At 70.6% G+C, this 112824-nt stretch carries 108 protein-coding genes, 1 tRNA gene and 2 pseudogenes (2 of these 111 only partly in view); 63 read left to right on the top strand and 48 right to left on the bottom strand.

Annotated elements, in window-relative coordinates; genetic code table 11:
- The 3 genes from LJ657_RS10575 to LJ657_RS10565 form a co-directional block, all read right to left on the bottom strand.
- A protein-coding gene (locus tag LJ657_RS10575; RefSeq protein WP_232648175.1) for an LON peptidase substrate-binding domain-containing protein crosses the window boundary here: on the bottom strand, positions 1-42 show its 5' end (the start). It extends 699 nt beyond the left edge of the window; only the first 42 of its 741 coding nucleotides appear in the window; its start codon is at positions 40-42; the stop codon falls past the left edge of the window.
- 11 nt (positions 43-53) lie between these two features.
- Complete coding sequence (locus tag LJ657_RS10570; RefSeq protein ID WP_232648174.1) at positions 54-1106, bottom strand: hypothetical protein; 1053 nt, start codon at positions 1104-1106, stop codon at positions 54-56.
- Between the two features lie 142 nt (positions 1107-1248).
- Positions 1249-2826, bottom strand: coding sequence for an oxidoreductase (locus LJ657_RS10565; RefSeq protein WP_232648173.1), 1578 nt, complete (start codon positions 2824-2826; stop codon positions 1249-1251).
- A gap of 170 nt (positions 2827-2996) precedes the next feature.
- Between LJ657_RS10565 and hisD the strand changes: the two genes are divergently transcribed.
- From hisD to LJ657_RS10515, 10 genes are all read left to right on the top strand, one after another.
- On the top strand, positions 2997-4322 hold the full coding sequence (hisD, locus tag LJ657_RS10560; protein WP_232648172.1) for a histidinol dehydrogenase: 1326 nt from the start codon (positions 2997-2999) through the stop codon (positions 4320-4322).
- Positions 4319-5440: a histidinol-phosphate transaminase gene (locus tag LJ657_RS10555; RefSeq protein ID WP_232648171.1), complete on the top strand. Its 1122-nt coding sequence runs from the start codon at positions 4319-4321 to the stop codon at positions 5438-5440. The genes hisD and LJ657_RS10555 overlap by 4 nt, the downstream gene beginning before the upstream one ends.
- Complete coding sequence (gene hisB / locus LJ657_RS10550) at positions 5437-6039, top strand: imidazoleglycerol-phosphate dehydratase HisB (RefSeq protein ID WP_232648170.1); 603 nt, start codon at positions 5437-5439, stop codon at positions 6037-6039. The genes LJ657_RS10555 and hisB overlap by 4 nt, the downstream gene beginning before the upstream one ends.
- Positions 6036-6200, top strand: a complete 165-nt coding sequence (locus LJ657_RS10545) for a CG2302 family histidine operon protein (RefSeq protein WP_232648169.1) — start codon at positions 6036-6038, stop codon at positions 6198-6200. The genes hisB and LJ657_RS10545 overlap by 4 nt, the downstream gene beginning before the upstream one ends.
- Positions 6197-6841 (top strand): imidazole glycerol phosphate synthase subunit HisH, encoded by a 645-nt coding sequence (hisH, locus tag LJ657_RS10540; RefSeq protein WP_232648168.1) that lies wholly within the window; start codon positions 6197-6199, stop codon positions 6839-6841. The genes LJ657_RS10545 and hisH overlap by 4 nt, the downstream gene beginning before the upstream one ends.
- Before the next feature lie 3 nt (positions 6842-6844).
- The gene (priA, locus tag LJ657_RS10535; RefSeq protein WP_232648167.1) at positions 6845-7570 is read left to right on the top strand and encodes a bifunctional 1-(5-phosphoribosyl)-5-((5-phosphoribosylamino)methylideneamino)imidazole-4-carboxamide isomerase/phosphoribosylanthranilate isomerase PriA; all 726 of its coding nucleotides are present in this window, start codon (positions 6845-6847) and stop codon (positions 7568-7570) included.
- Positions 7567-7989 carry a RidA family protein gene (locus LJ657_RS10530; RefSeq protein ID WP_232648166.1) on the top strand — a complete coding sequence of 141 codons (423 nt, stop codon included), beginning with the start codon at positions 7567-7569 and terminating at the stop codon, positions 7987-7989. Before priA ends, LJ657_RS10530 begins: the two co-directional genes overlap by 4 nt.
- Positions 7986-8741 carry an imidazole glycerol phosphate synthase subunit HisF gene (hisF, locus tag LJ657_RS10525; RefSeq protein ID WP_232648165.1) on the top strand — a complete coding sequence of 252 codons (756 nt, stop codon included), beginning with the start codon at positions 7986-7988 and terminating at the stop codon, positions 8739-8741. The genes LJ657_RS10530 and hisF overlap by 4 nt, the downstream gene beginning before the upstream one ends.
- A gap of 113 nt (positions 8742-8854) precedes the next feature.
- Positions 8855-9442, top strand: coding sequence for an ArsR/SmtB family transcription factor (locus LJ657_RS10520; RefSeq protein WP_232648164.1), 588 nt, complete (start codon positions 8855-8857; stop codon positions 9440-9442).
- A 19-nt stretch (positions 9443-9461) separates the two neighbouring features.
- Positions 9462-10709, top strand: a complete 1248-nt coding sequence (locus LJ657_RS10515) for an MFS transporter (RefSeq protein WP_232648163.1) — start codon at positions 9462-9464, stop codon at positions 10707-10709.
- Positions 10710-10731: 22 nt separating this feature from the next.
- On the opposite strand, the gene LJ657_RS10510 is transcribed toward LJ657_RS10515, so the two are convergent.
- Positions 10732-11367, bottom strand: a complete 636-nt coding sequence (locus LJ657_RS10510) for a TIGR03085 family metal-binding protein (protein WP_232648162.1) — start codon at positions 11365-11367, stop codon at positions 10732-10734.
- An 83-nt stretch (positions 11368-11450) separates the two neighbouring features.
- On the opposite strand from LJ657_RS10510, the gene hisI reads away from it, so the two are divergent.
- The 11 genes from hisI to lgt all read left to right on the top strand — a co-directional run bounded on the left by hisI (position 11451) and on the right by lgt (position 20291).
- A complete protein-coding gene (gene hisI, locus LJ657_RS10505) occupies positions 11451-11846 on the top strand; it encodes a phosphoribosyl-AMP cyclohydrolase (protein WP_232648161.1) in 396 nt (131 codons plus the stop codon).
- A gap of 11 nt (positions 11847-11857) precedes the next feature.
- Positions 11858-13336: an anthranilate synthase component I gene (locus tag LJ657_RS10500; RefSeq protein WP_232648160.1), complete on the top strand. Its 1479-nt coding sequence runs from the start codon at positions 11858-11860 to the stop codon at positions 13334-13336.
- Between the two features lie 73 nt (positions 13337-13409).
- Positions 13410-14051, top strand: coding sequence for a TIGR02234 family membrane protein (locus LJ657_RS10495; protein WP_232648159.1), 642 nt, complete (start codon positions 13410-13412; stop codon positions 14049-14051).
- Between the two features lie 115 nt (positions 14052-14166).
- Entirely contained in the window at positions 14167-14424 is a 258-nt protein-coding gene (locus LJ657_RS10490) for an HGxxPAAW family protein (RefSeq protein ID WP_232648158.1), read from the top strand.
- A gap of 78 nt (positions 14425-14502) precedes the next feature.
- Positions 14503-14952, top strand: coding sequence for a DUF2752 domain-containing protein (locus LJ657_RS10485; protein ID WP_232648157.1), 450 nt, complete (start codon positions 14503-14505; stop codon positions 14950-14952).
- Between the two features lie 155 nt (positions 14953-15107).
- Entirely contained in the window at positions 15108-15917 is an 810-nt protein-coding gene (trpC, locus tag LJ657_RS10480; RefSeq protein WP_232648156.1) for an indole-3-glycerol phosphate synthase TrpC, read from the top strand.
- A 21-nt stretch (positions 15918-15938) separates the two neighbouring features.
- The gene (gene trpM / locus LJ657_RS48915) at positions 15939-16181 is read left to right on the top strand and encodes a tryptophan biosynthesis modulator TrpM (protein WP_372487893.1); all 243 of its coding nucleotides are present in this window, start codon (positions 15939-15941) and stop codon (positions 16179-16181) included.
- Between the two features lie 57 nt (positions 16182-16238).
- Positions 16239-17522, top strand: coding sequence for a tryptophan synthase subunit beta (gene trpB, locus LJ657_RS10475; RefSeq protein WP_232648155.1), 1284 nt, complete (start codon positions 16239-16241; stop codon positions 17520-17522).
- Positions 17519-18337, top strand: a complete 819-nt coding sequence (gene trpA, locus LJ657_RS10470) for a tryptophan synthase subunit alpha (protein ID WP_232648154.1) — start codon at positions 17519-17521, stop codon at positions 18335-18337. The genes trpB and trpA overlap by 4 nt, the downstream gene beginning before the upstream one ends.
- Positions 18338-18445: 108 nt before the next feature.
- On the top strand, positions 18446-19219 hold the full coding sequence (locus tag LJ657_RS10465) for a DsbA family protein (protein WP_232648153.1): 774 nt from the start codon (positions 18446-18448) through the stop codon (positions 19217-19219).
- 82 nt (positions 19220-19301) lie between these two features.
- The gene (gene lgt, locus LJ657_RS10460; protein WP_232648152.1) at positions 19302-20291 is read left to right on the top strand and encodes a prolipoprotein diacylglyceryl transferase; all 990 of its coding nucleotides are present in this window, start codon (positions 19302-19304) and stop codon (positions 20289-20291) included.
- Positions 20292-20348: 57 nt separating this feature from the next.
- On the opposite strand, the gene LJ657_RS10455 is transcribed toward lgt, so the two are convergent.
- From LJ657_RS10455 to LJ657_RS10425, 7 genes and pseudogenes are all read right to left on the bottom strand, one after another.
- Positions 20349-21179, bottom strand: a complete 831-nt coding sequence (locus LJ657_RS10455) for an HpcH/HpaI aldolase/citrate lyase family protein (protein ID WP_232648151.1) — start codon at positions 21177-21179, stop codon at positions 20349-20351.
- On the bottom strand, positions 21176-22366 hold the full coding sequence (locus LJ657_RS10450) for a CaiB/BaiF CoA transferase family protein (protein ID WP_232648150.1): 1191 nt from the start codon (positions 22364-22366) through the stop codon (positions 21176-21178). The genes LJ657_RS10455 and LJ657_RS10450 overlap by 4 nt, the downstream gene beginning before the upstream one ends.
- Positions 22363-23256: a ribokinase gene (gene rbsK / locus LJ657_RS10445; RefSeq protein ID WP_232648149.1), complete on the bottom strand. Its 894-nt coding sequence runs from the start codon at positions 23254-23256 to the stop codon at positions 22363-22365. Before rbsK ends, LJ657_RS10450 begins: the two co-directional genes overlap by 4 nt.
- The gene (locus tag LJ657_RS10440) at positions 23253-24692 is read right to left on the bottom strand and encodes an ADP-ribosylglycohydrolase family protein (protein WP_232648148.1); all 1440 of its coding nucleotides are present in this window, start codon (positions 24690-24692) and stop codon (positions 23253-23255) included. The genes rbsK and LJ657_RS10440 overlap by 4 nt, the downstream gene beginning before the upstream one ends.
- Positions 24680-25846: an ADP-ribosylglycohydrolase family protein gene (locus LJ657_RS10435; protein WP_232648147.1), complete on the bottom strand. Its 1167-nt coding sequence runs from the start codon at positions 25844-25846 to the stop codon at positions 24680-24682. The genes LJ657_RS10440 and LJ657_RS10435 overlap by 13 nt, the downstream gene beginning before the upstream one ends.
- A gap of 8 nt (positions 25847-25854) precedes the next feature.
- Positions 25855-27154: pseudogene (locus LJ657_RS10430) on the bottom strand (ADP-ribosylglycohydrolase family protein).
- On the bottom strand, positions 27151-28260 hold the full coding sequence (locus tag LJ657_RS10425; RefSeq protein WP_232648146.1) for an ADP-ribosylglycohydrolase family protein: 1110 nt from the start codon (positions 28258-28260) through the stop codon (positions 27151-27153). Before LJ657_RS10425 ends, LJ657_RS10430 begins: the two are co-directional and overlap by 4 nt.
- Positions 28261-28535: 275 nt before the next feature.
- Between LJ657_RS10425 and LJ657_RS10420 the strand changes: the two genes are divergently transcribed.
- The 3 genes from LJ657_RS10420 to LJ657_RS10410 all read left to right on the top strand — a co-directional run bounded on the left by LJ657_RS10420 (position 28536) and on the right by LJ657_RS10410 (position 35717).
- Entirely contained in the window at positions 28536-29267 is a 732-nt protein-coding gene (locus LJ657_RS10420; protein ID WP_232648145.1) for a VIT1/CCC1 transporter family protein, read from the top strand.
- 404 nt (positions 29268-29671) lie between these two features.
- A complete protein-coding gene (gene gltB, locus LJ657_RS10415) occupies positions 29672-34264 on the top strand; it encodes a glutamate synthase large subunit (protein ID WP_232648144.1) in 4593 nt (1530 codons plus the stop codon).
- Positions 34257-35717 (top strand): glutamate synthase subunit beta, encoded by a 1461-nt coding sequence (locus tag LJ657_RS10410; RefSeq protein ID WP_232648143.1) that lies wholly within the window; start codon positions 34257-34259, stop codon positions 35715-35717. The genes gltB and LJ657_RS10410 overlap by 8 nt, the downstream gene beginning before the upstream one ends.
- A gap of 125 nt (positions 35718-35842) precedes the next feature.
- Here LJ657_RS10410 and LJ657_RS10405 read toward each other — a convergent pair whose 3' ends face one another.
- Both LJ657_RS10405 and LJ657_RS10400 read right to left on the bottom strand, forming a co-directional pair.
- Positions 35843-36514, bottom strand: a complete 672-nt coding sequence (locus tag LJ657_RS10405) for a hypothetical protein (protein ID WP_232648142.1) — start codon at positions 36512-36514, stop codon at positions 35843-35845.
- Positions 36515-36569: 55 nt separating this feature from the next.
- Positions 36570-37481, bottom strand: coding sequence for a rhomboid family intramembrane serine protease (locus LJ657_RS10400; RefSeq protein ID WP_232648141.1), 912 nt, complete (start codon positions 37479-37481; stop codon positions 36570-36572).
- A 134-nt stretch (positions 37482-37615) separates the two neighbouring features.
- On the opposite strand from LJ657_RS10400, the gene LJ657_RS10395 reads away from it, so the two are divergent.
- Positions 37616-38341, top strand: a complete 726-nt coding sequence (locus tag LJ657_RS10395; protein ID WP_232648140.1) for a vWA domain-containing protein — start codon at positions 37616-37618, stop codon at positions 38339-38341.
- Positions 38342-38445: 104 nt separating this feature from the next.
- Positions 38446-40095 (top strand): cytochrome bc1 complex cytochrome b subunit, encoded by a 1650-nt coding sequence (gene qcrB, locus LJ657_RS10390; protein WP_232648139.1) that lies wholly within the window; start codon positions 38446-38448, stop codon positions 40093-40095.
- Here qcrB and LJ657_RS10385 read toward each other — a convergent pair.
- Both LJ657_RS10385 and LJ657_RS10380 read right to left on the bottom strand, forming a co-directional pair.
- On the bottom strand, positions 40070-41053 hold the full coding sequence (locus LJ657_RS10385) for an acyl-CoA dehydrogenase family protein (protein WP_232648138.1): 984 nt from the start codon (positions 41051-41053) through the stop codon (positions 40070-40072). The two genes, qcrB and LJ657_RS10385, sit on opposite strands and share 26 nt — an antisense overlap.
- Positions 41054-41237: 184 nt before the next feature.
- The gene (locus LJ657_RS10380) at positions 41238-42377 is read right to left on the bottom strand and encodes an acyl-CoA dehydrogenase family protein (protein WP_232648137.1); all 1140 of its coding nucleotides are present in this window, start codon (positions 42375-42377) and stop codon (positions 41238-41240) included.
- A 48-nt stretch (positions 42378-42425) separates the two neighbouring features.
- Between LJ657_RS10380 and LJ657_RS10375 the strand changes: the two genes are divergently transcribed.
- From LJ657_RS10375 to LJ657_RS10365, 3 genes are read left to right on the top strand one after another with little or no spacing between them, the layout of a single operon-like run.
- Positions 42426-43217, top strand: coding sequence for an SDR family oxidoreductase (locus LJ657_RS10375; protein WP_232648136.1), 792 nt, complete (start codon positions 42426-42428; stop codon positions 43215-43217).
- Positions 43218-43243: 26 nt separating this feature from the next.
- Positions 43244-43855: a TetR/AcrR family transcriptional regulator gene (locus LJ657_RS10370; protein ID WP_232648135.1), complete on the top strand. Its 612-nt coding sequence runs from the start codon at positions 43244-43246 to the stop codon at positions 43853-43855.
- 25 nt (positions 43856-43880) lie between these two features.
- Entirely contained in the window at positions 43881-45038 is a 1158-nt protein-coding gene (locus LJ657_RS10365; protein ID WP_232648134.1) for an acetyl-CoA C-acetyltransferase, read from the top strand.
- Positions 45039-45066: 28 nt separating this feature from the next.
- Here LJ657_RS10365 and LJ657_RS10360 read toward each other — a convergent pair whose 3' ends face one another.
- Genes LJ657_RS10360 through LJ657_RS10340 form a run of 5 tightly spaced genes read right to left on the bottom strand, consistent with a single transcriptional unit; the run spans position 45067 to position 49153 of the window.
- The gene (locus tag LJ657_RS10360) at positions 45067-45708 is read right to left on the bottom strand and encodes an SIMPL domain-containing protein (RefSeq protein ID WP_232648133.1); all 642 of its coding nucleotides are present in this window, start codon (positions 45706-45708) and stop codon (positions 45067-45069) included.
- Positions 45705-46772 (bottom strand): NAD(P)H-dependent flavin oxidoreductase, encoded by a 1068-nt coding sequence (locus LJ657_RS10355; protein WP_232648132.1) that lies wholly within the window; start codon positions 46770-46772, stop codon positions 45705-45707. Before LJ657_RS10355 ends, LJ657_RS10360 begins: the two co-directional genes overlap by 4 nt.
- Entirely contained in the window at positions 46769-47512 is a 744-nt protein-coding gene (locus LJ657_RS10350; RefSeq protein ID WP_232648131.1) for a CoA-transferase subunit beta, read from the bottom strand. Before LJ657_RS10350 ends, LJ657_RS10355 begins: the two co-directional genes overlap by 4 nt.
- Entirely contained in the window at positions 47509-48345 is an 837-nt protein-coding gene (locus tag LJ657_RS10345; protein ID WP_232648130.1) for a CoA transferase subunit A, read from the bottom strand. The genes LJ657_RS10350 and LJ657_RS10345 overlap by 4 nt, the downstream gene beginning before the upstream one ends.
- A complete protein-coding gene (locus LJ657_RS10340; protein WP_232648129.1) occupies positions 48338-49153 on the bottom strand; it encodes an enoyl-CoA hydratase family protein in 816 nt (271 codons plus the stop codon). The genes LJ657_RS10345 and LJ657_RS10340 overlap by 8 nt, the downstream gene beginning before the upstream one ends.
- Before the next feature lie 99 nt (positions 49154-49252).
- On the opposite strand from LJ657_RS10340, the gene LJ657_RS10335 reads away from it, so the two are divergent.
- Both LJ657_RS10335 and LJ657_RS10330 read left to right on the top strand, forming a co-directional pair.
- The gene (locus tag LJ657_RS10335) at positions 49253-50011 is read left to right on the top strand and encodes an SDR family oxidoreductase (protein WP_232648128.1); all 759 of its coding nucleotides are present in this window, start codon (positions 49253-49255) and stop codon (positions 50009-50011) included.
- Between the two features lies 1 nt (position 50012).
- Positions 50013-50918, top strand: a complete 906-nt coding sequence (locus LJ657_RS10330; protein ID WP_232648127.1) for an SDR family oxidoreductase — start codon at positions 50013-50015, stop codon at positions 50916-50918.
- 126 nt (positions 50919-51044) lie between these two features.
- Here the strand turns inward: LJ657_RS10330 and LJ657_RS10325 are convergent, their stop codons facing one another.
- Both LJ657_RS10325 and LJ657_RS10320 read right to left on the bottom strand, forming a co-directional pair.
- Entirely contained in the window at positions 51045-51926 is an 882-nt protein-coding gene (locus LJ657_RS10325) for a hypothetical protein (protein ID WP_232648126.1), read from the bottom strand.
- Positions 51927-51963: 37 nt separating this feature from the next.
- Positions 51964-53769, bottom strand: coding sequence for a glycoside hydrolase family 35 protein (locus LJ657_RS10320; protein WP_232648125.1), 1806 nt, complete (start codon positions 53767-53769; stop codon positions 51964-51966).
- 141 nt (positions 53770-53910) lie between these two features.
- On the opposite strand from LJ657_RS10320, the gene LJ657_RS10315 reads away from it, so the two are divergent.
- From LJ657_RS10315 to LJ657_RS10290, 6 genes are all read left to right on the top strand, one after another.
- Positions 53911-54801, top strand: coding sequence for a helix-turn-helix domain-containing protein (locus tag LJ657_RS10315; RefSeq protein WP_232648124.1), 891 nt, complete (start codon positions 53911-53913; stop codon positions 54799-54801).
- 11 nt (positions 54802-54812) lie between these two features.
- Positions 54813-55163: a chorismate mutase gene (locus LJ657_RS10310; protein ID WP_099928096.1), complete on the top strand. Its 351-nt coding sequence runs from the start codon at positions 54813-54815 to the stop codon at positions 55161-55163.
- Positions 55164-55302: 139 nt separating this feature from the next.
- Positions 55303-55854 carry a response regulator gene (locus LJ657_RS10305; protein WP_232648123.1) on the top strand — a complete coding sequence of 184 codons (552 nt, stop codon included), beginning with the start codon at positions 55303-55305 and terminating at the stop codon, positions 55852-55854.
- Between the two features lie 56 nt (positions 55855-55910).
- Complete coding sequence (pepN, locus tag LJ657_RS10300) at positions 55911-58406, top strand: aminopeptidase N (RefSeq protein ID WP_232648122.1); 2496 nt, start codon at positions 55911-55913, stop codon at positions 58404-58406.
- A 242-nt stretch (positions 58407-58648) separates the two neighbouring features.
- Positions 58649-60049 carry a pyridoxal phosphate-dependent decarboxylase family protein gene (locus tag LJ657_RS10295; protein WP_232648121.1) on the top strand — a complete coding sequence of 467 codons (1401 nt, stop codon included), beginning with the start codon at positions 58649-58651 and terminating at the stop codon, positions 60047-60049.
- A gap of 229 nt (positions 60050-60278) precedes the next feature.
- Positions 60279-61718, top strand: coding sequence for a lysine N(6)-hydroxylase/L-ornithine N(5)-oxygenase family protein (locus tag LJ657_RS10290; protein WP_232648120.1), 1440 nt, complete (start codon positions 60279-60281; stop codon positions 61716-61718).
- A 58-nt stretch (positions 61719-61776) separates the two neighbouring features.
- On the opposite strand, the gene LJ657_RS10285 is transcribed toward LJ657_RS10290, so the two are convergent.
- Complete coding sequence (locus tag LJ657_RS10285) at positions 61777-62448, bottom strand: type III effector protein (protein WP_232648119.1); 672 nt, start codon at positions 62446-62448, stop codon at positions 61777-61779.
- Between the two features lie 127 nt (positions 62449-62575).
- On the opposite strand from LJ657_RS10285, the gene LJ657_RS10280 reads away from it, so the two are divergent.
- The 4 genes from LJ657_RS10280 (at position 62576) to LJ657_RS10265 (ending at position 65302) form a co-directional block, all read left to right on the top strand.
- A complete protein-coding gene (locus tag LJ657_RS10280) occupies positions 62576-63010 on the top strand; it encodes an Hsp20/alpha crystallin family protein (protein WP_232648118.1) in 435 nt (144 codons plus the stop codon).
- An 89-nt stretch (positions 63011-63099) separates the two neighbouring features.
- Complete coding sequence (locus LJ657_RS10275) at positions 63100-63495, top strand: DUF2267 domain-containing protein (RefSeq protein WP_232648117.1); 396 nt, start codon at positions 63100-63102, stop codon at positions 63493-63495.
- Between the two features lie 126 nt (positions 63496-63621).
- Entirely contained in the window at positions 63622-64056 is a 435-nt protein-coding gene (locus tag LJ657_RS10270; protein WP_232648116.1) for a DUF2267 domain-containing protein, read from the top strand.
- A gap of 97 nt (positions 64057-64153) precedes the next feature.
- Positions 64154-65302: a GDSL-type esterase/lipase family protein gene (locus tag LJ657_RS10265; protein ID WP_232648115.1), complete on the top strand. Its 1149-nt coding sequence runs from the start codon at positions 64154-64156 to the stop codon at positions 65300-65302.
- Here the strand turns inward: LJ657_RS10265 and LJ657_RS10260 are convergent.
- Positions 65299-67149, bottom strand: coding sequence for a bifunctional metallophosphatase/5'-nucleotidase (locus LJ657_RS10260; protein ID WP_232648114.1), 1851 nt, complete (start codon positions 67147-67149; stop codon positions 65299-65301). The two genes, LJ657_RS10265 and LJ657_RS10260, sit on opposite strands and share 4 nt — an antisense overlap.
- A 149-nt stretch (positions 67150-67298) precedes the next feature.
- Between LJ657_RS10260 and LJ657_RS10255 the strand changes: the two genes are divergently transcribed.
- Together LJ657_RS10255 and pyk are read left to right on the top strand one after the other, a co-directional pair.
- The gene (locus tag LJ657_RS10255; protein ID WP_232648113.1) at positions 67299-68015 is read left to right on the top strand and encodes an SIMPL domain-containing protein; all 717 of its coding nucleotides are present in this window, start codon (positions 67299-67301) and stop codon (positions 68013-68015) included.
- 143 nt (positions 68016-68158) lie between these two features.
- Positions 68159-69595 (top strand): pyruvate kinase, encoded by a 1437-nt coding sequence (pyk, locus tag LJ657_RS10250; RefSeq protein WP_232648112.1) that lies wholly within the window; start codon positions 68159-68161, stop codon positions 69593-69595.
- Positions 69596-69605: 10 nt separating this feature from the next.
- Here the strand turns inward: pyk and LJ657_RS10245 are convergent, their stop codons facing one another.
- The gene (locus LJ657_RS10245) at positions 69606-70385 is read right to left on the bottom strand and encodes a helix-turn-helix domain-containing protein (RefSeq protein ID WP_232648111.1); all 780 of its coding nucleotides are present in this window, start codon (positions 70383-70385) and stop codon (positions 69606-69608) included.
- A gap of 87 nt (positions 70386-70472) precedes the next feature.
- Positions 70473-70555: transfer RNA gene (locus LJ657_RS10240), tRNA-Leu, on the bottom strand.
- A 101-nt stretch (positions 70556-70656) separates the two neighbouring features.
- On the opposite strand from LJ657_RS10240, the gene LJ657_RS10235 reads away from it, so the two are divergent.
- Positions 70657-71313 (top strand): ANTAR domain-containing response regulator, encoded by a 657-nt coding sequence (locus tag LJ657_RS10235; protein WP_232648110.1) that lies wholly within the window; start codon positions 70657-70659, stop codon positions 71311-71313.
- An 88-nt stretch (positions 71314-71401) separates the two neighbouring features.
- On the opposite strand, the gene LJ657_RS10230 is transcribed toward LJ657_RS10235, so the two are convergent.
- The 8 genes from LJ657_RS10230 to LJ657_RS10195 form a co-directional block, all read right to left on the bottom strand.
- Positions 71402-72118: an ABC transporter ATP-binding protein gene (locus tag LJ657_RS10230; protein WP_232648109.1), complete on the bottom strand. Its 717-nt coding sequence runs from the start codon at positions 72116-72118 to the stop codon at positions 71402-71404.
- On the bottom strand, positions 72115-72987 hold the full coding sequence (locus tag LJ657_RS10225; RefSeq protein ID WP_232648108.1) for an ABC transporter ATP-binding protein: 873 nt from the start codon (positions 72985-72987) through the stop codon (positions 72115-72117). The genes LJ657_RS10230 and LJ657_RS10225 overlap by 4 nt, the downstream gene beginning before the upstream one ends.
- Positions 72988-72993: 6 nt before the next feature.
- Complete coding sequence (locus LJ657_RS10220; RefSeq protein WP_232648418.1) at positions 72994-74778, bottom strand: branched-chain amino acid ABC transporter permease; 1785 nt, start codon at positions 74776-74778, stop codon at positions 72994-72996.
- Between the two features lie 5 nt (positions 74779-74783).
- Positions 74784-75716 carry a branched-chain amino acid ABC transporter permease gene (locus tag LJ657_RS10215; protein ID WP_232648107.1) on the bottom strand — a complete coding sequence of 311 codons (933 nt, stop codon included), beginning with the start codon at positions 75714-75716 and terminating at the stop codon, positions 74784-74786.
- Between the two features lie 113 nt (positions 75717-75829).
- Positions 75830-77050 (bottom strand): branched-chain amino acid ABC transporter substrate-binding protein, encoded by a 1221-nt coding sequence (locus tag LJ657_RS10210; protein WP_232648106.1) that lies wholly within the window; start codon positions 77048-77050, stop codon positions 75830-75832.
- A 177-nt stretch (positions 77051-77227) separates the two neighbouring features.
- Entirely contained in the window at positions 77228-77983 is a 756-nt protein-coding gene (locus LJ657_RS10205; protein ID WP_232648105.1) for a hypothetical protein, read from the bottom strand.
- A 78-nt stretch (positions 77984-78061) separates the two neighbouring features.
- Positions 78062-78532: a hotdog fold thioesterase gene (locus LJ657_RS10200; RefSeq protein WP_232648104.1), complete on the bottom strand. Its 471-nt coding sequence runs from the start codon at positions 78530-78532 to the stop codon at positions 78062-78064.
- 51 nt (positions 78533-78583) lie between these two features.
- On the bottom strand, positions 78584-80863 hold the full coding sequence (locus tag LJ657_RS10195) for an FdhF/YdeP family oxidoreductase (protein ID WP_232648103.1): 2280 nt from the start codon (positions 80861-80863) through the stop codon (positions 78584-78586).
- A gap of 145 nt (positions 80864-81008) precedes the next feature.
- Here LJ657_RS10195 and polA point away from each other — a divergent pair, with 145 nt between their 5' ends.
- Positions 81009-83732: a DNA polymerase I gene (gene polA / locus LJ657_RS10190; protein WP_232648102.1), complete on the top strand. Its 2724-nt coding sequence runs from the start codon at positions 81009-81011 to the stop codon at positions 83730-83732.
- A gap of 310 nt (positions 83733-84042) precedes the next feature.
- A complete protein-coding gene (locus tag LJ657_RS10185) occupies positions 84043-84399 on the top strand; it encodes a hypothetical protein (RefSeq protein WP_232648101.1) in 357 nt (118 codons plus the stop codon).
- On the opposite strand, the gene LJ657_RS10180 is transcribed toward LJ657_RS10185, so the two are convergent.
- Positions 84365-85222, bottom strand: coding sequence for a DUF4184 family protein (locus tag LJ657_RS10180; protein ID WP_232648100.1), 858 nt, complete (start codon positions 85220-85222; stop codon positions 84365-84367). The two genes, LJ657_RS10185 and LJ657_RS10180, sit on opposite strands and share 35 nt — an antisense overlap.
- 343 nt (positions 85223-85565) lie before the next feature.
- On the opposite strand from LJ657_RS10180, the gene LJ657_RS10175 reads away from it, so the two are divergent.
- The 3 genes from LJ657_RS10175 (at position 85566) to pgfA (ending at position 88640) form a co-directional block, all read left to right on the top strand.
- Positions 85566-87287 (top strand): lytic transglycosylase domain-containing protein, encoded by a 1722-nt coding sequence (locus LJ657_RS10175; protein WP_232648099.1) that lies wholly within the window; start codon positions 85566-85568, stop codon positions 87285-87287.
- A gap of 204 nt (positions 87288-87491) precedes the next feature.
- Positions 87492-87626, top strand: coding sequence for an SPW_0924 family protein (locus LJ657_RS10170; protein WP_232648098.1), 135 nt, complete (start codon positions 87492-87494; stop codon positions 87624-87626).
- Between the two features lie 21 nt (positions 87627-87647).
- The gene (pgfA, locus tag LJ657_RS10165; RefSeq protein WP_232648097.1) at positions 87648-88640 is read left to right on the top strand and encodes a cell envelope lipid trafficking protein PgfA; all 993 of its coding nucleotides are present in this window, start codon (positions 87648-87650) and stop codon (positions 88638-88640) included.
- Here the strand turns inward: pgfA and LJ657_RS10160 are convergent.
- The gene (locus tag LJ657_RS10160) at positions 88630-91506 is read right to left on the bottom strand and encodes an ATP-dependent RNA helicase (protein WP_232648096.1); all 2877 of its coding nucleotides are present in this window, start codon (positions 91504-91506) and stop codon (positions 88630-88632) included. The genes pgfA and LJ657_RS10160 overlap by 11 nt on opposite strands.
- 4 nt (positions 91507-91510) lie before the next feature.
- A complete protein-coding gene (locus LJ657_RS10155) occupies positions 91511-92332 on the bottom strand; it encodes a class I SAM-dependent methyltransferase (RefSeq protein ID WP_372487903.1) in 822 nt (273 codons plus the stop codon).
- Positions 92333-92730: 398 nt separating this feature from the next.
- On the opposite strand from LJ657_RS10155, the gene rpsA reads away from it, so the two are divergent.
- The 4 genes from rpsA (at position 92731) to LJ657_RS10135 (ending at position 96608) form a co-directional block, all read left to right on the top strand.
- Positions 92731-94230, top strand: coding sequence for a 30S ribosomal protein S1 (gene rpsA, locus LJ657_RS10150; protein WP_232648095.1), 1500 nt, complete (start codon positions 92731-92733; stop codon positions 94228-94230).
- A 324-nt stretch (positions 94231-94554) separates the two neighbouring features.
- Positions 94555-95493: a PAC2 family protein gene (locus LJ657_RS10145; RefSeq protein ID WP_232648094.1), complete on the top strand. Its 939-nt coding sequence runs from the start codon at positions 94555-94557 to the stop codon at positions 95491-95493.
- 45 nt (positions 95494-95538) lie between these two features.
- Positions 95539-96177 (top strand): dephospho-CoA kinase, encoded by a 639-nt coding sequence (gene coaE / locus LJ657_RS10140; RefSeq protein WP_232648093.1) that lies wholly within the window; start codon positions 95539-95541, stop codon positions 96175-96177.
- Positions 96178-96227: 50 nt separating this feature from the next.
- Positions 96228-96608, top strand: coding sequence for a tetratricopeptide repeat protein (locus tag LJ657_RS10135; RefSeq protein WP_232648092.1), 381 nt, complete (start codon positions 96228-96230; stop codon positions 96606-96608).
- Between the two features lie 160 nt (positions 96609-96768).
- On the opposite strand, the gene LJ657_RS10130 is transcribed toward LJ657_RS10135, so the two are convergent.
- Entirely contained in the window at positions 96769-97044 is a 276-nt protein-coding gene (locus LJ657_RS10130; protein ID WP_232648091.1) for a DUF6343 family protein, read from the bottom strand.
- 69 nt (positions 97045-97113) lie between these two features.
- Here LJ657_RS10130 and LJ657_RS10125 point away from each other — a divergent pair, with 69 nt between their 5' ends.
- Together LJ657_RS10125 and LJ657_RS10120 are read left to right on the top strand one after the other, a co-directional pair.
- On the top strand, positions 97114-98013 hold the full coding sequence (locus LJ657_RS10125; protein WP_232648090.1) for an acyltransferase domain-containing protein: 900 nt from the start codon (positions 97114-97116) through the stop codon (positions 98011-98013).
- Between the two features lie 99 nt (positions 98014-98112).
- Positions 98113-98559: a DoxX family protein gene (locus LJ657_RS10120; protein WP_232648089.1), complete on the top strand. Its 447-nt coding sequence runs from the start codon at positions 98113-98115 to the stop codon at positions 98557-98559.
- Between the two features lie 52 nt (positions 98560-98611).
- Here the strand turns inward: LJ657_RS10120 and LJ657_RS10115 are convergent, their stop codons facing one another.
- The 3 genes from LJ657_RS10115 to LJ657_RS10105 all read right to left on the bottom strand — a co-directional run bounded on the left by LJ657_RS10115 (position 98612) and on the right by LJ657_RS10105 (position 99991).
- Positions 98612-99184 (bottom strand): RNA-binding S4 domain-containing protein, encoded by a 573-nt coding sequence (locus LJ657_RS10115; RefSeq protein WP_232648088.1) that lies wholly within the window; start codon positions 99182-99184, stop codon positions 98612-98614.
- 46 nt (positions 99185-99230) lie between these two features.
- The gene (locus LJ657_RS10110; RefSeq protein ID WP_232648087.1) at positions 99231-99662 is read right to left on the bottom strand and encodes an SRPBCC family protein; all 432 of its coding nucleotides are present in this window, start codon (positions 99660-99662) and stop codon (positions 99231-99233) included.
- Between the two features lie 107 nt (positions 99663-99769).
- Positions 99770-99991 carry a hypothetical protein gene (locus LJ657_RS10105; RefSeq protein WP_232648086.1) on the bottom strand — a complete coding sequence of 74 codons (222 nt, stop codon included), beginning with the start codon at positions 99989-99991 and terminating at the stop codon, positions 99770-99772.
- A 73-nt stretch (positions 99992-100064) separates the two neighbouring features.
- Here LJ657_RS10105 and LJ657_RS10100 point away from each other — a divergent pair, with 73 nt between their 5' ends.
- Both LJ657_RS10100 and pip read left to right on the top strand, forming a co-directional pair.
- Positions 100065-100769, top strand: coding sequence for a uracil-DNA glycosylase (locus tag LJ657_RS10100; RefSeq protein WP_232648085.1), 705 nt, complete (start codon positions 100065-100067; stop codon positions 100767-100769).
- Between the two features lie 37 nt (positions 100770-100806).
- A complete protein-coding gene (gene pip / locus LJ657_RS10095) occupies positions 100807-101769 on the top strand; it encodes a prolyl aminopeptidase (RefSeq protein ID WP_232648084.1) in 963 nt (320 codons plus the stop codon).
- A 233-nt stretch (positions 101770-102002) separates the two neighbouring features.
- Here the strand turns inward: pip and LJ657_RS10090 are convergent, their stop codons facing one another.
- On the bottom strand, positions 102003-102683 hold the full coding sequence (locus LJ657_RS10090) for a GntR family transcriptional regulator (protein WP_232648083.1): 681 nt from the start codon (positions 102681-102683) through the stop codon (positions 102003-102005).
- A gap of 149 nt (positions 102684-102832) precedes the next feature.
- Between LJ657_RS10090 and LJ657_RS10085 the strand changes: the two genes are divergently transcribed.
- Genes LJ657_RS10085 through LJ657_RS10075 form a run of 3 tightly spaced genes read left to right on the top strand, consistent with a single transcriptional unit; the run spans position 102833 to position 106032 of the window.
- Positions 102833-104302: an NCS1 family nucleobase:cation symporter-1 gene (locus LJ657_RS10085; RefSeq protein WP_232648082.1), complete on the top strand. Its 1470-nt coding sequence runs from the start codon at positions 102833-102835 to the stop codon at positions 104300-104302.
- Between the two features lie 5 nt (positions 104303-104307).
- On the top strand, positions 104308-105036 hold the full coding sequence (locus LJ657_RS10080; protein ID WP_232648081.1) for an aspartate/glutamate racemase family protein: 729 nt from the start codon (positions 104308-104310) through the stop codon (positions 105034-105036).
- Positions 105037-105060: 24 nt separating this feature from the next.
- Complete coding sequence (locus tag LJ657_RS10075) at positions 105061-106032, top strand: MBL fold metallo-hydrolase (protein WP_232648080.1); 972 nt, start codon at positions 105061-105063, stop codon at positions 106030-106032.
- A gap of 31 nt (positions 106033-106063) precedes the next feature.
- Here the strand turns inward: LJ657_RS10075 and LJ657_RS10070 are convergent, their stop codons facing one another.
- The 6 genes and pseudogenes from LJ657_RS10070 to LJ657_RS10045 form a co-directional block, all read right to left on the bottom strand.
- Positions 106064-106534 (bottom strand): GNAT family N-acetyltransferase, encoded by a 471-nt coding sequence (locus LJ657_RS10070; RefSeq protein WP_232648079.1) that lies wholly within the window; start codon positions 106532-106534, stop codon positions 106064-106066.
- A 39-nt stretch (positions 106535-106573) separates the two neighbouring features.
- Positions 106574-107173: a gamma carbonic anhydrase family protein gene (locus LJ657_RS10065; protein ID WP_232648078.1), complete on the bottom strand. Its 600-nt coding sequence runs from the start codon at positions 107171-107173 to the stop codon at positions 106574-106576.
- A gap of 8 nt (positions 107174-107181) precedes the next feature.
- Positions 107182-107394, bottom strand: a pseudogene (locus LJ657_RS10060) (hypothetical protein); the annotation flags it as partial.
- A 165-nt stretch (positions 107395-107559) separates the two neighbouring features.
- A complete protein-coding gene (gene infA / locus LJ657_RS10055; protein WP_232648077.1) occupies positions 107560-107784 on the bottom strand; it encodes a translation initiation factor IF-1 in 225 nt (74 codons plus the stop codon).
- Positions 107781-108572 carry a GNAT family N-acetyltransferase gene (locus tag LJ657_RS10050; protein WP_232648076.1) on the bottom strand — a complete coding sequence of 264 codons (792 nt, stop codon included), beginning with the start codon at positions 108570-108572 and terminating at the stop codon, positions 107781-107783. The genes infA and LJ657_RS10050 overlap by 4 nt, the downstream gene beginning before the upstream one ends.
- 207 nt (positions 108573-108779) lie before the next feature.
- Entirely contained in the window at positions 108780-109418 is a 639-nt protein-coding gene (locus tag LJ657_RS10045) for a class I SAM-dependent methyltransferase (protein WP_232648075.1), read from the bottom strand.
- An 84-nt stretch (positions 109419-109502) separates the two neighbouring features.
- Between LJ657_RS10045 and LJ657_RS10040 the strand changes: the two genes are divergently transcribed.
- The 3 genes from LJ657_RS10040 to LJ657_RS10030 form a co-directional block, all read left to right on the top strand.
- Positions 109503-110297 carry a nucleotidyltransferase domain-containing protein gene (locus LJ657_RS10040; RefSeq protein WP_372487884.1) on the top strand — a complete coding sequence of 265 codons (795 nt, stop codon included), beginning with the start codon at positions 109503-109505 and terminating at the stop codon, positions 110295-110297.
- A 41-nt stretch (positions 110298-110338) separates the two neighbouring features.
- Positions 110339-111070, top strand: a complete 732-nt coding sequence (locus LJ657_RS10035) for a DUF7873 family protein (RefSeq protein ID WP_232648074.1) — start codon at positions 110339-110341, stop codon at positions 111068-111070.
- A 591-nt stretch (positions 111071-111661) separates the two neighbouring features.
- Positions 111662-112824 carry the 5' portion of an FUSC family protein gene (locus tag LJ657_RS10030; protein ID WP_232648073.1) on the top strand. Its footprint extends 736 nt past the window's final position, so 1163 of the gene's 1899 nt are visible here — the first part of the coding sequence; it begins with the start codon at positions 111662-111664; the stop codon falls past the right edge of the window.

Below are 112824 nucleotides of genomic sequence, written 5' to 3'. Positions count from 1 at the left end.
CACCGAGTTCAGCGGGAAGAGCGGGAGACGGACGGTGGTCACGACGCAAGAGCCTAGTGGTCGGCGGAGCGGGCGCGTCCGGCGCGCCCGTTCCGTGGATGCCGGGGCGGGGGCATGAGGCCTGTCGTACGGGCGAGGATGTCGCCGCGCACCTTGAGGAAGAGAACCAGCGGGTCGTCCGACAGCCGGCCCCAGGGGAACGACGTGGCGTAGGGGCCGATCCGGTGCAGCTCGGTGAGGGCCTCCTGCCAGCGGTCCAGACGTACGAGGACGTACATCAGCTTGTTGCGGATCTCGGCCGGCCACGGGTCGGCCGCCGGGAAGCGGGCGGAGAACGCGATCGCCCGGTCGGCCGCGGCGTCCAGCCGTGCGCGCGGCACCTCGGCGCCGACGCCGTCCGTCAGACAGGCGAAGGCCGCCCGGGACGGCAGCGCCTGGATGAGGGAGCCGGGCGGGGCGTCCTGCGCGGCCAGGTCGGCGAAGTCGAAGCACTCGCGGTGGGAGCCCTGCCAGGACGCGGCCAGATAGCGCAGGGCCGCCACATGGCAGCCGTAGTGGTGCGGGGCGCGGCGCAGCGCCGCCTCCCACAGCTCGCCGAAGTACTTGGGGCCGGCGCCGGTGCCGCGCGCATGGTCCAGCGCGAGCCGCCACGGCACCGGGTCGTGGTCGTCGCCCCGCGCGGCAGCCGTGATCAGTGGGCTCACCTCGCGCAGCAGTTCCGCGCGTGCCGGGGAGCGCCAGGCGTCGTCCACCGCGAGCTGGGCCCTGATCAGGAGTACGTCCGGGTCGTGCGGGGTGGCGGCGGACCACGCCCGCAGCCATTCCGGGCGGGCGTGCGCGAAGGCGGCGAGGCGTCTCGCGTACCGGTCGCGGTTCTCCCAGTCGCCGCGCGTGCGGGTGTCGGACAGCAGCGCGGCCGCGTGGCCGTGCTCGCCTCCCGCGGCCGCGACCAGCGCGGCGCCGAGGCGGTCGTCGGGCACGTCGAGCAGCACCTCGTCGTCGGCGGGGAGCCCGGCGGCGGGCAGTCCGGCGGGGGGGAGCGGAGCGGTCCGGGAGGTCCGGGCCGCGCGGCTGAACGGATGCAGCAGAGCCATGGTGTCGACCATTGAAAGGCCGCAGGTCAACCCCGCGCCAGGGCCCACGGACAAGTCGTGGAAAGTTGTACGCGGATCGGTCAAGTGCAGGTAAAGGGTGACTGTTCGACAAGTGTTGGGTTGTTGTGTGCGAAACCCCGCTGTTCCCAGAACGTCAGTTCCGTCTCAGCAGGCGCGTCGCCCCCGCCGCCACCGTCGTCGCCAGGATCCAGCCCAGCAGGATCATCGCCGCCGCCAGCCACTGCCAGCCGCCGCTCAGCTGCCAGACGCCGACCTGGCCCAGGTCGATGACCGGGAGCAGCAGGTCCAGGGCGAACAGGGCCGGGTTCCACGGCGGGTGGGCCCCGGGCTGCAGCGGCGGATGACTCGCATGCGCGAAGGCCAGCGAGCCCGCCGCCCACAACACCGCCATCCATACGGCGGCCCGGCCGGGCCGGTATCCGTAGGCCACCGTCCAGTCCTGCGCGTACCCCCACAGCTTGGCGGCGAGCGGGAGGCTCTCGCGGCGTCGGCGCTGCTTGGCGAGGAGCACCTCGCGGGCGTCCTCGTCCTCGCCGCCGGACCGCAGCACGGCGGCGAGCCGCTCGTACGGCTCCGGGTTGTACTCGGCGGTCGCGGCGGTCACCCAGTCCAGCCGTCCGGTCAGCGGGAAGGGGCCCTGCGGCACCAGGTTCTCGTACTGGAAACCGCCCATGTGCAGATTGCCCGGGCCGGGCCAGGCGCTCGCCCGGTCGACCAGGTTGACCACCCGCGCGCCCGACAGGACGACCTTGCCGCGCTGCGGCCGCTCGCCGAGGAAGCGCAGCTCGGGCGTCTGTACCCGGCGCAGCGACAGTTCCTGGTCGTCGGTGAAGGTGAACCGGGCGCGCTCCAGGTCGACCGCGTCCTCGAACCGCCCGTCGTCCAGGCGCACCCCGCCCTGGCACTCGAACCGCTGGATGCGCGTCCCGCGCGCGGGTGTCGCACCGCTCAGCATCGAGGCGCCGACGCCCGCCGGCGTCAGGTACAGGGTCCGTCCGACGGTCAGCTGGGGCGCGTTCAGCGCGAGCCGGCCGTACGGGTTGGCCAGCCGGGCGCCGCGCAGGCTCAGCGACACGCCGATCTTCGCGCTGCGCAGGCTCAGCTCACCGTGCGACTCCAGCAGCTCCGCCTGCAGGTCCTGGCCCACCATCATGCCGTCGCCGGCGATCGACCGGCCGCTGCGGTCGCGGTAGACGATCGCCTGGTTGAGCAGCAGATCCGTGCCGATGTGCGCGTCGGTCAGCCGGATGCCGCCCAGGAAGCGGCAGCGCGGGAGGTGCAGGTCGCCCTCCGTGTGGACGCGGGCGGCCTCCAGGCGGGGCACCGAGCAGTCCACCATGCGCATCGTCGTGAAATGGGCCTCCGGCAGCAGCACGTCCCGCTCGAAACGGCAGCCGCGCATCTCGACGTACGGCACCACCGCCCCGCCCGCGAGGTCCAGCGAACCGCTGATCTGCACCCCGCGCAGCTTCAGCGAGGACACCCGGCCGGCCAGCGCGGGCGGCCCGTCGAGGAGCAGCCAGCACACGATGCGCGCCCGCACGGTCCGCTCGGGCCCCCAGGGGTGCCCGCCGTGCGGATCGTCGGCGACGGTGTCCCCGCTGCTCAGGTCGTACACACTGCCGTTGCGGAAGGCCTGCCACATGCCGGCCTCGGCGGCGGTCAGATCGTCCGGCAGGTCTCCGGCGCGGAAGCCGGCCCCCTCGGTCACTGCGCTTCCATCCCCCTGACTCCTCGTAGCTGTCGCACAACCGTTCATGCCCGCTGTGTGACGTCCCGAACGCTAGACGTGAAGGCGATCTTCCGGGTTCCGCCGGGGTTCTGTATCAGCCACTGGAACGCGCGGACGACGCCTGACCACCGTCTGAGAGAATTGGGCATGTGATCTCCCGAATCGACCTGCGCGGCGACGCCCTCCCCGAGGGCCCAGCCCTGCGCGACCTGCTGCCCCGAGCCGACTTCGACGTTCAGGCCGCCCTGGAGAAGGTGCGTCCGATCTGCGAAGCCGTGCATCATCGGGGCGACGCGGCGCTGATCGACTTCGCCGAGAAGTTCGACGGGGTCAGGCTGGACCGGGTCCGGGTGCCTGCCGAGGCGCTCACGCGCGCGTTGGAGGAGCTCGACCCGGCGGTCCGCGCGGCCCTGGAGGAGTCCATCCGGCGCGCCCGCCTCGTCCACCGCGAGCAGCGCCGTACGACCCACACGACCCAGGTCGTGCCGGGCGGCTCGGTCACCGAGAAGTGGGTGCCTGTGGAGCGCGTCGGGCTGTACGCTCCCGGCGGCCGCTCGGTCTACCCCTCCTCCGTGGTCATGAACGTGGTGCCCGCACAGGAGGCCGGCGTCGAGTCCATCGCCCTCGCCTCGCCTGCCCAGGCCGGGTTCGGCGGTCTCCCGCATCCGACGATCCTCGCCGCCTGCGCGCTGCTCGGCGTCGACGAGGTGTACGCGGCCGGTGGCGCGACCGCCGTCGCGATGTTCGCGCACGGCACCGAGTCCTGCGCGCCCGCCAACATGGTCACCGGCCCCGGCAACATCTGGGTCGCCGCCGCCAAGCGCCACTTCACCGGCAAGATCGGTATCGACGCCGAGGCCGGCCCGACCGAGATCGCGGTCCTCGCCGACGACACGGCCGACCCGGTGCACGTCGCCTCCGACCTGATCAGCCAGGCCGAGCACGACCCACTGGCCGCCGCCGTCCTGGTCACCGACTCCGTCGCGCTCGCCGACGCGGTCGAGAAGGAGCTGGAGCCGCAGGTCGCGGCCACCAAGCACATCGAGGACCGGATCCGCCCGGCGCTCGCTGGCCGGCAGTCCGCGATCGTCCTCGTCGACGGCATCGACGAGGGCCTCAGGGTCGTCGACGCCTACGGCGCCGAGCACCTGGAGATCCAGACGGCGGACGCCACCGCCGTGGCCGACCGGGTGAAGAACGCCGGCGCGATCTTCATCGGCCCCTGGGCGCCGGTCTCCCTCGGCGACTACGCGGCCGGCTCCAACCACGTCCTCCCGACCGGTGGTTGCGCCTGCCACTCCTCGGGCCTGTCCGTCCAGTCCTTCCTCCGCGGCATCCACATCGTCGACTACACGAAGGACGCGCTGGCGGAGGTCGCGCATCACGTGGTCACGCTGGCGGAGGCGGAGGACCTGCCCGCGCACGGTGCGGCGGTCAAGGCGAGGTTCGGTTGGAAGGTGCCCGAGAGCAAGTGAGCGACGTGAGGATCGACGATCTCCCCGTACGGGACGAGCTGCGCGGCAAGTCCCCTTATGGCGCGCCCCAGTTGGACGTCCCCGTACGGCTGAACACCAACGAGAACCCCTACCCGCTGCCCGAGGCGCTGGTCGAGCGCATCACCGAGCGCGTCCGCGAGGCCGCCCGTGACCTCAACCGCTACCCGGACCGCGACGCCGTCGAGCTGCGCACCCAGCTCGCCAGGTACCTGACGGACACCGGCGGCCACGAGGTCGGCCTGGCGAACGTCTGGGCCGCCAACGGCTCCAACGAGGTCATCCAGCAGCTGCTGCAGACCTTCGGCGGACCGGGCCGCACCGCGATCGGCTTCGAGCCGTCGTACTCGATGCACGCGCTCATCTCGCGCGGCACCGGCACCGGCTGGATCTCGGGTCCGCGGGGCGCCGACTTCACGATCGACCTTCCGGCCGCCGAGCGGTGGATCGCCGAGAACAAGCCGGACGTCGTCTTCGTCACCACCCCCAACAACCCGACGGGCAACGCGGTTCCGCGCGAGACGGTCCTCGCGCTGTACGAGGCCGCGCAGGCGGCGAAGCCGTCGGTGGTGATCGTGGACGAGGCGTACATCGAGTTCAGCCACGGCGACTCGCTGCTGCCCCTCATCGAAGGCCGGCCGAACCTCGTCGTCTCACGGACGATGTCGAAGGCCTTCGGCGCGGCCGGTCTGCGCCTCGGCTACCTCGCCGCGCACCCGGCCGTCGTCGACGCCGTCCAGCTCGTACGGCTGCCGTACCATCTCTCCGCGATCACCCAGGCGACCGCGCTGGCCGCCCTGGAGCACACCGACACGCTGCTGAAGTACGTCGAGCAGCTGAAGTCGGAGCGCGACCGGCTGGTGAGCGAGCTGCGCACGCTCGGCTACGACGTCGTCGAGTCCGACGCGAACTTCGTACAGTTCGGGCGGTTCGACGACGAGGGCGGCTCCCACGCCGCCTGGCAGAAAATCCTCGACCGGGGTGTGCTGGTACGGGACAACGGCATCCCGGGGTGGCTGCGGGTGTCCGCCGGAACCCCCGAAGAGAACGACGCGTTCCTCGACGCGGTAAGTGAACTGAAGAAGGAGCACAGCGCATGACTCGCGAAGGTCGCGTTGGAAGAGTCGAGCGGGTCACCAAGGAGACGTCGGTGCTCGTCGAGATAGACCTCGACGGCAGCGGCAAGGTCGATGTGTCGACAGGCGTCGGCTTCTACGACCACATGCTCGACCAGCTCGGCCGGCACGGTCTGTTCGACCTGACCGTGAAGACCGAGGGCGACCTGCACATCGACTCGCACCACACCATCGAGGACACCGCCCTCGCGCTCGGCGCCGCCTTCAAGCAGGCGCTCGGCGACAAGGTGGGGATCTACCGGTTCGGCAACTGCACGGTGCCCCTGGACGAGTCGCTCGCCCAGGTGACCGTCGACCTGTCCGGCCGCCCGTACCTCGTGCACACCGAGCCCGAGAACATGGCGCCGATGATCGGCGAGTACGACACCACCATGACCCGGCACATCCTGGAGTCCTTCGTCGCGCAGGCCCAGATCGCGCTGCACGTGCACGTGCCCTACGGGCGCAACGCGCACCACATCGTGGAGTGCCAGTTCAAGGCGCTGGCGAGAGCGCTGCGCTACGCGAGCGAGCGCGACCCGCGGGCCGCCGGCATTCTCCCCTCCACGAAGGGCGCGCTGTGACCGGGCTGTCGACCATCCTGATCGTTGTCGGCCTCTTCCTGGTCGGCGGCATCATCTCCTTCGTCAAGCAGGGGATGCCGAAGCAGCTGATCGTGCTGCTGTCGATCGGTGCCGCGATGTGCCTGGTCGCCGGGATCATGCGTCTGGAGGTGTGGAGTTGAGCGCTCCTTCGAAGAAGGTCGTCGTCTTCGACTACGGCTTCGGGAACGTCCGGTCCGCCGAGCGCGCCCTCGCCCGCACGGGGGCCGAGGTCGAGATAAGCCGTGACTTCGACAGGGCCATGAACGCCGACGGCCTGCTGGTGCCGGGCGTCGGCGCCTTCGCCGCCTGTATGCAGGGGCTCAAGGAGGCACGCGGCGACTGGATCATCGACCGCCGGCTGTCCGGCGGGCGCCCGGTCATGGGCATCTGCGTCGGCATGCAGATCCTGTTCGCGCGCGGCATCGAGCACGGTGTGGAGACCGAGGGCCTCGGCGAGTGGCCCGGCTCGGTCGAGCCGCTGCAGGCCGAGATCGTGCCCCACATGGGCTGGAACACCGTGGAGGCCCCGGCCGGCTCCGAGCTGTTCGACGGCCTGGACACGGACGCCCGCTTCTACTTCGTGCACTCGTACGCGGTCCACGACTGGTCCCTCGAAGTGCACAACCCGTCGATGCGCGCGCCCAGGGTGACCTGGTCGACGCACGGCAAGCCCTTCGTGGCGGCCGTCGAGAACGGCGCCCTGTGGGCGACCCAGTTCCACCCCGAGAAGTCCGGCGACGCCGGAGCGCAGCTGCTCACCAACTGGATCGGAACCCTGTAGACCATGGCCAAGCTCGAACTCCTCCCCGCCGTCGACGTCCGCGACGGCCAGGCCGTACGCCTCGTGCACGGCGAGTCCGGGACCGAGACCTCGTACGGCTCCCCCCTGGAGGCCGCCCTCGCCTGGCAGCGGTCGGGCGCCGAGTGGCTGCACCTGGTCGACCTGGACGCCGCGTTCGGCACCGGTGACAACCGCGCGCTGATCGCCGAGGTCGCGAAGGCGATGGACATCAAGGTGGAGCTGTCCGGAGGCATCCGTGACGACGCTTCGCTGGCCGCCGCGCTGGCCACCGGCTGCACCCGGGTGAACCTCGGCACGGCGGCCCTGGAGACCCCGGAGTGGGTCGCCAAGGTCATCGCCGAGCACGGCGACAAGATCGCGGTGGGCCTCGACGTACGCGGCACGACCCTGCGCGGCCGCGGCTGGACCCGCGACGGCGGAGACCTCTACGAGACGCTGGAGCGCCTCAACAAGGAGGGCTGCGCGCGGTACGTCGTCACCGACATCGCCAAGGACGGCACGCTGCAGGGCCCCAACCTGGAGCTGCTGAAGAACGTCTGCGCGGCGACCGACCGCCCGGTCGTGGCGTCCGGCGGCGTGTCGTCCCTGGACGACCTCCGCGCCATCGCCGAGCTGGTACCCCTCGGTGTCGAGGGCTCCATCGTCGGGAAGGCCCTGTACGCGAAGGCGTTCACCCTGGAAGAAGCACTGGAGGCTGTGTCTTCATGACGTCCGAAGCCGTACGGCGTGTGCAGAGCGGAAGTCCCTGGGAAGAGTCCTTCGGTTTCGCACGGGCCGTGGCGGCGGGCGACCGTGTGCTGGTGGCGGGAACGACGTCCTTCAAGGGCAGCGTGCTGTACGGCGAGGGCGACCCGTACGAGCAGGCCAAGGTGGCCTTCGCCGGCGCGATCGAGGCGATCGGCGAGCTCGGGCTCGGCGTGGAGTCCGTGATCCTCACGCGCATGTACCTGACCCATGCGCGGGACGTGGACGCCGTGGGCCGGGCCCACAAGGAGCTGTTCGACGCGGTGCGCCCGGTCTCGACCCTTCTCGTGGTGGAGGGTTTCGTCGACCCGCGCATCCTGGTCGAAGTGGAACTGGAAGCCTTCCGAGGCCAGAGGCAATACAGAGGAGCCGTGGATTCATGACCCTGGCGGTCCGAGTCATCCCCTGCCTGGACGTGGACAACGGCCGGGTCGTCAAGGGCGTCAACTTCCAGAACCTGCGCGACGCGGGCGACCCCGTCGAGATGGCCAAGGTGTACGACGCCGAGGGCGCCGACGAGCTGACGTTCCTGGACATCACCGCGTCCTCGGGCAACCGCGAGACGACGTACGACGTGGTGCGCCGTACGGCCGAGCAGGTGTTCATCCCGCTGACCGTCGGCGGCGGCGTGCGCACAGCCGAGGACGTGGACAAGCTGCTGCGGGCCGGCGCCGACAAGGTGGGCGTGAACACGGCCGCGATCGCCCGTCCCGACCTGATCCGCGAGATCGCGGAGCGCTTCGGCCGCCAGGTGCTGGTCCTGTCGGTGGACGCGCGCCGCACCGCCGAGGGCACCTTCGAGGTGACCACCCACGGCGGCCGTCGCGGTACCGGCATCGACGCCGTCGAGTGGGCGCACCGGGCCGCCGAACTGGGCGCGGGCGAGATCCTGCTCAACTCCATGGACGCGGACGGCACGAAGGACGGCTACGACCTGGAGATGATCGCCGCGGTCCGCAAGCACGTGACGGTCCCGGTGATCGCCTCGGGCGGCGCGGGCAGGCTCGCCGACTTCCCGCCGGCCATCGGGGCGGGCGCGGACGCGGTGCTGGCGGCGTCCGTCTTCCACTTCGGGGATCTGCGGATCGGCGAGGTGAAGCAGGCGCTGCGGGAGGCGGGGCACCCCGTCCGTTAGTGGTCCGAGCCCTGGCTGCCTGGTGGTGGCCGGGGCTTTCTCGTCGGCAGATGCGAAAGATAAGTTGCGCAAAATAAGTTGTGCAACTTTTCTTTTGTATTTACGGTGAGGGCATGGCAAGCAAGGAGAACCGCCGGATCACCGAACTCGGCACGCTCAAGGCACTCGCCCATCCGCTCCGTCTGAAGCTCTACCGGCTGCTGTTCGTGGCCGAAGTGGCCACCGCCTCGCACCTGGCCGAGCAGGTTGACGAGGCCGTCTCCCTGGTCAGCTACCACCTGCGCAAGCTCGCCGAGCACGGGCTGATCGAGGAGGCGGAGCCGCGCAGCGGGGACGCGCGTGAGCGCTGGTGGCAGCCGGCCTCGGACGGCGTCTCCGTACGCGACGAGGACTTCCAGGACGCGCCGGAGAAAGTGGCGGCGCACCTTGCCGCCTCGCGACTCTTCCTGGAACAGCGCTCCGAGATGTACCTCACCTACCTCGACGAGCGTGCCCACTGGGGGCCCGAGTGGAACGAGGCGGCCTACGACGGCGAGTCACTGTTTCGTCTGACGGCCGCCGAACTGGCCGACCTGAAGGCGGAGTTGCAGGACCTGCTCAAGAAGTACGACGAGCAGGGACGCGCCCGTGAGGCCGCCGGCGGCACCGAACAGCGCGAGAACGTAGCGCTGCATGTGTACGGATTCCCGTTTCGCGTCTGAGCTGAGAGGACCCCTTCCCGTGTCCACGACCGCCTTACACCCGCTCTCCGTCTCGGACAGACCCGCCCACCGCGATCCCAACGTCCTGCGCTGGCTCGCCGCCTACACCTCGTCGATGGTCGGCGACGCCGTCTACTACGTGGCCCTGTCCTGGGCCGCGGTACAGGCGGGATCGCCCTCGCAAGCAGGCATGGTCATGGCAGCGAGCGCCGTACCCCGGACCCTGCTGATGCTGGGCGGGGGAGTGATCGCCGACCGGTTCGGACCGCGGAAGGTCGTCATCGGCAGCGACGCCGTGCGTTGCGCGGCCGTGCTGGCCGTGGCCGCCCTGCTGTTTCTCACCGGCCCCGGTCTGTGGCCGCTTGCCGTGCTCGCCGTGGTCTTCGGCGCCGTCGACGCCGTGTTCATGCCCGCCGTGGGCGCCCTGCCGCCGCGCATCACCAGCAGGGGCCAGCTGACGCGCGTCCAGGGCCTGCGCGGGCTCGCGATCCGCTTCGGTTACGTCGTCGGCGCGCCGCTCGGCGGCCTGGGGGCGGCGCTGGGAGGTGCGGCCGCCGCGTTCGGGCTGGCCGGGCTGCTGATCGCGGTGTCGATACCGCTCTTGATCTCCGTACGCATCCGGGATCTGCCTCCGGACGACGCGGTCGGCGCACGTCACACCGCCTGGCGGGACCTGCGCGACGGGCTGGGCTACATCCGCCGCCACCGTGTCCTCGCCCCGCTGACGCTGGCCATAGCCCTGGGTGACCTCGGTTTCGTCGGCCCGCTCAACGTCGGCGTGACCCTGCTGGCCGACGAGCGCGGGTGGGGCGCCTCCGGCATGGGCTGGGTGATCGCCGGGTTCGGGGTAGGCGCGGGGGCCGCCTCGCTGCTGCTGACGGTGCGGGGCAGCCTGCCGTACGCCGGGCACGTCGTCGCCTACACGGTCCTCGCCGGAAGCGTTGCCATCGGCGCCCTGGCACATGTCCCGAATGTCTTCGCGGCCGTCGGGGTGGCTCTCGTCATCGGCCTGCTCGCCGGGCTGAGCGGGGCTCTGTCCAGCGCCCTGCTGCAGACCCGGGCCGACCCGGCCTACCTCGGCCGGGTCACCTCGGTCACCGGCATGGTCAGCCTCGGCATCGCCCCGCTGACCATGCCGCTGTTCGCCGCGGTGGCCGGCGCCTGGGGCACCGGCCCGGTCTTCGTCGTCAGCGCGGCCGTCTGCGGGCTAGGCGGGGTCGTAGCCCTGTGCGTCCCCGCCCTGCGCCGCGCCGAACTGCCGCGCTGACCTCGGTCCTCGGACAGCTGCTTCAGATGCCCAGCTGCTTCGCCTCATGCAGCTTCGCGACCGCGTCCTTGTCGCCGTCCAGCTCGACCGTGGCGGCGCTCTGCCGGCCGTAGGAGAACAGCAGCAGCTCCGACGGCTCGCCGGTCACCGTCACCACGGGGGTCCCGCGGTGGGCGACCGCCGTCTGACCGTCGGGGCGGCGCAGCACCAGGCCGGTGGGGGCGCTGCGGCCCATCAGACGGGCCGACCGTTCCAGGCGGGACCACAGGGTGTCCTGGAAGACCTGGTCCAGCTCACGCGGCGTCCAGTCCGGCTGCGCACGGCGGACGTCCTCCGTGTGGACGTAGAACTCGACGGTGTTCGACAACTCGTCGACCTGCTTGAGCTGGAACGGGGAGAAGCGGGGCGGGCCGGTGCGGATGAGCTGGATCAGCTCCTCGTACGGCTTGGCGGTGAACTCCGCCATCACCCGCTCCAGGCGAGGCGCGAGTTGCTTGATCAGGATGCCGCCGGCGGCATCGGGGCGGCGCTCGCGCACCACCACGTGCGCGGCGATGTCACGGGTGCGCCAGCCCTCGCAGAGGGTCGGGGCGTCGGGGCCCTCGGCCTCCAACAGGTCGGCCAGGAGAAGTCGTTCACGCTTGGCGAAAGTCGACATGCAGTCAGCCTACGACCACGTACCAGGTCCGCCCAGTGGACACCGCCCCGTCACTGTCAGTGGCGCGCGGCACAATGGCCCCTATGACCAGCACGCCGTCCCCCAGCAGCAGCCTCGATCCGGAGATCGCCGCGCGCCTCAGGCGCAGCGCCGACGGGCTCGTACCCGCCATCGCCCAGCAGTACGACACCGGAGAGGTGCTCATGCTCGGCTGGATGGACGACGAGGCGCTGCACCGCACCCTCACCACCGGCCGCTGCACGTACTGGTCGCGCAGCCGCCAGGAGTACTGGGTGAAGGGCGACACCTCCGGCCACTTCCAGTGGGTCAGGTCGGTCGCCCTCGACTGCGACGCCGACACCGTGCTGGTCAAGGTCGACCAGGTCAGCGCCGCCTGTCACACCGGCGCGCGCACCTGCTTCGACGCCGACGTGCTCCTCAAGGACGCCGATTCCGGCGCCGCCGCCTCGGATCAGTAAGGTCAGCCGCCATGGACCTCGAGACGTTCCGCAAGCTGGCCACCGACCGCCGGGTCATCCCGGTCACCCGCAAGCTCCTCGCCGACGGCGACACGCCGGTCGCGCTCTACCGCAAGCTCGCCGCCGAGCGCCCCGGCACCTTCCTGCTGGAGTCCGCGGAGAACGGCCGCTCCTGGTCCCGCTACTCCTTCGTCGGCGTGCGTTCGGCAGCGACGTTGACGGCTCGCGACGGGCAGGCCCACTGGCTGGGCGCCCCGCCCGTCGGCGTCCCCGCGGAGGGCGACCCGCTGGCCGCCCTGCGCGCCACCATCGAGGCCCTGCACACCCCGCACCAGGAGGGCATGCCGCCCTTCACCGGCGGCATGGTCGGCTATCTCGGCTACGACATCGTGCGCCGCCTTGAGAAGATCGGCCCCGGCGAGCGGGACGACCTCCGGCTCCCCGAGCTGACCATGCTCCTGACCAGCGACCTCGCCGTCATGGACCACTGGGAGGGCTCGGTCCTGCTGATCGCCAACGCGATCAACCACAACGACCTCGACACGGGCGTCGACGAGGCCCACGCCGACGCGGTCGCCCGCCTGGACGCCATGGAGGCCGACCTCTCGCGGGCGGTCGCCCAGCCGCCCGCCGTCCTCCCGCCCTCCGAGCTCCCCGAGTACACGGCCCTGTGGGGCGGCCCCGACTTCCAGGAGGCCGTCGAGGACATCAAGGAGCGCATCCGGGCGGGCGAAGCCTTTCAGGTGGTCCCCTCCCAGCGTTTCGAAACACCGTGCACGGCAAGCGCGTTGGACGTCTACCGGGTGCTGCGGGCGACGAACCCCTCGCCGTACATGTACCTCTTCCGCTTCGACGGCTTCGATGTCGTCGGCTCGTCCCCGGAGGCCCTGGTCAAGGTCGAGGACGGGCATGCGATGGTCCATCCCATCGCCGGCACACGGCACCGTGGGGCCACCCCGCAGGAGGACCAGGCCCTCGCCGACGAGCTGCTCGCCGACCCCAAGGAGCGCGCCGAGCACCTCATGCTCGTCGACCTGGGCCGCAACGACCTGGGACGGGTCTGCGAACCCGGCTCGGTCGAGGTCGTCGACTTCATGTCCGTCGAGCGGTACTCGCACGTGATGCACATCGTCTCCACGGTCACCGGCAAGGTCGCCGGGGGCCGCACCGCCTTCGACGTCCTGACGGCCTGCTTCCCGGCCGGCACCCTCTCCGGTGCTCCCAAGCCCCGGGCGATGCAGATCATCGACGAACTCGAGCCGTCCCGGCGCGGGTTGTACGGCGGCTGCGTCGGCTACCTCGACTTCGCGGGCGACTCCGACACGGCCATCGCCATCCGCACGGCCCTGCTGCGGGGCGGCACGGCATACGTCCAGGCGGGCGCCGGCATCGTCGCCGACTCCGACCCGGTCGCCGAGGACCAGGAGTGCCGCAACAAGGCGGCGGCCGTGCTCCGCGCGGTCCACACGGCCAACCGACTGGGCGAGTAGGACCCTTCCGGCGACAAGTGGGGTGCTTCTCACGTGAACCCCGGGTGACGGTTCGCCCGGGGTCCGGGCGATAGTGGAGTACGTGACTGCTGTTCCTCACCCCCGTTCCGAGGCCGACGGACCCGCGCGGTCCGGTCGCCGGAGTCTCGCCCTTGCCCTGCTGTGCGGTGCGCTCGGCGCGGCCGTGGCGTTGCTGGCCACCCGTCAGCGCTGGTCGGAGGGGACCGCGACGGTGGCCGGCGGCGCCTTCCCGCTGACCGCCAAGGGCAGCGACGTCACGGGCGTACCCGCGGCGCTCGCGATAGTGGGCCTCGCCGCGCTCGTCGCCGTCTTCGCCGTCCGCAGGGCGGGCCGCCTGCTGGTCTCGGCCCTGCTCGCGCTCTCCGGCGCCGGCACCATCGCCGCGGCCCTGCTGGGCGTCTCCGACACCTCCGCGCTCGACGAGAAGGCCGCGCAGGCCGCCGGCGACACCTCGGCCACCGTCGACGCCCTCTCCCACACCGCCTGGCCGTACGTCGCAGCCGTGGGCGGCGCCCTGCTCCTCGTCGCGGGCCTCCTGGCCCTGCGCTACGGCCGGAACTGGCCCGCCATGTCAGGCCGCTACGAGCGCGACGGCGCCCCGAGGCCCCGCCGCAGGGCGCAGGCCGTGGACCCCGACCGCCCCGAGGACATCTGGAAGGCGCTCGACCGCGGCGAGGACCCCACCGGAGCGTGACCCCTCCCGCCGCCACGCGCGAGGAGCGACCCCCGAGCAGCGCACGCGTACGCGTGCGGGACAATGTCCGTTGAGCGTCCGGCTCAGACACGTAAACAGCAACGAGGAGCAAGTCATGGCGGGCAGCAGCCACGGTCACACCCCGGCCGCCTGGACCGGTGTCACTATCGCGTTCATCGGTTTCTGCGTCTCGGGTGCCTTCATGGTGTTGGCTCAGCCCGTGGGCTTCTGGGCCGGCATGGCGATCGTGGTCGTCGGCGGCATCGTCGGCTGGATCATGAGCGCGATGGGCATGGGCCAGCCGAAGGACGCGCACCAGACGTTCCAGGACGCGCTCGAGCAGAGCCAGGCCGCAGTGAGCTCGAAGAGCTGACTCGCGCACGACTGCCGCTGAGGGGCGATCCGGCGCCGGATCGCCCCTCACGCGTGCGTGGCGCCCGCCCGGGGGACAATGCGAGACGTGAACGCCCAGAGCCGGCCCGTGACGCCGTCCGAAGCCGAACCCACGCTGATGGCGCGGCTCGCCGTCCCCGCCGGGGTGCTGACGGCCGTCGCCGGGGCCTTCGCCTACGTGGGGGCGGTCGACCCGTACCAGCCCGGCCACTACCCCGTCTGCCCCCTCTACGGGCTCACCGGCATCTACTGCCCGGGCTGCGGCGGCCTGCGCAGCGCGCACTCCTTCATCCACGGGGACTTCCTCGCGGCCCTCCAGGACAACGCCCTCGCCGTGGTCGGCTATCTGGGCTTCGCCGTGCTGTGGACCGTATGGGTGGTGCGTGCGGTGCGCGGACGGCCGGTGCGCATCGAGCTCGGGAGCCGGCAGCTGTGGGTGCTGGGGACGTTGTCCCTGGTCTTCACGGTTGTCCGGAACCTGCCGTTCGGTGGCTGGCTGCATCCTTGATCAATGAGTGAACGTCCAGGTAGTGGGACCGGCGTCAACCGGATGTGAGGCCTACGCCTCCCTCCGGATACCATCGCAGTGACCATCTGTTTTTCCCTTGGGTCAGCTTGGCTCAACCGCTTGAACAGTCAACCGTCTGGAAGGGGGCCGCTCGCGTGAGTGTGCTCGACGAGATCATCGACGGAGTCCGTGCCGACCTCGCGGAGCGGCAGGCGCGCGTCAGCCTCGACGAGCTCAAGGAGCGCGCGGCGAAGGCTCCCGCGGCCAAGGACGGCCTGGCCGCACTGCGCGGCGACGGTGTGAAGGTCATCTGCGAGGTCAAGCGCTCCAGCCCCTCCAAGGGCGCCCTGGCCGCGATCGCCGACCCGGCCGGCCTCGCCGCGGACTACGAGGCGGGCGGCGCGGCCGTCATCTCCGTCCTCACCGAGCAGCGCCGCTTCGGCGGCTCGCTGGCCGACCTGGAGGCGGTCCGCGCCCGCGTGGACATCCCGGTCCTGCGCAAGGACTTCATCGTCACCTCGTACCAGCTGTGGGAGGCCCGCGCGTACGGCGCCGACCTCGTCCTCCTGATCGTCGCGGCCCTCGACCAGCCCGCCCTGGAGTCCCTCATCGAGCGTGCCGTCTCCATCGGCCTCACCCCGCTCGTCGAGGTCCACGACGAGGACGAGGTCGAGCGCGCGGTGGACGCGGGCGCCAAGGTCATCGGCATCAACGCCCGCAACCTCAAGACCCTCGAGGTCGACCGCGGCACCTTCGAGCGCGTCGCCCCCGAGATCCCCGAGGGCATCGTCAAGATCGCCGAGTCCGGCGTCCGCGGCCCCCACGACCTCATCGCCTACGCCAACGCCGGCGCCGACGCGGTCCTGGTCGGCGAGTCCCTGGTCACCGGCAAGGACCCGAAGTCCGCGGTCTCGGACCTGGTGGCGGCCGGTGAGCACCCCGCACTGCGGCACGGGCGAAGCTGATCACCCGGTAGAGTGGCGGCGATGACTCTCACCATGACGACCGTGGACCGGTACGCCCGCCTCGCGCGCGGCTGCCGCCCTCGTGGTTGCCGCGCACCGGCACGGCGCGTGCACGGTCGCAGGGTGCGATACGTCATCGGAGACGAGCCTGGGCAGGTCAACGGCCGCCGATGGCAGCGGCCTTTCAGGGGCGCGGGGCTCTGTTTGATCTGCGGCTACCGCCGCGCAGGCGCGACCAGCCCCAACGGGCCCGCAGCCAACTGACAACCTCCCGCCCCACGGCGTCAGTGTCATTCCACACACTCACCGTGAGGTTTCCGCATGCCCAGCGAGTTCTTCATCCCCGACCCCGAGGGTCAAGTTCCAAGCCCCGAAGGCTACTTCGGCGCGTTCGGCGGCAAGTTCATCCCGGAGGCCCTCGTCGCCGCCGTGGACGAGGTGGCCGTCGAGTACGACAAGGCCAAGCACGACCCCGAGTTCGCCCGCGAACTCGACGACCTGCTGGTCCACTACACCGGCCGGCCCAGCTCCCTCACCGAGGTCCCCCGCTTCGCCGAACACGCCGGTGGCGCCCGGGTGTTCCTCAAGCGCGAGGACCTCAACCACACCGGCTCGCACAAGATCAACAACGTGCTCGGCCAGGCCCTGCTCACCAAGCGCATGGGCAAGACCCGGGTCATCGCCGAGACCGGAGCCGGCCAGCACGGCGTCGCCACGGCGACGGCCTGCGCGCTGTTCGGTCTCGAGTGCACCATCTACATGGGCGAGATCGACACCAGGCGCCAGGCCCTGAACGTGGCCCGTATGCGCATGCTCGGTGCCGAGGTCGTCGCGGTGAAGTCCGGCAGCCGTACGCTCAAGGACGCCATCAACGAGGCCTTCCGCGACTGGGTCGCCAACGTCGACCACACCCACTACCTGTTCGGTACGGTCGCCGGCCCGCACCCCTTCCCGGCCATGGTCCGCGACTTCCACCGCGTGATCGGCGTCGAGGCCCGGCGCCAGCTGCTGGAGCAGGCCGGACGCCTGCCCGACGCGGCCGTCGCCTGTGTCGGCGGCGGCTCCAACGCCATCGGCCTCTTCCACGCCTTCATCCCGGACGCGGGCGTCCGCCTCATCGGCTGCGAGCCCGCGGGCCACGGCGTCGAGACCGGCGAGCACGCGGCCACGCTGACCGCGGGCGAGCCCGGCATCCTGCACGGCTCCCGCTCCTACGTCCTGCAGGACGAGGAGGGCCAGATCACCGAGCCGTACTCGATCTCGGCCGGTCTGGACTACCCGGGCATCGGGCCCGAGCACTCCTACCTCAAGGACAGCGGCCGCGGCGAGTACCGCGCGGTCACCGACGACGCGGCGATGCAGGCCCTGCGCCTGCTGTCGCGCACCGAGGGCATCATCCCTGCCATCGAGAGCGCACACGCCCTCGCCGGCGCGCTGGAGGTCGGCAGGGAGCTGGGCAAGGACGGCCTGATCGTCGTCAACCTGTCCGGCCGCGGCGACAAGGACATGGACACGGCCGCCCGTTACTTCGGCCTGTACGACACGGACGCCGAGGTCGCGGCCGACGCCGCCGACCTCGCCGAGATCGAGGGGGACGCCAAGTGAGCGGCAACATCCAGCTGCTGTCGGACACCCTCGCCGGTGCCAGGGCCGAGGGCCGCGCCGCGCTCATCGCCTACCTCCCGGCCGGGTTCCCGACCGTGGACGGCGGCATCGAGGCGATCAAGGCCGTCTTCGACGGCGGAGCGGACGTCGTGGAGGTCGGGCTGCCGCACAGCGACCCCGTCCTCGACGGCCCCGTCATCCAGACCGCGGACGACATCGCCCTGCGCGGCGGAGTCAAGATCGCCGACGTCATGCGTACGGTCCGGGAGGCGCACGGGGCCACCGGGAAGCCGGTGCTGGTGATGACGTACTGGAACCCGATCGACCGCTACGGCGTCGAGCGCTTCACCGCCGAGCTCGCCGAGGCCGGCGGCGCGGGCTGCATCCTGCCCGACCTGCCCGTGCAGGAGTCGGCCCTGTGGAGGGAGCACGCCGAGAAGCACGGGCTCGCCACGGTCTTCGTGGTCGCGCCCAGCAGCAAGGACGCTCGGCTCGCGCAGATCACCGCGGCGGGCAGCGGATTCGTGTACGCCGCCTCGCTGATGGGTGTCACCGGTACCCGTGAGTCGGTGGGCGCACAGGCCCAGGACCTGGTGGAGCGCACCCGTGCCACCGGCTCCGGCCTGCCCGTCTGCGTCGGGCTCGGTGTCTCCAACGCGGAGCAGGCCGCCGAGGTGGCCGGCTTCGCCGACGGCGTGATCGTCGGCTCGGCCTTCGTCAAGCGGATGCTGGACGCGCCGGACGACGCGGCCGGCGTCGAGGCCGTGCGCTCACTCGCGGGCGAGCTCGCCAAGGGCGTGCGCCGGGAGGCGTGACCGAGCAGTTCATCTCATGTGGGTCCGCTCATTTCGTGCGGGTCCTCCGAACGAGTGGATCTGGGACCGGGGAGGCGCATTGCGCCTCCCCGGCTTCGTTCTGGGGGTGTGAGCGAGAAGAACCGTGACGGAAAGCGCACCGCCCGGGAGCGGCTGGCGGTCGAGCGTGAGAAGCAGAAGGCCGCGGAGAAGCGACGGCGGACGCTGATCGTGGGCGCGAGCGTCGTCTGCGTCCTGGGCCTCGCGGCGGTGATCGGGGTGGTCGCCGCGAACGTGGGCAAGGACAAGAACAAGAGCTCGGGCCCGGTCGTGGCGCCTTCCGGGGCGCAGGGCAAGGACGGCCTCGCGATCGCCGTGGGCAAGGACAGCGCCAAGCCGACGCTGACGATCTGGGAGGACTTCCGCTGCCCGGCCTGCCAGGCCTTCGAGACGGTGTACCGCCCGACACTCCATGCGCTGACCGACTCCGGCAAGCTCAGAATCGAATACCACCTGGTCCGGCTCATCGACGGCAACCTCGGCGGCACCGGCTCCCTCCGCGCGGGCAATGCCGCCGCCTGCGCCCAGAACGCCGGAAAGTTCCGCGACTACCACGACGTGCTCTACGAGAACCAGCCCAAGGAAACCGTCGACACCTTCGCGAACAATGCCAAGCTGATCGACCTGTCGGGCAAGGTGGGCGGCCTCGACACCGCGGCCTTCCGCAAGTGCGTCAACGACGGCAAGCACGACAGTTGGGTCGACAAGTCGAACGCCGCCTTCAAGGCCGGCCGTTTCAGCGGAACACCGACCGTGCTGCTCGACGGCAAGAACATCTTCCAGGACCAGACGCTGACGCCTGCGAAGCTGAAGCAGATGGTGCTGGCGGCGAACAAGGGGTAAGAGTTTCAAGTCCGCCTGTTATGGACCCGTAGCCGGGCTGCCTGCCGTCGGCCCGGCCCGGCACGGTAGCGTCGGTTCTGCCATGGAAGAACTTGCCTATATTCCGAGCCCGTCGCGCGGGGTGCTGTATCTCGGCCCCATCCCGCTGCGCGGCTACGCGTTCTGCATCATCATCGGCGTCTTCGTCGCGGTCTGGCTCGGCAACAAGCGCTGGCTCGCCCGCGGTGGGCGGGCCGGCACGGTGGCCGACATCGCTGTCTGGGCGGTGCCGTTCGGCCTGGTCGGCGGTCGCCTCTACCACGTGATCACGGACTACGAGCTGTACTTCAGCCAGGGCCGTGACTGGGTGGACGCCTTCAAGGTGTGGCAGGGCGGCCTGGGCATCTGGGGTGCGATCGCGCTCGGTGCGGTCGGCGCGTGGATCGGTTGCCGGCGCCGGGGCATCCCGTTGCCCGCCTACGCCGACGCCATCGCCCCCGGTATCGCCTTCGCGCAGGCCATCGGCCGCTGGGGCAACTGGTTCAACCAGGAGCTGTACGGCAAGGAGACCCACCTTCCCTGGGCGCTGCACATCACGTCCTCGGCGGACGGCCGTGTGCCCGGGTACTACCACCCGACGTTCCTCTACGAGTCCCTTTGGTGCATCGGCGTCGCGCTGCTCGTGATCTGGGCGGACCGTCGCTTCCAGTTGGGTCATGGGCGGGCGTTCGCGCTGTATGTCGCCGCGTACTGCGTGGGCCGGGCGTGGATCGAGTACATGCGCGTCGACGACGCCCACCACATCCTGGGCCTGCGGCTCAACGACTGGACCGCGCTGATCGTCTTCCTGCTCGCCGTGACGTACATCGTGGTGTCGGCGAAGAAGCGGCCGGGCCGGGAGGAAGCCGTCGAGCCGGCTGCCCTGGAGGCCGAGGCCGGGGGTGACGACGAGACCGCCGAGAAGGACGAGGCGGACTCCTCGGAGCCGAAGTCGGCCGCGGAGGGCCCCGCCGCGGAGCAGGCGGACGAAGCGGCGAAGGACGAGGCGAAGGACAAGACGAAGGGCGAGGCCGAGTCGGCCAAGAAGAGCTGACGGTCGGTCGTACGTCGACGAGGGCGCCCGGGCCACCAGGCCCGGGCGCCCTCGTCCTCAGTTCCGGCGGGCGAGCGACAGCGTGCGGCGCGCCGCCGCCACCACCGCCGCGTCGATGAACCTTCCGTCCGGCAGGGCCTGGGCGCCCTGCTGTGTCGTCGCCGCCTTGAGGATCGTCTCGGCCTCCTCGACCTCCCGCTCCGTGGGGAGGTAGGCCCGTTCGATGATGGGGAGCTGGCGGGGGTGGATGGCCGCGCGGCCCAGGAAGCCGAGGGTGCGGCCGTGCGCGCAGGAGGCCGCCAGGCCCTCCAGGTCGCGGATGTCCGGGTGGACCGACTGGGGCGAGGGTGGCAGACCCGCCGCCCGGGCGGCTACGACGATCCGGGAGCGGCACCAGTCGAGACCGGCGTCCTCGCGTACCCCCAGGTCGGCCCGTAGATCCGCTTCCCCGAGGGCGATGCCGCGCAGGGTGGGGTGGGCGGAGGCGATGGCATGGGCGTGCTCGACGGCCAGGGCGGTTTCCAGGAGGGCGTACAGAGCGGGGGCACCGGCGGTCGAGGGTGCGGAGCGTTCCGCGGTGCGGATGATCTGCTCGGGAGAGGTGACCTTCGGCAGGCGCAGACCCGAGAGCCCGGGCCGGTCGGCCACCGCGTCCAGGTCCCGGGGCGCCAGCGGGCCGTCCAGGGCGTTCACGCGGACGTGGACCGGGACCGGCTGCGGGGCGGAGAGGAGTTCGGCGGTGGCCGCGCGGGCGTACTCCTTGCGGTCCGGGGCGACCGCGTCCTCCAGGTCGATCACGACGACGTCGGCGCCGGCGGCCAGTGCCTTGGCGACCACGTGCGGGCGGTCGCCGGGGGCGTAGAGCCAGGTGAGCGGGGGCGCTGTCATACGGCGCCCTCCTCGCGCAGGGTCGTCAGCTCGGCAGGGCTCAGACCGAGACCGGTCAGGACCGCCTCCGTGTCGGCGCCGTGCGGGCGGCCCGCCCAGCGGATCGCGCCGGGGGTGGCGGAGAGGCGGAAGAGGACGTTCTGCATGCGCAGGGACCCGAGGTCCGGGTCGTCGACGGTGGTGATCGTGTCCAGGGCCGCGTACTGCGGATCGGTCATCACCTCCCGTACGTCCTGGATGGGTGCCACCGCGGCCTCGGCCTTCTCGAAGGCCGCGAGGACCTCGTCGCGGGTGCGCTCGGCGATCCAGGTGCCGACCGCCTCGTCCAGGACGTCGGCGTGCCGGGCGCGGTCGGCGCCCGTCGCGAACCACGGCTCGTCGATCAGCTCCGGGCGGCCCACCAGGCACATGACGCGTTCCGCGATGGACTGGGCGGAGGTCGAGACGGCGACCCAGGTGCCGTCGGCGGTGCGGTAGGTGTTCCGGGGCGCGTTGTTGGCGGACCGGTTGCCGGTGCGCTGCTGCACGTACCCCAGCTGGTCGTACCAGGTCGGCTGGGGGCCGAGGACGGTCAGGATCGGCTCGATGATCGCCATGTCGACGACCTGGCCCTCGCCGGTGCGGTCGCGGGCGCAGAGTGCGGTCATGACGGCGTAGGCGGTGGCCAGGCCGGCGATGGAGTCGGCGAGGCCGAAGGGCGGCAGCGTGGGGGATGCGTCCGGTTCGCCGGTGATCGCGGCGAAACCGCTCATGGCCTCGGCGAGGGTGCCGAAGCCGGGGCGGTGCGCATACGGGCCGAACTGGCCGAAGGCGGTGACCCTGGTGAGGATCAGGCGGGGGTTGGCGGCGGACAGCTCAGCCCAGCCCAGGTCCCACTTCTCCAGCGTGCCGGGACGGAAGTTCTCGATGACGACGTCGGCGGTCGCCACGAGGCGCAGCAGGGTGGAGCGGCCGCCCGGCTTCGACAGGTCGAGGGTGATGGTCTGCTTGTTGCGGCCGAGGAGCTTCCACCACAGGCCGACGCCGTCCTTCGACGGGCCGTGGCCGCGGGAGGGGTCGGGCTTCGCCGGGTGCTCGACCTTGATGACCTCCGCGCCGAAGTCGCCGAGCATCGTGGCGGCGAGCGGGCCGGCGAAGAGGGTGGCCAGGTCGAGGACGCGCAGGCCGGTGAGAGGGGCTTCGTTCATGACGTGAACTGCGCTTCGATCTCCGGGCGGCAGGGCATCGACGCCGACGCGCCGGGCCGCTGGACGGAGAGCGCCGCGGCCGCTCCCGCCCAGGCCAGCGCGGACCGCATCGGCCGCCCCTCGGCCAGGGCCACGGCGAGGGCACCGACGAAGGTGTCGCCCGCGCCCGTCGAGTCCACGGCGGTGACCTGCGGTGCGGGGACGGTGAGCGGGTCTGCGCCGCGGGCCGCGTACAGACTGCCCGCCGCGCCCAGGGTGACGACCACCTCCGGCACCTCGTCGAGCAGGGCCACGGCCGCGCTGCGCGGGTCGGTGCGGCCGGTCAGAGTGGCCGCTTCGTGCTCGTTGGGGACCAACAGGTCGGTGGCGGCGAAGAGTTCGAGCGGGAGCGGCTGAGCGGGGGCCGGGGTGAGGATCGTACGGACGCCGTGTGCGCGGGCGGCCCGCGCGCCCGCCAGCACCGCCGCGAGCGGGATCTCCAGCTGGAGGAGCAGGGCGTCTGCGGAGGCGATGAGGCCGTCGTCGCCGAGGACGAGGTGGTCGACGGTGCCGTTGGCGCCGGAGATCACCACGATCGAGTTGCCGCCTTCGTCGTCGACGACGATGTGGGCGGTGCCGGAGGGGCCTTCGACGGTGCGGAGGAGGTCGGTGTCGACGCCCGAGTCTTCCAGGGTGGAGCGGAGGCGGGTGCCGTAGGCGTCGTTGCCGACCGCGCCGATCATCGAGACGGTGGCGCCCGCGCGGGCCGCGGCGATCGCCTGGTTGGCGCCCTTGCCGCCGGGGATCGTACGGAATTCCCGTCCCGTCACGGTCTCTCCCCGCTGCGGGGCCTTCTCGACGTAGGTGACGAGGTCCATGTTCGTGCTGCCCAGTACGACGATGTGGGTCATGGGCGGGATGCCTCCCGGAGGGTGAGGTGGGCCAGGCTGTCGAAGCCGATGCCGTTGAAGTCGCCGACGGAGGTGGCCAGCCGGTTCTTGAGGGGGGTGGTCCAGCGGTCGGGGAGGGCGAGGGGGGTGCCGGCCAGGAGGGCGGCGATGCTGCCTGCTGTGGCGCCGTTGGAGTCCGTGTCCCAACCGCCCGATACGGCACGGCAGATGGAGCCGGTGAAATCGCCGTTCGCGTGGGTGAGGGCGGCGGCGATCAGGGCCGTGTTGGGGACGGCGTGGACCCAGTGGTGGGTGTCGGCGTGGGTGGCGTGGAGTTCGTCGACGACGGATTCGAAGTCGGCGTGTTCCACGGCGAGTCGGATGGCGTGGCGGATGGCCTGGGCCAGGCGGGAGTGGGGTGGGATCACCGTGAGGCCGGTGCGGAGGCAGGCATGGATGTCGTGGGTGGCGGTGGCCGCCTGCGCGATGGTGGCCGCCGTGAACATCGCCGCGTAGACGCCGTTGGCGGTGTGGGTGAGGGTGGCGTCGCGGTGGGCCTGTTCCGCCGCGGCGGCCGGGTCGCCGGGGTTGGTCCAGCCGTGGACGTCGGCTCGGATGAGGGCGCCGATCCATTCGCGGAAGGGGTTGCGGTGGCGGGCGGTGTGGGGTGGCTCCAGGCCGAGGAGGAGGTTGCGGTAGGCGATGCGTTCGGCGGTGAAGGTGCGGCCCGCCGGGAGTTCGGACAGCCAGAGGTCGGCCACGTCGGTGGGGGTGAAGTGTCTGCCGTGGCGTTGGAGCAGGAGGAGGTTGAGGAGGGGGTAGTTGAGGTCGTCGTCCTCGGGCATGCCGTCGATGTTCTCGGCGAGGGAGGTTGTTGCCGAGCGGCGGTTCCAGGGGTGTTTCGAGAGGAGTTCTTCGGGGGCGCCGTGGGCTGTGAAGTAGGTGGTCAGGGGCCAGTTTCCGGTGGCTTGCGCCAGTGCGCGGATGGCTTCCAGGGGGAGTTTTTCCACGGGTTTGCCCAGGAGGCAGCCGGTGGCTCGGCCCAGCCAGGCGGCTTCCAGGCGGGCGTGGGTGGGGGGTGCTGTCAGGGCGGGGGCGCCGGCCCGCGCTTGCGGGGTGCCGCCTCTCTTCGGGTCGGGAGCCGCCCTGGCGGCACGACTGCCCGCAGCTGGAGCCGGCCACGCCGGACAGCCGGCCTTGATACTCGCGAGGTCGGTGGGTTCCTTGTCCTCCAACCTGCTTGGCAGGTCTGCCAGTTCGTCCAGCAGGTCCTTTGCCAGCAGACGCAGATAGCGTGACGCCGGTTGCGCTGATGCGCCTGCGCGCAGGGGGGCCTCCGGGCCGCCCGCCGCTCTCCATCTCGCCGCGATCGCCGAGGGCTCGCGGCCGTCCAGGGCGGCCTGGCGCAGCTCGTGGCCGATCAGGTCCTCCGGCTGGACCCAGGTCAGTCGGAGCATCTCGGGTCTCCGATGGTCGTGAACGCCGACTCGTGGGCCCTGCGGCGGTGTACGTCCCGTTCGAAGATCTCTCGGGTCACGGCGGTGAGGGTCGTCGCCGGTTCCCACAGGTCCAGGCGGCTTGCCTCCGCCACCTGCTTCGACCAGTCCTCCGGGACCGGGGAGCCCAGGGCCCCCGCGAGCGCGCCGGCCATCGTCGCGATCGAGTCGCAGTCGCGGCCGTAGTTCACCGCGCCCAGGACGGCGTGGCGGTAGTCGCCGTGGGACACCAGCAACATGCCCAGGGCGATGGGGAGTTCCTCGATCGAGTGGAGGCGCGACGGGCGGCGGGCCCCGAGGGAAGGGGCGCGGTAGTCCGGGCCCACCGTGTCGTAGGGGGCGACTGCCTCCCGCAGTGGGATCAGGGCGGATTCGAAGTCCGTGTGGCGGGACGCCACTTCGCAGACCTTCTCGATCGCGGTACGGGTGCCGTCCTTCGCGAGGGAGAGGGCCGTGCTGACGATCGAGTCCGGGGTCGCTCCCGGGGCGGCGGCCGCGGCCACCGCCGCCGCGAGGACGCCTGCCGCCTCGCGGCCGTACGACGACTGGTGGGCGCCCGCGATGTCGATCGCCTCGGTATAGGCGGCCGTGGGGTTCGCCGCGTTCACCAGGCCCGCCGGAGCCATGTACATCGCCGCGCCGCAGTTGACGATGTTCCCGACGCCGGCCTCGCGGGGGTCGACATGGCCGTAGTGGAGGCGGGCCACCAGCCATTTCTCCGCCAGGAAGACGCGGTGCAGCGGGAGGGCTTCCTGCTGAAGTTCCGGGATCCAGCGTGGGTTCGTCATCAGGTCGGGGACCAGGTGGTCCGCGATCGCGTACGCGTCGAGGTGGTCGCGGACCTGCGCGTAGACCCGGATCAGGGCGTGCGTCATCAAGGTGTCGTCGGTGACGTGGCCGTCGCCCTTGTGGTACGGCGCGATGGGGCGGGCCGTGCGCCAGGCCTCGCCGTTCCAGGGGCCGACGATGCCGTGGACGCGGCCGCTGTGGCGTTCGAGGATCTGGTCGGGGGAGTAGCCCTCGACGGGGCCGCCGAGGGCGTCGCCCACCGCCGCGCCCACGAGGGCCCCGGTGATCCGGTCCTCCAGGCTGGTTTTGGGGTTTTTGGGCCTCATGGCCCGAATCATCCTCCTGGTGGGGCCGGTTGTGTGGCTTCCAGGAGTTCGGCGAGTTCCACCAGGTCGGTGCCGGTGAGGCGGGGGAGTGCGCAGCCGGAGAGGGTACGGCAGGCTTCCCGCCAGGACGGCGGGATCGACGCGGCGCCGCCCAGCGCGCCGGTCAGGGCGCCGGCGAGCGCCGGGGCCGAGTCGGCGACCCGGGAGAGACAGGCCGCGGCCGGTACCGCTTCGGCGATACGGCCGTTCGACGCGGCGGTGAGGGCCAGGGCCACCGGGACCGTTTCGGCTGCGGCGATGCCGTAGCTGTAGACGTGGTCGACGATCTGGTGTTCCAGCAGGGGGATCAGGGTGAAGGCGGTCTCGGCGCCGGCGGCCAGCTTGAGGGCGTGGCGGGCGTTGCGGCCGATCTCCGTGGTCTCGGGGAGTTCGGTGAGGGCGGCATTCACGCAGGTCTCGGCGTCCGCGCCGGCCAGGGCCAGTGCGAGTGCCGCCGCCATCGCCCGGGCACCGTGCACTCCGTCGCCGTCCTGGGTGTAGCGGGCGTCGAACTCGGCCAGGTCGGCGGCGAGTCGGGGGGGCGCCGGGGTGGGCCACGGCGAGCACGCAGGCCCGTACGCAGGCCGCGTCGTCGAAGTAGTGGGGGTTGTCGTGGCCGGTGGCGGGCGGACGCAGGCCGGTGGCGAGGTTGCCGAGGCCGGCGCGGACGGAGATACGGGCGCGGAGGGGGAGGACGGCGGACTCGATCTCGGGTGCGCGGTTCGCCGCGGCGGCGACTTCGGCGGCCACGGCGTTCCAGGTGAGGTCGATCGCGGCTCGGGTACGGCGTTCGCGGGGGAGGTCGCCGAGGGCGGTGTCGTCGCCGGCGCGGAGGAGTGCCTCTGCGGCGAAGGCCGCCCACTCGGCGTCGTCGGAAGGGCCGAGGCGGAGGGGTTCGGGGGGTTGGTTCAAGGCGATGGGGACGGGGAGGGTGGTGGTGGCGTTCTGTTCGGCGAAGGTGTCGAGTTCACGGGTGAGGCGGCGTGTCCACTCGGGCATACGGGCTGCGCGGTGGCGGGCGGCGGGCCAGCCGGCGGCGTCGCCTGCGGCCAGGCCGAGCAGGAGCCCGACGGTTCTTCCGGCCTTGGTGGGGCCCTGCGGGCGTCTGGCGTGGCCGACCGCCTCGGCTTCGCCTTTGGCGGGTTCGTGCCCACCCGCACCAACCGTTTCCCTCTCGTTGTCGGGTGCGGGTGGGGTGTTCTCGCCGTCGGCGGCCGCGATGTCGTTCGGTTCCGTCGTTCCCCTGTCCCAGGGGGCGGGCGGGCTCATCGGGACGGCTCCGGCTCGTCGTTCGTGGACAGGGTGAAGGCGGTTGGGTCCGGCAGGGGGGAGTCCTCGCGTACGAGCATGTTCGGTGCGAGTTCCGGTGCGGCCATGCCCCCGCCCGGCACCAGCAGGTCCGCCACGTCCAGCACGTGATGGCCCGCCATGGCCGGCAGGCAACTGCCCCGAGCCGGGCCGATTGCCGAACCCCACTCCGCCGGGATCGCCGAGATCCCCTGGGTGGCGCCTGCCAGTGCGCCCGCCACCGCTGCCGTCGTGTCCGCGTCCCGGCCCATGTTGACCGCCGTGAGGACCGCGTCGCGGAAGTCGCCGTCGGCCGCCGCGTACGCGCCGAACGCCAGGGCTACCGCCTCCGGCGCCAGGTCGGTCCAGGGGTAGCCGCCGATCACGACCGCCGAGCGGACCGCCCGTTCGCCGCGGTGGGCCACTGCCACGGCCCGGCGCAGCGAGCGGGCCGTCCAGGAGTCGTCCGGGACGACGGCCAGTGCGGAGGCCACGACCGCGACCGTCGGTGCGCCCGCCATCGCCGCCGCCACGCCCGCCGCGACCGCCTGGCCGCCGTAGATGCCCTCGCCGTCGTGGCTCACCGACCCGTCGACGGCCGCCAGCCGGGCCGCCTCGGCGGGGCGGCCCGCGGCGAAGACGCCGAAGGGGGCCGCGCGCATGGCCAGGCCGTCGCTCCAGGCGTGGCGGTGCTGGGCCGAGATGGGGGCGGCGAGGCCACGGCGGAGGTTCTCCAGGGTGCCGCGTTCGCTGAAGCCGGCGCCCCGGAACGGGCCCTCGTCGCGGTCCGCGATCCACTCGTGCCAGGCCGCCTCCACATGCGAGGGGGTGAGTGCCGAGCCGTGCCGGGCCAGCAGCAGACCGGAGAAGATCGCGTACTCCGTGTCGTCCGTACCCGCCGGGTTCTGGGAGACGTAACCCGTGATGCGGCCCCAGCGGGCTCGGATCTCCGACGGTTTCAGGTTTTCCGCCGGGGCCCCCAGGGCGTCGCCGACGGCCAGGCCGAGCAGCGCGCCGCGGGCCCGCTCGCGGAGGCCGGTGGCGTTCCCGGGCGACGGGACCGAGGGAATGCAGGCGATGGATGCCATACGCGGCCTCTCCGGGAGGGGGCTCGCACAGGGCGCGAACCCTTTGCCCATGTGTCCCACCGTCGGCGGTTGCCCCGAGCCTCGGAGGCAGCCATGTCACCCGGTCGACATCTGTGCAGACCTTCGCACGAGTGAGCAGAGAGAGGTAAAGCTGCAGGTTAGCCGAGCCTTTCCTTGCTGGCGGGAGGGGAATTCGGGGCGTAGGTTTCCTGTTGTCGAAGAGTAGAACTTGTCCAAAGTTAGCTTTGGCTTAGCTTCCCTGGGGGACCCCCGCGATGGCGATCATCGAGACCGAGGCCGCGCTGCACGTGGCGCACCGCGACAACCACACGCACCGGGACGTGAACGGCGGCTGGCTGCGGCCCGCGGTTTTCGGTGCGATGGACGGGCTGGTCTCCAACCTCGCGCTGATGACCGGGGTTGCGGGCGGGGCCGTGGGTCAGCAGACCATCGTGCTGACCGGGCTCGCGGGCCTCGCCGCCGGTGCCTTCTCCATGGCCGCCGGGGAGTACACCTCCGTCGCCTCGCAGCGTGAGCTCGTCGAGGCCGAGCTGGATGTGGAGCGGGCCGAGCTGAAGAAGCACCCGGCGGACGAGGAGGCCGAACTCGCGGCGCTCTACGAGGCCCGCGGCGTCGAACCCGAGCTGGCGCGTGAGGTGGCCCGCCAGCTGTCGAAGGATCCCGAGCAGGCCCTGGAGATACACGCCCGCGAGGAGCTCGGCATCGACCCCGGGGACCTGCCGTCGCCCCTGGTCGCAGCCGTGTCGTCGTTCGGCTCCTTCGCGCTGGGCGCCCTGCTGCCCGTACTGCCGTATCTGCTCGGTGCCACCACCCTGTGGCCGGCGCTGCTCCTCGCGTTCTTCGGGCTGTTCGCGTGTGGTGCCGTGGTGGCCAGGGTGACCGCGCGGACCTGGTGGTTCAGCGGGTTCAGGCAGCTTGCTCTGGGTGCTGCGGCAGCCGGTGTGACGTACGCCCTGGGCATCCTGTTCGGAACGGCCGTAGGATAGTGCGGCTACAAGTTATGCGTTGGGCCGCATAAGTAGCCGTTACTCGCTGGTTTCGAATGCTTAACCACCGGGCATGAGCCGTAAGCGCTGTGGGCAATGAGGCTTGCCGCGCACCCGCGGGAAGGGCGACGCAGTCCTCCCCGTCTTTCGGGCCGATGGACACCGATCTGTCTCGTTCGGTCCCCAATAGCTTCCACCGCAGGCGCGGCACCCGCGCTGCAGCCGCGCGGTGTCCGCATGCTGGAACGGATTGTCCCGGTTCCCGAGAACCGCTCCATCATGTAACCTGCACGAAATTTTGCACTCCGCAGAGGGCCAACGTCGTCCCTCGGCAATCTGCTCCCCCAGAGCCTCAAGAGCCTGGGAGGGGCCCCCAGCCACTTGAGACGACGACGGGAGAGCCGATGCGTACGCCGCGCCAGCCGTCCCAGCATTCCGCGAATGGCCAGAACTGGTCCTTCATGGATGCTCGCCCTGCTGCGCAGGGTATGTACGACCCCCGCAACGAACGCGACGCGTGCGGCGTCGGCTTCGTGGCGACCCTCACCGGCGAGGCGTCCCACACACTGGTCGAGCAGGCCCTGACGGTGCTGCGCAACCTCGAACACCGCGGCGCCACCGGCTCCGAGCCCGACTCGGGTGACGGCGCCGGCATCCTCTCCCAGGTTCCCGACACCTTCTTCCGTGAGGTGGCCGGATTCGAGCTGCCCGCGGCCGGTGCGTACGCCGTCGGTATCGCCTTCCTGCCGGAGGACGGGACGACCGAGGCCGTCTCACAGATCGAGACGATCGCCGCCGACGAGGGCCTCACCGTCCTCGGCTGGCGCGAGGTCCCGGTCGCGCCCGAGCTGCTCGGCGCCACCGCCCGTTCGACGATGCCCGCCTTCCGGCAAATCTTCGTCACCGACAACGCCTCGGAGGGCATCGCCCTCGACCGCAAGGCCTTTGTGCTGCGCAAGCGCGCCGAGCGTGAGGCCGGTGTCTACTTCCCGTCGCTCTCCGCTCGCACGATCGTCTACAAGGGCATGCTGACCACCGGCCAGCTGGAGCCCTTCTTCCCGGACCTCTCCGACCGCCGCTTCGGCTCGGCCGTCGCCCTGGTCCACTCGCGCTTCTCCACGAACACCTTCCCGTCGTGGCCGCTCGCGCACCCGTACCGCTTCGTCGCGCACAACGGTGAGATCAACACCGTCAAGGGCAACCGCAACTGGATGGTCGCCCGCGAGTCGCAGCTGGTCTCGGACCTGTTCGGGGACAAGGGCCTGGAGCGGGTCTTCCCGATCTGCACGCCCGACGCCTCCGACTCCGCGTCCTTCGACGAGGTGCTCGAACTCCTGCACCTGGGCGGGCGTTCGCTGCCGCACTCCGTGCTGATGATGATCCCGGAGGCGTGGGAGAACCACGACTCCATGGACCCGGCCCGCCGCGCCTTCTACAACTTCCACTCCACGATGATGGAGCCCTGGGACGGCCCGGCCTGCGTCACCTTCACCGACGGCAAGCAGGTCGGCGCGGTCCTCGACCGCAACGGCCTCCGCCCCGGCCGCTACTGGGTCACCGACGACGGCCTGGTCGTCCTCGGCTCCGAGGTCGGCGTCCTCGACATCGACCCCGCCAAGGTCGTCCGCAAGGGCCGCCTGCAGCCCGGCAAGATGTTCCTCGTCGACACGGTCGAGCACCGCATCATCGAGGACGACGAGATCAAGGCGACCCTCGCCGCCGAGCTGCCGTACGCCGAGTGGATAGAGGCCGGCGAGATCGAGCTGGGCGACCTGCCCGAGCGCGAGCACATCGTCCACACCCACGCCTCGGTCACCCGCCGCCAGCAGACCTTCGGTTACACCGAGGAGGAGCTGCGCGTCATCCTCGCGCCGATGGCCAAGGCCGGTGCCGAGCCGATCGGTTCGATGGGTACGGACAGCCCGATCGCCGCGCTCTCCGAGCGTCCGCGGCTGCTCTTCGACTACTTCACCCAGCTGTTCGCGCAGGTCACCAACCCGCCGCTGGACGCGATCCGCGAGGAGCTCGTCACCTCGCTGCGCAGCTCCCTCGGTCCGCAGGGCAACCTGCTCGACCCGACGGCCGCCTCCTGTCGCAGCGTCGTCCTGCCCTTCCCGGTGATCGACAACGACGAGCTGGCCAAGCTCATCCACATCAACGCCGACGGCGACATGCCCGGCTTCAAGGCCGCGACCCTCTCCGGCCTGTACCGGGTCTCCGGCGGCGGCGACTCCCTCTCCGCGCGCATCGAGGAGATCTGCGCCGAGGCCGACGCGGCCATCGAGAACGGCGCCCGGCTGATCGTCCTGTCGGACCGTCACTCTGACGCCGAGCACGCGCCGATCCCCTCGCTGCTGCTCACCGCGGCCGTCCACCACCACCTCATCCGCACCAAGCAGCGCACCCAGGTGGGCCTGCTGGTCGAGGCCGGCGACGTCCGCGAGGTCCACCACGTCGCGCTGCTCATCGGCTTCGGCGCCGCGGCCGTCAACCCGTACCTGGCCATGGAGTCCGTCGAGGACCTGGTCCGCGCGGGCACCTTCCTGACGGACATAGAGGCCGAGCAGGCCATCCGCAACCTGATCTACGCCCTCGGCAAGGGTGTTCTGAAGGTCATGTCCAAGATGGGCATCTCGACCGTCGCCTCCTACCGCGGCGCCCAGGTCTTCGAGGCCGTCGGCCTCGACGACGCCTTCGTCGAGAAGTACTTCAACGGTACGGCCACCAAGATCGGCGGCGTCGGCATCGACGTCATCGCCAAGGAGGTCGCCGCCCGTCACGCGAAGGCGTACCCGGCGAGCGGCATCGCTCCGGCCCACCGCGCGCTCGACATCGGCGGCGAGTACCAGTGGCGTCGCGAGGGCGAGCCGCACCTGTTCGACCCGGAGACGGTCTTCCGCCTCCAGCACTCCACGCGCACCGGCCGCTACGACGTCTTCAAGAAGTACACCGAGCGCGTCAACGAGCAGTCCGAGCGGCTGATGACGCTCCGCGGCCTCTTCGGCTTCAAGTCGGACCGGCCCTCGATCTCCATCGACGAGGTCGAGCCGGTCTCCGAGATCGTCAAGCGCTTCTCCACCGGCGCCATGTCGTACGGCTCCATCTCGCGAGAGGCGCACGAGACGCTCGCCATCGCCATGAACCAGCTGGGCGGCAAGTCCAACACCGGTGAGGGCGGCGAGGACCCGGACCGTCTCTACGACCCGGCCCGGCGCAGCGCCATCAAGCAGGTGGCCTCCGGCCGCTTCGGTGTGACCTCCGAGTACCTGGTCAACGCGGACGACATCCAGATCAAGATGGCCCAGGGCGCCAAGCCCGGCGAGGGCGGCCAGCTGCCCGGCCACAAGGTGTACCCCTGGGTCGCCAAGACCCGGCACAGCACCCCGGGTGTCGGTCTGATCTCCCCGCCGCCGCACCACGACATCTACTCCATCGAGGACCTGGCGCAGCTGATCCACGACCTGAAGAACGCGAACCCGCAGGCGCGGATTCACGTCAAGCTGGTCTCCGAGGTCGGCGTCGGCACGGTCGCGGCGGGTGTGTCCAAGGCGCACGCGGACGTCGTCCTCATCTCCGGCCACGACGGTGGTACGGGTGCCTCCCCGCTGACGTCGCTCAAGCACGCCGGTGGGCCCTGGGAGCTCGGGCTCGCCGAGACCCAGCAGACGCTGCTGCTCAACGGCCTGCGCGACCGCATCGTCGTCCAGACCGACGGTCAGCTCAAGACCGGTCGTGACGTCGTCATCGCCGCGCTGCTCGGCGCCGAGGAGTTCGGTTTCGCGACCGCGCCGCTCGTCGTCTCCGGCTGCGTCATGATGCGCGTCTGCCACCTGGACACCTGCCCGGTCGGTATCGCCACCCAGAACCCGACCCTGCGGGACCGGTTCTCCGGCAAGGCCGAGTACGTCGTCAACTTCTTCCAGTACATCGCCGAAGAGGTCCGCGAGATCCTCGCCGAGCTGGGCTTCCGCACCATCGAGGAGGCCGTCGGTCACGCCGAGGCGCTCGACGTCACCCGTGCCGTCGACCACTGGAAGGCGCAGGGCCTCAACCTGGAGCCGCTGTTCCACGTGCCGGCGCTGGCCGAGGGCGCGGTGCGCCACCAGGTCATCGAGCAGGACCACGGCCTGGAGAAGGCGCTCGACAACGAGCTGATCAAGCTCGCCGCCGACGCCCTGGCCGCGTCCAGCGCCACCGACGCCCAGCCGGTGCGCGCCCAGGTCGCGATCCGAAACATCAACCGCACGGTCGGCACCATGCTCGGCCACGAGGTGACCAAGAAGTTCGGCGGCGCGGGCCTGCCCGACGACACCATCGACATCACCTTCACCGGCTCCGCGGGCCAGTCCTTCGGTGCCTTCCTGCCGCGCGGTGTCACGCTGCGCCTGGAGGGCGACGCCAACGACTACGTCGGCAAGGGCCTCTCCGGCGGCCGTGTGATCGTCCGCCCGGACCGGGGCGCCGACCACCTCGCCGAGTACTCGACGATCGCGGGCAACACCATCGCCTACGGCGCGACCGGCGGCGAGCTGTACCTGCGCGGTCGTACGGGCGAGCGGTTCTGTGTCCGCAACTCCGGTGCCACGGTCGTCTCCGAGGGCGTGGGCGACCACGGCTGCGAGTACATGACCGGCGGTCGCGCCGTGGTGCTCGGTGAGACGGGCCGCAACTTCGCGGCCGGCATGTCGGGCGGCATCGCGTACGTGATCGACCTGAACGTCGACAACGTCAACGTCGGCAACGTCAGCGCCGTCGAGGCCCTCGACGACACCGACAGGCAGTGGCTGCACGAAGCGGTGCGCCGCCACCAGGAGGAGACCGGTTCCACGGTCGCCGAGAAGCTGCTGGCCGAGTGGGACACCGCGGTCGAGCGCTTCAGCAAGATCATCCCCAGCACGTACAAGGCAGTGCTCGCCGCCAAGGACGCCGCCGAGCAGGCGGGACTCTCCGAGTCCGAGATCACCGAGAAGATGATGGAGGCGGCGATCAATGGCTGACCCGAAGGGCTTCCTGAACCACGGCCGTGAGGTCGCCAAGTCCCGCCCGGTCGAGGTGCGTCTGAAGGACTGGAACGAGGTCTACGTCCCCGGCTCCCTGCTGCCGATCATCAGCAAGCAGGCCAGCCGCTGCATGGACTGCGGCATCCCGTTCTGCCACAACGGCTGTCCGCTGGGCAACCTCATCCCCGAGTGGAACGACTACGCCTACCGCGAGGACTGGTCGGCCGCGTCGGAGCGCCTGCACGCGACGAACAACTTCCCGGAGTTCACCGGCCGGCTGTGCCCCGCTCCGTGCGAGTCGGCGTGTGTGCTGGGCATCAACCAGCCGCCGGTGACCATCAAGAACGTCGAGGTCTCGATCATCGACAAGGCGTGGGAGACCGGTGACGTCGCCCCGCAGATCCCCGAGCGCCTCTCGGGCAAGACGGTCGCCGTCATCGGCTCGGGCCCCGCGGGCCTGGCTGCCGCCCAGCAGTTGACCCGGGCCGGTCACACCGTCGCCGTCTACGAGCGCGCGGACCGCATCGGAGGCCTTCTCCGGTACGGCATCCCCGAGTTCAAGATGGAGAAGCGGCACATCAACCGCCGTATCGAGCAGATGCGCGCGGAGGGCACCCGCTTCCGTACCGGTATCGAGATCGGCCGCGACCTCAAGGCGACCGACCTGAAGAAGCGGTACGACGCGGTCGTCATCGCCGCCGGTGCGACGACCGCCCGTGACCTCCCGGTCCCCGGCCGCGAGCTCAAGGGCATCTACCAGGCGATGGAGTACCTGCCCCTGTCGAACAAGGTCCAGGAGGGCGACTACGTCACCTCCCCGATCTCGGCCGAGGGCAAGCACGTCGTGGTGATCGGCGGCGGCGACACCGGCGCGGACTGCGTGGGCACCGCCCACCGCCAGGGCGCGGCCTCCGTCACGCAGCTGGAGATCATGCCCCGCCCGGGTGAGGACCGCGCGCCGCACCAGCCCTGGCCGACCTTCCCGATGCTCTACAAGGTCACCTCGGCGCACGAGGAGGGCGGTGAGCGGGTCTACTCCGTCTCCACCACCCACTTCGAGGGCGACGAGGACGGCAACGTCCAGTGGCTGCACCTCGTCGAGGTCGAGTTCGTCGACGGCAAGCTGACCCAGAAGCCGGGCACGGAGCGCAAGATCCCCGCCCAGCTGGTCACCCTGGCCATGGGCTTCACCGGCACCGACCGCGACAACGGCCTGGTCGAGCAGTTCGGCCTGGACCTCGACGAGCGCGGCAACATCGCCCGCGACGCCGACTTCCAGACCAACGTCTCCGGCATCTTCGTCGCCGGTGACGCGGGCCGCGGCCAGTCGCTCATCGTGTGGGCGATCGCGGAGGGCCGCTCGGCCGCCCGCGGCACGGACCGCTTCCTGACGGGCGTCAGCGAGCTGCCGGCCCCGATCCGCCCGACGGACCGGTCCCTGATGGTCTGACGCCACGTCAGGAACAACAACAGACGTCCCGTACAACGGCGTACGGAACACTGACGGCGCCTGCCCGACTGTCCCCGACCGGACGCCCGGGCAGGCGCCGTCGCATGTCCGGCCGCCGGCCGGGCCTACTCGTACCAGACCCCGTGCAGCGGGCCGCGCTCGGTGACGGCCCGTGCCCCGGCCGGTACGACGGCCCTGCTCCGGTCACCGCGGACGTGCTGGTGGAGCGTGGGCGTGGGCAGCCCGACGGTCTGGATCCAGCCCTTGCCGTGCACATGGCCCGCCGCGATCAGTTCCTCCGCCTGACCTGCCGGAGCCAGGTCCTTGCTGTACATCTGACTGATCGTCCGGTTGTCGTCGGCATAGGCGAAGCGTGCCGCGTACGCATACCGGTCGTCGTTCAGCCAGACGTACAGCACGACGGGCTTGTCCAGCACCGACCGGAACCATCGCGCCGACCGGTCGGCCAGCTCATCGACCGTGCCGGTGGCCTCCAGTGCCCAGGTGGAGGGGCGGTCGGTCAGGATGAACAGCTGGTTGTGCAGACGGTCACCGCGGACGCGGCCGCCGTAGAAGTGCACACCGACGTCGATCAGATGGCGTCGGGCCCCGGGGTCGCCGAAGGACAGGCAGGCGACCAGCGCATCGTCGGTCCGGTCGAGCCAGCCGTCGACACGGGCCTCGGCCCAACCGGCGGTGCGCTCGCGCAGCGCGGCCGCGAAGGCGCGGTCGTCGTCGGTCAACTCGAGTTCTTCGTCGTCCTCCGGTTCGATGACGAACCACGGATGCTCAGGCATGGCCGGAAGCGTACGGTCCGCCCCGCCGGCCGGACACCCGGTTTTCCCGTGCCCCTCAGGCTGCCAGTTCCGTGGCCTTCGCGACCGTGAGGATCACCAGCAGCGCCAGCAGGGCGACGCATGCGCTCGCCTGGATCAGGGAGCGGTGGCGCTCACGTGGCGCGTACGCGTACGCCAGTGTCACCACGCCGCCCGCCAGCAGGCCGCCGAGGTGACCCTGCCAGGACGTGAGGCCGGCGGAGATCAGCAGCCACAGCAGCAGACCCGCCATGAAGCGGTTGACCTGGCCCATGTCGGCGCCGAGACGCCGGGCCATCACGTAGTACGCCGCCCCGAGCCCGAAGATCGCCCCGGACGCGCCGAGGGTGGGGGTGTCCGGCGCGATCAGCAGCACGAGGACCGAGCCGCCGAGCGCGGACAGCAGATAGAGCGTGAGGTAGCGGACGCGGCCGAGCTGGGACTCCACCACCCGGCCGATGTTCCACAGCGTCAGCATGTTCATCACGATGTGCAGGATCCCGAACGTCCCCTCGGAGACCGGCAGATGCAGGAACGCGCCGGTCAGCAGCCGGTACCACTCGCCGGCGACGACGCCTTCGGCGTGGTAGTCGGAGGGGTGGTCGGCCATCCACATGTAGTGGCCGCCGTCCGGTCCGACCAGCCCGCGCCCCAGCATCTCGAAGCGGTCCACGATCGACGAACGCACCAACTCGCCCAGGTACGCGAGGACATTGAGCCCGATCAGGACGTACGTCACCACGGGCGCCGTCGCGATCCGGCCGCCGAACGCCGTACGCGCCTGCCGCACCGACCGCGCGCCCTCCTTCACGCACTCCACGCACTGGTGGCCGACGGCCGCCTCCCGCATGCAGTCCGGGCAGATGTACCGGTCGCAGCGGGTGCAGCGGACGTGGGACTCCACCTTGGGATGGCGGTAGCAGGTGGTGACGGTGGACTCGGATTCCACAGCCGGCTCCTCGGAGGGGGTGGGACGGGCGGCGAGCCGGTGGGGACGGCGGCGAACAAAATAGCGAACGCCGGTGGGCGGAGGGTGGGGCGGGGTCGGCGTGTCGTAACCTCGGCACGGACGAAGGGGGAAGCATGGCCGCGATCAGTCTCCGCAAGATCGAGGAGACCGCCCCCGCGCTGGTCAGCCTGTACAAGAGCGCCGGGGTGTCGCTCCAGAAGCACGGGCTGGACGGGCTGCGGGCCGCGGTGTACCTCGTCGTCGACTACTCCGGGTCGATGAAGCCGTACTACAAGGACGGCAGTGTGCAGGCCCTCGCCGACCGGGTGCTGGGGCTGTCCGCGCATCTCGACGACGACGGACGGGTGCCGGTGGTCTTCTTCTCGACGGACGTCGACGCGGAGACCGACATCGCGCTCGCCGGCCACCAGGGCCGGATCGAGAAGATCGTGGCCGGGCTCGGGCACATGGGCAAGACCAGCTACCACCTGGCGATGGACGCGGTCATCGACCACTACCTCGACAGCGGCTCGACCGCCCCCGCCCTCGTCGTGTTCCAGACCGACGGCGGCCCGATCAACAAGCTCGCCGCGGAACGCCATCTGTGCAAGGCGGCCAGGCTGCCGCTGTTCTGGCAGTTCGTGGGTTTCGGGGACCCGGGCAGCAAGCAGTTCGACTTCCTGCGCAAGCTCGACGAGCTGGCGGTGCCGCAGAAGCGGGTCGTCGACAACGCCGGCTTCTTCCACGCCGGATCGGATCCGGGCCAGGTGACCGACGCGGAGCTGTACGACCGGCTGGTCGGGGAGTTCCCGCAGTGGCTGGTCGCCGCGCGAGCCCAGGGGATCGTGCGGCAGGCCTGAGAGCCCGCGGCCGGCGCGAGTCACTCGTACGGCTGTCCTTACCGTTGGCTTACCCCGGACGCCGTGCCACCCTGAGGATGATCCGACGGGGAGGCGACGAACGTATGGACGGCGCACGATCGGGGAACGAGGCGGCCGGCTCCGCGCGCAGGGAGCCGGCGGGCACGGGTGAGAAGATCGCGGACTGGGCCGACGGGCGGCTGGGTCTGTACGGGCTGGCCAAGGCCAACATGCGCAAGGTCTTCCCGGACCACTGGTCCTTCATGCTGGGGGAGATCTGCCTCTACAGCTTTCTCATCCTGATCCTCACCGGCATCTACCTCACCCTGTTCTTCGAGCCGAGCGGCGTCGAGGTGATCTACCACGGCTCGTACGTCCCGCTCAACGGCATCACCATGACCCGGGCCTACGAGTCCACGCTCGACATCAGCTTCGATGTGCGCGGCGGGCTGCTGATCCGGCAGATCCACCACTGGGCGGCGCTGGTCTTCGTCACCGGCATGCTCGTGCACATGATGCGGGTGTTCTTCACCGGCGCGTTCCGCAAACCGCGCGAGCTCAACTGGCTGTTCGGCTGGACCCTGCTGTTCCTCGGCATCATCACCGGCCTGACCGGCTACTCGCTCCCCGACGACCTGCTGTCCGGCACCGGCATCCGCTTCGCCGACGGCGCGATCCTCTCGATCCCGATCGTCGGGACGTATCTGTCGATGTTCCTGTTCGGCGGCGAGTTCCCCGGGCACGACATCATCTCGCGGCTCTTCCCGGTCCATGTCCTGCTGCTGCCGGGGATCATGCTGGGCCTGGTCGTCGCCCATCTGATCCTGGTCTTCTACCACAAGCACACCCAGTACCCGGGGCCCGGACGGGACCAGAAGACGGTCGTCGGCATGCCCTTCCTGCCCGTCTACATGGCCAAGGCGGGCGGCTTCTTCTTCCTCGTCTTCGGTGTGCTGGCGCTCATGGGCGGCATCGCCAGCATCAACCCCGTGTGGGCCTTCGGCCCCTACCGCCCGGACCTGGTGACGACGGGCGCCCAGCCCGACTGGTATCTAGGCTTCTCCGAGGGCCTGATCCGGGTGATGCCGGGATGGGAGATCAACCTCTGGGGCCACACGCTCGCCCTGGGTGTCTTCATCCCCTTCACGCTCTTCCCGCTGCTCCTGCTCGCCCTCGGTCTGTATCCCTTCGCCGAAGCTTGGATCACCGGCGACAAACGCGAGCACCACATCCTGGACCGCCCGCGCAACATGCCGGTCCGCACCGGCCTCGGCGCGGCCTGGCTGGCCCTGTACGCCGTGCTGCTGATCGGTGGCGGCAACGACATCGTGGCCACCCATCTGCATCTGTCCATCAACTCGATCACCTGGTTCGTGCGGATCTCCTTCTTCCTGGCGCCGGTCGTCACGTTCCTCGTCACCAAACGGGTCTGCATGGGCCTGCAGCGCCGGGACCGGGACAAGGTGCTGCACGGCAGGGAGAGCGGCACCATCAGACGGCTGCCGCACGGCGAGTTCGTCGAGGTCCACGAACCCCTCGCGCAGGACGAGCTGTTCACCCTCACCCAGCACGAGCAGAGCCCGCCCTACGAGATCGGTCCGCTCGTCGACGCCAACGGTGTACGGCGGCCGGTCAAGCCCGGGCAGCGGGTGCGCGCCCGGCTGGCCCGGGTGATGTTCGGGTCGGAGTCGCACATCCCGAAGCCGACCGTGGAGGAGTACCGGGAACTCACCAGCGGCGATCACCACTACTGAGGACCAGGGCCCGGCACTCCTCGGGCCCGCCCCACGCGGTGCGCAGGGCGCGGGCCCTGGTCAGCCACAGGGACAGGTCGTACTCCGCGGTGTAGCCGATCGCGCCGTGCAGCTGGAGCGCCGTACGGGCGGTGGCGTACGCCGCCTCGGACGCCGTGACCTTGGCGGCGGCCACGTCGGCAGGGGTCATGGAGAGCGCGGCGCCGAACAGCAGGGGGCGGGCGAACTCCAACGCGGTCTTCGCGTCGGCCAGTTGATGCTTGACGGCCTGGAAGGAACCTATGGGGACACCGAACTGGGTGCGCTGCCGGACGTAGGCGACGGTTCTGTCCAGGAGCGCCAGTCCGCCGCCCAGGCACTGGGCGGAGGTGGCGAGGCGAGCCCAGGTCAGGCCATGGGCGACGGCTTCGGCGACCTGCGGACCGGCGGCGAGCAGTTCCCCGCCGGGCGCCGGCTCGAAGAGGCGGCGGGCGGGATCGAGGGAGGGGTGCGGGCGGCCGGGCGGGGGAGCGAGGCGCAGCTCGGTGTCCCTTGCCGCCACGGTCAGCCGTACGTCCGCCATGTCCGCGTCCAGCGCGTACGGCCCCGTAGCGAGCGTGGCCGCCGACTCCCCGGAGGACAGTGCGGGCAGCAGGCGTTCGGCCGGACCGGTGTCGTTCAGCGCAGCGAGCACGGCGGCCGCCGCGACCGTCTCCACCAGTGGGCCCGGTACCGCATGCCGCCCCAACTCGACGAACGCGACGGCGAGTTCCACGGGACGGGGGCCGAGGCCGCCGTACTCCTCGGGCACCGCCAGCGCGAAGACACCCGCCTCCGCGAGACGGGACCACAGCGCGCGGCCGCTCGTGTGCTCGCCGCGGCTCCAGTCCCGTACGACCGAAGGCGTGTCGGCGGCTGTCAGCATGGCGTCCAGCGAGCCGGCGAACGCGCGCTGCTCGGCGTCAAGGAGGAATCGCATCAGCAGCGTCCCTTCGGAACCTTCGGCATTCCTTCGGGCGGCGGAATTGCGGTGCGGTTCGGAAGCGCCCTGAAGGGGCGCGGGACTGCGTTGAACATGCGGCTACCGCCGCGCGGGCGCGCCAAGCCACGACGGCGCCGCAGACGACACGCGAACCACCGAGGCACACCCAGCGGAGCGCTCATCAGCGGCGCCCCTTCGGCAGGCCGAGCAGGCGCTCGGCGATGATGTCGCGCTGGATCTCGTTCGTGCCCGCGTAGATCGGGCCGGCCAGGGAGAAGACATAGCCCTCGGCCCACTCCGAGTCCGCCGCCTCGCCCTGTTCGCCGAGCAGATCGAGGGCCGTCTCGTGCAGCGCGATGTCGTACTCGGACCAGAAGACCTTGTTCAGGCTGGACTCCGGGCCGATGGAGCCGCCCTCCAGGAAGCGGGAGGCGGCGGCGAAGGTGAAGAGGCGGTAGGCCCGGGCGCCGATCAGGGCGTCCGCCACCTGGGCCTCGGCGGAGGGCGGGCATCCCTGCCGCTGCCAGAGACGGCGAAGTCGCTCCGCTGCCGCCAGGAAACGGCCGGGGGAGCGGAGCATCAGGCCCCGCTCGTTGCCCGCTGTCGACATCGCGATCCGCCAGCCCTCGCCGGGCGCGCCGATCACGTCCTCGTCCGGCACGAACACCTCGTCCAGGAAGAGCTCGGCGAACGCCGGTTTTCCGTCGAGGCGGCCGATCGGACGGACCGTGACGCCGGGCGCGCGCAGGTCGAACATCAGGTAGGTAAGACCCTGGTGGGGCTTGGGGGCCTCCGGGTCGCTGCGGAACAGACCGAAGGCGCGGTCCGCGAAGGCGGCCCGCGACGACCACGTCTTGTGCCCGCTCAGCAGCCAGCCCCCGTCCGTGCGCACCGCCCTCGACCGCAGCGACGCCAGGTCCGAACCCGCCTCCGGCTCCGACCACGCCTGTGCCCAGACCACCTCGCCCGTGGCCATGGGCGGCAGAACCCGCGCTCTCTGCTCCTCGGTGCCGTGGTCGAAGAGGGTCGGGGCGAGCAGACTGATCCCGTTCTGACCGACCCGGCCCGGGGCGCCCGCCGCCCAGTACTCCTCCTCGAAGACCAGCCACCGGATCAGGCCGGAGTCCCTTCCTCCGTACGCCGTCGGCCAGTTGACGACCGACCAGCGGTCCGCGGCCAGTTCGGCCTCCCATGCGCGGTGGGCCGCGAAGCCCTCCGCGGTCTCCAGGGACGGCAGGGGGGCGCGCGGCACCCGGTCCGCGAGCCAGGCCCGGGCCTCGGCGCGGAAGGCATCCTCTTCCTGTGTGAAGGCGAGATCCATCGGCTGCCATCCTTCCCTAACAAGTGTTTGGTAGGTTAGCGTGGGGCTATGACAGTCGTCGAGAGCCCCGTGTACGAGCCGGGGCACGGGCTGCTGAAGGGGCGCACCGCCGTCATCACCGCGGCGGCCGGTGCGGGCATCGGCGGCGCGACCGCACGGCGCTTCCTGGAGGAGGGCGCGCGCGTGCTGATCGGCGACGCGCATGTGCGGCGCCTCAAGGAGTACGAGGCCGAGCTCGCGTCCGAGTTCGGGGCCACGTCGGTCGCCGCCCTGCCGTGCGACGTCACCGACGAGGGCCAGGTGCAGGCGCTGTTCGAGGCCGCCGTGCGGGAGCATGGGCGACTGGACGTCGTGGTCAACAACGCCGGCCTGGGCGGCACTTCGGATCTGGTCGACATGAGCGACGAGCAGTGGGCCCGCGTCCTTGACGTGACGTTGAACGGCACCTTCCGGTGCACCCGGGCGGCATTGCGGCTGATGCGGGCGGACGGACGGGGCGGCGTGATCGTCAACAACGCCTCCGTCGTCGGCTGGCGCGCCCAGGCCGGACAGGCCCACTACGCCGCGGCGAAGGCGGGCGTGATGGCTCTGACCCGGTGCGCGGCGATCGAGGCCGCCGAGTACGGGGTGCGGGTCAACGCCGTCTCCCCGAGCCTCGCCATGCACCCGCACCTGGTGAAGGTGACGACGCCCGAACTGCTGGAGGAACTGACCGCACGCGAGGCCTTCGGCCGCTACGCACAGCCCTGGGAAGTGGCCAACGTGATCGTGTTCCTGGCCTCCGGCTACTCCTCGTACCTGACCGGGGAAGTCGTCTCCGTCAGCAGTCAGCACGCCTGAGGACCGGAGCGGACGACAATGGACCCGTGCCGACCAAGAAGAAGCCCCAGGTGACCGCCGCACCCGCCCGGCGCCGCGAACTCCTCGACACCGCCGCCGAGGTCTTCGCCGAGCAGGGCTACAACGCCACCACCGTACGCAAGATCGCGGACCACGCGGGCATGCTCGCGGGCAGCCTCTACTACCACTTCGACTCCAAGGAATCGATGCTGGAGGAGATCCTGCGCACCTTCCTCGACGAGCTCTGGGGCGGCTACGACACCGTCCTGGACGCCGAGCTGGGACCGCGGGAGACCCTGGAGGCCCTGGTCACCGAGTCGTTCCGGGAGATCGACCGGCACCGCGCGGCCGTCGCGATCTACCAGAAGGAGAGCAGGCAGCTGCTCGCGCAGGAGCGGTTCGCGTTCCTCGCCGAGTCGCAGCGCAAGTTCGAGAAGGCGTGGCTGGCCACCCTGGAGCGCGGGGTCGCCGCCCAGGTCTTCCGCGCCGACCTGGACGTCCGGCTCACCTACCGGTTCGTGCGCGACACCGTGTGGGTGGCAGCGTCCTGGTACCGGCCCGGCGGACAGCACAGTCCCGAAGAGATCGCCCGGCAGTACCTGTCGATGGTGCTGGACGGGATCGCCGTACGCACATGACCCATGGGGAAGCCGGGGAGTTGCCATGGCCGAGGCCTATATCGTCGAAGCGGTCCGTACGCCCGTCGGGCGGCGCGGGGGCGGACTGAGCGGGGTTCACCCGGCCGACCTCGGCGCCCATGTGCTGAAGGAACTGATGGCCCGCTCGGGGGTGGATCCGGCCGCTGTCGAGGACGTCGTGTTCGGCTGTCTGGACACGGTGGGGCCGCAGGCCGGGGACATCGCGCGGACCTGCTGGCTGGCGGCCGGGCTGCCGGAGGAGGTGCCGGGCGTGACCATCGACCGGCAGTGCGGCTCCTCGCAGCAGGCCGTGCACTTCGCGGCACAGGGTGTGCTGTCCGGCACCCAGGACCTGGTGGTCGCGGGCGGCGTGCAGAACATGTCGCAGATCCCCATCGCCTTCGCGACCCGCCGGGCCGCCGAACCCCTGGGGTTCACCGAAGGCCCCTTCGCGGGCAGCGTGGGCTGGCGGGCGCGGTACGGGGACCAGCCGGTGAACCAGTTCGTCGGCGCCGAGATGATCGCCGCGAAGTGGGGAATCAGCCGCCGGGACCAGGAGGAGTTCGCGCTCAGGTCCCATCAGCGGGCGCTGCGGGCCATCGACGAGGGCCGCTTCGACCGCGAGACCGTCGCCTACGGACCGGTCGCCGTCGACGAGGGCCCTCGCCGGGACACCTCCCTGGAGAAGATGGCCGGGCTCAAGCCGGTCCTCGACGGCGGCACCATCACCGCCGCCTGCTCCTCCCAGGTCTCCGACGGGGCGGCGGCGATGCTGCTGGCCTCGGAGCGGGCGGTGCGCGAGCACGGGCTGACGCCGCGCGCGCGCGTGCACCACCTGTCCGCCCGGGGCGAGGACCCGGTCCGTATGCTCTCCGCTCCCATCCCGGCCACGGCCCACGCCCTGAAGAAGACCGGCCTGACCATCGACGCCATCGACCTCGTGGAGATCAACGAGGCCTTCGCGCCGGTCGTCCTGGCCTGGCTGAAGGAGACCGGCGCCGACCCCGGCAAGGTCAACGTCAACGGCGGCGCGATCGCCCTGGGGCACCCTCTGGGCGCGACGGGCGTCAAGCTGATGACGACCCTGCTGCACGAACTGGAGCGCACGGACGGCCGCTTCGGCCTCCAGACCATGTGCGAGGGGGGCGGCCAGGCGAACGTGACGGTCATCGAACGGCTCTGAGTGTCGTCCCGCGCGGCGGCCAGGGGCGTCAGCGGCCGAGGGAGAAGCCCAGCACCACGCCCGCGGACACCTCCACCATGCCCGGTGCCAGATCGCCCGCCGAGCTGCCACCGCCGCCACCATGACCCCGGTACTGGCGGAGCTCGTACGACTCCGAGTCCACGTCCTGGATGTGCAGCACCGTGCCGAGCGGCACGCCCGCCGCCTCCGTGTACACCTCGGCCTTGCGGCGGGCGGCGGCCACCGCCTTGCGGCGTGCCTCGTCCCGCAGCGCGGGCTTGTCGTGGACGTCGAAGTCGACGTCGTCGATCTGGTGCGCACCGGCGTCGACCGCGTCCACGATCAGCTGCTGGAGGTCGTCGAGCGCCTCGGTCTCGATGACGTACGAGGCCTGGCAGCGGTACCCGAGGAACGTGCGGTCGGCGCTGTAACCGGAGTACTCCGAGCTGAGTTTGAGCCGGGAGCCGGACACCGAAGCGTCGGGTATCCCGTGCCCGCGCAGCACCTCACGCAGCCGTGCCACCGCGGCGCCCGCCTCCTGGAACGCCTTGTCGGGCAAGGGCTCCAGCACGTCCACGGACAGCTTCACCCGGACCAGCTGCGGCTCGACCCGCACACTGCCCGCACCAAAAACACTGAGCCCCCAGGGCTCGCTGATCGTCTCCGTCAAGAGCGCATTGAAGCACCGCCCGGTGCCAGCTCACCGATGATTTCCTCCGCTTGGGCCATCACCCCCGCCACCAGTTCCGCACACGACGGCAGATCCCCGATCACCCCGGCGACCTGCCCGGACGCCATCACCCCGAGGTCGGTACGGCCGTCCACCATCGCCGACTTCAGCAGCATCGGGGTGTTCGCGGCGAGCAGGACCTGACTCCAGGACAGCTCCTTGCCGTGCTTCAGGGCGAGCCCGTCGCGCACCATCTGCCGCCAGGTCGACCCGGACAGCTTCCGGAAGCCGGCCGCCCGGCGGACGGCGTGGAAGAGGGCACGCGCGCGACCGGACCGTTCCAGGGCGTCCACCAGGTCGGTGCGCAGCATCCGGTGGGGCAGGCCGTCCACCGCCGTGGTCACGGTGATGTCCCGCACGGTCGCCGCCAGGTACCTCGCCTTCACCGCGTCCGGCACCGTCGAGTCCGACGTCAGCAGGAACCGTGTGCCCATCGCGACCCCCGCCGCCCCGTACGCCAGCGCGGCGACCAGCCCCCGTCCGTCGAAGAAGCCGCCCGCCGCCACGACCGGTATCCGCACCGCGTCCACCACCTGCGGCAGCAGCACCGTCGTCGCCACCTCGCCGGTGTGCCCGCCGCCCTCACCGCCCTGCACGATCAAGGCGTCCGCGCCCCACGCCGCGACCTTCTCGGCGTGCCGTCGGGCACCTATGGAGGGCATGACGACCACACCCGCCTCCTTCAGCTCCGCGATCAGCTCGGGGGAGGGCGCGAGGGCGAAGGACGCGACCCGGACGCCCTCGTCGACGAGGACGCGAACCCGGTCGCCCGCGTCGCCCGCATCCGCGCGGAGGTTGACCCCGAACGGCGCGTCCGTACGGGACTTGACCTCCCGTATCGCCTCGCGCAGCCGGTCGACGGTCATGGTCGCGGAGGCCAGGACGCCCAGCGCGCCCGCGTTCGCCGACGCCGAGACCAGGCGGGGGCCCGCCACCCAGCCCATGCCCGTCTGCACGATCGGGTGCCGCACCCCGACCAGCCGGGTGAAAGCCGTCTCCCTCACGATCCGACCTCCCTGGCGCGACTGCCGGCCGGGTCGATCACCTCGCGGACCAGCCGCAGCTCCTCGGCGGTCGGCTCCCGGGTCGACGGCACCTCGTCCGGGACGGCCAGGTCGAAGCCGGTCGCCTCCCTGACCTGCTCCACCGTGACACCCGGGTGCAGTGAGGCGAGTCGCATCGAGTGGTCGGGGGTGGCGAAGTCGAAGACGCCCAGATCGGAGACGACACGCGGGATGCGGTGGTAGCGCGCACCGGCCGCACGGTCGTATCCGACTCCGCAGACCATGTCGACCTTCTCGACGAACACACGGCGCGAATGCCTCGGCACCCAGTAACTGGTCGGGTTGTTGAGGGTGTTGACGGGGGCGCCCCGCACCCCGAGCAACTGCCGCTTCGGCCGTTCCCAGTCGCCGATGCACGAGATGTTCTGGTTGCCGAACCGGTCGATCTGGCTCGCGCCCATCATCACGTGCCGACGGCCGCCGCCGACCAGGGTGAGGTGCTGCCGGTAGGGCAGCCAGCCCTCGGTGGTTCCGTCCGGGCGGACCAGCGTCGCCTCGCCGTCGGTCAGCAGCAGGTCCGGGGAGAAGGTGAGCCGGGCGAGACGGGCGCCGACGGACGGGATCAGCCCCATGGGGCTGGCGAGCACCTCGCCGTTGTCCCGCCAGGCCTCGGCGCAGGCGATCACGCAGTACTCGGCACGGGTGGGCGCGAGCAGAGGGGCGCGGGTGACGTCGTTCATGACTCCTCCCTGACCGCTGACTGGTACGCCTGCTCGTCCCCGCCCAGGAACCGCGCCGCGAACTCCGGCCACGGGGTGGTCGCGTACGTCGTCTGGAACGCCTCGTCCCGGCCGTAGTGGGGAGCGCAGGACGTGAAGTGGGCGCCGTTCGGCGCCTCGACGACCCCGGTCACCGTATGGCGCTTGATGAGCAAGGTCTGCGGTGCGGCCTCCTTCGTCAACTCGGCGGTGTCGACGATCCGTTCGCACGACACGTACGCCGCGTCCGCCGCCTCGCAGAACAGGTCGTCGAAGTACGGGTCGGGGCCCAGGTACTGCCCGTTGCCCAGCCGGTCGGCGCGGCCCACGTGCACCAGCGCCGCGTCCATCCGCAGGGCCGGCATCGCCACGAACGTCTCCCCGTCCTCGTAGGGCGAAGTCACCGTCCGCAGCCGGGGGTTGACCCGCATCACATCCGAGCCGATCCCGGCCCGCACGGGCAGGAACGGCAGCCGGTTCGCCGCCGCGTGCAGCCCCCACATGAACATCGCCTCGTCGATCTCCATCAGCTCGAAGGCACCGCCCTCCCGGGCCGTGCGGTAGTGCGGTTCGAGCGGGATGGAGTCGAGGGTGACGAAGGGCGCGACCAGTTTCCGGATCCGTCCGGCGGCGGCGAGCATGCCGACGTCCGGGCCGCCGTACGAGACGACGGTCAGATCGCCGATGTCGGACCGCAGCAGCGCCCTGACCAGGGCCATCGGTTTGCGTCGGGAACCCCAGCCGCCGATGCCGAGGGTCATTCCGCTCTGCAGACGGGAGACGACCTGCTCGGCGGTCGTCGTCTTGTCACTCACTCCTGTGCACCCTCCCTTCGTCCTCTTCCTTGCCGACGGTGTCGTCCTTGCCGAACGTGTCACGCACTCGGTCGGCCACCCCGGCCACGCTCGCCTCGTAGGTGAAGCCCTGTTCGAAGCGGTAGCTGCGGCGCACGTCGACCGGGTCGATGCCGTTGATGGCGGCCTTGGCCAGACGCAGCAGCTCCCCGTCCTTGGCGGCTATCTCGCGCGCCAGCTCCAGGGCGGCGGCGTGCAGTTCCTCCCGCGGCACCACCCGCCACACCGAGCCGTGCGCGTGCAGCTCGGCGGCGGTCGCGGTGCGGGAGGTGTAGTAAAGCGCGCGCATCAGGTGCTGCGGGACCAGCCGGGACAGGTGCGTGGCGGCGCCCAGGGCGCCCCGGTCCAGCTCGGGCAGTCCGAAGGTGGCGTCCTCGCTCGCCACGATCACGTCCGCGTTCCCCACCAGCCCGATCCCGCCGCCCAGGCAGAAGCCCTGCACCGCCGCCACCACGGGCACCGCGCACTCGTACACCGCCGCGAACGCCTCGAAGCAGCCGCGGTTGGCGCCGGTCAGCGCGCTCGGCCCGTGCGTCTGTATCTCCTTGATGTCCACGCCCGCGTTGAACCCCCGCCCCGCCGCGGCCAGCACCACGCACCGCACCCGCGGGTCGCGGCCGGCCGCGCGCACCGCGTCGGCCAGGGCGAACCAGCCGTCCACCGGCAGCGCGTTCACCGGCGGGAAGTCGACCGTCACCACGGCGATTCCGTCGTTTCCGGGCCCCTTTCCCGCAGAGGAGTTTTCCGGGGACGAGGTGGAGACACCCATGGGCACATCAGCTACCTTTCCAACCAACGCCCTTCCACCAAACATTTGTTAGGTGCGAGGCTTTGAAGCTAGCAGCCGTCCGATCGGAGCGGGAGTCCTGTGGATAACTTGCCCCGGCCGCAGCTGAGCGGCAGGGCCGTGGTCGTCACCGGCGGCACCCGCGGCGTCGGAGCCGGGATCGCCCGGGCCTTCGCCGAGGCCGGTGCGCATGTCGTCGCCTGTGCGCGCAGGCCGCCCGAAGTCCCGGTCGAGGGCGTCGAGTTCGCGCCGCTCGACCTGCGTGACCCGCCCGCCGTCCGCACCTTCTTCGACGCGCTGCCCCGGCTCGACGTCCTGGTCAACAACGCGGGCGGCGGGCCGTACCGGCTGCTGGCCGACGCGGACCCCGAGCGGCACGCGCGCGTACTGGAGCTGAACCTCATCGCGCCGCTGACGGCATCCCTGGCCGCGTACGAACACCTCAGGCGGGTGAAGGGCACCGTCGTGATGATCGGCAGCGTCAGCGGCAGCCGCCCGTCGCCCGGTTCGGCGGCCTACGGGGCGGCCAAGGCCGGCCTGGAGAACCTCGCCCGCTCGATGGCGGTGGAGTGGGCGCCGCAGGTCCGCGTCAACACCCTCGTCGTCGGCATGGTCCGCACCGAGCTGGCCCACCTCCACTACGGCGATGAGGACGGCATCGAGGCGGTCTCCCGCACGGTGCCGCTCGGCCGGCTGGCCGCACCCGCCGACGTCGGCGCCGCCGCCGTGTTCCTGGCCTCCGACGCGGCCGCGTACATCAGCGGGGCGAGTCTGCTGGTGCACGGGGGAGGGGAGCGGCCGGCGTTCCTGGATGCGGCAACAGCCAACAAGGAGACCTGAGATGAGCGGAATCTGCGACGGGCGGGTCGTGGTCGTCACCGGTGCCGGCCGCGGCCTCGGCCGAGCCCACGCGCGCGTGTTCGCGGCGGAGGGCGCCCGGCTGGTCGTCAACGACCTGGGGGTGGGCCTCGACGGGGCGCCCGGCCCCGACAGTCCGGCCGGGCGGGTGGTGGACGAGATCCGTGCGGCCGGCGGCGAGGCGGTCGCCCACGGCGGCGACGTCGCCACCACCGAAGGGGCCGCCTCCCTGATCGCGACCGCCCTGGAGACGTACGGCCGGCTCGACACCCTCGTCAACAACGCCGGCTTCCTGCGCGACCGGATGCTCGTCAACCTCGACGAGGACGACTGGGACGCCGTCCTGCGCGTCCATCTCAAGGGCCACTTCCTGCCCCTGAAGCATGCCGCCGCGCACTGGCGGGCCGAGGCCAAGGCGGGCCGCATGCCGACGGCCAGGATCGTCAACACCAGCAGCGGAGCCGGGTTGCTGGGGTCGGTCGGGCAGGGCAACTACAGCGCCGCGAAGGCCGGCATCGTCGGACTGACGCTGGTCGCGGCGGCCGAACTGGCACGGTACGGCGTCCAGGTCAACGCCGTCGCGCCCGCGGCCCGGACGCGGATGACGGAACGCACCTTCGCCGACACGATGACGGCACCCACGTCCGGCTTCGACGCGATGGCTCCCGAGAACGTCTCCCCTCTCGTGGTCTGGCTCGGCTCCGCCGCGAGCGCCGGTGTGAGCGGGCGCGTGTTCGAGGCGGAGGGAGGCCGGATCACGGTCATGGAGGGCTGGCGGCCGGGCCCGAGCGCCGACAAGGGCGCGCGCTGGAGCCCCGGGGAGGCGGGCGAGACAGCGCTGAAGCTCCTGGCGGAGGCGCCGGAGCCCGGGGCGGTGCACGGAGCCTGAGCGCGCTCACACTCCTTCAGCCCGTCCGGCGTCTGAGGACGAGGCCGTTCAGGCCGAACGGGGCCCGGGGGCGGAGCCCCCGACCTCACCGCGGCGCCGGGAGCAGAACAGCACCCCCGGGTGCCCCTAGGTGTCACATTCCAGCACCGTCCGGCACAACGCACACCGCGCGCGGACCCGCCCCCGTACCGGCACCCGGATCCTCTGGTGGCAGGTCGGACAGGGGAACGAGACACGCAGCCGGCCGCCGCCGTCAGGGGTGAAGGTGTAGGGCACACCGGGCTGGGGCCCGGGGGCGTGCCGGCGGTCGCGGGCGTAACGGCGGCGGCCCGCCCAGCCCGCCGCAGTCAGCGGGGGCTGCTGCTCGTCCTGGCGGGCCCGGGCCATGCCCCGGGTGTACGCCTCGTAGGCCTGGGGGCTGGTGAACCAGATCGACGGGTCCTCGTGGAAGACCAGCGCGCGTTTCGCCAGGACGTAGCCGAACTCCTCGGGGGTCAGATAGCCGAGCTTCTGGGAGGAGGCCGAGTCCTCCCGGTAGGCGTCCAGCAGCAGCCAGCCCGCGCCCAGGTAGGTCGTCGCCGTGTCCGTGAGGATCTCGTTGTCGCGGGTGCCCGGGAAGGACAGGTCCAGGCGGTGCAGATAGACGTGCATGATCTCGTGGGCCAGAGCGGCGCCGATGTCACGGCGGTGGGTGCGGAAGCGGTCGTTCAGCTCGACGAAGTACTCCGGCCCCGCGGTGAGTTCGACGTTCGCCGCGTGCTGCATCTCGCGGAAGCCGACGATCAGCCGGGCCTCCGGCAGGCGGTAGTGGCGCACCAGCTCGCGGGCCACCCGCTGCGCGCCCAGATGGAGGTCGTCGGTGTCGCAGAAGGCCACATCGGCGGGCAGGACGCTGCTGGAGAACGTCTGGATGGTGTCGTACGACAACCGTCTGTAGAGCGCGGTGATGGCCGCCCGCACCGTCTCCAGGTGTGGGTAGCCATGCTCGACCGGTCCGCCGTTCGCCACGCCTGAACCCCCAAGACGCCCTGAACCCGATTCCACTCTACGGGGAGGTGAGCGGATTTTCCCTGGCCGGGTTCCAGGGCGCCCGTCCTGGAGATCGCTGGAGAGCCCGCAGGAGCGCGCCGCCCGCCGCCTCCTCGAACTCCAGCAGCCACACCTCGTTGTCGCCCTCACGCAACACCGGACCCGGCACATACAGGGAGCGCTGGGGGCCGGCCGACCAGTAGCGGCCCAGGTTGAACCCGTTGACCCAGGCGAATCCGCGGGTCCAGCCCGGCAGTTCGAGCCGCGCGTCCCCGGCGCCCCGCACCGTGACGGTGCCCCGGTACAGCCCCGGGGCACCGCCCCCGGCAAGCGGCTGGAGGGGGACGTCCCCGATGTCGTCCAGCGCATCCAGACGCAGCCCACGCGCGCGTACTCCGTGCAGATACTGCCGCTCGTGCAGCAGGCCCCCGGTGATCCCCTTGCGCTCCCCGCTGCGCGGCCCGTAGTTGACCCGCCCCAGGGACTCCACCCACAGCTCCACGCGCGCGTACCCGGCGACAGGCTCCTTGAGCTGCTCGTCGCCCTCGGCGAGCACACCGGCCCGCTCCCCGTCGACGTACACCACCGCAAGATCCCGCAGGCCGCGCGCGGTCAGCGGATACGGATCCCGCGGCCCGGGCACCGTCACCGCGTACCGGACGAGCCCCCGGTCCACGTCCAGTTCCTCGAAGGTCGGCGGCACGGGCCCCGACGACTCCGGGCCTCCCCGCGCCTCCAGTACGACACCCAGCGGCGCCCAGGCGTCCAGGCGCACCCCGGCCGACGCGCCCAACCGCGCCGGGACGGGCGGCAGCTCGGGCAGCGGACCCCCGGCGTACTCGCCGAGGACCTCACGCAGCCGCCAGAACTTCTCCGTCGGCCGTCCGTACTCGTCGATCGGGGCGTCGTAGTCGTACGACGTCACGTCGGGCTCCAATGCCCCCTCGTGCAGCGCGCCACCGCCCCGGTTGGCGCCCGCCCAGCCGGCGAAGCTGGTCCCGCCGTGCGCCATGTAGAGGTTGACCGAGGCCCCGCACTCCAGGATCTCCCGCAGGGCGGCCGCGGCGTCCTCGGCGTCGCGGGTGATGTGCTCGCCGCCCCAGTGGTCGAACCAGCCGCACCAGAACTCCATGCACATCAGCGGCCCCTCCGGGCGGTGCCGGCGCAGCGTCTCGAAACCCTCGCGCGCGTGCGAGCCGAAGTTCACCGTGGCGAGCACACCCGGCACGCACCCGCCGCTGAGCATGTGGTCCTCCGGGCCGTCCGAGGTGACCAGCGGCACCGTGACACCCTCCTCCCGCAGCAGGTCGGCCAGGCGGCGCAGATACACGGCATCCGAGCCGTAGCTGCCGTACTCGTTCTCCACCTGCACCATGACCACCGGGCCACCGCGGTCGATCTGCCGCTCCACGACCTGGGGCAGCAGCGCGCCGAACCAGCGCTCCAGGTGACCCATGAACCGCTCGTCACGCGTACGCACGCGCGTGCCCAGCTCACCCGTCAGCCAGTGCGGCAGCCCGCCGTTCTCCCACTCGGCGCAGATGTACGGCCCCGGCCGCACGATCGCCCACAGCCCCGCCCGCCGGGCCGCGTCCAGGAAACGCCCCAGAGCCGGCACGTCCTCGAAGCACCCCGGGCCCGGCTCGTGCAGGTTCCACGGCACATACGTCTCCACGCAGTTCAGGCCCATCGCCCGCAGCATCGCCAGCCGGTGACCCCACTGCTCCTCGTGCACCCGGAAGTAGTGCAGCGCACCGGACAGCAGCCGCACCGGCCGCCCGTCCAGCAGGAAGTCCGCCTCACCCACCGTGAACTCGCTCATGGCCCCCAGCCTCGCCCCTGGCATCGATCACCGTCCATGGACAAAGATCAGCACTGCTTGGACGAAAACACGACCGCCGGACGACGACACGAACAGGCCCCCGGGTACCGGCCCCGAACGACGCCGGGAGGAGCGCAGGCGATGTACCACACCTGGATGCGGTTCTTCACCCCCGGACCGGCCCACCACCGCCTCGGCCTCGTCTGCCTCGGCGTCGGCCTGCAGTACGGCGCGCTGCCCACCGTCGGCCCCCGCACCCTCGACCACCACGTCGCCGTCGTCGTCAACACCGGCGGCGGCTGGTACCAGACCCCCGACCGCCGCCGCACCACCGTCACCGCGCCCGCCCTGCTGTGGCTCACCCCCGGCATACCGCACCACTACGGACCCGACCCCGACACCGGCTGGGACGAGGGCTTCGCCGTCTTCACCGGGCCCGCCACCACCACCTACACCGAACTCGGCTACATCCAGCCCGACCGCCCCGTCGTACCCCTCTCCGACGCCACCGGCCCGCGCGCCGTCATCGGCCGCATCGCCCGCGCCGCCCGCCGCGGCAACCCCCTCCTGGAGGTGGAGACCGGCGCCGCCGTCCACGAACTCCTCGTCGCCCTGCGCCGCGCCAGAGCCGACGTCACCCCCGACGGCGACCTGCTCCTCAAGGCCCTCGCCCGCGACGCCTGCCTGCCCCTGTCCGTCGCCGACCACGCCGCCCGGCACGCCATGACCCCCGCCGAACTGCGCACCGCCGTACGCCGCGGCGCCGGCTGCAGCCCCAAGGACTACCTGCTCGGCATCCGCCTCGGCCGCGCCAAGGAACTCCTCGCCGCCACCGAACTCCCCGTCGCCGCCGTCGCCCGCCGCGTCGGCTACGACGATCCCGCCTACTTCTCCCGCCTGTTCACCCGCCGCGTCGGCATGCCACCTGTCCGCTTCCGCGCACAGCAGTACCGCGCCGTCCCCGGCGGCTGGAGCAACCGCATCCCCGACCCCGACGACCCACCGATGATCGAACCCTCGCCCGCCACGTAGGCTGGGCGCTCATGACCACCAGCAACACCGGCACCCGCGACGTCGACCCCGCCGTCCGCGAGGAACTCGCCCGGCTGCGCGACAGCATCGACAACATCGACGCAGCCGTCATCCACATGCTCGCCGAACGCTTCAAGGCCACCCAGCAGGTCGGCCACCTCAAAGCCGCGCACAGGCTGCCGCCCGCCGACCCGGCCCGCGAGGCCCGCCAGATCGAGCGCCTGCGCGCCCTCGCCGAAAGCGCCAAACTGGACCCGGCGTTCGCTGAGAAGTTCCTGAATTTCATCATCGCCGAAGTCATCCGCCACCACGAACGCATCGCGGACGATGCCGTGAACGGCTCCGCAAAAACGGCGAATTGACCTCGGTGAATGCCGCAGGGGAGTGACAGGGGGGCCCGCAGAGGGCATGCTGCGCTGTGCACTCCTTGTCAGCTGACGGCCACGGCACGTCAGCACCTCGGACATAAGCTGGTTGTCCACGCGGGAGGGACGACGGGCCATGCCGGAAGCCAAGATCCTCATCGTGGACGACCACGAGGACACCCTGTACGCCCTGGAGAGCGCCCTGGCCCCGCTGGGCTATCAGCTGGGCCGCGCCACCAACGGTGACGAGGCCCTCAAGCAGGTCCTCCGCGGCCAGGTCGGCCTCCTCCTGCTCGACGTCCGCATGCCCGGCGTCAGCGGCCTGGACGTGGTCCGCTACATGCGCCGCGTGGAACAGACCCAGCACATCCCGGTCATCCTGCTCACCGGCTTCGGCCCCGACCAGTTCCTGACCGCCACCGCCTTCGCCCTCGGCGTCGCCGACCTCGTCATGAAACCCATCGACCCCTGGTCACTGCGCACCAAGGTCCGCTACCTCTACGACGCCCACCGCCGCCACCTCGCCCTGGAGCAGGAGGTCCGCGAACTGCGCGCCCTCGTCAAGGACCACACCGGGGCCGACCGACCCGCCCCCCGCCCCGCCGCCCTGCCCCACCCCGACGCCCACCTCCCCGCCCAGCGCCTCAGCCAGGCGCACAACGGGGAGCTCGAAGGCGAACGGACATAGACCGCGTACCGGTCCGCCCCTGTGCCTTGTCAGCGCCATCGGGCAGCATTACCCGCATGTCCGTACTGACGCGCGACGAAGCGCAGACCCGAGCCAGGCTCCTCGACGTCCACCGCTACACGATCGACCTCGATCTGACCACCGGCGACGAGACCTTCGACTCCCGCACCGTCATCCGCTTCACCGCACGCACGGACGCGGACACCTTCATCGAGCTCAAGCCCGCCCAGCTGCGCTCCGCCACCCTCGACGGCCGGCCCCTCGACCCCGAGACCCTCGACGGCAACAGACTCCCCCTGAACAACCTCACCGCCGGCGAGCACGAACTGCACCTCGACGCGAGCATGCGTTACTCCCGCACCGGCGAGGGCATGCACCGCTTCACCGACCCCACCGACGGCGAGACCTACCTCTACACCCAGCTGTTCATGGAGGACGTCCAGCGCGTCTTCGCCGCCTTCGACCAGCCCGACCTCAAGGCCGTCTTCGACCTGACCGTGAAGGCCCCCGAAGGCTGGAGCGTCCTCGCCAACGGCATCACCGAACCCCTCGGCGAAGGCCGCTGGCAGGCCGCCACCACCCCCCTGATCTCCACCTACCTCGTCGCCGTCGCCGCCGGCCCCTGGCACTCCGTGTGCACCGAACACCGCGACCTGCCCTTCGGCCTGCACTGCCGCCGCTCCCTCGCGCCGTATCTGGACGCGGACGCCGAGGAACTCTTCGAGATCACCAAGCAGTGCTACGACCGCTACCACGAGAAGTTCGAAGAGCCCTACCCCTTCGACTCCTACGACCAGGCCTTCGTCCCCGAGTTCAACGCCGGCGCCATGGAGAACCCCGGCCTGGTCACCTTCCGCGACGAGTTCGTCTACCGCTCCGCCGTCACCGACACCGAGCGCCAGACCCGCGCCATGGTCATCGCCCACGAAATGGCACACATGTGGTTCGGCGACCTCGTCACCCTCCGCTGGTGGGACGACATCTGGCTGAACGAGTCCTTCGCCGAGTACATGGGCTACCAGACCCTCACCGAGGCCACCCGCTTCACCGACACCTGGACCGACTTCGGAGTCGCCCGCAAAGCCTGGGGCTACGACGCCGACCAGCGCCCGTCCACCCACCCCGTAGCCCCCGAGAACGTCAACGACACGGCCTCCGCCCTCCTCAACTTCGACGGCATCTCCTACGCCAAGGGCGCCTCCGCACTACGCCAGCTCGTCGCCTGGCTCGGCGAGAAGGACTTCCTCGCCGGCATCAACACCCACTTCGCCCGCCACAAGTTCGCCAACGCCACCCTCGCCGACTTCATCGACTCCCTCGCCTCCGCCACCGAACGCGACGTCCACGCCTGGGCCGACGCCTGGCTGCGCACCACCGGAGTCGACACCCTCACCCCCGTGGTGACCCCCGGCGACGACGGCACCTGCACCCTCACCGTCGAACACAACGGCAGCCGCCCGCACCACATCGCCGTCGGCCTCTACGACCTGGACGTCGCCGACGAGGGCCGCCACCTCGTCCTGCGCGACCGCCTCGCCCTCGACATCCCGCACACCACACCCGAGCCCCTCGGCAAACGCCCCGCCCTGCTCCTCCTCAACGACGGCGACCTCACCTACGCCAAGATCCGCTTCGACACCGAGTCCTTCGAAGCCGTCCGCACCAGCCTCTCCGGCCTGCCAGACCCCCTCACCCGCGCCGTCGTCTGGAACGCCCTGCGCGACGCCGTCCGCGACGGCCAGCTCCCGCCCACCGCGTACCTCGACACCGCCCGCACCCACCTCCCCCACGAAACCGACCTCGCCCTCGCCCAAGGCGTCCTCACCTTCGCCACCACCAAGGTCGCCGACCGACACCTCACCCCGGAGCAGCGCCCGGCAGCCCTCACCACCCTCACCTCCCTCTGCCGCGACCTCATCCGCCGCACCGAGGACGGCGACAACCCCGGCCTGCGGCTGATCGCCGTACGCCACTTCATCGACGTCGCCGCCCACCCCGAGACCATCGCCGCCTGGCTCGCCGACGGCACCGTCCCCGGCGGCCCCGAACTCGACCCCGAGCTGCGCTGGCGCGTCCTCGCCCGCCTCGCCGTCCTCGGCGCCACCGACGAGCAGGCCATCGCCGCCGAACTCGACCGCGACCCCTCCGCCACCGGCCAGGAAGGCGCCGCCCGCTGCCGCGCCGCCCTGCCCGACGCCGAAGCCAAGGCCAGGGCCTGGCAGGCAATGTTCGGCGGCGACGAGCGCACCGACCTGTCGAACTACCTCTTCACCGCCACCGCCCGCGGCTTCTGGCAGCCCGAACAGACCGACCTGGTAAGCGAGTACGTCCCCCGCTACTACCAGGACGCCGTCACCGTCGCCGCCCGCCGCGGCCCCGCCATCGCCACCGCCGTCGGCCGCTGGGCCTTCCCCGCCCACGCCGTCGACACCGAGAACCTGCACCTCGGCGAGCAGTGCCTCAACGACGCCGACCCGATCCCGTCCCTGCGCCGCACCCTGGCCGACGAACTCGACGACCTGGCACGGGTGTTGCGAGTGCGGGAGGCGTAGGCATTCCCAGCCCGTCCGGCGTTCGAGGACGAGGCGCCCCTTCAGGGCCGAAGCGGGGGTCTGAGGCCGGCAGCCCCCAGGCTGCGGCACCGCCGACACCCCACCGAAGCACCCCCGGCCCAAGCCCCGCAGGGACCCGCAGGGCCACCCTTTCGGGTTCTGATCGTTGAACCTCTCGGGCACGCGCAGGAATCCACCTACAAGCTGGAACTCCCTCTGCCCGCGCGCCCGGGAGGAACCCCATGAGCACACCGAGCCTCGCCTCGGGCCCCGAAGGCCCCCGCGCCCTACGGCCGTTGCTCGACACCGTGCTCCAAGCGCTCGACGAGGGCGCACACGCACGCGGCGGACCCCTGCCCACCGGCGGACCGGCCGCCGTCGCCGCCCGCGTACGGGTCGCCGTCGGCGACGTACTGCCGCACAACGGCGACCCCGACGCCCTGCGCACCCTCGTGCACGCCCTCGCCGAAGGCGCCGCCGACCCCGCCGACCCGCTGTGCGCCGCTCACCTGCACTGCCCGCCCCTCGCCGTCGCCACCGCCGCCGACCTCGCCGCAAGCGTCCTCAACCCCTCCCTCGACTCCTGGGACCAGGCCCCGGCGGCATCCGAGCTGGAGACACTCGTGACCCGCGCCCTCGCCGCCGCGGTCTACGCAGGCGACGCCACCCCCGCCGACCCGCACAGCGCCCCGCCCGACGCCCTGATCACCACCGGCGGCACCGAAGCCAACCAACTCGCCCTCCTCCTCGCCCGCGAGACCCACGGCGCCGGCCTCCGCCTCATCCACGGCGCCAACGCCCACCACTCACTGCCCCGCGCCGCGTGGCTCCTCGGCCTGCCCGACCCCGTGACCGTCCCCGCCCCCACCGGCACCCTCGACCCCGCCGCCCTCGACGAGGCCCTCACCACCCTCCCCGGCCCCGTCGTAGTAGCCGCCACCGCAGGCACCACCGACGCCGGACTCATCGACCCCCTCCCCGAGATCGCCGCCCTGTGCACCGCCCACCACGCCCGCCTGCACATCGACGCGGCCTACGGCGGAGGCCTCCACTTCAGCGACCGCCGCCGCGCACAACTCACCGGCCTGGACCACGCCCACACCATCACCCTCGACCTGCACAAACTCGGCTGGCAGCCGGTCCCGGCCGGTCTCCTCGCCGTACGCGACCCCCACGACCTATGCGCCCTGAACCAGCACGCCGACTACCTCAACGCCGACGACGACACCGAAGCCGGCCTGCCCGACCTCCTCGGCCGCTCCCTGCGCACCACCCGCCGCCCCGACATCCTCAAGATCGCCGTCACCCTCAAAACCCTCGGCCGCACCGGCCTCGGCGCACTGGTCGACCAAGTCTGCGACCGGGCACAGGAGTTCGCCGCCCTCGTCCGGGACCATCCGGGATTCGAGCTCCACGACCGCCCCACGATCAGCACGGTCCTGTTCCGGCCCGCACACACCACCGACGACGCCGTCGCCGCCGTACGCCGAAAACTGCTCCACCAGGGTCGCGCAGTGCTCGGCCGCGCCCGCCTCGACGGCCGCCTCTGGCTCAAAGCCACCCTGCTCAACCCCGCCACCCGCCCCGACGACCTCGCCACCCTCCTCGCCCTCGTCGAGAAGGCCGTCGACGAACCCGCCTGAGACGAACCCGCCTGAGACGAACCTGCCTGAGACGAACCTGCCTGAGACGAACCTGCCTGAGACGAAGCGCCTGTGACGAAGCGCCTGTGACGAAGCGCCTGTGACGAAGCGCCTGTGACGAAGCGCCTGTGACGAAGCGCCTGAGACGAAGCGCCTGAGACGAAGCCGCCCGCGTAGTCGACGAACCCGCCGAAGACTCCGCCGAAGACCCGTGGAAGGAACCACCCCGATGAGCACGCCCCCGCACTCACACCCCCCACACCACGAGCCCGACGCGCCCCGCGACCTGGTCGGCATCGGCATCGGCCCCTTCAACCTCTCCCTCGCCGCCCTCGCCCACCCCCTCACCGACCTCGACGCCGTCTTCTACGACCAGAGCCCCGCCTTCGCCTGGCACCCCGGCCTCCTCATCGACGGCGCCCGCATCCAGGTCCCCTTCCTCGCCGACCTGGTCACCCTCGCCGACCCCGCCAGCCCCTGGACCTTCCTCAACCACCTCAAGGCCCACGACCGCCTCTTCCCCTTCTACTTCGCCGAGCGCTTCCACATCCAGCGCACCGAGTACGACACCTACTGCCGCTGGGTCGCAGCCAACCTCCCCGGACTCCAGTTCGGCCACCAGATCGACGCCGTCCGCTGGAACCCCGAACACGACCTCTTCGAAGTCGACTTCACCCAGCTCGGCACCGACGGAGAAGCCCAAGCCCTCGGCCGCACCCACACCCGCAACATCGCCCTCGGCATCGGCACCGAACCCCACGTCCCCGAACCCCTCAAGACCCTCGTCGAAGCCCCCGGCGTACCCGTCGTCCACTCCGCCGACTACCTCGCCCACCGCGACACCATCCTCGCCGCCGACCACGTCACCGTCATCGGATCAGGACAGTCGGGCGCCGAGATCTTCCTCGACCTGCTCCGCGCCCGCCCCACCGGCCGCGAAAAAATCCACTGGCTCGGCCGCACCGAGGCCTTCGCGCCCATGGAGTACTCCAAACTCGGCCTCGAACACTTCACCCCCGACTACACCCGCTACTTCCACGCCCTCCCCGAAGCAGTCCGCGACCGCCTCGTCACCAGCCAGTGGCAGCTCCACAAAGGCATCGACGCCGACACCATCGCCGCCATCCACGACGAGCTCTACGGCCGCACCCTGGGCGGCGGCTGGCCCGACGTCGTCCTCACCCCCGGCGTCCGCGTCCGCACCGCAGGACGCCTCGCCACCACCAAAGTCGAACTCCACCTCGAACACATGCAGCAGGACTCCCGCTCCCGCCTCACCACCGACGCCGTCGTCCTCGCCACCGGCTACCGCGAACGCCCCCTCGACCGCCTCCTCGCCGGCCTAGACCCCTACCTGCGCCGCGACAGCCGCGACCGCCCCCGCATCGACGAACACTTCCGCCTCGTCCTCGACCCCGCCATCAGCGCCTCCGGCTGCCACATCCACGTACAGAACGCCGAACGCCACACCCATGGAGTCGGCACCCCCGACCTCGGCCTCGCCGCCTGGCGCTCCGCCACCATCCTCAACTCCCTCACCGGCAAAGAGACCTACCGCCTCCCCGCCCGCACAGCCTTCACCACCTTCGGACTCGACCAGCAACACCCGCACATCCCACGCGCCCGCCAGGCACAGGTCCTCACCCCCCTCGTCGACGACAGGCGATGAGAACCCGTGCCACCTGCTCACTGTGAGTGATCATTGCTGTTCAGGTGGTGCATCAAGCTCAGTCTCGGCGCTGGTCTCCGCTGTTCCGGCGTAGTTGCTCGGTGCGGCGGGTGAGGCCGTCGACGCTCGCGGCGAGGTCGGGATGGGCGGATGCGAGATACGGGTGCGTGTCCGTCAGGGGGGCGACGAGGGCGGCCGGGTCGTTGTCGGCGAGAGCGGTGCCGAGCTCGGCGAGTGAGGCGTCGGCGGCGGCGGGGAGGTCGGTGAGCGCGGTGATCTGGCCGGCGAGGCGGCGCAGGGCGGCGGCGTTGGCGCGGGCCCACGCGATCACGCTGCGGTCCGCGGCGCGACGGTCGCGGGTCGCTCGTACCCTCTGCTCGCCCGTGGACCCCGGACGGCCGGGGCGCACGCGCAGGTAACGGCGTTCGGCGGCCTGACGACTGGAGACGCCGAGCGGGTGCGCCAGGTCGGCCCAGCTGGCGCCCGCCTCCCGCGCGGCCTCGATCAGACCCGGCTCCCATTCGGCGAGCTGCTCACGTGCTTCGCGCAGCAGCAGCAGCGCGGCGAGTGCCTGCTCGGAGCTGGCCCCGCCGGGCCCGGTGCCCGGGCCCGCCGGGGCCAGGGCGGTGTGCAGGGCCTCGCGGATCGTGTTCAGTGCCGTGGCGGCGGCGAGGAAGGACGTCGGCGTGAGATCGCGGGCCCGGGGGGCGGGCTGATCGTTCCTGGTCATCGGGCCTCCACCAAGGTGTCATCATCTCGATGACTTCAGACTTGTCATCACTTGGATGACATGTTACAACGATGGCAGGTGAACGCATTGGCACAGTGCCTGACCTGACCCCTGGAGGTGTTTGACGATGTTGATGCGCACCGATCCCTTCCGTGAACTGGACCGGCTCACCCAGCAGCTCCTCGGCACGACCGGCACCTGGACACGTCCGTCACCGATGCCGATGGACGCCTACCGCGAGGGCGAGGAATACGTGATCGCCTTCGACCTGCCCGGCGTCGCCACCGACGCGATCGACATCGACGTCGAGCGGAACATGCTGACCGTCAAGGCCGAGCGGCGTCCCGTCACCAAGGCGGACGACGTGCAGATGGAGCTGTCCGAGCGGCCCCTGGGCGTCTTCTCCCGCCAGGTCGTACTGGCCGACACCCTGGACACCGAGCACATCAAGGCGGACTACGACGCGGGTGTACTCACCCTGCGCATCCCGATCGCCGAGCGCGCCAAGCCCCGCAAGATCGCCATCAGCGGCGAATCCGCGCGCAAGGAGATCAGCGGCTGAACCCCCTCCCAGCCGCACCGGAGGACGGGGACGGCCCGCCCCTGCGACCGCCCCCGTCCCCGCCGCCGCACACAGGCATGGGAGCAGCAATGGTGATGCGATGGGAGGCGTTCCTGGACCAGGTCAAGGAACGCGGCAAGTACGAGACCACCAAGGAGGCCGAGCAGGCAGCCCGCACGGTGCTGGCACTGCTGGGCGCGCACCTGGTGGGCGAGGTACGGGCGGAACTGGCCGCCAGGCTGCCGGAGGATCTGGCACTCGTCCTGCTCAATCCCCTCCAGGCCCGCGAGCCACTGACCCCCCAGCGGTTCGTACGGGCCACCGCGGCCTGGATCGAGGGAGCCACCGAACAGACCGCGGCCTGGGACGTCGGCGCCGTGCTCAGCGTGGCCGCGGACGCGGCCGGCGACGAACTCACCGGCCGCATCCTCCTCCAACTCCCGGCCGGTTACGACCTGCTGATCGGCCACCCCCAGCCCGCCTGACCCACATCCGGCCCACAGACAGCCACACCGCTCATTTCCCTGACCCCGCGACACCGGCGGCCGGTGCCAGGCGCCCCGCCACCGGTGTCGTGACAACCCCACACGAGAAAGGCAACCGCGCCAGCGATGATTTCCCAGCAGCAGCCGTGCCGGTCCACCACGGGCATGACATTCGAGCAGATGCTGGAGCACGTGCGCTACGAAGGCGCCTACGCCACCCGCGCACAGGCCGAGCAGGCCGTACAGGCCGTGCTCGCCGCCTTCGGACGCCAACTCACGGGCGATGAACGCGTGGAACTCGCCGCCGCACTCCCGCACGAGGCCGCCCTCACCTTCACCTCACAGATCCCCGCCACCGAACCCGTCACCGGATGGGGCCTCGTCAAGGACCTGGCGAACCGCACCGGCGGCACCCCGGCCACCACCCGCTGGGACACCGGCACCGTCCTGCGCATCGTCGCCCAACTCGCCGGCCAGGACCTCACCACACGCATCCTCGCCCAACTCCCCGCCGGCTACGCCCTGCTGTTCGGCCGCGCCGAACTCACCCAGGCGGCCTGACCGACGGACAGCCGCCGTACGGCCGCCGAACACGCACAGCACACCCCCGCCGATCACAGGAGGAAGAACCCCGGCGGCCGCGGTGTTGGAGCACACCATGACCACGACCTGGATCGCAGCCCACCGCGCCGCCGTCATCAACCCGCACGAGGCATTCCACCTCTTCGAACCCCGCGGCTTCTCCGGCCAGACCATCAGGCAGTCACTCCGCCTCGCCGGAAGCGGCCAAGCGCTACGACTACGGTTCAGCAACCGCTACGGCAAGGAACCCCTCGACATCGGCGGCGCCCACCTCGCCGTACGCACCCAAGGCAGCGGCATCGACCCCACCAGCGACACACCCCTGCGCTTCTCCGGCACCGAGACCACCACCATCCCCGTCGGCGAGGAGATCACCAGCGACCCGGTCGAACTCCCCGTCAGCGCCGGCGAGGAACTCACCGTCAGCCTCTACCTGCCGGGCGACACCGGCCTGAGCACCTACAGCGCAGTGCCCTACGACACCGGACACGCCGTCCCCGGCAACCAACTCTCCGCCGAACTCCTCCACCACGCCGAGGAACTGCCCACCGGCCACTTCCTCACCGGCGTCGACGTCCTCGCCCCCGCCGACACCCGCATCGCCGTCGCCTTCGGCGACTCCTGGATCGAAGGCGCCTTCACCACCCCCGGCACCGACAACAGCTTCCCCGCACAGCTCAACCGCCGACTCACCCGCGGCTGGATCGTCAACCAGGGCATCTCCGGCAACCGCCTCCTCACCGACGAGATCGGCGACCACCTGCTCTCCCGCATCGACCACGACGTCCTCGCCGTCCCCGGCGTCAGCCACGTCCTCATCCACATCGGCCTCAACGACCTCGGACTCCCCGGCCTCATCGCCCACCCCCAGCCCGCCGAAGGCCCCACCGCCGCCCAATTCATCGCAGGCCTGACCACCCTCGCCGACCGACTGCACGCCGCGGGACTCACCGTCATCGGCTCCACCATCGGCCCCTACCGCGGCACCGTCCACGAAGGCTACGACACCGAAACCGGCCAGACCGTACGCCACCAGGTCAACGCCTGGCTGCTCGGCACCGACCACCCCTTCGACGCCGTCATCGACATCGCCGCCGCCGTCGCCGACCCCGCCGAACCGGACCGGATCCGCCCCGACCTCAACGGCGGCGACGGACTCCACGTCAACGACGCCGGCGCAAAAGCCATCGCCGACGCCGTGGACCTGTCACTGCTCAAGCTCTAGACACTCTGGAAAACCGGCACACCACCCCGAGTCAGCCGCCAGTCCACCGACGCGAAGTCCTTCGGATCCAGCACACCCTTCGCCGTCACCCACTCCGCGATCCGCGTGCGGATCTCCGTCGACTCCGACCACACCTCCTGCGCGGACGCCACGTGCGGGAAGGCACCACCGCCATTGGCCCGGTAGTTGTTCACCGCGAAGACGAACTTCTGCCCGTCGTCCAGCGCGGCACCGTTGTAGGTCACGTTCCTGATCCGCGACCCCGCCGCCTGGACGACATCGATCTCGTACGACAGCCCCGACACGTAGTCGTAGTTGTAGTCCGGGCGGTTGTTCGCGTTCGTCAGCCTCTCCACGTCGACCACCGCGTCCGGCGCCGTCTGCACGAAGTACTCCGCCGAATACTCCAGGTACGCCTTGAGCTGGGCACCCGTCAGCACCTTCGCGACCAGCGTGTTGTCGTACACGTACAGGCTCGACAGATCCCGGATCGTCACCTTGCCCGCCGGGATCTCCGACGTACGGGAGAAGGGGGAGGCCTGCGCGATCACCGGCAGCGACGCATACGACGTACCCGCCAGCGCCGCCTTCACCACGTCCTCCTGGACCTTGGTGATCAGATCGATGATCGGCGCGTCCTTGTACCGCGCCTCGACCGTCGTCAGCGTCTCCGTCGCCGTACCCACCACCTGGTTGACATACGCGACGACCTTCGCATGCTCATCCGACAACAACTTGGTGATCTTCGGATCGTCGGCGACGGAATTCGAGTTCAACACCTTCGACGACACGGACTCCACACCCCACCGGCCCCTCTCGAAGACCAGCTCCACATCGAAGAGGGACAGCCGCTCCGCAAACGCCAGCGGCTCCGACAACACCACCGTCCGCCCCGTCTTCGCATTGGTGACCCTCAACTCAGGGATCTCCACATGCGCATGCCCCACCAGAACCGCATCGATGTCCGGCACCTGCTGAGCCACCAACGCCGCCGAATTCTCCACATACGGCAACTGATCACCGTACGACGACGTCCCCGACGACCCCGAGTGCGCGGACACCACCACCACATCCGCACCCATCGACTTCAGCCTCGGCACCCACTTCGCGGCCTGCTCCTCCAGCCCCGGAAACACCAACCTGCCCTGCACATAAGCCCTGTCCCAGATCGCAATACCCGGATTCGTAAGCCCCAGCACCGCCACCTTCACCGACGGCAGCCCCGGCACCCGGAACTTCTTGACGAAGTACGGCGGGAAAGCCGGCTTCTGCGTCCTCGCGTCCAGCGCATTCGCACCCAGCAGCGGGAAACGCAGCTGCTCCTCGAACTTCCGCAGCGTCTCGATCCCGTAATTGAACTCGTGGTTGCCCAGCGCCGCCGCGTCATACCCGATCGCGTTCATCGCCTGCGCCATCGGATGCACCGGACCACCCTGCGCGGTGATCGGGTCCACCTTCGCGTAGTAGTACGTCAGCGGAGTGCCCTGGATCGTGTCGCCCGCGTCCAGCAGCAGCGTGTTGCAACGGCCTTTCTCCGCACGCACCTGGTTCACCAGCGTCGAGACACGGGACAGCCCCTGCGCGTTGCCCGCCTTGTCGGAGTACTCCGCGTCCTTGAAGTAGTCCCAGTTGAAGACATGCCCGTGCAGATCGGTCGTGCCCATCACGGTGAGCGAGTAGCGCCTGGCGGGCCTCTTCGCCGCCGCGCTCTCCGCAGCCTGCGCCGCCGGCGCCGCCACCGCACCAGCGATCGCCACCCCCGCCCCGGCCGCGGCGGACTCCTTCAGAAACTTCCGACGGTTCACACGGTTCTGACGGTTCTGACGGTTCTCACGGTTCAAGGGCATGTCAGGATCTCCTCGGCGAATGGTCAACAACGCGCGTAGATTCTGACCCGGGCATGGCAACCAGCAACAGCCCCCGCACGTCTCGATCCGATGACCCAACCCCCACATCCGAGACCAGCAACCAACCAAGAACTGACACAGTGGGACGTATGACCACCCCACCCGCAGACCCCACCCACCCCGCCCTCCCCTACGGCACCCCCAACGCCCCCCGCATCGCCGTCCGCGGCGAAACCCACCTCGAAGTCGACCCCGAAATCGCCCGCATCGGCATCACCGTCGCCTCCCGCGGCAAAGACCGCCGCGCCGCCCTCGACGACCTCACCCGCCGCAACACCACCGCCCTCGACCTCATCAAGACATACGGCGAGGCAGTGGAACGCCTCGAAACCGGCTCCTTCTCCATCACCCCCGAACTCAAGGAACACGGTCGCGGCGAACGCATCCACGCCTACCACGGACGCGTCCACATCACCGCCGAGCTGACGGACTTCACCGCCCTCGGCGAACTCACCACCCGCCTCGCCGACCTCGAACTCGCACGAGTCGACGGCCCCTGGTGGGCCCTCCGCCCCAACTCACCCGCCCACCGCCAAGCCCGCCAACAAGCCGTCAAAGAAGCAGTCCAACGAGCCAGGGAATACGCCGAAGCACTCGGCACCACACTCGCCGCCCTCGTGGAACTCGCCGACATCGGAGCCGAAGACACCCAGCCCCACCCACCCGCCCCCGGCACCCGCATGCGCTCCATGGCCTACGGCGCAACCACCGAAGACACCGCCGCACCCCTCGACCTCGAACCCCAACGCCAACACATCCACGCCGCCGTCAACGCCCGATTCACCATGGCCCCACCACAGCTCTAGACCCCGGGTCCGGAGCCGTTCGAATGCTCATCGGTGCATGCATCTGCACAATTCAATACTTGTCAACGACCCTTCATCCAAAGGTTGTTGAGTGGTCATGCAGGCCCAATTCTCTACCCACCGGTAAGGCCTAGGCTCAAACCATGCGCCGAGCAAAGATCGTCTGCACTCTGGGGCCCGCCACCGACTCGTACGACCAGATCAAAGCCCTGGTCGAAGCCGGAATGGACGTCGCCCGACTCAACCTCAGCCACGGCACCCACGCCGAACACGAGGAGCGCTACCAGCGCGTGCGAAAGGCCTCCGACGAGACCGGCCGCAGCGTCGGAATCCTCGCCGACCTCCAAGGCCCGAAGATCCGACTCGGCCACTTCACCGAAGGCCCCGTACTCCTTGAACGCGGCGACACCTTCACCATCACCGTGGAGGAGGGCGCCGAAGGCGACGGCCACACCTGCGGCACCACATACTCCGGCCTCGCCACCGACGTCACCCCCGGCGAACGCATCCTCGTCGACGACGGCAAAGTCTGCCTCGAAGTCACCGACATCGACGGCCCCCGCGTCCACACCACCGTCATCGAAGGCGGCATGGTCTCCGACCACAAGGGCCTCAACCTCCCCGGCGTCGCGGTCTCCGTCCCCGCCCTCTCGGACAAGGACGAGGCAGACCTGCGCTGGGCCCTCCGCACGGGCTGCGACATCATCGCACTGTCCTTCGTCCGCAGCGGCCGCGACATCAAGGACGTCCACCGCATCATGGACGAGGAAGACCGCCGCCTCCCGGTGATCGCCAAGGTGGAGAAGCCCCAGGCAGTCGACGCGATCGACGACATCGTCGCCGCCTTCGACGGCATCATGGTCGCGCGGGGGGACCTGGGCGTCGAGATGCCCCTGGAACAAGTCCCCATCGTCCAGAAGCGCGCCATCAAACGGGCCAAACGCAACGCCAAGCCGGTCATCGTGGCCACCCAGATGCTCGACTCCATGATCGACAACTCCCGCCCGACACGCGCGGAGGCCAGCGACGTCGCCAACGCCGTCATCGACGGCACGGACGCGGTCATGCTGTCCGGCGAGACGAGCGTCGGCAAATACCCCATCGAGACGGTCCGCACCATGGCCAAAATCGTCGAGGCGGCGGAGGAGGACATCCTCGCGAAGGGCCTCCCGCCCCTCACGGAACGGAACAAGCCCCGCACCCAGGGCGGCGCGGTCGCCCGCGCGGCAGCGGAAATGGGCGACTTCCTCGGCGCCAAGTTCCTGGTCGCCTTCACCCAGTCCGGCGACACCGCCCGCCGCCTTTCGCGCTACCGCTCCCCGATCCCCCTGCTGGCCTTCACGCCGGAGCCGGCGACACGGTCGCAACTGAGCCTGACGTGGGGTGCGGAGACGTTCCTGGGCCCGCACGTGGACTCGACGGATGCGATGGTCGACCAGGTGGACGAGCTGCTGTTGAAGTACGGCCGCTGCGAGAAGGGGGACGTCGTGGTGATTACGGCGGGGTCGCCTCCGGGGGTTTCGGGGTCGACGAACATGGTGCGGGTGCATCACATCGGGGAGGACGACAGTCCCAAGTAGGGGGCTGGGGTCAGTACTTGGGGCCTACGTGGGTGTCCATGAGGGCTACGGAGGCTTTGCGGGCGGTGGAAATGTTGAACGGGTTTCCATTGCGCTTGCAGTAAGTCCACTCGACGCCCAGCTTGTCGAGCGTGTCGGTATAGAGCCGCCGGATGTCGTCGGACACGTTGGTGAAGAAGTACCGCGGGTATTCGTAGCGCTTGCGCTCTCCGGCGACCACGCGGGTCGTCCAGTTGGTGAGTCGACAGCCGTCGGAGTGGATGAGGCCGCGGATGAATTCCCAAGGGTGCGCGGCGACGATTTCCTGTTGCCAGGGTTCGAGGGTGATGCGGCGTTCGTGCTTCTTGCCGGGGCCGTGCTGCGGGAACATGCAGGTCCAGTGCTTCGTGTACGACTTCACCTCGACGCAGCCCGGCTTAACGCGTTGGCTGACGTGAGGGAGCGGCATCACCTTGCGCATGGCGTTCTCGGCGGCGGCGATTAGGCCTGTCTGCGCCGCGTTGCAGAAGATCGACAGGTGGTGCTGCTTGGGCTTCGAGATGATGTGGCCGTCGCCGAGGTAGAGGCCCAGCAGGTACGAGTAGGCGATCGCGTCAAACTCACGCCCTGTGCATTGGGGGCAGTCTGTCGGCTGCGCATACGCCTCGCCGCGCGCTTTGCGGTCTTCGCTGCGCCACCAGCCGATGGTTCCGCGCGGAATGTTGAGGCGCTCCGCCACGATGCGATTGGGGACGCCATGGCGCATGAGTGCGACAGCTTGCGTGCGAATCGAAGGGCTGTGCTGTTCCATGTGGCCACTGTGCGTTACTGAGCGTGGCCATGCGTAGCAAAAAGCGGATGTTCACGAGAACGTGGACATCCGCTTCCTGATCACAAGTGCCGGGTGCGGGACTCGAACCCGCAAGCCCTCTCGGGCAGATGTGTTTGAGACATCCGTGTATGCCATTCCACCAACCCGGCAAGACTGGCTGATCGGAAGCATACCGGGTCACCGCACGCAGCCGCAGCTAGGTAGGCTCTGGGGGAGCAGCACCTGCCCCGGCCCGTAACAAGGAGCCCCCGTGACCTCCCCCGAGTCGCCCCAGCCCGTAGACGCGCCCGACGACGACAAGTCGCACGTGCCTCCGCTGACGACCCGTGTCGTCATCGCCGAGGACGAGGCCCTGATCCGGCTCGACCTCAAAGAGATGCTGGAGGAGGAGGGCTACAGCGTCGTCGGTGAGGCCGGTGACGGCGAGCAGGCCGTCGAGCTTGCCCGTGAGCACCAGCCGGACCTCGTGATCCTCGACGTGAAGATGCCCAAGCTGGACGGTATCTCGGCGGCCGAGAAGATTGCCGAGGAGGGCATTGCCCCCGTCCTGATGCTCACTGCCTTCTCGCAGCGGGACCTCGTCGAGCGGGCCCGTGACGCGGGTGCGATGGCGTATCTCGTGAAGCCGTTCAGCAAGAGTGATGTCGTGCCGGCCATTGAGATGGCTGTCTCGCGTTTCACGGAGCTGAAGGAGCTGGAGAAGGAGGTCGCCGACCTCACTCTTCGTCTTGAGACCCGCAAGCTCGTCGACCGCGCGAAGTCGGTTCTGCAGACCGAGTACGGGCTGACGGAGCCGGCTGCGTTCCGTTGGATTCAGAAGACGTCGATGGATCGTCGGATGTCGATGCAGCAGGTTGCGGAGGCGGTCATTCAGGACGCGGACGAGAAGAAGGCCGCGAAGGGCTGACTCCCGGCGTCCGTAGACAGAACGAGGCCCGCGCTCCCTGGGGAACCAGGGGGCGCGGGCCTCGTCGTACAGCCGGGAAGGACCGGTCTCAGTCTTCGCCGAGGTAGGCCTTGCGTACGGATTCGTCGTGGAGGAGGTCCTGGCCGGTGCCGGAGAGGACGATGTTGCCGATCTCCATGACGTGGCCCTGGTCGGCGAGTGAGAGTGCTGCCTGGGCGTTCTGTTCGACGAGGAGGATCGTCGTGCCTTGGGCCTTGAGCTCCACGATGGTCGACATGATCTTCTGCATCATGATCGGGGAGAGGCCCATGGAGGGTTCGTCGAGCATGAGGAGCTTGGGTTGGGACATCAGTGCCCGTCCCATCGCGAGCATCTGCTGTTCACCGCCGGACAAGGTACCCGCGGCCTGTTTGCGGCGTTCTCCCAGGATGGGGAAGAGGTCGTAGGCGCGCTGGATGTCCTTTTCGATGCCTTCTTTGTCCTTGCGGAGGAAGGCTCCGAGCTGGAGGTTTTCGGCGATGGTGAGGCGCGGGAAGATGTGTCGGCCTTCGGGGGAGTGGGCGAGGCCGAGGGCGACGATCTTGTGGGCGGGTGTGCCGTTGAGGGGCTGGCCGTCGAACGTGATCTTGCCGGAGCGGGGTTTGAGGAGCCCGGAGAGTGTGCGCAGGGTGGTGGTCTTGCCGGCGCCGTTGGTGCCGATGAGGGTGACGATCTGGCCGGCTTCGACGGTGAAGGAGATGCCCTTGACGGCTTCGATCTTGCCGTAGGCGACCTTGAGGTCTTCGACCTCCAGGAGTGCGGTCACTGGGCGCTTCCTTCCGTGCTGGTGGTGCTCTGCGCTCCGGTGGCCTCGGCTGCTTCGACTTCGGCGATTTCTTCGTCGCCGGGGGCGCCTTCGAAGGGGGTGCCGAGGTAGGCGGCGATGACGCGTTCGTCGCCCTGGACGACTTCGGAGGTGCCTTCGACGAGTTTTTCGCCTTGGACGAGGCAGGCGACGCGGTCGCACAGGTTGAAGATGAAGCGCATGTCGTGCTCGATGACGAGGACGGCGATGCCTTTGTCGCGGATGGCGAAGACGAGTTCTTCGGTGGCGCGGGTTTCTTGTGGGTTCATGCCGGCGGTGGGCTCGTCGAGGAGGAGGAGGCCGGGGTCGCTGGCGAGGGCGCGGGCGATTTCGAGCTTGCGTTGTTCGCCGTAGGGGAGGTTGCGGGCGAGGTGGTCGGCTTTGTGGGCGAGGCCGATGAACTCGAGGAGTTCCATGGCGCGTTCGCGGGAGGCGGCTTCGGCTTTGCGGAAGCCGGGGCCGCGCAGGAGGGCGGACCAGAGGCCTTCTTTGGTGCGGGTGTGGCGGCCGACGAGGACGTTTTCCAGGACGGTCATGTTGGCGAAGAGCCGGATGTTCTGGAAGGTGCGGGCGATGCCGGCGCTGGTGACGAGGTGGGGTTTGGGGGGTAGGACGGTGCCTTTGTAGGCGACTTTGCCTTCGGTGGGGACGTAGAGGCCGGTGAGGCAGTTGAAGAAGGTGGTTTTGCCGGCGCCGTTGGGTCCGATGAGGCCGACGATTTCACCGGAGTTGACGGTGAGGTCGACGTTGCGTACGGCGGTGAGGCCGCCGAAGCGCATGGTGACGCCGGTGGCTTCGAGGACGGGGCTGGTGGCGGTGGTGGTGGTCATGGTGGTTTACGCCCCTGCCTTGGTGACGCCGACGGTGGTGTCGGGAAGGCTCTGTTCGGGGATGTCGGCTTGTTCTGTTTCGTGGAATTCGAGCTGGCGGCGCCGGTTGGCGATGATGCCTTCGGGGCGGAAGCGCATCAGGATGACGAGGGCCAGGCCGAAGGCGAAGAGTTGGTACTCCTTGAGGAAGCTGAGCTTCTCGGGGAGGAGGTAGAGCAGGGTGGCGCCGAGGATGGGGCCGCCTACGGTGCCCATGCCGCCGAGGACGACGGCGGCGAGGAGGAACGCGGAGTTCGGTGGTACGGAGCCGGCGAACTGGTAGGGGGCGGGGTTGACGCTGTAGCCGACGTGGGCGCTGACGGTGCCGGCGAGGCCGGCGAGTGAGGCGCCGAGTGCGAAGGCGATGAGTTTGACGCGGAAGCCGTTGATGCCCATGGCGGTGGCGGCTGTTTCGTCTTCGCGGATGGCGATCCAGGAGCGGCCGATGCGGGAGTCTGCGGCGCGGTTGAAGACGAGGACGACGATGGCGGTGATGATCAGCATCAGCAGCAGGTAGTTGGCGAATCGGCCGATGGTGACGGAGCCGATGGTGTGGCTGCTGCCGAGGTTGAAGCCGAAGATCTCCAGGTCGGGGATCATCGAGATGCCGTTGGGTCCGTTGGTGATGTTGGGTCCGGAGGTGCCGTCGAGGTTGTTGACGGTGATGCGGAAGATCTCTCCGAAGCCGAGGGTGACGATGGCGAGGTAGTCGCCGCGCAGTCGCAGGGTGGGGGCGCCGATGAGGACGCCGAAGATGAGTGAGGCGGCCATGCCGGTGAGCATGGCGGCCCAGAAGGGGAACTGGATGCCGGAGAAGCGGGAGAACTCGGAGCCGGAGACGAGGGCTGCGGCGTAGGCGCCGACGCCGAGGAAGGCGACGTATCCGAGGTCGAGGAGTCCGGTGAGGCCGACGACGATGTTGAGGCCGAGGGCGACGGTGGCGACGACGAGGATGTTCACGCCGAGGTTGGCGTTGTGTTCGTTGTTCTCGACGAAGGGGAAGATCGCGGCGGCGAGGAAGGCCATGGAGGTGGCGAATCCTTTGTGCCGGGCGTTGAGGACGGAGAAGCGTTCGACGAGTCCGGCGGCGAGGAGTGCCCAGGAGCCGAATACGACGAGCAGCAGGAAGCCGATGAAGGTTTCGCTGGCGTCGGGGTCGACGCCGATGCCGTAGGCGAAGGTGATGAGGCCGACGGCGGTGGCGGCGGTGATGACGAGGCGTTCGCCCCAGGCGGGGAGTTTGCCTGCGGGGGGGATGTTGTCGGGTTTGCTGACCCAGGCTTTGGCGGTGTTGCCGGGGCTGGGCAGGGCGAGGGCGCCGAGGATGGCGATCAGGGAGGCGACGGCGGCGAGGTAGGCGCCGGGGTCGAGGTTGACGAGTCCGCCGAGGTCGATGGCGATGGCGAGTGCGCTGAACCAGCTGACGGTGAAGGCGGATGCGGCGGCGAGGAAGACGGGTGCGGTGGCGCCTGCGGGGTTGAGCCAGTTCAGGCCGCGTATGTTCCAGCGGGTGAGGGCGTAGAACAGGGTGAGGACGCCGGCGACGAGGTCGAGGATCTGGAGTCCGGCGGGGGAGCCGTAGTAGGTGAGGTCTCCGGGGAAGTCGGAGGTCCAGGTCCAGGACATGTAGGTGCTGCCGATGGTGCCGATGGCGCCGAGGGCGATGAGGACGCGGGCGGCGGACTGGGGCAGGGGTATGAGGCCGCGCGGGGTGTCCGGTGTGGTGGGGGTGGTCTTCGCGGTGGTTGTCATGGTGGTCACGCCCTGTCCGCTACGCGTTCGCCGACGAGGCCTTGTGGCCTGAACAGCAGGACGAGGATGAGGAGGACGAAGGCCCAGACGGAGGACCAGCCGCCGCCGCCGAGTTGCTGCATGCCGGGGATGTTGTCGATGTAGGAGGTGGCCATGGTTTCGGCGAGGCCGAGGACCAGGCCGCCGATCATGGCGCCGTAGATGTTGCCGATGCCGCCGAGTACGGCTGCGGTGAAGGCTTTGAGGCCCATCTGGAAGCCCATGTCGTACTTGATCTGTCCGTAGCGCAGGCCGTATGCGACGGCGGCGACCGCGGCGAAGAATCCGCCGATGGCGAAGGCGATGACGATGATGCGGTTGGTGTCGATGCCCATCAGCTGTGCGGTGTCCGGGTCCTGCGCGGTGGCCTGCATGGCGCGGCCGGTGCGGGAGAGGCGGACGAAGAAGGCGAGGGCCGCCATGCAGAGGGGGGCGGCGATGATCACGAAGACGGAGCCGCTCTGGATGCTGATGGAGCCGAGGTGCCAGGGGCCGAAGGCGAGCTGGGGGAAGTTGCGGTCGGTCTTGGCGTCCGGGTACCAGTTGAAGACGGCCTGCTGGAGTGCGAGGGAGAGGCCGATGGCGGTGATGAGGGGTGCCAGGCGTGGCGCGCCGCGCAGTGGTCGGTAGGCGAACCGTTCCGCTCCGACGGCGATGAGGACGGAGACGAGTCCGCCTCCGATGAGCATCGCCGGGAGGGCTATCCACATGGATGTGCCGTCGGGCAGGACGTAGAGGTAGACCGTGAGCGCGCCGAAGCCGCCGGTCATGAAGATCTCGCCATGGGCGAAGTTGATGAGCTGGACGATGCCGTACACCATCGTGTAGCCGATGGCGATCAGCCCGTACATCGAGCCGAGGAACAGCCCGTTGGCCAGCTGCTGCGGCAGGGTGTGCACCGCATGGCCTCCATGTGGTGGGGAGTGAGCAGGGGCGTGGAACGGGCCGCGCGGGTGACGTGTGGTCGGCCGCGCGGCCCTGGGGTGGTGCTAGCGGCGGTTCGGGCTGTGGATCAGCCGTTGAAGGTGCCGCTCTTGACGGCCTTCCACTTGCCGTTGGTGACCTGGTAGACGGTCAGCTGCTTGTTGGTGGTGTCGCCGTACTGGTCGAAGGCGACGGGGCCGGCGACGCCGTCGAACTTGGTCTTGCCGACCTGGTCGACGATCTGGGCGCGGGCGTCGGAGGGGATCTTGCCGTCCTTCACGACGTTGCCGATGGCCTTGATGATGGCGGTGGCGGCGTCGTAGGAGTAGCCGCCGTAGGTGCCGTAGTCGCCCTTGAGGCCGGCTGCCTTGTACTTCTTGATGAAGTCCTGGGCGGAGGCGAGGGTGTCGACGGGCTGGCCGACGGAGGTGGCGAGGTCGCCTTCGGCGGTCTTGCCGGCGGTCTGGATGTAGGTGTCGCTGAACATGCCGTCGCCGCCGAAGAGCGGGACCTTGGCGCCGCCGTCCTTGAGCTGCTTGGTGAGCTTCTCGGACTCGTCGTACTGGCCGCCGTAGTAGACCAGGTCGGCCTTGGAGTTCTTGATCTTGGTGACGAGGGCGGAGAAGTCGGTGTCGCCGGTGTTGACGTGGTCGGTGCCGGCGACCTTGCCGCCGGCCTTGGTGAAGCCGGCGGTGAAGAGTTTGGCCAGGCCGGCGCCGTAGGTCTGCTTGTCGTCGACGACGAAGACGTTCTTCTTCTTGAGCGTGTTGTACGCGTAGTCGGCCGCGAAGCCGCCCTGGAGGGCGTCGGTGGTGGCGGTGCGGAAGTAGGTCTTGAAGGGGCGGACCTTCTTCGTCTGCCAGTTCTTGCCCTGGGTGAGCTCGGGGGCGGTGTTGGACGGCGAGATCTCGACCAGGTTGGCGGTGGCGAAGACCTGCTGCATCTGGGTGGCCACGCCGGAGTTCAGCGGGCCGACGACGCCGAGCACCTTGTCGTTGTTGACGAGCTGGGTGGCGTTCTGCTGGCCGCTGGCGGGGATGGCCTTGTCGTCGAGTGCCTGGACCTTGAACGTGACGCCGGGAACGAGGTTGTTCTTGTTGGCGTCGTCGACGGCTACCTGGACGCCACCCTGGATGCCGAGGCCGGTCGCGGAGTTCTGGCCGGTCAGCGGGGCGTCGACGCCGATGATGACCTCGGTCTTGCCGCTGCTGCCCCCACCCTTGTTGTCGTTGCGCGAACCGCACGCGGTCAGCGTGAGGGCGCCCGTCGTGAGCACGGAGGTGAGTATGACCAAAGAACGGTGTCGCACGTTGAATCCTCTCCCTGGCGCCGGCAGTCCTGCTGGGCTGCCGTGTGTCTCGCCGGGCCGTACTGGGGTGGGGCTGGGCCGTGCTGCAGACGCGCCCGGCGGCGCGGTGACTGGGCGTGACTCTAAGCCTGTCTGTCAGCCGGGGGCATCGCTGTGGGCTGGCTTGTGACTTTCTTGTTATGACGTGGTGGAAGGTGAGCTTGGGGGAAGGTCACTCTCGGCCGGTTTGGCGGGAACGCGTCGGGTCCACATCGTGAGAACTCGCACTTCCGGTTGGACGTGGGGCGAGGGGAGGGCCCGGGTGGCGTCGCAGGCCGTGTGGAGGAGCTCGGAGAGGTCGCGCGAGTAGCGGTCGCCGAAGATGAAGCTGTAGTGCTGGATTGCGTGCGTGTTACGCAGCGTTACGTCGAGGAAAGGGAGGTTGACGTTGAGGGGGAGCCCGCTGCAGTGGGTCACGGTGATGCGCACGGTGATGTGGTGTGTGGTTCCTGCGCGCACGGTGAAGGCGGTCGGGGGTGTGGTGGAGGTGTGTACGCCGGCGGGGGCCGCGTTGATGTCCCAGACGGTGACGGGGGGTCCGTCGTGCACCGAGACGTCGAAGCGGAAGTCCCTGGTGGAGGCCGTGGCAGGAGGGTCGGCAACTCCCTTGTAGTGGAAGGCCGTTGTGGTCGAGGGCCACGGTGTGGACGGCTCTTTCGGCGGTGTGGTCGGGGGCGGTGCGGCCAGGAGCCACACGGCCGCGGCCAGGGTGGCCGCGGCCGTCGCGAGCACGGTGGTGCGGGTGCGCGGGGTCAGCGTGTGCCAACGGTCGGTCAGGCGGGGCGAGTCGGTGCCGATGACGTCGGGTTGCGGTGCGTCCGGGCGGGCGTCGGAGTCGTCTTCGGTGTGCGCCTCGACGTGGCCGGCGGGTTCGACGGGGCCGATGCCGCTCATGTCCGGGGCCTCATGGGGAAACGGTAGGCGCGGCTGAGGCGGCCGGACAGTGCCCGGTGGGAGAAAGGTGGCGGTGTGTCAGTCCGCGGCGGGCAGTTGCACTTCCCGCAGCAGGCAGGTCAGGCGGGCGCTGCACACGCGCCGTCCCTCTTCGTCGCTGATCGCGATCTCGTACGTGGCGGTGGAGCGGCCGCGGTGGACGGGGGTGGCCACGCCGGTGACGAGGCCGGAGCGTACGCCGCGGTGGTGGGTGCAGTTGAGGTCGACGCCGACCGCGATCTTGGAGCTGCCGCCGTGGAGCATGGAGCCGACGGAGCCGAGGGTCTCGGCGAGGACGGCGGAGGCGCCGCCGTGCAGGAGGCCGTAGGGCTGGGTGTTGCCCTCGACGGGCATGGTGCCGACGACGCGGTCCGCGGAGGCTTCGAGGATCTCCACGCCCATGCGGGTGCCGAGGTGGCCGGCGGAGAAGAGGGCGGGGAGGTCGACGCCGAGTGCGGCGTACTCGTCGATGACCTCCTGCGGGAACTTCACGTACTGCTGCTCGCCCATGGTCCGGCTCCGTTCGTCCTGATCGCTCGTCCAGCCTGCCTGAGCAAACGCTCAGTCGGCTGTCGATTGTTCCAGACGTACGACGACGGACTTGCTGGCCGGGGTGTTGCTGGTGTCCGCGGTGGAGTCCAGGGGGACCAGGACGTTGGTCTCGGGGTAGTAGGCGGCCGCGCAGCCGCGTGCCGTCGGGTAGTGCACGACGCGGAAGCCGGGCGCCCTGCGTTCGACGCCGTCCTTCCACTCGCCGACCAGGTCGACGTACGACCCGTCGGTGACGCCGAGTGTCCGTGCGTCCTCGGGGTTGACCAGGACGACCCGGCGGCCGTTCTTGATGCCGCGGTAGCGGTCGTCGAGGCCGTAGATGGTGGTGTTGTACTGGTCGTGCGAGCGCAGTGTCTGCAGCAGCAGGCGACCCTCGGGCAGCTCCGGGTACTCGACGGGGGCCGCCGTGAAGTTCGCCTTGCCCGTCGCCGTCGGGAAGCGGCGCTCGTCGCGCGGGGCGTGCGGGAGGGTGAAGCCTCCGGGGTGCGCCACGCGCGCGTTGAAGTCCTCGAAGCCGGGGACCACGCGGGCGATGCGGTCGCGGACGGTGGCGTAGTCCTTCTCGAACTCCTCCCACGGCACCGTGCTCTCCTCGCCGAGCACACGGCGGGCCAGGCGGCAGACGATCGCCGGTTCCGACAGCAGGTGGGTGCTCGCGGGCTCCAGGCGGCCGCGGGAGGCGTGCACCATGCCCATGGAGTCCTCGACGGTCACGAACTGCTCACCGCTGCCCTGCAGGTCACGCTCCGTGCGTCCCAGGGTGGGCAGGATCAGGGCACACGCGCCCGTGACCGCGTGCGAGCGGTTGAGCTTGGTCGACACGTGCACCGTGAGGCGGGCGCGCCGCATGGCCGCCTCGGTGACCTCGGTGTCGGGGGAGGCGGACACGAAGTTGCCGCCCATCGCGAAGAACACCTTCGCCCGGCCGTCCCGGAGGGCGCGGATGGCCTGGACGACGTCGTAGCCGTGCTCGCGCGGCGGGGCGAAGCCGAACTCCTTCTCCAGGGCGTCCAGGAAGGCGGGGGCGGGGCGCTCGAAGATGCCCATCGTCCGGTCGCCCTGCACGTTCGAGTGGCCGCGCACCGGGCACACGCCCGCGCCCGGGCGGCCGATGTTGCCGCGCAGGAGGAGGAAGTTGACCACCTCGCGGATGGTCGGCACGGAGTGCTTGTGCTGGGTCAGGCCCATTGCCCAGCACACGATGGTGCGCTTCGAGGCGAGGACCATCTTCAGGGCGCGGTCGATCTCCGCGCGCGTGAGACCGGTCGCGGTCAGGGTCTCGTCCCAGTCGGCGGCCTTCGCGGCCGTGGCGAACTCCTCGTAGCCGTGGGTGTGTTCGCGTACGAACTCCTCGTCGACCGCGTCCTGCGTCTCCAGGACGAGCTTGTTCAGGAGGCGGAAGAGGGCCTGGTCGCCGCCGATGCGGATCTGCAGGAAGAGGTCGTTGAGGGCGGCGCCCTTGAGCATGCCCTGCGGGGTCTGCGGGTTCTTGAACCGCTCCAGGCCGGCCTCGGGCAGCGGATTGACGCTGATGATCTTGGCGCCGTTGGCCTTGGCCTTCTCCAGGGCGGAGAGCATGCGCGGGTGGTTGGTGCCCGGGTTCTGGCCGGCGACGATGATCAGGTCGGCCTTGTAGAGGTCCTCCAGCAGGACGCTGCCCTTGCCGATGCCGATCGTCTCCGACAGTGCCGAACCGGACGACTCGTGGCACATGTTGGAGCAGTCGGGCAGGTTGTTCGTGCCGAGCTGCCGGGCGAACAACTGGTAGAGGAAGGCCGCTTCGTTGCTGGTGCGGCCCGAGGTGTAGAAGAGCGCCTCGTCGGGGGAGCCGAGGGCGGCGAGCTCCTCGGCGACGATGTCGAAGGCGCGCTCCCAGCTCACCGGCTCGTAGTGGGTGCCCCCTTCGGGCAGGTGCATGGGGTGGGTGAGCCGGCCCTGCTGGCCCAGCCAGTAGCCGCTGCGGGTGGCGAGGTCGGCGACGGGGTGCGCGGCGAAGAACTCCGGGGTGACCCGGCGCAGGGTGGCCTCCTCGGCGACCGCCTTCGCGCCGTTCTCGCAGAACTCCGCCTTGTGCCGGTGGTCCGGCTCCGGCCAGGCGCACCCCGGGCAGTCGAAGCCGTCCTTCTGGTTGACGCGCAGCAGCGTCAGCGCGGTCCGCTTCACGCCCATCTGCTGCTGGGCGATGCGCAGGGTGTGCCCGATGGCCGGCAGCCCCGCCGCCGCGTGCTTGGGCCCGGCGACCTGCGGCGCGTCCTGGACCGGATCACCCTTGGGCGGCTTCGTCGCCATCGCGCACTCTCCTTCACAGACACCTGCGAGCTACCACTTCGATCCTCGCACGGGCTGCTGACAACGAGGGTGCCAGGGCGTGCGGGGAGTGGGCGTCAGGCGTGCGGAGGTCTGAGTGTCAGTGGGGCGTGGCAGGATCGGGGACGTGGCAGAGACAGCATCGAAGAAGACCGAGACGACCTCCGGCGGCAAGCGGCCCCGCCTCATGCTCATGGACGGGCACTCGCTGGCCTACCGCGCGTTCTTCGCGCTGCCCGCGGAGAACTTCACGACCGCGACGGGCCAGCCGACGAACGCGATCTACGGCTTCGCGTCGATGCTCGCCAACACCCTGCGCGACGAGGAGCCCACGCACTTCGCGGTGGCCTTCGACGTCTCCCGCAAGACCTGGCGCTCCGAGGAGTTCACCGAGTACAAGGCGAACCGCTCCAAGACCCCGGACGAGTTCAAGGGTCAGGTCGAGCTGATCGGCGAGCTCCTCGACGCGATGCACGCGTCGCGGTTCGCGGTCGACGGCTTCGAGGCGGACGACATCATCGCCACCCTCGCCACCCAGGCGGAGGCAGCGGGCTTCGAGGTGCTGATCGTCACCGGCGACCGCGACTCCTTCCAGCTGGTCAGCGAGCACACGACGGTGCTGTACCCGACGAAGGGCGTCTCCGAGCTGACCCGGTTCACCCCGGAGAAGGTGTTCGAGAAGTACGGGCTGACGCCCGCGCAGTATCCCGACTTCGCGGCGCTGCGCGGTGACCCGTCCGACAACCTGCCGGGCATCCCCGGGGTCGGCGAGAAGACCGCCGCGAAGTGGATCAACCAGTTCGGTTCGTTCGCGGAGCTCGTCGAGCGCGTCGAGGAGGTCAAGGGCAAGGCCGGGCAGAACCTGCGCGAGCACCTGGAGGCGGTCAAGCTCAACCGCCGCCTGACCGAGATGGTGCGCACGGTCGAGCTGCCCAAGGCGGTCGCCGACCTGGAGCGCGCCCCGTACGACCGCACGGCCGTCGCCATGGTCCTGGACACCCTGGAGATCAGGAATCCCTCGCTGCGCGAGCGGCTGCTCGCCGTGGACCCGGGCGGCGAGGAGGCCGAGGCGACGCCGGTGGCCCCGGGTGTGGAGCTGGACGGGACGGTGCTGGGCACGGGCGAGCTGGCCGGCTGGCTCACCGAGCACGGCACCCGGGTGCTCGGCGTGGCCACGGTCGGCACCTGGGCGCTGGGCACCGGCTCGGTCGCGGAGGTCGCGATCGCCGCCGCCGAGGGGCCGGCCGCCTGGTTCGACCCGTCCCAGCTGGACGAGGCCGACGAGAACGCGTGGACCGCCTGGCTGGCCGCCGAGGACCGCCCCAAGGTCCTGCACAACGCCAAGGGCGCCATGCGGGTCTTCGCCGAGCACGGCTGGTCCGTCGCCGGTGTCTCGATGGACACCGCCCTGGCCGCCTACCTGGTCAAGCCCGGCCGCCGCTCCTTCGACCTGGACGCGCTGTCCCTGGAGTACCTGGGCCGTGAGCTGGCCCCCGCCGCCGCGGCCGACGGCCAGCTCGCCTTCGGCGCCGACGACGGCGCCGAGGCCGAGGCGCTCATGGTGCAGGCCCGCGTGATCCTCGACCTCGGTGAGGCGTTCCGGGGCCGTCTGGAGGAGGTCGGCGCCGCGGATCTGCTGCGCGACATGGAGCTGCCGACCTCGATCCTGCTCGCCCGCATGGAGCGGCACGGCATCGCCGCCGACCGGGCCCATCTGGAGGCCATGGAGCAGATGTTCGCGGGCGCCGTGCAGCAGGCGGTGAAGGAGGCGCACGCGGCGGCGGGCCACGAGTTCAACCTGGGCTCGCCCAAGCAGCTCCAGGAGGTCCTCTTCGGCGAGCTGGGCCTGCCGAGGACGAAGAAGACCAAGACCGGCTACACCACGGACGCCGACGCCCTGGCCTGGCTGGCCACCCAGACGGACAACGAACTGCCGGTCGTCATGCTCCGCCACCGTGAGCAGGCCAAGCTGCGGGTCACCGTCGAGGGCCTGATCAAGACGATCGCCACCGACGGCCGCATCCACACCACCTTCAACCAGACGGTCGCCGCGACCGGCCGCCTCTCCTCCACCGACCCGAACCTGCAGAACATCCCCGTCCGCACCGACGAGGGCCGGGCCATCCGCCGCGGCTTCGTCGTCGGCGAGGGCTTCGAGTCCCTGATGACGGCCGACTACAGCCAGATCGAACTGCGCGTGATGGCGCACCTCTCCGAGGACGAGGGCCTCATCGAGGCGTTCACCTCCGGCGAGGACCTGCACAACACGGTCGCGGCGCAGGTCTTCTCGGTCGACCGGGAGCACGTCGACGCGGAGATGCGCCGCAAGATCAAGGCCATGTCGTACGGCCTGGCGTACGGTCTGTCGGCCTTCGGCCTGTCCCAGCAGCTGAACATCGACGCGGGCGAGGCCCGGGTCCTGATGGACACGTACTTCGAGCGGTTCGGCGGCGTCCGGGACTACCTGCGCCGGGCCGTCGACGAGGCGCGGGCGACGGGCTACACGGCGACCCTCTTCGGCCGCCGCCGCTATCTGCCCGACCTCAACAGCGACAACCGTCAGCGCCGCGAGGCGGCCGAGCGCATGGCCCTGAACGCGCCCATCCAGGGCACCGCCGCGGACATCGTGAAGATCGCCATGCTCAAGGTGGACGACGCGCTGCGGGCGGCGGGCCTGACCTCGCGGATGCTCCTGCAGGTCCACGACGAAGTCGTCCTGGAGATCGCTCCCGGTGAGCGTGGAGCGGCGGAGGAGATCGTCCGCCGTGAAATGGCCGACGCCGTGCGCCTGAGGGTGCCGCTGGGTGTCTCGGTGGGGGTGGGCTCCGACTGGGAGTCGGCGGCGCATTAGCCTCCGGCGGTGGGGCGGGGGTTCGGTGCTGATCGGCCGGGCGGCGAGCCGGCTCTCCGGCCGGGGGTAAGTCCTCCGGGCAGGGAGTTGTCGAGTGTCTGCGGGCGCGTTCTGGCTGGTCGCGCCCACGGGGCGGAGCCGCATACCGACACAGTCCCGCGCCCCTTCAGGGCGCGGCCGAACCCGTCGCGCAGGGGCGAATCCTCTGGGCAAGAGGCCCTGCCGCACCCCTCATGCCCCGCAGGGAACCGTCACTCAGGTGGCCCCCGCGGGAAGGCCGCCACCGCCTTCGCACCGTAAGGATGCGGGCATGGGTATACGCATGCTCAACCGCCGACCGGCGAGAGCGCAGGCGAGTGCCGAGACGGCGCCCGCCGTGCCACCCGCACCGGTGCCGGCCTTCGCCGCTCGTGCAAGCACCGCCCGCATCCCCACCGACCTCGCCGTCGTCCTGCGCCGTACGGCAGCGGACCTCCGGCGTCGGCTGCCCCGGCGCGGTACGGGGCACGCGGAGCCGCCCGTCTGGCGGCTGTGGGCCGGTCTGGGCCGCAGTTACGTCACCGGGCTCCTCGTCCGTGTCCGCCGCAGCCACGCCCGCACCGGCAGGGTGTTCATCGTGACCACGGGCCCCCTCACCGACCGGCCGGACGGCCCTGTTCCACGCTGACCCGCTCTGGCTCCCCGGCAGGTGGCACCGGCCGCCACACCCGCACCCCGACCACGTAGAGCAGCAGCCCGAGCATCAGCCCCGCGCCCGCGCCGAAGCACACGGCCGGAATCAGCTCCCAGGGCTTGGCCGTCGCGCCCCAGAATGCCCACCACCGCACGGCCCGCTCCACGGCCCAGACCCCCGCGCACCCGCAGATCACCACACAGGCCCACCACCGGTCCCGCAGCGACAACACGGGGACCGCACCCGAGACCGTGGGCGCCGACGCCCTCCGCAGCGCCCGCGTCACCCACACCGCGATCACCACCGCGCCCACCACCGAACTCCCGTACTGCAGGTTTGAGTACAGGGGAGACCCCCACAGCTCCCGTCCCAGCACGGGAATCAGCCGCACACCCCACCGGTCGTGATGTGTGAAGGCGTCCCACACCACGTGCGTCAGGGCGCCGAGCGCCGCGGACACGTACCACCACGAGGTCAGGGACGGCCGTATGCGCGCGCGTGGCGCCCCGCATCGCAGCAGGGCGGCCGGCCGTGGCTGCCAGGGCCGGGGCAGCAGTGCCACCAGCGGCTCCCGCACCAGCAGCCACAGCCCGACCAGCGCCCAGGCCACCAGCACGTCCACGGTGAAGACGCCGGGGAACGAGTGCGTGACCTCTCCGAACTCCATCGCACCGGGTACCGCACTTGCCGCGTAATAGGTCATGTCGGGTGCGAAGGAGCCGGCCACGAGGACGGCCGGAACCAGCCGTCCTCGGCCGGCTCCGTCACCGCGGACGGCGGGCAGGACTGCGGCCGCATGGCTCAGGGTGAACGGCAACTGGGCTCCTCGCGCCGGACATTGCCCGAGCGGGCGGCCCGGGTGATCGCTCCGGTCCAGTATGCGTGCCGCGATTCCGCGCCGTTCGCGCATGGCCAACCGGTGAATATCGGGCACGAACGGGTCCCCGTGGAAAGCAAGTTGTCGTAGGGTCGCCTGGGTCACCGTGCTCGGCGGCACGGTCGAACAGATGAACAAGGCAACTCGACAGGGGCTCGACACAGACAAGAGAGCGATCCGAGGGCAACCCGCACGCCGGGTCGATCGTCACAACAGGGCGGGCGCGGTACGCGCCGGGCAGACGAAGACGGACGTTGGTGCGTCCACGGGAGGGGTTCACTCTATGGCGGCGCAATTCGGCATGAGGCTGCGCAAGGGAGCGGCAACCACAGCCGTGGCAGCGGCCGCGGTCGCTGCCCTGTCCGCGTCCCAGGCTCCGGGGGTCACCGTCGACGACCACGGCAGACAGACCGCCTCGGAGGCCAAGCCCGCACCCGACGCGACCGCGGGCGACGGTGCGGCGACCGGCAACTCGCCGTACTACACCGACCTTCCGCCGCTCAACAGCCCGAACCCCGCGCCGACCGCAGGCGCCACCAGCACCCCCGTGGCGCAGGGCGCGGCCGAGGCGGGCATCCCCGCGACCGTCCTCGACGCCTACAAGAAGGCCGAGGCCGAGCTGCGCTCCTCCAAGCCCGGCTGCAACCTGCCCTGGCAGCTGCTCGCCGCGATCGGCAAGGTCGAGTCGGGCCAGGCCCGCGGCGGCCGCGTCAACGCCGACGGCACCACGATCACCCCGATCCTCGGCCCGGAGCTCGACGGCAACGGCTTCGCGCTGATCAAGGACACCGACGGCGGCAAGTACGACGGCAACAGCAGCTACGACCAGGCCGTCGGCCCCATGCAGTTCATCCCCTCCACCTGGGCGTGGGCGGGCCGCGACGGCAACGGCGACGGGGTCAAGGACCCCAACAACGTCTACGACGCCGCCCTGGCCGCCGGCCACTATCTGTGCCGCAACGGCTGGGACCTGTCCGTCCCGGCCGACCTCAACCAGGCGATCCTCAGCTACAACAACTCCCAGGACTACCTGCACACCGTCCTGTCCTGGCTGGAGTACTACCGCAAGGGCACCCACGAGATCCCCAACGGCACCGGCAGCGTCCCCTCGGGCCGCAGCGACGACCACCAGAAGGCCAACCCCGAACCGTCGCCCACGCCGCCCGCCAAGCCGACGCCGCCGAGCACCGGCTCCCCGAGCCCCACTCCACCGCCGTCCGGCACACCAGGCACGCCCGGCACTCCCAGCCCGCCGAGCAGCCCGTCGCCCACCCCCACCGACACTGTGGACCACCTGGCGGACGCGGGCACCGCGAAGCTGACCGCGATGGCCGGCGACGCGTTCACCAAGAAGATCAGCACCAAGGCCGTGACCAAGTCCGGCAAGGCGGTCGGCAAGGTCAGGGTCCGCTTCACCGTCGTCGGCGACACCGACACCACCTTCACCGGGGGCGAGTCCGTCGCCACGGTCGTCACCAACAGCTCCGGCGTGGCCGTCGCCCCCACCCTGCAGGCGGGCGAGAAGACCGGCGACCTCACCGTCCGCGCCACGGTCGTGGGTCGCGTGCTCACCGGTCTCGACTACACCGCCACCGTCACCGAGCGGGTCGCCGACAGCGTCGTGCGCACCAGCGACACCGCGCTGACCTGCACCCCGGGCGGCGAGTTCGCCGACCAGGCCGAGGTGAAGGCCACCTACAAGGGTGCCGTCGCGGACAAGGTCGCGGTCACCGCAACCCTGATCAAGTCGGTGCTCGACCCGACCGAGAACGACAAGGGCCCCTACTTCAAGGACGCCGACGGCAAGACCGTCCGCACCCTGACGGGCCTGACGACGGACGCCAAGGGCCTGCTGACGCTGCCGAAGCTGTATGCCGACGACACCGCCGGCAACTTCATCCTCCGCATCACCACCGCGGGCGGCGCGACCCTGAACATCCAGCTGACGGTCGCGGCGGCCGGCTCCTCGGCGAGCCCCAGCCCGTCACCCAGCCCCTCCACGTAGTTCCCCGCATCCTCCGTACGACGGCGGCGGCGCACCTCACACAGAGGGCGCCGCCGCCGTCGTTGTGTGTGCAACGTGTTCTCATCTCGCCCACCCGTTGCTACCGTGCCGGACCTGACGATGTATCAGTTCCCGTCCGTGTGTCCCTGTCCGTGTGTCCCCGTCCGTGTCCCCGTCCGTGTTCCCGTCTCCCGGGAGGCAGGCATGCGCGCCCTGATCGCCGCCGCGACCGGTCTCGTCCTCGCCCTGGCGCTGGTCCTCACGATCACGGCCATGGGCAGTCCCACGGGCAAGACGTCCCCGAAACCGCTGCTCACGACGGTGCCCGCACACCCGTAACCGCCCGGGAGGGAGGCCGAGATGCGCCGCAAGGCCAGTCTGGTCCTGCTCGCCTTCGCCGTGTTCTTCGCGGCGCTGTCCCCGCTGCTGCGCTGGTACGCCTTCCCGCGCCTGGCCAAGATCCCGGCCAACCAGTACCAGGACATGGTCCTGGAGGCGAAGAACGCGACTCTCCTCGACTACGGCACCATGAAGGCCCGCACCGTCCCCGAGGTCACCATCGTGCAGACCCTCAAGGGCAACGTGGAGGCCGCCAAGGAGATCGAGAAGACGGCAGGCCGGGACGTCGTCGTCTGGGACGGTCTCTCCTACGTCCAGGGACCCGACGGCAAGATGGTCTCCCGGATCCCCGAGCGCTATATCTTCGACGCCCACAGCCAGGCCCCGGTCCACGCCACCGGCGAGATGGTCGACGGCGACCCGGTGAAGCGGACCGGCATCGAGTTCAAGTGGCCCTTCCTGACCCAGAAACGGGACTACGAGTACTTCGACGCCCAGACCCGAACCACCAACCCCATCCACTACAAGGACACCCGGACCTTCCGCGGCCTGAAGGTCTACTACTTCGAGCAGACCATCCCCTGGACCAAGGTCGAGTTCCCCAGGACCATGCCGGTCCAGGGCATCACCCCCGAGTCGGTGGCCAGGACCGGCACCACCCGCTGGTACACCACGGTCCGCAGGTTCTGGGTCGAGCCCGTCACCGGAGCCCCGGTGTACGGCGAGGAGATCCACAAGGAGGAACTGCGCGGCGGCACGCTCCTGGGCGGCAGGGAGAAGGTCACGGCCTTCGCCGGCCACGTCAAGATGCGCGAGGACTACATCAGGCACACCGTCGCCCTGGTCAAGTCCAACCGCACCCTGGTCCTGCTGATGACGTCCTACCTGCCCTGGGGCTTCCTGACCCTCGGCGTCCTGCTGCTCGCCCTGTCCCTGTGGCTGGAGGCCCGCAGCCGCCGCCCCGGCGACCCGGAACCGGCACAGCCCACCACGCCGGAACCGGTCACCGCCTGAGCCGCGCGTTGGTGTGCCGCGTCGGCTCCGCGCCGGCGGGATCCTCGGGCCACGGATGCTTCGGATACCGGCCGCGCAGCTCCGCCCGTACGCTCTTGTAGCCGTCCCTCCAGAAGGAGGCGAGGTCGGCCGTGACGGCGGCCGGGCGGCCGGCGGGGGAGAGCAGATGCACCAGCAGCGGCACCCCCGCGACGGCCGGCGACTCGTGCAGCCCGAACATCTCCTGCAACTTCACGGCGAGCACCGGCTGTTCCGGGTTGCCGTAGTCGATCCGGATCCTGGACCCACTGGGGACGGCGATCCTCTCCGGGGCGAGTTCGTCGAGCCGCCCCGCCTGCCCCGAGGCCCAGGGCAACAGCCGGTCGAGTGCCTGGCCGGCGTCGATCCGCGCGAGGTCGGCCCGCCGCCGGGCCCGGCTCAGCTCGGGCTCCAGCCACTCGTCCACGCGCGCGTGGAGCGCATCGTCGGACACGTCCGGCCACGGCCCCCCGAGGTGCAGACGCAGGAACGCCAGCCGCTGCCGCAGCACCAGCGCGTCGGGCGACCACCGCAACAGCCCGAACCCTTCCTGCCGCAGCCCTTCGAGAAGCGCGGTGCGTACGAGTACGGGGTCGGCGTCCTTCAAGGGCCGCACCGCGAGCTCGATCGCCCCCAGCCGCTCCACCCGCCGTGCCACGACGTCCCCGTCCGCCCAGTGGACTTCCGGCCCCTCGGAGTACAGCGGGGCCGCCGCGGACCGGGCCATGTCCTCGTCGACCGCGGCGGCGAGCTGCACGCGCGCGTGTCCCTTGCCCACGGGTCGGTCCGCAACGGCCACCGCGATCCACGGGGCACCGCGCAGGGGGCTGCCGTCGCGGAGTTCGGCGCGGGTGCCGGAGGCCATGAGGAAGGAGCCGCCGCCGGCCTTGGCGACACGCTCGGGGAAGGCGAGGGCCGCCACCAGACCGACGAGGCGTTCGTCGCCGTCGCCTGCCCGTCCGCCCGCCCTCGGCGGGGCGGCGCGGGCGGCCGAGCCGGGCCCAGGAGGCACGGCGGCCGCGTCGCTGCCCGTGGCCCTGGGCGGGGCGGTGGCGCTTACCGTCCCCGGGACAGGCCCCCTGACCGATGGCTGCGCGAGTTCCTTGGCGGCAGGCCGCCGGCGCTGCGGTTCCTCCGGTCGAGGAGGCACGGCGGCCGCGTCGCTGCCCGCGGACCCGGGCGGGGCGTCGGTGCCTCCGGCCGCCGGAACGGATCCCCCGGGCGTCGGCCGCGTTGACTGCTTGGCGGTGGGCCGCAGGCGCTGCGGTTCCTCCGGTCCAGGAGACACGGCGGCCGCGCCGGGAGAGGCATCGGGGTCTCCCGTCCCCGGCACGGACTCCTTGGCCGATGGCCGCGCGAACTCCTTCGCGACGGCCCGCAGGCGCCGCACCTCCGTCCGCCACCGCGCAGCGTACGCATCACCGCCGCGTCGCGCGGCGCGCAGAGCGGCGGCCAGATCGTCGCCGTACTCACGCGGCGCCTCCTCGGTGAGCAGGGCCACCACCTCGGCAGCCTCGCCGCCCGTGTCCAGCAGCGCCCGCCCCAACCGCGGATGCACCCCGATCCGGGCCAGCGCGGCGCCCCGTTCCACGGCCCGGCCGTCCGAGTCCACCGCCCCGATGGCCGCAAGGACCTCCCGCGCCGCCGCCATCGCCCCGACCGGCGGCGGATCCAGCAGCGCCAGCCCGGACGCCTCCGGATCGCCCCAGCACGCCGTCTGCAGGGCGAACGCCGTCAGGTCGGCCAGCTTGATCTCCGGCGCGGGGAAACGCGGCAGACGGGCGTCCTCGGCCTCCGTCCAGCACCGGTACACCGCCCCCGGCGCCTCACGTCCGGCCCGCCCCGCCCGCTGCCGCCCCGCAGCCTGCGAAGCCCGTACCGTCGTCAGCGCACTCAGTCCGCGCGCATGGTCGACTCGGGGCTCCCGCGCCAGCCCCGAGTCGACGACCACCCGCACCCCCGGAACCGTCAGCGACGACTCGGCCACCGACGTCGCAAGCACGATCCGGCGCCGCCGGCCGGGAAGCAGCACGGCGTCCTGCACGGCGGCGGGTGCCCGCCCGTGCACCTGCAGCACCTCGACGCCGCCCAGGTCCCCCAACTGTCCCGCCACGCGCGCGATCTCGCCCACGCCCGGCAGGAAGCACAGCACGTCCCCGTCCCGCTCGGTCAGCGCCCGCCGCACCACCGACGCCACATGCGTCAGCAGCGCCGGGTCGACCCGCATGCCGTGCGGCGGCCGTACCGGACGGGCCGGCGGAGACCAGACCACCTCCACAGGGTGCGAGACGCCCTCGGCCTCGACCACGGGCGCCCCGCCCAGCAGCCGCGCCCACCCGGCCGCGTCGGTCGTCGCCGACGCGGCCACCAGCCGCAGCTCCGGCCGCAGCGTCTCCCGCACGTCCCACAGGAAGGCCGCCGCGGTGTCCGCGTCCAGGTGCCGCTCGTGGCACTCGTCGAGCACGACCACGTCCACACCGGCCAGCTCCTGGTCGCGCTGCAGCCGCTGCAGCAGCACACCGGTCGTCATGACCTCCACGCGCGTGCGTGGCCCGACGACCCGCTCGCCGCGCACGGTGTACCCGACGCTGTCGCCGGCCCTCTCGCCCAGCAGCCACGCCATCCGCCGGGCGGCGGCGCGGGCGGCGATGCGGCGAGGTTCGGCCACGACGACGCGGCGCGCGGGCCCGTCCCCGAGCAGCCCGGCGAGCGCCAGCGGCACCAGCGTCGTCTTGCCGGTGCCGGGCGGCGCCACCAGAACGGCGGTGCCGTGCCCCTCCAGCGCGTCGCTCAGAGCGGGCAGCGCACCGCGTACGGGCAGCGCGTCCAGGGCGTCGTAACGGATCACGCACTCAGTCTCGTACGCACACGAAGATCGCCGTCCCCGGGATGAGATTCCCGCGCAGCGGCGACCAGCCGCCCCACTCGGAGGTGTTCCAGGCCGGCCACTCCGGCTCGACCAGGTCCACCAGCCGGAAACCCGACGCGACGACGTCCCGGACCCGGTCGCCGAGCGTCCTGTGGTGCTCGACGTAGACCGCGCGGCCCTCCTCGTTCTGCTCGACATAGGGAGTGCGGTCGAAGTAGGAGGCGGAGACGGACAGCCCCTCCGGGCCCGGCTCGTCCGGGAACGCCCAGCGGATCGGGTGGGTCACCGAGAAGACGAAACGCCCGCCCGGGCGCAGCACCCGCCGCACCTCCGTGAGGACCCGCACCGGATCGGCCACGAACGGCAGCGCCCCGTACGCCGAGCACGCCAGGTCGAAGGAACCGTCCGCGAAGGGCAGCGCACCCGCGTCGGCACACACCAGAGGGAACGTTTTGCCGATGCGCAGCGCGTGCTGCAGCTGGCGGTGCGAGATGTCCAGGGCGACCGGGCGGGCACCCTGCGCGGCCAGCCAGCGGGCGCACTGGGCCGCACCGGCGCCGATCTCCAGGACGTCCCTGCCCTTGAGCTCATCCGGCGGGCCGAGCAGCTCCGCCTCCACCTCGTCGAGGCCCTCGGGGCCCCACACGAAACGGTCGTCGCCGAGGAACGTGCCGTGCTCGACCTGGTACTCGTCCGCGTTCCGGTCCCACCAGCCCCGGTTGGCGCGGGCGCTCTCCGTGACGTCGGACGCGCGTCGGGTGGCTTCCGGCTCGAACGCGGAATCGGAAGATACGGGCTCTTGGATGATCGGCTCCCTCGTCGTAGTCTTCCGTCACCCTTATGGCGCAGTCGGCCTCTCGGCGGTGTCGCGGAAGAGGTCTCTCAGGCCTGCGTGGCCTCCAGAGACAGTTCTTGTGCCGGGTATGCGGCGATCCGCCCCGGGTGTGCGCCTTCGCGCATTGACCCTGTCCGGCTGCCCCCGTATGCTACAAGTTGCGCTGCGGGCCTGCGCACCTCAGACGTAGCAGGCTGCGCTCGCATCTGTTGTATGTCCCCTCGGTTGTCGAGGCGCCATCACCAGTATCTGGTTCTCCAGTTATCTGTTGGGGCGCTTCCTTGGCTGTCCGGCTTCTTCAGAGCGATACGGGCTCCCGGCGTAGCAGTACCTACGACTTCAATGTCCGTACCGGAGCCCTTTCCCACATGACGAGCAGCACCGAGACCACCGCCACCACCCCGCAGGTTGCGGTCAACGACATCGGTAACGAGGAAGCCTTCCTCGCCGCGATCGACGAGACGATCAAGTACTTCAACGACGGCGACATCGTCGACGGCGTCATCGTGAAGGTCGACCGGGACGAGGTCCTGCTCGACATCGGTTACAAGACCGAAGGTGTCATCCCGAGCCGCGAGCTCTCGATCAAGCACGACGTCGACCCGAACGAGGTCGTCGCCGTCGGTGACGAGATCGAAGCCCTTGTTCTCCAGAAGGAGGACAAGGAAGGCCGCCTGATCCTCTCGAAGAAGCGCGCCCAGTACGAGCGCGCCTGGGGCACCATCGAGAAGATCAAGGAAGAGGACGGCATCGTCACCGGTACCGTCATCGAGGTCGTCAAGGGTGGTCTCATCCTCGACATCGGCCTCCGTGGCTTCCTGCCGGCCTCCCTCGTCGAGATGCGCCGCGTCCGCGACCTCCAGCCCTACGTGGGCAAGGAGCTCGAGGCGAAGATCATCGAGCTGGACAAGAACCGCAACAACGTGGTCCTGTCCCGCCGTGCCTGGCTGGAGCAGACCCAGTCCGAGGTCCGCCAGACGTTCCTCACGACCCTCCAGAAGGGTCAGGTCCGCTCCGGCGTGGTCTCCTCGATCGTCAACTTCGGTGCCTTCGTGGACCTGGGTGGCGTCGACGGTCTGGTCCACGTCTCCGAGCTGTCCTGGAAGCACATCGACCACCCCTCCGAGGTTGTCGAGGTCGGCCAGGAAGTCACCGTCGAGGTCCTCGACGTCGACATGGACCGCGAGCGTGTCTCCCTGTCGCTGAAGGCGACCCAGGAAGACCCGTGGCAGCAGTTCGCCCGCACGCACCAGATCGGTCAGGTCGTGCCCGGCAAGGTCACGAAGCTGGTTCCGTTCGGTGCGTTCGTCCGCGTGGACGAGGGCATCGAGGGTCTGGTCCACATCTCCGAGCTGGCCGAGCGCCACGTGGAGATCCCGGAGCAGGTCGTCCAGGTCAACGACGAGATCTTCGTCAAGGTCATCGACATCGACCTCGAGCGCCGTCGCATCAGCCTCTCGCTGAAGCAGGCCAACGAGTCCTTCGGTGCCGACCCGGCCTCGGTCGAGTTCGACCCGACCCTGTACGGCATGGCTGCCTCGTACGACGACCAGGGCAACTACATCTACCCCGAGGGCTTCGACCCCGAGACCAACGACTGGCTCGAGGGCTACGAGACCCAGCGCGAGGCGTGGGAGCACCAGTACGCCGAGGCGCAGACCCGCTTCGAGCAGCACCAGCAGCAGGTCATCAAGTCCCGCGAGGCCGACGCCGCTGCTGCGGCCGAGGGCGGCGACGCTGCGGGTGCGGCTCCGGCCGCGAGCGGTGGCGGTTCGTACTCCTCCGAGGGTGCGGACACCTCCGGTGCGCTGGCGTCCGACGAGGCGCTGGCCGCTCTCCGCGAGAAGCTGGCCGGGGGCCAGAGCTGAACTCCCCCAGAGGGCGTGCCCTCAGCTCGCTGAGGCTTAGCCGGTAACTGAAGGGCCGTACCTTTCGAGGTGCGGCCCTTCAGCGTTGCCCGGGCCCGTCGTTCGTCTGCAAGCCGGTGGGAGCTTGTCGTGCCCACGCGGCGGAGCCGCAAATCGATCCAGCCCCGCGCCCCTGAAAAAGCCCCGCAGTCCCCCTCTGCGGGTATCAGTCACCGGCGTCGCCCAATGAAAAGGGCATAAGAGATGGCTGATCAGGCGTACCGGCGGGAATGCCCTTGCTCCAGGGCGCGTTGAGACGTACGAACACGAGGAGGAGCGGTCACTGTGCTTGATCCGCAGGGTTTGTACGCATGGGAGCCGAAGGGGCTGGCTGTCGTCGACATGGCACTTGCCCAGGAGTCGGCCGGTCTTGTCATGCTCTACCACTTCGACGGATACATCGACGCGGGCGAGACCGGCGACCAGATCGTCGACCGGATCCTCGACTCGCAGCCCCACCAGGTCGTCGCCCGCTTCGACCACGACCGGCTCGTGGACTACCGCGCCCGCCGCCCGCTGCTGACCTTCAAGCGTGACCGGTGGACCGAGTACGAGGAGCCCACGCTCGACGTGCGGCTCGTCCAGGACGCCACCGGGGCGCCCTTCCTGCTGCTGTCCGGACCCGAGCCGGACGTGGAGTGGGAGCGCTTCGCCGCGGCCGTCCAGCAGATCGTGGAGCGGCTGGGCGTGCGGCTGTCCGTGAACTTCCACGGCATTCCGATGGGCGTTCCGCACACCCGCCCCGTGGGCCTGACCCCGCACGGCAACCGCACCGACCTCGTCCCGGGCCACCGCAGCCCCTTCGACGAGGCGCAGGTTCCCGGCAGCGCCGAGTCCCTGGTCGAGTACCGCCTCATGGAGGCCGGCTTCGACGTCCTCGGTGTCGCCGCGCACGTGCCGCACTACATCGCCCGGTCCCCGTACCCAGACGCCGCCCTGACCGTCCTGGAGGCCATCACCGCGGCCACCGGCCTGGTGCTCCCGGGCATCGCGCACTCCCTGCGCACGGACGCGCACCGCACCCAGACCGAGATCGACCGGCAGATCCAGGAGGGCGACGAGGAGCTCACCACGCTTGTCTCGGGCCTGGAGAACCAGTACGACGCGGTCGCGGGCGCCGAGAGCCGGGGCAACATGCTCGCCGAGCCCGTCGACATCCCGTCGGCGGACGAGATCGGCCTGGAGTTCGAGCGCTTCCTGGCGGAACGTGAAGGCGACAACTGACCTCCGGCCGTCCCGCTGTCAGTGCCAGGCCCTAAGCTTCCGCTCATGCTGACTGTGGGGCTGACCGGCGGGATCGGTGCCGGCAAGAGCGAGGTGTCGCGGCTGCTCGTCGGGTGCGGTGCCGTGCTGATCGACGCCGACCGGATCGCGCGCGAGGTCGTCGCGCCGGGGACACCCGGGCTGGCGGCGGTCGTCGAGGCCTTCGGCGAGGAAGTGCTCGCCGCCGACGGCAGCCTCGACCGGCCGAAGCTGGGTTCGATCGTCTTCGCCGACCCGTCGAAGCTGGCCGCCCTGAACTCGATCGTGCATCCCCTGGTGGGCGCGCGCTCGCGAGAGCTGGAGGCCGCGGCCGCCGAGGACGCGGTCGTCGTGCACGACGTTCCGCTGCTCGCGGAGAACAGCCTCGCCCCGCTGTACGACGTCGTGATCGTCGTAGACGCGAGCCCCGAGACCCAGCTCGACCGGCTCGTAAGGCTGCGCGGCATGACCGAGGAGGACGCCCGCGCGCGCATGGCCGCCCAGGCCACCCGCGAGAAGCGCCGGGAGATCGCAGACGTCGTGATCGACAACGACGTACCGCTGGCAGAGCTGGAGCACCGTGTGTACGACGTCTGGGCGGACCTCGTACGCAGAGCGCGGACGGCGCCCGAGTCGTCCGGTACGCCTCGATCGCCGCAGGAATAGCGGCCCCTGAGCGGGGCGTTGAACCCTTCGAGTGAGGGAAGGACTGTGCCGTGCCCGAGACCAGCGGTTCGACCGGACGTACTCCGGAGACGCATGTCATCGACTTCCGTGCTGCCGAGCAGCTGCTCAACGCACGGGACCCGCGGGGCGCGGTGAAGCTGCTCGACTCAGTCATCGCCGCCCATCCGGAGAACACCGCCGCGCGGCTGCTGCGCGCGCGTGCCTTCTTCGCCGCCGCGCAACTGCGGCCCGCCGAGCTGGAGTTCACCATCGTCCTGGAGCGCGAACCGGACAACGCGTTCGCGCACTTCGCCCTCGCCAGGACCTATGAGCGCCGCGGGGAGGCCGAGCAGGCCAAGCGCCACTTCAGACTCGCGGCCGCGCTGGACCCCAACCCCGAGTATCTGAAGGCGGCGCGGTTCGACTCGTGAGCGTGGCGCTGCGCTGATAGCGCGGTAATGAACCTGCGGGCCGGTGGGGCTGGTCGCGCAGTTCCCCGCGCCCCTACGCGCGCGGCCCGCTCAGCGCGGCCCGCTCAGCGCGGCCCGCTCAGCGCGGCCCGCTCAGCGCGGCCCGCTCAGCGCGGCCCGCTCAGCGCGGGCCGCTCTCCGGCGGCCGGTACGGGGGTATGTTCCGGCCCGGCTGGTAGTGCGGTCCCTCGCGCATGTGCTTGACGATGACGGTCATGTCGACCGTGACCACCAGCCACAGCACACCGCACGCGGCTGCCCATCCGGGGCGTCCTACCAGGGCGAACGCGGCCGTGCCGAAGATCGCCCAGACCAGCCCCCACACGCTCAGCCAGAACCGCGCGCGCAGTGCACTGCGCGCGGTCGTCGGCTCACTGCCCGTACGCATCGGGATCATTGCTCCTGTTTGCAACGTACTCTTCGGGACGGACGTTCACCAAGGGGAACGGGACTAGGGGGTCGCCGGGTGCTGCCGCATGCCGATGAGCTGGCCGAGGTGCTGCTGGACCTCGCCGTACCGCACGAGGACATCAACCAGCTCGTACGGATGGGCCGACGGGTGACCGACGACCCGGAGCTGCTGCGCGTCCTCGAGGCGTCGGTGGAGGAACTCGTCCGGGGCATGGGGGAGATCGGCACCGCCGTCGACCTGCCCCAGCTCGACTGGGCGTCGGGGCCGCTGCAGCGCTGCTTCCCGGTGTACGTGTTCGTGGCCGCGCTGCCGTACACGCGCGCGTACCACCGTGCGCGGGGCGTCCCGGACGAGATCTCCCGGCGCACCCTCGCCGACCTCGGACGGAACATGGCCGTGCACCGCAGACGGCACCACCGGGCGGGCGTACAGGCGCCGTGGTGGCTGACCCACCACTTCCGGGGCGAGCTGTACCAGCTGGGGCGGCTGCAGTTCGAGCGGGCGCGGCACGGGCAGCGCACGTCGCGGGTGCTCGCGGCGGCCGGCCTGGACGTCGCGCCCGGCACGCCCTGTCTGAACATCCACATCCCCGACTACCTCGGCCCGCTGTCACCTGCGGCCTGCGAGCGCTCGCTGGCCCTGGCGGCGGAGTTCTTCGGGCTGCACCACCCCGAGGAGAAGTACCGGGCGGCGCTGTGCCACTCCTGGCTCCTGGACGCGCAGTTGAAGGAGTATCTGCCGGCGGACTCCAACATCGTGCGGTTCCAGGACCGGTTCCGGGTCGCCCGCGAGGACCGGGAGCCGGCCGACCAGGAACCGGTCCAGTTCGTGTTCGGGGACCCGGAGTTGCCCGTCGAGAGCCTGCCCCGGCGTACGGCGGTGGAGCGGGCGGTCGGCGACCACCTGAGGGCGGGCCGCCACTGGTACATCGGGCACGGATGGTTCCCGTTGTAGGCGACTCCACGAAATTCCGCTCGGCGGCGATGAGTTCCGGGGCGGTGGCCGGTCTGCCCCTGTGACAGCACGACGAACCGCTCACCACAGGAGAACCCCATGTCCGAGACCACCGCCCGCGTCGCTTCCGCCCCCGTCGTCGCCGAGTCCGCGACCGCCCACGGCCGCCGCGCCCGGATCGCCCTGCGCACCCTGCAGGTGCTGCTGGCCCTCTTCTACGGCATCGCGAGCGCCCTGCCCAAACTGATCGGCAACCACTACGCCGCCGACGCCTTCGACAAGATCGGCTGGGGCAGCACGGGCATGTACACCATCGGCGCCCTCGAACTGGCCGGTGCGGTGGCCCTGTTGATCCCGGTGCTGCAGTCGGTCGCGGCGATCGCGCTGAGCGGACTGATGGTGGGCGCGTTCGTCGTCCAGAGCACCGTCTTCGACGGTCAGAACGCGGCGACCCCGCTGATCCTGATCGTGCCGCTGGCCCTCATCGCCTGGGCCCGGCGGGGTTCCACCGGGGACCTGCTGAAGCTGGTACGACGACGGGTGTGAACCCCGACGACGTGGGTGGCGTCCGGTACGAGCCGGACGCCACCTCCGTGTGTCATCGTCCGCTCGGCCTCGGCTTGCCGCCCTCCGTGAGTCCCCGCAGGCGTTCCATGTCCCGGCGGTCCCGCTTGGTCGGGCGGCCGGTGCCGCGGTCGCGGATGCCGGCCGGGGCGGCGAAGGGCCGGCGGGGCGGCGGGGGCGGCGAGTTGTCGACGTAGCACTGGGCGGCCACCGGGGCGCCGACCCGCTTGCGGATCAGCCGCTTGACGATGACGATCCGCTCCCAGCCCTCCTGCCGCACACGCACCTCGTCGCCGATCCGTACGGTGTGCGCGGGCTTCACGCGTACCCCGTTCACCTGCACATGTCCGCCCTTGCAGGCGGCCGCGCCGGACGAGCGGGTCTTGGCCAGACGTACGGCCCAGATCCAGCTGTCGATCCGCACGGTCACGCCGTCCGCGGGGCCTGCGGCCTCCGCGGCGGCGATGGCGGCGACGATCTTGGGGTCGACCACCTCTGGTCCGGCCGCCTCGGATCCGGCAGCCATGGGATCGCCGGCCTCGGTTGCCACCTGCCTGTGCTCGGCGGAACCCGGCCCGCCCTTCTCCTCGTCAGCTTCGGAAGCCATGCCCCCGACCTTAGCTCTCCGAAGCGGGTGGACCGGCAGCCGCGTGTCACCGTCTGCGTTCGACGTACTTCTTGAAGTGCTGGAGATCGGTGCGGACGATCCGCTCGATCGTGCTCGCCTGGGCGAATCCCCTCGGACCGCCGAAGGCCGCCCTGAGCGCGTCGGGGTCGTACTCGAGGCGTGCCTGGACCCGGGTGCGGTGCCGGTCGATCGGCCGCAGGGAGAAGGAACCCGTCAGCTCGGGGGTTCCCATGGTGTGCCACTCCATCACGCGTTCCCCGCGGCGGTCGGAGACCTCGGCCTCGAACTCCCGGCCCCGGCCGCCGGCCTCGACGTCGAGATGCGCCCGCCCTTCCGGCTCCGCATGGGCGTCGCGCACTCCCTCCACGAAGCGTGAGTAGTTCTCCACCCGGTGGAGGCTGTCCCAGGCCTGGTCGATCGGAACTCCGACATCGACGTGTTCTTCGAGGGTGCTCATGGCCCACCTCCAGGTTCGGCTCATGGCGCATGTCCCGCTGCCCCCAGTGTGCGCCCGCCGCCTCCGGCAGGCGCCCCGGGGAGGCGGCCTTCGGGACCGGCCGGCGGCTATGTCGTGCTGCTCCAGACGTACGGCCCGCCGCCACGCCATTCGATCAGCTCGGGGTCGTCGACGGCCCGGTCCTCCTCGGCGGGCAGGCCCGCGCTGTGCAGGAAGTCCAGCACGTCGAAGAGGGTGTAGGCGGTGCCGACGCGCTCGCCGCGGATCGTCACGCGCCGTCCGCCGTCCGCCTCCGGCGCCAGCACGACCACAGGGGGTTGCACGTCCATGACTCCAGCATGGGGTGTGATCGGCAGACCCGCCGCTCGACGCCCGCGCATCCGGTGGTCCTACCGTTGAGGCATGGACAGCCTGGCCGAGCTCGACACCCGTGTGGCCGGATGCGCCGCGTGCCCTCGGCTGGTGGAGTGGCGGGAGGAGGTCGGGCGGACGAAACGCGCGGCCTTCCAGGACTGGACGTACTGGGCCCGCCCGGTGCCCGGCTTCGGCCCCGCGGACGCCTCGCTCCTGATCATCGGCCTCGCGCCCGCCGCCCATGGTGGCAACCGCACCGGCCGCATGTTCACCGGCGACCGCTCCGGGGACGTGCTGTACCGGGCGATGTACGACGTGGGCCTCGCATCGCAGCCCACGTCGGTGACCGCCGACGACGGCCTGGAGCTCCACGGCGTCCGTGTCACCGCGCCCGTGCACTGTGCCCCGCCGGAGAACAAGCCCACGCCGGGGGAGCGGGACACCTGCCGACCCTGGCTGGTCCAGGAGCTCACGCTGCTGCGGCCGACCCTGCGCGCGGTCGTCGTGCTCGGCGCGTTCGGCTGGCAGGCCGCGCTGCCGGCCTTCGCGTCGGCGGGCTGGACGGTGCCCCGGCCACGGCTCGTCTTCGCCCACGGCACGCGCGTGGCGCTCGACGGCCTCGACCTCTTCGGCTGCTTCCACGTCAGTCAGCGCAACACCTTCACCGGCAAGCTCACCCCCGAGATGCTGCGGGACGTGCTGCGTACGGCGGGGGAGGCGGCGGGTCTGCCCGTCCGGACCGCCGGAAAATGAGGCGACGGGGCGGCCGTGGCGAGGTTACGGTGCCCGGATGCCCCTTTACCCGGAGATCGAGCCCTACGACCACGGAATGCTCGACGTCGGCGACGGCAACCGCGTGTACTGGGAGGCCTGCGGAAACCCCCGGGGCAAGCCCGCGGTGGTGCTGCACGGCGGGCCGGGGTCGGGCTGCGTCCCGTTCTTCCGGCGCTACTTCGATCCGGACGCGTACCGGATCGTGCTGCTCGACCAGCGCGGCTGTGGGCGGTCCACGCCGCCTGCGAGCGCGTACGACACCGACATGAGCGTCAACACGACGGCTCATCTCATCGCCGACCTGGAGCTGCTCCGTGCTCACCTGGGGATCGAGCGGTGGCTGGTGTGGGGCGGTTCGTGGGGTTCGGTGCTCGGGCTGCGGTACGCACAGACGCATTCCGCGGTGGTGTCCGAGCTGGTCCTGACCCTCGTCGCCACCGGCGCCGACGCGGAACACGCGCTGCTGACCCGGGGCCTGGGAAGGATCTTCCCGGAAGCGTACGAGCGGTTCCTGGCCGAGCTGCCCGCAGGCGACCGGGACGGCAACCTCGCCGCCGCGTACAACCGTCTCCTCGACTCCCCCGACCTCGCTGTGCGGGAGCGGGCGGCGCGCGCCTGGACCGACTGGGAGACGGCGATCATTCCCGCGCCGCCGCGCTCGGTCCGGCGTTTCGAGGACCCCCAGTTCCGCATGGGCTTCGCCCGCACGGTCACGCACTACTGGGGCAACGACTGCTTCCTGGGCGAGGGCAACGACGAAGGCGTGGTCCTGCGGGACGCGCCTCTGCTCAAGGAGGTTCCCGGCACCCTCGTCCAGGGCAGTCTCGACCTCGGCAACCTCCTCGGCACCGTCTGGCGCCTCCACCACGCCTGGCCCGGCTGCGAGCTGATCGTCGTCGACGAGGTCGGACACGATGCCGGGGCACGGGGAGTCGCGGACGCCCTGGTGGCGGCCACGGACAAGTACGCCCGCCGCTAGGACCTGCACGGCGGATCAGCCCGGCGTCGCCGGGGGCCGGCACACACTTCCCCCACGGCCTCGAAGGCGTGGGGGCCCTCGGCGGCGTTGTCGGCAGCCGCCGACTTTCCGCGTCGCCCGCCGCGGCAGCGGATGATCGACACGGCTCCTCCGCCTTGCAGCCGTACGAACCAGCCCCGGTCGGGACAGCCGGGAAAGCCGTTCCTTACAGCCGACCTGATCCAAACGACAGGCTAGGCGAGTTCGCCCGTGTCCTCGGTGTCCCCGAACAGATGCCGCACCGTCGACCGGTAGTTGGTCCGCACATGGGCGAGGGCGTGCGCGCGGGCGCGGGCCGGGTCGCCGGAGGCGATCGCCTCGTACAACTCGCGGTGTTCCACCAGGAGTTGGGGCCACTCCTCGTTCCGCCGGGTCATCCACCGCAGGCGGCCGGCGACCGGTTCCAGGGCTTCGGTCAGCAGGCTGTTGCCGGCCATGGCCACGATGCGGTCGTGCAGCCGGCTGTTGACGTCCGTGATCACTTCCGCGTCCCCCGCCTCGGTCGCGGTGGCCGCGAGGTCCAGCAGCTCCTGGACCTGGGCCAGGTCCTCCGGTGTCGCGCGTGCCGCGGCGAGCCCGGCGGCGTAGACCTCCAGGGCCTCGCGCAGTTCGAAGAGTTCCTGGACGTCGTGCGGGGCGAGACGGCGTACGACCGTGCGGCGCGGCGTCTCGAAGTGGACGAACCCCTCGGCGACCAGTGCGCGGATCGCCTCGCGGACCGGCACCCGGGAGACCCCGAGGCGATCGGCCAGCTCCCGCTCGACCAGCCGGTCACCGGGGCGCAGACTGCCCGCGATGATCTCCTGCCGCAGGCTTGCCAGGACCCGCTCGCGGACCGCGCCCAGGGGTTCGATCTTCGTCGTCGTGGAGCTCATGGAGCCATCTTCTCCGACACCGGGGGTGTTTTACCGAGCGTTAACAATGACGACATCGGTCGGAATGCTTGACGGCGGGACCATGTCCGCAGTTTGGTATACCAAACGGCTGCCGTCTCCACCCTCCGCCCCCGTCCCCTGGAGGCCCCGTGTCCCTCGCCGACCGCGCCGAAGCCACCGGCGCACCAGCGTTCGTCCCCGATCCCCGGCTCACCAACGAAGACCTCGCGCCCGCCGAGAAGCGCAACTGGAAGGTCTTCGACCTCTTCGCCATGTGGATGTCCGACGTCCACAACCTCGGCAACTACACCTTCGCCGCCGGCCTGCTGGTCCTCGGCATGAACGTGTGGCAGGTCTTCACCTCCCTGCTCGTCGGCTTCGTGCTGATCTACGTCGGCATGAACTGGATGGGCAGGATCGGCCAGCGTCACGGGGTGCCCTTCCCGGTCGTGAGCCGCATCAGCTTCGGTGTCTGGGGCGCCAACATCCCGGCCCTCATCCGGGCCGTGATCGCCATCATGTGGTACGGCATCCAGACCTACCTCGCCTCCGTCGCCGTCAACGTGATGCTGCTGGCCGCCTGGCCCGGCCTGAAGTCCTGGACCGAGCACTCCTTCCTGGGCCTCGACGCGCTCGGTTGGGTGTCGTTCCTGTCGCTCTGGCTGATCCAGGCGCTGATCATCAGCCGGGGCATGGAGTCCGTGCGGAAGTTCCAGGACTTCTGCGGCCCGGCGATCTGGCTGGTGATGATCGCGCTGGCGATCTGGGTCCTGTCGAAGGCCGACTGGAGCATCTCGCTCACCTCCACCCCGCACCCGGTCTCGACCGGCGAGCAGTGGCGGCAGTGGTTCGGCGCGATCGGCCTGATCCTCGCCACCTACGGCACGCTGATGCTCAACTTCTGCGACTTCTCCCGCTTCGCGCCGGACCACCGCACTGTGCGCCGCGGCAACTTCTGGGGCCTGCCCATCAACTCGACGGCCTTCGTGGTCGTGTCGGTGATCGTCACGGCCGGCTCGCTGAAGGTGTTCGGCCACGCGATCACGGACCCCGCGGAGCTGGTGGCGAAGGTCGGCAACACCTGGGTGCTGGTTGTGGCCGCGTTCACCTTTGCCGTCGCCACCATGGGCGTCAACATCGTCGCCAACTTCGTCTCACCGGCGTACGACCTGGCCAACGTCTGGCCGCAGAAGATCACCTTCAGGATCGGCGGCATGATCAGCACGGTGGCGGCCCTGGTCGTGACCCCGTGGAACCTCTTCTCCAACCCCACGGTCGTCAACTACTTCCTCGGTGGCCTCGGCGCCTTCCTCGGCCCGCTGTTCGGTGTGATCATGGTCGACTACTACCTGGTCAAGCGCGGCCGTGTCGACGTGAACGAGCTCTTCGACGCCCGACCCGGCTCCCGCTACTACTACCGCAAGGGCGTCAACCCCAAGGCGCTGGCCGCGTTCCTGCCGTCGGCGGCGGTCGCGGCGGTGCTCGCGCTGGTGAAGACCTTCAGCGATGTGGCCCCGTACTCCTGGTTCATCGGCACCGCGCTGGGAGCCGGCCTGTACCTGGTGATCTGCCGGTCCGAGCGTGCCCCCGTCCCCGAGCCGACTGCCCTGGAGGTCTGACGAGCGTGCGAATCGTCGTCACCAACTGCAACACCACGCAGGAGATGACCGAGGAGATCGTACGAGGAGCCCGGGCCGCCGCAGGCCCGGGCACCACCGTGCTCGGTCTGACCCCCGAGTGGGGACCGGAGTCGGCGGAGGGCTGGCTCGACAGCTATCTGTCGGCCGCGGCCGTCATCGATCTGCTGCGGACATACCAGGGGCCCGCGTACGACGCCGTCGTGATGGCCGGCTTCGGGGAGCACGGGCGGGAAGGCGTACGGGAGTTGGTCGACGTACCGGTCGTCGACATCACGGAGGCCGCGGCCCATCTGGCGTGTCTGCTCGGGCGGCGGTACGGGGTCGTGACGACCCTGGAGCGGTCCTGCGGCCAGATCGAGGACAGCCTTGAACTGGCGGGTGTCGGGCGCAACTGCGCCGCCGTCGTCGGGACGGGACTCGGGGTGCTCGACCTGGGCGACGCCGACCGCACGGAGGCCGCCTTCCTTTCGGCAGCCGAACGGGCGCGGGAGGCCGGAGCCGAGGTCCTGGTGCTCGGGTGCGCCGGGATGACGGGACTGCAGCGGGCCGTGGGGGAGAAGCTCGGGCTGCCCGTGGTCGACGGGGTGGGGGCGGCCGTCAGACTGGCGGAGTCCCTGGTGGCGATGGGGCTGACGACGAGCCGGGCGGGGAGTTATGCGAGCCCGGTACCGAAGAGGAGGCTGTGGGGGTCCACCCGCCCACTCGGCTCCTGATCACCGTCCCCGACAATGAGCGCCATGAACCTCCCTGACCGACTCCCCCCGGTCGCCGACGGACTCCATCTGTGGTCCCCGGGCCACGCGGGCACCTGGGGCTTCGCGAACTGCCTGCTCATCACCTCCGGTGAACAGGCGGCCCTGGTCGACACCCCCTACGACCGGCCGATGACCGAGGCCCTGCTCGCGGCGGCCCGCCCGGTGCTGCCCGCGGGCGCCGCCGCCGTGCGGACCATCGTCAACACCCATGTCAACGGCGACCACACCTTCGGCAACGGCTGCTTCCCCGGCGCCGAGATCATCGCCACGAAGGCCAGCGCCGAGCACCTCTGCCGCGAACCCTCCCCGCAGCAGATGCACTTCCTCACCCACCAGACCCCGGCCGACCAGCCGCTGGGCTGGTACGCGCGCGAACACTTCGGCCGCTACGAGTACGAGGGCGTCGAGTCCGTCCCGCCCACCACCACCTTCTCGGGCCGGTATGCCCTGACGGTCGGGGACATCGAGGCCGAACTGATCGAGGTGGGCCCGGCGCACTCGGCCGGTGACCTCATAGTCCACCTGCCCCGGCAGCGGGTCGTGTGCGCGGGGGACGTCCTGTTCGCCGACGACCACCCCGTCCACTGGGACGGCCCGCTCGCCCGGGTGGCCGGTGCCTGCGAGACGATCCTGGCCCTGGACCCCGAGGTGGTCATTCCCGGACACGGGCCGGTGATGAGCGTCGAGGACGTCCGTGACCACGTGACCTACCTGCGGGAGCTGGAAGCCCTCGTCCACGCCCATCATGCGGCCGGCGTCTCCGTGGCCGAGGCCGCGGCCGACATCCTCGCCTCCGGCTTCCATGACCACCTGGGCCTGCGGGAACGGGTCGTGATCCTCACGGCGGTCGAGTACCGGTACCTCGACGGCGACGCCGGTGAGGTGGACGTCGTCGGGCTCGCCGCCCAGGCTGCCGCCTGGGCGTACCGGGACCACGGGCCCGGGAGGTCCTGAACCGTAGCTGTCGCCTGTGCGGCACGGCAGTTCAGGGGCGCCACACATACTGCACGTCCGGCTCCTGCTCTTCGTTCCCACTGCCGTCCGTGTACTCGAACGCGACGAAGCCGTGCCGCTCGTAGAACCGGTGGGCCGGCTTGTTGACCTGGAAGGTCCACAGGCTGAGCCCGCGGGGGCTGCGCTCCTTGGCGAGTGCGACGAAACGGTCGCCGATGCCGCGCCCGCGCCAGTCGGGGGCGAGATAGAGCTGGGAGAGCTCGTCGTCGTGCAGCACCATCACACCGATGATGCCGTCGTCGGCTCCGGCGTCTGCGACCCAGGTCTCGCGCAGCGGTACGACGACGTCCCGGAAGTAGCCGTGCACCTCGTCGGCGGATCGGGGACTGACGACCGTGGGCAGGGCTGCGGCGAAGGAGGCCAGCCAGACGTCGGCCGCGGCGGCGGCATCGGGGGCCGAGGCGGCTCGACGGAGGGTTATGGCAAGGGGTTCGGAAGGCAAGTGCGGATCCTGTCCGTCGTCGCTTTCGTCTCTGTCGGCTCAGTCGTCGAGGGCGTGGTCGTGCTGATGGGCGCCGTAGTAGTCGACCTGGCGCGCCATGACGTCCCGCATGGAGGTGCCGCGCGGGACGCGGTAGACCGTGCCGGGAAAGTCCAACTCCTGCTGCACGGACCATAGTTCGTCGTGCTCACCGGGCGCGAAGAGCCGAGCCGTGGGCGCCCCGGCCGCGATCCAGCCGATGGGTACCACGGTGCCGGGCGGCAGCACGGAGTTGACGTGCAGCACGCTGTTGATCCGCAACTCGGAGCCGGCGCCCGCGACCGCCCCCGGAAAGACGGCGGCCCCGGTGGCGACGAACACCTCGTCCTCGATGGTCGCGCCGTTGACATGGGCGTGCGGTCCGACGAGCACGGCGTCACCGATGAAGGCGGGGTGCCCGGCCCGCCCACGCACCAGCGCGTTCTCCATGACGACGACGTCGGAGCCGACGCGGACCTCCCCGTCCTCGGCGGTGAGTACGGCACCGTGCAGCACCCGTGCGCGCTCGCCGAGGGTCACGGCACCGCACAGGACGGCAGTCGGAGCGACATACGCGGAGTCCGGGACGACGGGGCGCCGCCCGCGGTGCTCGATCAACATGCGACCCCTTACGAGACTCGGGCTACCTCGGCAACTACAGCGGTGGCTGTAATCTCCACCAGCTGCCCCGAGTACCCCGGACACGCCACGCCGATCAACGTCGATGAGTGCGGCCCGACACCGAGCCCGGACGCCTCGACGACGTCCCAGACGGCGGACAGCACCGCGGTGTCACCGCTGACCACGTACACATCGGTGACGAGGACATGCGCCAAGTCGCTGGGCGGGCAACAGGCAACTCACCGATGGTCCGGCCCGCCCACCCGGCGCGCATCCGATTTTCTCGGGTGGGGGCGCGCCGCCCTGCGATCCGTCTTCGGGCCCCGGCCACGCAAACGCCGTGACCGGGGCCCTGGATCAGCTGCCGACGAGGGTGCCGACCGCCGTCAGTTCCGGTACCGGAACACGATCCGGCCGCGGGTCAGGTCGTACGGTGGGAGTTCGACCAGCACCCGGTCCTCCAGCATGATCTTGATGTAGTTCTTGCGGATCTTCCCGCTGATGTGCGCGAGCACCTGGTGGCCGTTCTCGAGCTGAACGGTGAACATGGCGCTGCGCAGGCACTCGACGACCTTGCCCTCGACTTCGATGACGTTCTTGTTCCTCGTCATCGCACCAGCTCCAGATTGCTGCTCATCGGCCGGGCGCCGATGCCCTCGAACAGCGCCGAGGCAGCCTGGTTGGACTCCTGTACTTCGGTCCAGGCCGCGGTGAACCCGGAGCGGTGCAGTGTCCCCAGGGCGTGGGCGAGCAGCGCCCGTGCGATGCCGCGGCGCTGCTCGCCGGCCCGGACCGCGACCAGACCGATGCGCGGCCGGATCGCCGTCACCACCCGGATCAGACCCAGGTAGCCCTCCGGCGCCGCGGCCACCGCGTACTTCGCCGGGTCGACGATGGTGTCGCCTGCGGCGCGCGGAATCACCTCCGCGGGCATCGACTGCCACCCGACACTCGCCTCGACTTCGTCACGGATCGCGCGGTCCACCGCTCGCAGCAGACCCTCGTCCGCCTGACCGGCGGACACGACCGTGACGCCCGGAGGCGGCAGGACGTCGTCGAGCCCGGTGACCCGGGGGTCGGTCGGCACGGAGTACTCCCACTCGCGGCGCCGAACCGCGAAGCCGGCCCGTCGCCAGCCGGCCGTCAGCTCGGCGTCGGCTTCGTCGACCACCGTGTACAGGGGCGCCGGCAGTTGGGCCAGCATCGCCTCGGCGAGCCGGTCGAAGGTGGCGTCGTGCCAGGCGTCGATGCTGACGAACAGGCGTCCGTCGGGCCGGTGCTGCGCATGACCGCGGCCGACCACCAGGTCGTCATCCAGTGCATGCCATTGCCGGTCCGCGACGCGCGTGATCATCACCGCGTTCTCGCTCGGGCCGGAGGTGAAAGGCTTTGTGTTCATCGGAGTCTCCCTCCAGGAGTGCCTCGATCTCAGGCGCTCCTGGCGACACCGAACGTCAGCCGCCGGACCGTGACGGGTTGAGGGAGCACCCACGGGTAACTGTGTTCACGGGGGCTCACCTCCATACGACGACTTCACGGTCCGACAGGAAAGTAGCAGCGGGGCGACGCCTCGTTCCAATCCTTTTTCCTGAGCTCGTCGCGTGACTCAACCCGCTTCCGTGTCCGGAACGTGCAGCACCGCCGTTCCCTTCCGGTGCGCGAGGCTTTCGAGGGACCAGGTGGGGTACTGCTGGAGCCAGCGGGTGACTATGGCCTGCTCGTCGGCGCGATCGTGGTCGTCCAGGAAGACCACGGCCCCGGGGACGAGGGCGTCGGCGAGGAGGGGGACGGCCGGGTAGCGGGCGAGCGGCGCGGACCATCCGGGTGGGCCGTCCACGAACAGCAGGCCGCAATCCCTCAGGTCGCGCCAGGCCGATGCGGCGTACCAGGGCCAGGTCTCGCCCTGGATGGTGAACTGCTCCAGCGGAGCGAGCCGCACCTCGGCGAAGTCACCGAGCCCCAGCCGGCCGAGCCCCTGCGCGGTCTGTTCGCGATAGCCGGGATCGTGTTCCAGGCTCACCACACGGCCCGGTATGCCGAAGGTGCGCAGAGCCGTCGCAAGCCACAACGTGGAGGTGCCGCTGCCCAGTTCGACGATGAGCGCGGGCCGCCGTGACCGGATCTGCTCCACGAGGTGCAGCAGCAGATCCGGGGCCGCGGCCCAGCTGTCACCCGGCGGGATGGGACCGGAGGGCTGGAGAGCCTGCTCCAACTGTGCCAGTACTCGTCCGTCTTCGGTCTGCACGCTGTTTCCCCTCGACTGGCGGTCGTCGTACTCGCATTGATAATGCATGGCACCGACAGTCTCCTGAGAGGCAGGCTGGCCGGCATGGCTGAGATGACCAGAGACGACCAGGGGTTCCTCGACACCGTCGCCGACCGCCTCGCCACCCTCCCCACCGTCCAGGCCGTCGCCCTCGGCGGTTCCCGCGCGCAGGGCACACACCGGCCGGACAGCGACTGGGACCTGGCCGTCTACTACCGCGGGCTTTTCGACCCCGCCGACCTGCGTGCTCTCGGCTGGGACGGTGAGGTCTCCGAGGTCGGGGGATGGGGCGGTGGCGTCTTCAACGGCGGTGCCTGGCTGACGATCGAGGGGCGGCGCGTCGACGTCCACTACCGCGATCTCGACGTCGTCGAGCACGAGTTGGCCCAGGCGGAGGAGGGGCGGTTCCGGGTGGAGCCGTTGATGTTCCATCTCGCCGGGATCCCGAGCTACCTGGTCGTCGCCGAACTGGCGGTCAACCGGGTCCTTCGGGGGCAGATGCCCCGGCCGGACGTCTACCCGGAGAAGCTGCGTGTCTCCGCCGCCGAGCGCTGGCGGGGCACCGCCCGTTCCACGCTGGCCTATGCGAAGGCCAACCACGTCCCGCACGGCCGCCTTACCGAGGTCGCCGGAACCGTCGCCACGGCCGCCGTGCAGACCGGGCACGCGGTGCTGGCGGCGCGGGGGGAGTGGGTGACGAACGAGAAGAGGCTGTTGGACAGGGCCGGCCTTCGAGAGACCGACGCCATCCTCGGGAGGCTGCGGCCGGATCCCGAGGCCCTGCTCCGGAGCGTCGTCGAGGCGGAGACGCTGTTCGCAGCCGCGGCCGACGCTTCAGGCCCTTCAGCCTCTGAATAATCCTTCGATTCCCCGCAGTTGTCGCTGCTAATGTCCAAGACGTGGCGAAACTCAATCAGATCATCGCAGTGGAGAAGGGCATCAAGTCCAAGGCGCACCAGGACCTGACGGCCGCTCACCACGGGCTGCAGAAGCCCGCTTTGCTGGCCGGTATCTCGCGTACCTATCAGCCGAAGGACGAGGAGGGCGAGCAGTTGCCGCCCGAGTCGACGCGCGTGCAGGTGCAGGCCGAGGACGTGTTGCGGGAAACCGCGACGACCCTGACCCGGCTGTTCGACGTGACCGCCACCAAGGACTGGGCCAACTGCGCCGCCCGTGCCGATGTGAAGGTGGACGGTCGGGTGCTTGTGGCGGACGTTCCCGTCTCCTATCTCCTTTTCCTCGAGAAGCAGCTCGTCGATCTCAACACCTTCGTGCGGAAGCTGCCCGTTCTCGACGCCTCCGAGTCGTGGGTGCAGGACCCTTCCACGGATGCCTGGAAGACGGAGCCGGTGCGGACTCTGCGGACCAAGAAGGTGCCGCGCAACCACGTCAAGGCCGAGGCGACCGAGAAGCATCCCGCTCAGGTCGAGGTCTACTACGAGGACATTCCCGTCGGGTACTGGACCACCGTGAAGTTCTCCGGTGCTCTTCCCGCCCGCCGCGTCAACGAACTCCTCGACCGTGTCGAGAAGTTGCAGCAGGCCGTGAAGTTCGCGCGTGAGGAGGCGAACGGCACGGATGTAGTCGACCAGCGGGTCGGTGACGCCGTGTTCGGCTACGTGTTCGGGTAGCCTTTGAGACTCCCCGGTCCTTTGCGGCCGGGGTGCGCGAAGAGCGCAAGCTGAAGCTGAAGCTTGTCGTGACTGAGCGGTTCCAGTGGAGGTTCGAGTCCTCCCCGCGGCATCAGGAGCAATTCCGGGAATCCCCGTGCCGCGGTAGCCCAATCGGCAGAGGCAGACCGCGATCAAACTCAGACTCTCGCTCCAGACTCAGCATTCGCCGTCGATCGCCGGATCGACCGGGTTCTGGCCTCAGCGCGTCGAAATGCTGGTTCAAGTCCAGTCCGCACAGCTCGATGTGCGGTGGTCCAAAGGCAGGACGCGACGACATAAGACTGACCGGAACCCTCAAGCGTGCCGGCGTGTGAATATGGGCGGCATCACAGGGCCCGGGGGCAGGCTACGCCCCCGGGTCCGCTTACGTTGTCCGGGAATTGCGTTCATAAAGAACACGCCTCCCCGGCCGACCGTCACATCCCGGAAACACAATCGTCGCGTTCGCTCCAACGTCGCGATCTACGGTGGGGACCACACCCCGTGATTCGGCCGCCGTCGCCCGAAGGCCCACCCCCGCCCTCGCCGAGACGACAGGAGCCCAGCCCCGTGTCCCGCCCCACCGCCCGCACCGGTGATCGTCGCCCCCTCACTCTCCCGCCCTGGCTCGCCCACACCCTTCGTGCCCAGCGCGGCCCCATCCCCTGGAGCGCCGTCGTACGGGGCGCCCTCGCCGCCGGGCCCCTCCTCCTCGCCTCCGTCCTCCTCGACCGGACCTCCCTCGGTGTCGTCGCCGCCATCGCCGCCATGCTCGCCGGGATCAACGACCGACCGGGCAGCCGCCGTACGTCCGTCAGGCGGCTCGGGGTGCCCGCGCTCGCCGGGGCAGGGGGGCTGCTCGTCGGGACGTATGCCGGGGCGCATGTCGGAGCGGTCGTGCTCACCCTCCTCCTCACCGGTATCGGCCTGCTGGCCGGAGGCATGAGCGCCGTCGGCCCCGTCGCCTCCGGGGCCGGTACTCAGTTGCTCGTCGCCTCCGCCGTCGGGGCCGGGATGCCCGTCCCGGAGGCGGGATGGCTGCGGGCCCTCGCCTTTCTCGCCGGCGCCGGGTGGCTGCTCGCCCTGCGGCTGCTGCTCCCCACGCCAGGTGCCACCGCCGGTGACTTCCGGTTGGACGGGGAGCGGGACGCCGTGGCCGCGGTGTACGACGCCGTCGCCGAGCTCCTCGATGCCGTCGGGACCGAGCACGCCAATGCCCGGCGCGTGGCGCTCACCGCCGCCCTCGACAACGCGCAGGACGCCCTCGCAGGCCCCCGGCTGCGGCGTTACGCCTCCTCCTCCGCCGAGCGGCGGCTGCACGCGCAGTACGCCGCCGCCCTCCCCCTCGCCGAGGCCGCGACCGCGCTCGCCTGGGCCGGGGACGCCGTGGCCGGGCGGGCATCCGAAGGCCCCCGACGGCTCGCGGCCGCCGTACGGGAGAACACGCACACCGGGCCGCTGCCCGCACCCCACCGTTCTGCGCCCGCCCTGCGCGCCCTCGACGACGCACTGCTGCATGCCGCCGACGCCTTCGACCAGGGGGAAGGGGCCGACCTGCACACCCGCAGGCGCACGGCGATGGCCCTCTTCCGTACGGCCTTCGGGGCCGGCGGGCGGGAGTACGGTCTGCGCGTCGCACTGTGCTTCGGGGCCAGTGCCGCCGTGGCCCAGGCCTTGCACCACACCCGTTGGTACGGGCAGCACGCGCACTGGTACTGGCTGCCGGCCACCGC

Origin of the sequence: Streptomyces guryensis, assembly GCF_021261325.1 — a bacterium.
Lineage (GTDB): Bacteria > Actinomycetota > Actinomycetes > Streptomycetales > Streptomycetaceae > Streptomyces > Streptomyces guryensis.
This window is presented reverse-complemented; position numbering and strand designations above follow the sequence as displayed.

Coding starts and splice junctions, on each gene's coding strand:
- LJ657_RS10305 (WP_232648123.1), top strand. CDS start 55,303: ATGCCGGAAGCCAAGATCCTCATCGTGGACGACCACGAGGACACCCTG.
- coaE (WP_232648093.1), top strand. CDS start 95,539: ATGCTGACTGTGGGGCTGACCGGCGGGATCGGTGCCGGCAAGAGCGAG.
- priA (WP_232648167.1), top strand. CDS start 6,845: ATGGCCAAGCTCGAACTCCTCCCCGCCGTCGACGTCCGCGACGGCCAG.
- LJ657_RS10260 (WP_232648114.1), bottom strand. CDS start 67,149: ATGCCCTTGAACCGTGAGAACCGTCAGAACCGTCAGAACCGTGTGAAC.
- LJ657_RS10435 (WP_232648147.1), bottom strand. CDS start 25,846: ATGAGGCCCAAAAACCCCAAAACCAGCCTGGAGGACCGGATCACCGGG.
- trpB (WP_232648155.1), top strand. CDS start 16,239: ATGCCCAGCGAGTTCTTCATCCCCGACCCCGAGGGTCAAGTTCCAAGC.
- LJ657_RS10500 (WP_232648160.1), top strand. CDS start 11,858: ATGGACCTCGAGACGTTCCGCAAGCTGGCCACCGACCGCCGGGTCATC.
- LJ657_RS10275 (WP_232648117.1), top strand. CDS start 63,100: ATGGTGATGCGATGGGAGGCGTTCCTGGACCAGGTCAAGGAACGCGGC.
- lgt (WP_232648152.1), top strand. CDS start 19,302: ATGGAAGAACTTGCCTATATTCCGAGCCCGTCGCGCGGGGTGCTGTAT.
- pepN (WP_232648122.1), top strand. CDS start 55,911: ATGTCCGTACTGACGCGCGACGAAGCGCAGACCCGAGCCAGGCTCCTC.
- pyk (WP_232648112.1), top strand. CDS start 68,159: ATGCGCCGAGCAAAGATCGTCTGCACTCTGGGGCCCGCCACCGACTCG.
- LJ657_RS10365 (WP_232648134.1), top strand. CDS start 43,881: ATGGCCGAGGCCTATATCGTCGAAGCGGTCCGTACGCCCGTCGGGCGG.
- LJ657_RS10075 (WP_232648080.1), top strand. CDS start 105,061: ATGAACCTCCCTGACCGACTCCCCCCGGTCGCCGACGGACTCCATCTG.
- LJ657_RS10205 (WP_232648105.1), bottom strand. CDS start 77,983: ATGAGCGGCATCGGCCCCGTCGAACCCGCCGGCCACGTCGAGGCGCAC.
- rpsA (WP_232648095.1), top strand. CDS start 92,731: ATGACGAGCAGCACCGAGACCACCGCCACCACCCCGCAGGTTGCGGTC.
- LJ657_RS10350 (WP_232648131.1), bottom strand. CDS start 47,512: ATGAACGACGTCACCCGCGCCCCTCTGCTCGCGCCCACCCGTGCCGAG.
- LJ657_RS10290 (WP_232648120.1), top strand. CDS start 60,279: ATGAGCACGCCCCCGCACTCACACCCCCCACACCACGAGCCCGACGCG.
- LJ657_RS10340 (WP_232648129.1), bottom strand. CDS start 49,153: ATGGGTGTCTCCACCTCGTCCCCGGAAAACTCCTCTGCGGGAAAGGGG.
- LJ657_RS10050 (WP_232648076.1), bottom strand. CDS start 108,572: ATGAACACAAAGCCTTTCACCTCCGGCCCGAGCGAGAACGCGGTGATG.
- LJ657_RS10520 (WP_232648164.1), top strand. CDS start 8,855: ATGGCAAGCAAGGAGAACCGCCGGATCACCGAACTCGGCACGCTCAAG.
- qcrB (WP_232648139.1), top strand. CDS start 38,446: ATGGACGGCGCACGATCGGGGAACGAGGCGGCCGGCTCCGCGCGCAGG.
- LJ657_RS10570 (WP_232648174.1), bottom strand. CDS start 1,106: ATGGTCGACACCATGGCTCTGCTGCATCCGTTCAGCCGCGCGGCCCGG.
- gltB (WP_232648144.1), top strand. CDS start 29,672: ATGCGTACGCCGCGCCAGCCGTCCCAGCATTCCGCGAATGGCCAGAAC.
- LJ657_RS10450 (WP_232648150.1), bottom strand. CDS start 22,366: ATGAACGAAGCCCCTCTCACCGGCCTGCGCGTCCTCGACCTGGCCACC.
- LJ657_RS10040 (WP_372487884.1), top strand. CDS start 109,503: ATGGCTGAGATGACCAGAGACGACCAGGGGTTCCTCGACACCGTCGCC.
- LJ657_RS10175 (WP_232648099.1), top strand. CDS start 85,566: ATGGCGGCGCAATTCGGCATGAGGCTGCGCAAGGGAGCGGCAACCACA.
- LJ657_RS10285 (WP_232648119.1), bottom strand. CDS start 62,448: ATGACCAGGAACGATCAGCCCGCCCCCCGGGCCCGCGATCTCACGCCG.
- LJ657_RS10195 (WP_232648103.1), bottom strand. CDS start 80,863: ATGGCGACGAAGCCGCCCAAGGGTGATCCGGTCCAGGACGCGCCGCAG.
- LJ657_RS10530 (WP_232648166.1), top strand. CDS start 7,567: ATGACGTCCGAAGCCGTACGGCGTGTGCAGAGCGGAAGTCCCTGGGAA.
- pip (WP_232648084.1), top strand. CDS start 100,807: ATGCCCCTTTACCCGGAGATCGAGCCCTACGACCACGGAATGCTCGAC.
- infA (WP_232648077.1), bottom strand. CDS start 107,784: ATGACGAGGAACAAGAACGTCATCGAAGTCGAGGGCAAGGTCGTCGAG.
- hisI (WP_232648161.1), top strand. CDS start 11,451: ATGACCAGCACGCCGTCCCCCAGCAGCAGCCTCGATCCGGAGATCGCC.
- LJ657_RS10090 (WP_232648083.1), bottom strand. CDS start 102,683: ATGAGCTCCACGACGACGAAGATCGAACCCCTGGGCGCGGTCCGCGAG.
- LJ657_RS10405 (WP_232648142.1), bottom strand. CDS start 36,514: ATGCCTGAGCATCCGTGGTTCGTCATCGAACCGGAGGACGACGAAGAA.
- LJ657_RS10425 (WP_232648146.1), bottom strand. CDS start 28,260: ATGGCATCCATCGCCTGCATTCCCTCGGTCCCGTCGCCCGGGAACGCC.
- LJ657_RS10270 (WP_232648116.1), top strand. CDS start 63,622: ATGATTTCCCAGCAGCAGCCGTGCCGGTCCACCACGGGCATGACATTC.
- LJ657_RS10395 (WP_232648140.1), top strand. CDS start 37,616: ATGGCCGCGATCAGTCTCCGCAAGATCGAGGAGACCGCCCCCGCGCTG.
- LJ657_RS10330 (WP_232648127.1), top strand. CDS start 50,013: ATGAGCGGAATCTGCGACGGGCGGGTCGTGGTCGTCACCGGTGCCGGC.
- LJ657_RS10510 (WP_232648162.1), bottom strand. CDS start 11,367: ATGTCGACTTTCGCCAAGCGTGAACGACTTCTCCTGGCCGACCTGTTG.
- rbsK (WP_232648149.1), bottom strand. CDS start 23,256: ATGACCCACATCGTCGTACTGGGCAGCACGAACATGGACCTCGTCACC.
- LJ657_RS10385 (WP_232648138.1), bottom strand. CDS start 41,053: ATGCGATTCCTCCTTGACGCCGAGCAGCGCGCGTTCGCCGGCTCGCTG.
- LJ657_RS10315 (WP_232648124.1), top strand. CDS start 53,911: ATGTACCACACCTGGATGCGGTTCTTCACCCCCGGACCGGCCCACCAC.
- LJ657_RS10375 (WP_232648136.1), top strand. CDS start 42,426: ATGACAGTCGTCGAGAGCCCCGTGTACGAGCCGGGGCACGGGCTGCTG.
- LJ657_RS10320 (WP_232648125.1), bottom strand. CDS start 53,769: ATGAGCGAGTTCACGGTGGGTGAGGCGGACTTCCTGCTGGACGGGCGG.
- LJ657_RS10410 (WP_232648143.1), top strand. CDS start 34,257: ATGGCTGACCCGAAGGGCTTCCTGAACCACGGCCGTGAGGTCGCCAAG.
- LJ657_RS10130 (WP_232648091.1), bottom strand. CDS start 97,044: ATGATCCCGATGCGTACGGGCAGTGAGCCGACGACCGCGCGCAGTGCA.
- LJ657_RS10420 (WP_232648145.1), top strand. CDS start 28,536: ATGGCGATCATCGAGACCGAGGCCGCGCTGCACGTGGCGCACCGCGAC.
- LJ657_RS10280 (WP_232648118.1), top strand. CDS start 62,576: ATGTTGATGCGCACCGATCCCTTCCGTGAACTGGACCGGCTCACCCAG.
- LJ657_RS10100 (WP_232648085.1), top strand. CDS start 100,065: ATGGACAGCCTGGCCGAGCTCGACACCCGTGTGGCCGGATGCGCCGCG.
- LJ657_RS10255 (WP_232648113.1), top strand. CDS start 67,299: ATGACCACCCCACCCGCAGACCCCACCCACCCCGCCCTCCCCTACGGC.
- LJ657_RS10110 (WP_232648087.1), bottom strand. CDS start 99,662: ATGAGCACCCTCGAAGAACACGTCGATGTCGGAGTTCCGATCGACCAG.
- LJ657_RS10490 (WP_232648158.1), top strand. CDS start 14,167: ATGGCGGGCAGCAGCCACGGTCACACCCCGGCCGCCTGGACCGGTGTC.
- LJ657_RS10245 (WP_232648111.1), bottom strand. CDS start 70,385: ATGGAACAGCACAGCCCTTCGATTCGCACGCAAGCTGTCGCACTCATG.
- LJ657_RS10440 (WP_232648148.1), bottom strand. CDS start 24,692: ATGCTCCGACTGACCTGGGTCCAGCCGGAGGACCTGATCGGCCACGAG.
- LJ657_RS10115 (WP_232648088.1), bottom strand. CDS start 99,184: ATGGCTTCCGAAGCTGACGAGGAGAAGGGCGGGCCGGGTTCCGCCGAG.
- LJ657_RS10485 (WP_232648157.1), top strand. CDS start 14,503: ATGCGAGACGTGAACGCCCAGAGCCGGCCCGTGACGCCGTCCGAAGCC.
- LJ657_RS10295 (WP_232648121.1), top strand. CDS start 58,649: ATGAGCACACCGAGCCTCGCCTCGGGCCCCGAAGGCCCCCGCGCCCTA.
- hisF (WP_232648165.1), top strand. CDS start 7,986: ATGACCCTGGCGGTCCGAGTCATCCCCTGCCTGGACGTGGACAACGGC.
- LJ657_RS10200 (WP_232648104.1), bottom strand. CDS start 78,532: ATGGGCGAGCAGCAGTACGTGAAGTTCCCGCAGGAGGTCATCGACGAG.
- LJ657_RS10455 (WP_232648151.1), bottom strand. CDS start 21,179: ATGACAGCGCCCCCGCTCACCTGGCTCTACGCCCCCGGCGACCGCCCG.
- LJ657_RS10170 (WP_232648098.1), top strand. CDS start 87,492: ATGCGCGCCCTGATCGCCGCCGCGACCGGTCTCGTCCTCGCCCTGGCG.
- LJ657_RS10120 (WP_232648089.1), top strand. CDS start 98,113: ATGTCCGAGACCACCGCCCGCGTCGCTTCCGCCCCCGTCGTCGCCGAG.
- LJ657_RS10185 (WP_232648101.1), top strand. CDS start 84,043: ATGGGTATACGCATGCTCAACCGCCGACCGGCGAGAGCGCAGGCGAGT.
- LJ657_RS10310 (WP_099928096.1), top strand. CDS start 54,813: ATGACCACCAGCAACACCGGCACCCGCGACGTCGACCCCGCCGTCCGC.
- LJ657_RS10265 (WP_232648115.1), top strand. CDS start 64,154: ATGACCACGACCTGGATCGCAGCCCACCGCGCCGCCGTCATCAACCCG.
- LJ657_RS10220 (WP_232648418.1), bottom strand. CDS start 74,778: ATGACAACCACCGCGAAGACCACCCCCACCACACCGGACACCCCGCGC.
- LJ657_RS10105 (WP_232648086.1), bottom strand. CDS start 99,991: ATGGACGTGCAACCCCCTGTGGTCGTGCTGGCGCCGGAGGCGGACGGC.
- trpM (WP_372487893.1), top strand. CDS start 15,939: ATGACTCTCACCATGACGACCGTGGACCGGTACGCCCGCCTCGCGCGC.
- LJ657_RS10225 (WP_232648108.1), bottom strand. CDS start 72,987: ATGACCACCACCACCGCCACCAGCCCCGTCCTCGAAGCCACCGGCGTC.
- LJ657_RS10065 (WP_232648078.1), bottom strand. CDS start 107,173: ATGTTGATCGAGCACCGCGGGCGGCGCCCCGTCGTCCCGGACTCCGCG.
- LJ657_RS10380 (WP_232648137.1), bottom strand. CDS start 42,377: ATGGATCTCGCCTTCACACAGGAAGAGGATGCCTTCCGCGCCGAGGCC.
- hisB (WP_232648170.1), top strand. CDS start 5,437: ATGACTCGCGAAGGTCGCGTTGGAAGAGTCGAGCGGGTCACCAAGGAG.
- pgfA (WP_232648097.1), top strand. CDS start 87,648: ATGCGCCGCAAGGCCAGTCTGGTCCTGCTCGCCTTCGCCGTGTTCTTC.